Source organism: Geofilum sp. OHC36d9 (assembly GCF_052400685.1).
In the GTDB taxonomy this organism is placed as follows: domain Bacteria; phylum Bacteroidota; class Bacteroidia; order Bacteroidales; family Marinilabiliaceae; genus CAZHHH01.
In genome coordinates this window covers 1-115,343 of record NZ_JBQTGJ010000006.1, presented here as the reverse complement: position 1 = coordinate 115,343, position 115,343 = coordinate 1, and the positions used below count along the sequence as shown (strand labels likewise).

Sequence of the window (115,343 nt, the reverse complement as noted above, 5' to 3'; positions counted from 1 at the left end):
GTTGGCGACCAATACTTTCTGAATCATAGATCTCTGTTTTTCCCAATATTAGCAATTGAAGAACGACCCATAGCCAGCGGCTATAAATGTTAAAAATTGTTCCTCCGAAAAATTGTAATATAAACACACCGAAGTCAAAGTTGTTTAAATGGATCTGTTTTTACTTTGTCGTTTTTAGACATCGAATATTAGGCTATCTTACTACAGTGCACTTATTTCCTCTTTTTAATAAAACCAAATTTGATTGGATGAGTTTTAAGTCCCTTTTTGTTAGCGAACCCTCTAAATTTAGCTTTTTATATGGAAGGATAGATTGGAATGGTTTTAAATAACCCGACTCTTTGTTTATAACATGAACTTTTATTAGTTTGACACATAATTTTGATAAGTAAACTTTTAATCCGAAATGTTATGTTGAATAAAAAAGTAGAAAAAGCTTTAGTAGATCAGATAGAAAAGGAAGGTTATTCTTCAAATCTTTATTTGTCGATGGCCAGTTGGGCCGAAAGTAAAGGCCTGGAAGGGATTTCCCGATGGCTGTATGCCCAGGCCGAAGAGGAACGCATGCACATGCTTAAGATTGTTGGTTATGTGAACGAACGTGGTGGTCATGCATTGATTTCAGGTTTTGCTCAACCACCGGTTGATTTTGACAGCGTTCAAAAAATGTTTGAACAGGTATACGAGCATGAACAGTTTGTATCTAATTCCATTAACGATATTGTGGCTATTTGTTTGGAAGAGAAGGATTTTACCACTCACAACTGGATTCAGTGGTTTGTGACCGAACAAATAGAAGAAGAGGCTTCTGCATCTGCCATATTAGATAAATTGAAACTGGCCGGAGCTAACAGTCTTTATCTGTTTGATCGTGATATTCTGTCAATGCGTACAGCTGCGGATGCAGCTGAATAAGTGTAAATAAAATAGACTCAACAGGGAAACGTTATTTTTCCCGATTCGCTTGCGCTCAAAAAGGCTTACAACCGTAGACTAATTTTTTAGCTTCGCAAATGAGTTTTATAGTTAGACTTCAGATTTGATGGCCTGGCATTAATAGTTGTAATATTTTATAGTGTTAGTAATAGATTCTTATTCAGGGCGTTTTTAGACGTGTTCGCCATAAAAATGAAACAGGTTAAATAAATCCCGGGACGTTGTTCCGGGATTCTTTATTTTCTGTTTTTAGTTAGTACCAGCAAGATAATTCAGGTGCTTAATAAGAAATGTTCAAATTCATGGCTTGCGAAGTCATAAAAATCAAGGCGTTTACTTTTCGTAAATGACTGTTTTTATGATATGACAAGTGTAACGAAGTAGTTGACTTTATAGACAGACTTTAATTAGATCTTATCGGTATAGTACGTTATAGCACAGTGCTCATGCGTAACAGGTATTTTGGCGATTTGTGTGTCCCCTGTACGACTGCTAATTACCCGAAAATGATTACTTTTGCCGTTCGTAATAATTAAAAAGATAGAAATTGAAACTAATAGCAAAGACTTTCAAAGGGTTGGAAGATGTGTTGGCCGGTGAGCTAACAGCATTGGGCGCCAAAGATGTTAAGATATTGAAACGCGCTGTGTCGTTTGAGTCAAATAAAGAATTGCTATACAAAAGCAATTTGTGGTCGCGAACGGCTTTGCGTATTCTGCAGCCTCTCACCACCTTTAAAGCCAAAAATGAATATGAGTTGTATGAGGCTGTTAAAGCTTATAATTGGTCACCATATTTAAATGTGGATCAAACATTGGCGGTTGACGCAGTTGTTTATTCCCGTTTTTTTAAACACAGTAAATATGTGGCACTTAAGGTGAAAGATGCCATTTGTGATCAGTTTCGGGATGCAACGGGTAAACGTCCGTCGGTTGATTTGGTTCGTCCTACGTTGTTGCTGAATGTGCATGTGGCCGAAGATCAGATTTCTATTTCCATGGACAGTTCAGGAGAGCCTCTCAATCGCAGAGGATATCGTACCAAAGAGCATCCCGCTCCAATCAATGAATCGTTGGCGGCCGGCATGTTGTTATTGGCGGGATGGGATGGCTCCGTGCCTTTTCTCGACCCAATGTGTGGCTCTGGCACCATCGTTATGGAAGCTACAATGATAGCTGCTAAAATGGCGCCTAATATTCGTCGTAAGGAATTTGGTTTTATGCGATGGAATAATTACGATGCCAACCTTTGGCAACGAATTGTTGATGAGGCCAAAGCCGCTGAGATAAAGCCGCAGGTCCCTATTTTTGGAAGCGATATCGCTGTTAAAGCTATTGACATATCACGGCAATCGGCGCTGGATTTTGGATTGAAACAATACATTAATTACTCGGTAAGTGCTTTTCGTGAAACTGTACCGCCTGCTAAAAAAGGTCTCATAGTGATGAACCCGCCTTATGATGAACGTTTAAAAGAGCGTGATGTGGTTCGTTTGTATTCCGAAATAGGCACTCAGTTAAAACATGTATTTATGGGCTGGGACGCATGGATAATAAGTTCCAACTTCGAAGCCCTCAAGTTTCTTGCTTTAAAACCCGGCAGCAGATATACTTTGTATAATGGCGCTCTTGAGTGTCGTTACCAACAGTTTAAAATGTATGAAGGGTCGTTGAAAAAATAAGCTTATCGCGGTTGTCAAACATTATTTGTTTGCTGATAATAAGCATTTGCAATTTTTTGATTTGTCACAATTTTAATAGTCCGAAATAAAAAGTAAAATGGATAAAGTAATTATTAGGAGCTATAACGAGCTTGAAAAATTAATTGGTCATGAACTGGGTGTTTCTGATTATCACCAGTTTACTCAGGAGCAAATTAATCTGTTTGCCGACGCAACACTCGATCATCAGTGGATTCACGTTGATAAGGATCGGGCCCTAAAAGAGTCTCCTTTTGGCGATACCATTGCGCATGGTTATTTGACACTTTCAATATTGCCGCATCTGTGGAATCAAATTGTAGATGTACAGAATTTGAAGCTACAGGTTAATTATGGCATTGAAAAATTTAAATTTAACCAGCCCGTGTTGGTAAACAGTCGTGTGCGTCTGGTAGCCCGACTCAATAATGCCGTTAATTTACGTGGCGTTTGTAAAGCAAATATAGGCGTTAAACTGGAAGTAGAAGGTAATAAAAAACCGGCTTACGAAGGCGAAATCGTTTTCCTTTATCACTTTAACGATTAGGTTTTTGAGGTGAATTTGTATAGAAGAATATTGATTTGCAGATAAAATTATTTGTTTTGCTATCGCAACGAATGGTTTGTTATCTTTTTGTATTGTGAGGATCAAGCTGTCCTTTTTGTTGGCGGAAATGAAACAGTCTGCATTTTAAATCATTAAATAATGTCTTTACGAAAAGAAATTATTAATCCATTTTCAAGGCATGATGCTGCCGATTATCAGTGTTTTGGCTGTTCTCCATATAATCCGGGTGGATTGCATTTGTCATTTTTTGAGGAAGATGGATTTTTGTATGGGGAATGGCAACCAAAAAAGAATTTTGAAGGTTATAAAGGCATCCTCCATGGAGGAGTTCAGGCAACCATGATGGACGAGATCGCCAGTTGGTTTATTTACACACAAATAGGAACTGCCGGGGTAACTAAAAATATGGAGGTAGCGTATAAACATCCTACCAGGATTTCCGACCGGCCTGTTTTATTAAAGGCCTGGTTGGGTGAGCAAAATGGAAATGAAATTACGGTGAATACCGAATTAATTAATGACAATAAAATTACGGCCACGGCACGGGTTACCTATTTTACTTTTCCCGAGGCTATTGCCCGACGAAAATATAATTATCCCGGAAAAGAGGCATTTTTTAAATAGTATTTATGAAGAAGTGGTTGTTTCTCAGTACAGTTGTTGTTGGATTGACATTAGGGGGGTGCGAAGAGGATAAATTAAATATTTTTAGTGTACAGGATGATGTGGAGATGGGGCAGCAGGTGGTGGATGAAATAAAAGCCAACACTTCGGAATACCCTATTCTCGATCGGTCAGACTATCCGGAAGCTTATTCATACCTGGAAAATATACGTAATAAATTGTTGGCTACCGGAGAGTTGAAGTATGCTGGCACTTTCGACTGGGATATATATATCATTGATCAGGATGTTTTAAATGCCTTTTCTGTCCCGGGTGGCACCACGTTTTATTATACCGGTCTGCTAAAATATCTGGATAATGAAGCCTCGTTGGCAGGTGTTATGGCTCACGAATTTGCCCATGCCGATAAGCGCCACGCAACCACCAATATGACCAAGCAATATGGTTTTTCAACATTGTTATCAATGATATTGGGTGATGATGCTGGTTTAGCGCAGACTATAGCTGCCGAATTGGCTTTAGGAGCTGTCAATCTGAGGTTTAGTCGCGACAATGAATACGAGGCCGACGAAAGTGCGGTTGAGTATCTTTATGCCACTGATTATGATGCCAGAGGTGTTGCCTATTTTTTTGAAAAACTGATAGCTGCCGATGAGGAAAATGATGGTTCTGATGATTGGTTGGTGTATTTTAAAACACATCCAAATTCAGATGACAGGGTGACGGAGATTTATAGTAAATATGAGGCGTTGGGAAGTAAGTCCGGTGCTTTATATACTACCGAGTACAGGGAATTTAAAACGTTATTACCTTAATTTTATAAGAAAAAAAGACAGGGTGCTCATTGGCACCCTGTTCTTTTTTAGAATTTTTTCAGAATGTCTTTAACGGCATCTTTATGAACGGTAAAACCCATTATTTTAAGTTTTACGAAATCTTCGTGAAAGAAGTAATAGCCAAATTCAGGTTTTTGGGGATCATTGTTTCTTGAGCCTGAGCCTGAGTCTTTTACCAAATACCAGTCTTTCCCGTCGCCGTTATAATTCTCAACATAGCCTACGAGGTGCATTCCGTGATCGTCGGTCGTTGTTTTGTTGGCAAAACGAAAAGCCCTGGCGTCGTCATTGATGTAGGCCGAAGGAATGTCAAAGTCGGGAATCATGGCACACTGCGTTGAACTGATGAGCCCGGCTTCCGACACGTCTCCTCCAATACAAATGGTATAACCTTTGCGGATCGCTTTTTTCAGAGCGGTCATATAATCATCCAGAGGCAGATTGTAATAAGCATCACTGTGCCACCAATTGTCTGGAACGGTGTATTCAACCTGTTGCCAGAAAGGCTTTTGTTTGTACGATAATATTTCTACAAAATCTGAAGGATTTAATTTCAGATAATCTTTCATAAAGGAGGCTGGGGTATATTCTTTTCCATCAACCTTGAAATTAGAGGGAGGCGTGCCAATGTAATGGTTCATAATGGCTTTTATGGTTGACAGGACGGCCTCTTCATTCCAGGCACTTTGAGCCTCGACAGCGTTCAGATAGCTCGTCATTTCACCCATCATCTCTTCATGATTGTGGAATTTGCGACCATTAATTAATCCGGTGTACGATTCATAGGGAACCAATCCATAACGGTTGGCGATGCGAGCTACCGCATTGGCTTCTGAACCTTCGTCGAATAAAGAGTTACCACGTTCCTGCACAAAACGGCGGGCTTTCTCCACATATTCCCAGTAGGCAATGTAAATTTCAGAGAGTTTTACCTGTTTTTTTGTCTGACGGTAAATTTCTGACTCGTATAACGATATTGTGGAATAGTCCCAGCAGGTTCCTGCGTTTCCTTGCGAAATAACGGGATTGGCCCAAAAGCGCTGATACAGGTTGACCTTATTCGGCAGGTTGTAGCTGGACTGATCCATGGAAAAACGACGATAAGGTTGTACCGGATTGAGCGAGTCCTGCAAATGTTCCGCATCTTTTAAGATCGTAGAGTAGTAATAACTTTCTCCTTTTGCATATTCAATAAAAACACTCTTGTCGGAGTTTTGTGCCATTATAGTGGCGCTTATGCACCAAAACAGCAATAGTAATTTCTTCATAATTTAACTGTTTAACATGTTTGCTTTTTGTTGATTTATTCTAATTTGTCTGATAATCGGGAAAAGTAAAACTGATCCCAGTATTATTAGTGCTCCTATATAAAAACCGCCGGACATGCGTTCGGTTTCCCCAAATAGCAGGAATGCCATAATAATACCATAAATTGGTTCAAGATTAATTGTTAAAACGACGGTGTAGGCCGATAGCGACTGCATAACTCTCACGCTCGCCATATAGGCATAGGCCGTGCAGACTACGCCCAGAAGTATCAGGTATAGCCAGTCCCATGCGTTTGGAATAACCAAGCCTTCATTTAAGATCCCATTTAACCACAAATATAAGGTTATGGCAATTAATCCTCCGCTCATCTCATAAAAACTTATAACAACCGGGTGGTGGTGGGCAATGAGGCGTTTGTTTAGCACCGTGAATAGCGATGCGAAAAAAGCTGACGAGACTCCGGTAATGATGCCTGCCAGATAATGTGTCTCAAATTGGAAAATGGTATAGAGACCTATAATAATCAGTAAACCAATGATTATCTCCAAAAATGAGATTGTTCGTTTTACGATTATAGGTTCCAGAATGCTGGTAAATAGTGTAGTGCTGGCCAGACAGCCCAATGCGACCGAAATAGTTGATATTTTGATGGCATGGAAAAATGTGATCCAGTGGATGGCTACAACAAAACCCACAAGCAGCATTTTGAGTAGGGCGCCTTTAGATAGCCTGATTGATTGCTGAGAAAAGAAAAGTATGATACCCAGTGACAAAAAGGCTATAAGCATCCGATACCAGACCAGTTCAATGGCATCCAATGAAATCAGACGTCCTAAAATGGCGGTAAAACCATATATAAATACGATTAGATGTAAATGTAGTAGGTCTTTTGTCTGTTTTCTCATTCACTTTATTCATCAAGATCACAAAAATGCAAAATTTATGGTTGTATGGGTATGATTTTTAACCATGTTGTTATAATTTTAGATATTTCGTAGCAGAAAAACCCAATTTTGCGTTATGCTTGTCCCCCAAATGGCATTTACCGTAGCAGACTTACATTCTTCTTAGATTAAAGTTTTGCTTCTTTCAATAATTGAACTCTGAGGTCATTTATTTGTTTAGATTACAGGTTTATGGTTAAAAAACGGTTGTAAATTTTTAATGACAATATTATGATAAAACAAAGATGGTTTCTCCAATTGATAGTGGCTACTGTTATTGGGTCGTTGGTCTGGTCCTGTTCCACGGTTCCTTTAACCGGCCGTAAAAGGATTAATTTGATGCCCGAATCGGAAATGATCTCGATGAGTTTTACACAGTATGATGAGTTTTTGTCCGAAAATACGTTGTCGACCAATGCGGCACAAACAGCCATGGTTAAAAAGGTTGGTAAGAATATAGCAGCTGCGGTGGAAGCTTATTTTGCGCAAAACGGATGGAGTGATCAACTGAAAGGTTTTGATTGGGAGTTTAATTTGGTGGCCGACGCAACACCAAATGCGTGGTGTATGCCTGGTGGAAAGGTGGTTTTTTACGAAGGTATTTTGCCTGTAACGCAGGATGAAGCAGGCATTGCTGTCGTGATGGGGCATGAGATTGCACACGCGGTGGCCCGTCATGGAAGTGAGCGTATGACACAGCAAATGGCTGCCCAGATGGGGTCTACGGCTTTGAGTGTTGTATTGGCTGAGAAGCCTGAGCAAACTCAGACTATTTATCAAACCGCTTTTGGGGTTGCCACACAAGTGGGGGTGATTTTACCTTTTTCGCGTAAGCATGAGTCTGAGGCCGACCGTTTGGGTCTTATCTTTATGTCTATGGCCGGATATGACCCTTCCGTGGCGGTGGATTTTTGGACGCGCATGTCTGCGCTTAGTGGAGGAAGTTCATCAATGACCTTTCTGAGTACGCACCCCAGCAATGAAGCACGGATTCGTGAGTTGAAAAATGCTTTACCAGAAGCAATGAGTTATTTTAAAGAGTAATTTGAGCTGATTTATCGAGGGTAAATAGAAATGAAAAGGGCTGCTCTGTCAACATCGGAGCGGCCCTTTTTAACCTCAAATTTTGAATAATTCGGATATGTTTTTATTGCTAAAGGTTGTTGACTGTTGATCTCAGTGTCGCCAATCGGGTTAATAGTCCTTCGAGCAGATCGAGGCGGAGCATGTTTGCGCCATCTGATTTGGCATTTGCCGGATCGTGATGTGTTTCAAGGAAGAACCCATCAACACCAACAGCAACGCCGGCGCGCGCAATGGTTTCAATTAACTGCGGTTTACCGCCCGTGACACCCGACGATTGGTTTGGTTGTTGCAAAGAGTGGGTTATGTCGAGCACCACCGGTGTCCCGAATTGTTGCATGACGGGAATGCCCCGGTAATCGACGATTAAATCCTGATAGCCGAACATGGTGCCCCGGTCGGTAATCATAACTTTCTGATTGCCGGCATCGCGTACTTTGTTAACGGCAAATTGCATGGCTTCGGGGGCCAGGAATTGACCTTTTTTTATGTTGACAACTTTTCCGGTGTTTGCTGCTGCAATCAATAAATCAGTTTGACGGCACAGAAAAGCAGGAATTTGTAATATATCAACATATTCGGCTGCCATCGCGGCTTCGTTGGCGGCATGAATATCAGTGACAGTAGGTACGTCAAACGTATCACTAACTTTTCGAAGTATTTTTAGCGCTTTTTCGTCGCCGATGCCCGAGAAGGAGTCTATACGCGATCGGTTGGCCTTGCGGTACGATCCCTTAAAAATGAATGGTATTTTTAGTTTTGAGGTAACACGTACTATTTCTTCGGCAATACGCAATGCCATGTCTTCACCTTCGATGGCACATGGCCCGGCCAAAAGAAAAAATTGTCCGCTGTCGGTGTTTTTTATTTTCGGTATGCTATTTATCATGGTGGTCAATTGTCAATTTATTAGTATTGTTTATTGATGAGCAAATTTACTTTTCCGTGTGGTATTCTGCAAATGAGATTTGGTTGTTAGTTTGTAATTTGAACTGCTTCTTTGATACCAAAGGTCTCTTTTTAGTTTTTGTTGAATGCAGCGAGAGCCTAAATGGAATCAGAAACTGCCTGTTGTTACGGCTTCTGCTTCCATAAAAAGTCCATCCTTTCTTTTAGCCTGGTTTCTTGCGGATTGTTTTGAGCTTGCCATAATTGCGCATCTTTGAGCTGGTCGGGCATGAATTGTTGCTCAACAAAGTGGTTGGGATAATCGTGAGAGTATTTATATTCGGTACCGTAATTTAAGTCTTTCATCAGATTGGTGGGGGCGTTACGCAGATGGAGCGGAACCGGTAGGTTTCCGGTTTCTCGCACCACTTGCTGGGCTTTGCCGATGGCCAGATAAGCCGAGTTGCTTTTGGGGCTGGTGGCGAGGTATATGGTAACCTGACTGAGAATGATACGCGACTCCGGCCAGCCAACCATGTTAATGGCCTGAAAAGCATTTGTGGCGAGCAGCAGTGCGTTGGGATTGGCCAGTCCGATATCCTCTGCGGCCGAGATGATCAGTCTGCGGGCTATGAATTTGGGATCTTCTCCACCTTCAACCATTCGTGCCAGCCAATAAACGGCGGCATCCGGGTCGCTGCCGCGAATTGATTTGATGAAGGCAGAGATAATATCGTAATGTATCTCTCCATTTTTATCATATTGCGCGGGGTTTTCCTGTAAAAGTTGGGTGACATGATCATTGGTAATGATAATATCTTCATCGTCGTTGTGCGCATTCAGCATTAGTTCGATGATGTTGAGAAATTTACGGGCATCGCCGGCAGCAAATCGCATGAGGGCTTCCTCTTCCTTTAATGTAATGGTTCGTTTTTGTAACACAATATCGTTGGCGATAATGGTGTTAAAAAGTTCTTTCAGATCCGTATTTTCGAGCGGTTGTAATACATATACCTGACAGCGCGACAGCAGTGGCGATATAACTTCAAAGGATGGGTTTTCGGTTGTGGCACCAATAAGTGTTACCACGCCCTCTTCCACGGCGCCCAGCAAACTGTCTTGTTGCGATTTGCTGAATCGGTGTATTTCGTCTATGAATAGAATGGGCGAGGCGCTGTTAAAAAATCGTCCGTTACGGGCTTTTTCAATGGCTTCGCGCACATCTTTTACGCCGGACGACACGGCAGAGAGGACGTAAAAAGGACGTTCCAACTGATTTGCAATGATACGTGCCAGTGTGGTTTTTCCGACCCCGGGAGGGCCCCATAAAATGAGGGAAGATATTTGTCCCGATTCCAACATTTTTCGCAAAACAGCCCCTTTCCCTACCAGGTGTTTTTGACCTATGTAGTTGTCAAGTGTTTTGGGGCGCATACGTTCTGCCAACGGAGGATAACTACTCATTTCATTATATATTTTTATTGGCTGTAAAGGTAGTTTTCTAAATGCATAGTCGCAAAAAGCGTTGCGGCTTAAAAACTATGGTTGATTCTGTGTAATCATCATTTTGTAGTTGTCGGAACATTTGCTGATTGATTTGTGCTAAGTAATGAATATTATTAGTAAAATTAATGTTTAAAATTATCGTTATGGCACAAAAGATAAAAACAGCTTTAATTTCGTTTGGCATGTCGGGTCGGGTATTTCATGGTCCTTTGTTGAAATTGCATCCCGGCTTTGAGGTCGTAAAAGTAATGCAGCGCAGCTCCGATTCTGCATTGTCATTGTTTCCAGAAGCTAAAATTGTCAGACAGTTAGAGGCAATTTTAAGTGATCCAACCATTGAGTTGGTGATTGTGAATGCCCCTGATGATTTGCATTATGAACAGACAAAGGCCGTGTTGCAGGCCGGTAAGCACGCTGTGGTTGAGAAACCTTTTGTTCAGAATTCGCAGTTGGGTGAAGAGTTAATACAACTGGCCACTCAAAAGGGTTTGTTGTTAACTGTTTTTCAGAACCGACGATGGGACAATAGTTTCCTGACGGTACAAAAGGTTTTAAAACACAATATGATAGGTCGGTTGGTCGATTACGAGGCCCATTATAATCGTTATAGAACCGGTGTTCAGGATTCGTGGAAAGAGCAAAAGTCCAGAGGGGCCGGCATTTTGTATAATCTGGGGTCGCACCTCATTGATCAGGCTTTGGTTTTGTTTGGACTTCCGCAGGCAGTCGATGCACGTTTGATGATTTTGCGCACCGGCTCTGAGGTCGATGATTTTTTTGATATTCGTTTGCTTTATGAAGATAAATCGGTGAGATTGAAAGCCAGTTATCTGGTTCGGGAAGAGGGGCCTGCCTACATGTTACACGGTGAGCGGGGTTCGTTTGTTAAATATGGCCTCGACCCACAGGAGGCGGCCTTAAATGCGGGACATCTGCCAAATGAAGCTGACTGGGGACGCGATCCTGAGTCTTTATGGGGTTTACTGAACAGCGATATTGATGGTATTCATTTTAAAGGGGCTGTAGAAACAACACCCGGAAATTATAGTCTTTTTTATGATAATCTGTATAATGTGATACGTCATGGTGAAGCGCCGGCTGTTGCCGCTTCAGAGGCTTTAAATGTGATCCGCGTCATCGAAGCCTCATTAAAGAGTCATCAGACACAATGTATCATTCCGCTGTCGGACCTGATCTAAACTATTTGCAGCCCTGGTTTGTTGTTATATAGGGTTTACAAGAAGATTCTTTTTACAGATATGAAAGCTTTATTTTGGGCGCTTTCGAAGCTTTAGAAATGTGAATTTACTTCCGTAAATGATTTTTTTAGGGTGAGCATACCGCCGAAGTTGCACTTTTCTTGTAAGCCGAACTATACTAGGTCTCTTAATTTTGAAGCGTATGCGACAATTAATAACAACCTTGTTTTTGGTTATACTAATGGAGATGAATGTTATGGGAGAGGTAAAGCATGAAGTAGCCATCCTGGGTGGGGGCTGTTTTTGGTGTCTCGAAGCCGTTTATCAGAAGGTAAAGGGTGTGGAAAAGGTGGAGTCGGGGTACAGTGGTGGTTTTATTAAGAATCCGGCTTATGGTGAAGTAACCACCGGAAGCACCGGACATGCGGAGGTGGTAAAGGTTACCTTTAATCCCGAAGTCGTTTCTTACGAGATTTTGTTATCAATTTTTTTCACGATTCATGATCCGACAACACTCAACAGACAAGGGGCTGATGTTGGAACGCAGTATCGGTCGGTTATATTTTATGGGAGCGGGGAGCAGAAAGAGGTGGCGCAAAAAGTGATGGACCGGCTGGCAGTCGAGGAGGTTTATGATGCGCCTATTGTGACGCGTTTGGAGGCAAAAGGTCCTTTTTATCCGGCCGAAGCTTATCACGATGATTATTATAATCGTAACCGTCAGCAACCTTATTGCCAGGTGGTAATAAGCCCTAAAATGAATAAATTCAGAAACCATTTTAAGGAATGGCTCACGGAATAGGGCTTACTGATGGTTTTAAAATAGCAAAACAAATATTTCTTATTTATATAAGGAGGCTGTCTGTCAACATTTTGTTTGCAGGCAGTTTTTCTTGTTTCAAAAATCATTTTTGGCAAAAGTCAGATCAACTTTTGCGCCTCCTCCAGAAGTATTGGATATGTGGATTTCAGATTTGTGAGCATTCATGATTAATTTTACCAGGTGTAAACTTAGTCCAATGTTTTGATCAACATGTGGCTGACCATATCCAAATGGTTTGAAAATATTTTTTAATGCTTGTTCAGAAAAGCCCGGGCCATTATCCTCTATTGAGATGGTTGTCTTTTTGTTATCATCTGAAATTGACAGTTCTATTATGGAATTAATTGGGCTGTAATTAATCGCATTTTCGAAGATGCACTTCAAAGCCTCTAATGCAAGATCATGATCGCCCCAAAGAAATAAATTGTCGGTCAGATTACTATATTTCAAGGTGATCATTTTTTCAACAATTCTATCTTTAAAGGATAATTCCATCTCTTTAATCAGAGTTAGAATATTGAGTTTAGCAGGCTCAAATTTTACCCTGTTAGATCTTAAAGCAGTGATGAGGGATGCTGATAACGTGAATTTTAATAATCGATTAGACGATACTTCTAAAATGTTGATGTAACCCAACAGCTTTTCCGAGTTTATTGAGCTTTTTAGAATGCCGGTAAATCCCATTATACCATTTATAGGGGTTCGAAGCTCATGACTGACTAAACTCAGAAATTCATCTTTTGCAATATCAAGTACTTCTAATTCTTTGTACGCTGTCTGTAATTCGGCGGTTTTTTTTTCAACCTCCTGTTGTAGCCATTTGTTAACATCAGATAATTTTTCCTTGCTTTTTTTAAGTTCCAGATGCGTCTTTATTCTTTCCTTTAATTCTTCATCATTAAATGGTTTTGTTATATAGTCCTGGCCGCCCACCTTGAAGCCTTTTACGATGCTTTCGGTATCAGTGCGGGCTGTTATAAATATAATTGGAATATCATTAAAGGATTCGTCCTTCCTTATTGTTTCACAAACCTGCAAACCATTAATGGTGGGCATTGTAATGTCTAACAGGATTAAATCAAAAGGTTCTGCTTTTATCCAGTTTATAGCATCATACCCATCGGTTGTATATTCAATATTATATAAGTCTGATAATGTGCTTGCTAATACCTGTATGTTTTTAGTATTATCATCTACTATTAATATTTTGCTATTTTTCATTTTTCATCGAATTTAAGATTAAACATTAGGCTGCTTGATTTTTAAGCGTTTATTTCCTTATTGTAAAAAAGGATAAAAGTATTTGTTAATTCCTGAACGGCATTGATATTAAAGGATTTTATTGCGATGGATAGTTTTTCACCCATCTTCGAGAATGATTCAATGTCATGACTATCACCAAAAGCCAGAAGTTTGTCTTTTAGTTGATTTGTTGCGCTGTTCGATTGTCTTTTATTTAGCAGTTCAATGATATCTTTAAAATCGTTTTTTAATGCAATTTTGACTTCTTCATTTATTTTCAGATCATCTATCGAGACCGTGTCAGATTTTATTTGGTTCTGTTTCTTTGTTTTGTTATAAGGCAGATATTGGGTTAGTATTAAAAAGAGTTCATTCAGATTAATGGGTTTGTATAATATATTGTCAAATTTATATTTGCTCTCATATATTTCATTATCGAGATGCACCGAAGCGGTCACTGCAATAATAGGCGTGTTTTTAAACTGTGGAATTTGACGTATTTCCATCAAAGCCATACTTCCATCCATTACGGGCATTTTGATGTCCATCAATATAAGGTCGGGGTTAATTTCTTCACATTTTTGAACGCCGGCTAAACCATCTTCCGCTTCGTATATTTGCACGTTACAGTTCATCAAAAAGTTTCGGATTAACATTCTGTTCTTTTCTACATCGTCAATAACTAATATTTTTGCTTCATTGAACTGTATTTCTTCCAGGTCGAAATTAAGGTTGTTCATTGTAGGTAGTTCACCTTTAAATATGGGCACTTTTTTTAATAGAAAGTAAAATTTACTACCTTCATTAAGCTTGCTTTTTACTTGTAAATTACTTTTTAATAAGTGAACAATTTTGTACGATATAGCCAGACCTAGGCCCGTCCCTCCATATTTTTTTGTGATTTGTCCTTCTTTTTGATGAAACGCTTCAAATATTTTGGATTGATCTTCGTCTTTAATTCCAACACCCGAATCCTCAACCGAAATTTCAAGATCAATATCGTTGTTATAAACTGATTGTGCATTTAAAGTCAATTTCACAAACCCTTCGTTCGTAAATTTAATGGCGTTATTGATTAGGTTTATTAAAATCTGTTTTATCCGCAATTCATCTATGACTATAAAATGGGGCATATTATGAGAAATATTGATAAAGAGATCCAGATTTTTTTCTTTTGCCTTAATTTCAAAAAGGGCTTTAATATCCTTCGCCAGTTCTTCAATGTTGACTGGCTCCGTTTGAATTTCCAGTTTGCCGGCCTCCATTTTTGACAAATCCAAAATGTCATTGATAATACCAAGAAGGGTTTTGCCACTGGATTTTATGGCGTTAACAAATTCTTTAAGGACAGGGTCAATAACTTTTTTGCTTAATATTTCGGAAAATCCGATAACCGAATTCATCGGGGTTCGTATTTCATGACTCATATTAGCAAGAAACTCTGATTTTATTTTGTAGGCTCTTTCCGCTTCAATTTTACTGGCCAAAATCGTTTTATTGGCTTTTTCTAATTCCAGTGTTCTCTCTTGTACCTTTTCCTCCAATCCTTCATTTAGTTTTATGATTTCATTTTCAATTTTTTTCCTTTCGGATATTTCTTCGGTGTATATGATAATCCCGCCAACCTGGTTCATTTCACTATGCCAGGGAGACATTTCCCATCTTATCCAGTTGACAGAGCCATCTTGTCTTTCAAATTTTTCCTCTGCTCTTTTTAGTGTTTCGCCTTGTAAACAGCGTTTGAAGAATTCGATCCACTCCGGTTTATTTTTTTCTATTTCGGGGAAAATTTCATAATGGCTTTTTCCTATAAGCTCTTTACCAAAAATGTTGTAATCTGTATACCATTGGTCGCTGGCAGCCAGGTATCTCATTTCATTATCGAGCATGGCCACTGCATTGGGAGTTTGTTTAACAAATAAGTGCCAACGTCGCTCCCGGCCTCTTAACGCTTTTTCAAAGTTCTTTTTATCCGTAATATCACGCCCCTCGGGGATTAGAAAAATGATTTTTTCTTTATCGTCTTTCACTGGTTTAAAGGAGAAATCCATTGTGATGATTTTCTTTTCTACACCAATTGCATCCACTTCTAGTCTTACAAATTTTCCCGATGATGCGGTTTTAATGGCACCTTTTATTACGTTTTTTATTTCATCGGTATACCACCATGAGGATTCCCAGAATTTTTTTTGTTTCAAATCATTCAAGGAACACCCTGCAAAGGCTAAGGTGGTTTCATTCATTTCGATGATGGTGCCATCGGGCTGGAGCAAGCCAATGAATTGCGACTGATTGTCAAATAGGGCCTTAAATTTTTGCTCGTTTTCTTTAATTTTTCTTTCTGCTAATTTTTCTTCACTGATATCGCGAATAGATGATGATATTAACGTTCCGGCTGTAGTTATAATCGGGTTTAGACTCACTTTAATAGGGAATTCTTCATTGTTTTTTTTGAGCCCGGATAATTCTTTGCCTTCCCCCATTTCTCGTACTGTAGGCCTTTGGGCATAGTTGGTTCTTAATTTATCGTGATTTTTGTATTTTTGAGGGATTAAAACTTCGATTTTTTGGCCTATTAATTCGTGTGCTTTATACAAAAACATCTTTTCAGCCTGATTGTTAATCATCTCAATCTCGCCTTTGGTATTTGTTATAATCATTCCATCAGCGGCTGAAGCCAACAAATCCTTGAATTTTTGGTCTAATAATTTTTCTTCGGTTACATCTTTAATGACTTCAATTAGTTGCTTAACCTTTAAATGTTCGTCAAAAATAGGGTAGCCTCTTATCTCTAAGTAGTTGCTTTGTTGATCCCCGCTGTTTGTTTTCAGTTCTATTTCCTGATCTTCGTTGCTTGAAATAATTTTGTTTCTTAATTCGGCCAGTTTACTTTTGATTTCCGGTTTTGTAAATAATGTGTTTTCGTTAAAATTGCTTCCTTCAATAATGTTGTAGTGATTGGCTTTTTTGTTTGCAAGTGTAACGTTGTTATTGTTTATGTCAACAACATAGAAGGACTCTGAAATTGAATTGATGACGTTAAATAAAAAATTATTTTTATCAATAATTGTGTTTTTTATCTGTCTGGTTTTTATCCTTGTTTTTGTAATAAAGTAGGATAAAATAATCGATAATAAGATTAGCAAACCGATGGGGAGATAAAATCGCATTAGTATTTCGCGGTGCGTTGCATTAATTTTCTCCTGCGAAATGAATGAGACTATTTTCCAATATTCATCTGATGAATAATATTTCAGATTTTCTTGCCCGGCGTTTGATGTTAATTGGTGAAATGTGAGTGTTTTGAAGGTAAACAGACCTGCTGGCGTCGTAAATTGACCTCTATTTTCTTTTTTTATCTTCACCCAGGCTGTCGGGTAAATATTGGCATAGGTTTTATCTTTCCTATCCTCAAACATAAATCCCCAGTTGTCTTCCGGATTAGGTGATACCAAAAAATAGCCTTTCGGCTCAAGAATATGAATGCGGCTAATACTATTCGCATTTAAAGCTTTTACTCTGTTAATTAAATCTTCTCCTAAAAAATTTGTAAGGACAACGCCACAAAACTCTTCATTACAATTAAAAACTCTGGTTCCGATTCTCATAACGGGTTTATATGGGTATTCCAGCCTGCCATTTTCAATGTTTAAGTCAAATTTTGAAAAATATAATTCGTCTTTTTGCAAGGAACGCATTTCTTCAAAATAGTATCTGTTGGATTTATTTTGTAACAAGCTGTCAGCAACGATTTGAGGATTTCCTGAATTGTAGTTTATTCTTAATTTTTCATCCCCATTTTTATCAAGAAATCGGATTTGATCATATAAGCCTTTGTGGTATATGTATTGAACGAAATCATTTTTTAATATTTCTAATGTGATACCTTCTTCGCAGGCATAAGTTTCAACTGAGGCGATCATATCGCGCAATAAAAGAACATCTCGTTCTACGAAGGTGAAATTAGTGACAATTTCATTGACCTGTAAGTCAAGTTTGTTAATTTCAGTTGTTTCAAGGTGGTATATATTTGATTTTTTTTCTGATATAAAAATATAAAGTGCAATCATTAGTATTACTAAGATTGATACTAATGCAAGGACTGTAAAATATGCGATGTTGCTTTTATCTAAATAAGCTTTAATTTTTGGATCGTTGAACATGCTTTTGAGGTTATGTTAATTCAATAGGTTGGCCGTGGTGTTTCAGGTTGTTTTTATGTGAGTTTTTGTATTTTGTTTGGGGTTACGATAGGGTGATTTTGTGTTTTATAACAATGAAAACGGGATGCTGTTTTTGTTGAGGGCGTCTGCAGGAATGGCTTTGCAATGAATTTTTTAGGGTTGATGATGAGGTCTCTTGCCGGGTTGCGATTTCTTATTATAACTTCAGTATTCTTACTGCTTTTAAGTTATGACGATAAGCTGCGTGAGCAACAATATGCTGTTGTCGTATATTTTGTTCTCTAAGATAAGTAAAAATGAGGGTAAATGTTTGCTTTTTTTATGAATTAGATAAATATTTTTACCAATAATTTATTGGCAACAATACAAAATATACTCCCGGCACCATATTTAGCGTTTGTCTATAAAGTCAACTTCTGCGTTGCGCTTGTCATAAAAACAGTCATTTACGAGAAGTAAACACCTTGATTTTTATGACTTCGGAAGCCTTGAATTTGAACTTTTTCTTTCAAACCCTTAGCTTATGGACAGGCACTATTTAGTTAAGTGTACGGGCCAATTATACGGGCGAAAAGTGTCTTACATCTATTTCTTTAATGATATTCTATTTGAAATAAGATATAGTGTGTGGGTAATTTTTTTTGTTATTGGAAGATGTGTCTCAAGCAGATGCTTTTGATTTTGAACTTCGCTAGTCTCTCAGGCACTTGAGCTTTCTTGATGATGCTAAATAAAAAGAGGCTGATCCCGTTGGAACAGCCTCTTCATCTAAAATAAAAACCAGGTAAAATTTAAGAACGAAATCTAATATTTAAAGTTTTAGTCGTTATAACAACTTTGGCCATGTTCGTGAATGTCCAGACCTTCTTCTTCTTCACGTGCAGAAACTCTTAATCCCATTGTTTTCTTAATGATGTAGAACATTAAGAAGGATAATCCCAGTGCCCATGCAGCTACTGACACAACGCCAATTGTCTGAACGCCGAGGAGATTCCAGCCACCGCCATAAAACAGACCACCATCAGTGGCAAATAAACCAACCATGATTGTTCCAAAGGCACCTGTAATACCGTGGACCGAGATTGCACCCACCGGGTCGTCGATACGTAAAACCTTATCGAAAAATTCGATGGCGAATACAACTACAAAACCAGCTAATAAGCCAATGATTGCTGCGCCAGCAGGTGAAACGATGTCAGTACCAGCAGTGATGGCAACCAAACCGGCTAAAGCGCCGTTGAGTGTCATACTCAAGTCCGGTTTTTTGTAGCGTACCCAGGTAATAAACATGGTAGCAATAGCACCCATTGCAGCCGAGAGGTTTGTTGTTACAAAAATGTAAGAAGCGGCAAACCCGTTGTCTGCAGAAACGCCTAGCGTACTTCCGGGGTTAAAGCCGAACCAGCCCATCCACAGGATGAAAACACCTAATGCAGCATACACCATGTTGTGTCCGGGTATGGCGTTTGATTTACCATTGTATTTTCCAATACGGGGGCCTAACATTACAGCACCGGCCAAACCTGCCCATCCACCAACGGAGTGCACTACTGTGGAGCCTGCAAAATCGTGGAAACCCATTTCGGCCAACCAGCCACCGCCCCAAATCCAGTGTCCTGAAATAGGGTAAATAACGGTTGTAATGATCAAAGAAACGACCAGGTAACTGCTGAATTTTGTTCTTTCAGCCATAGCTCCCGACACAATTGTTGCTGCTGTAGCTGCAAAAACGGTTTGGAAAATAAGAATAGCCATATCGGAAACATCATTTCCATAGTCGGCTGTAAAGAAAAAGTTAAATTTCCCTATGAAACCTCCTATTGAAGGGCCAAACATGATAGAAAATCCCACAACCCAGAATATAACTGAGCCGATTGAGAAATCCATGAAGTTTTTCATGAGGATGTTACCAACGTTTTTGGCTCTTGTAAAACCGGCTTCCACCATTGCAAAACCTGCCTGCATAAAGTAAACCAGTACGGCAGCCAATAAAATCCAAATAGTATCTATAGCTCTTGCGTCCATAATAATTCAATTTAAATGTGTTACATTACTTTTTTTCGTATAGGGTTTCAGGGCCCCTTTCGCCTGTTCTTATGCGAATCGTGTCTTCAACATCGGATATAAAAATCCGGCCATCTCCGATTTCGCCGGTCCTTGCTGTTTTTGTAATCGTCTCAATGGTTTTTTCAACATTTTCGTCTCTTACCACGATCGATACTAATCGACGTTCAATAATACTGGTGTCGTAAATAGTGCCGCGGTACAAATGACCTTCGGTAGCAATGCCTACACCTCTTACATCCCAGTATGAAAAGAAAGTAATGTCCTGCTCTGCCAGAGCTTTTCTGACTGCCTCGTACCTGGTCAGTCGAATAATGGCTTCGATACGTTTCATAGGTTTTAATTTTTTATGGTTAGTTTTATTTAAACCTGGAGCCCTCTGTTGAAGCTCCCGGTATAAGTCTTTAGAATGAGATACCCACAACCAGATGAAGCTGTTCGGTGTTTGGGTTTAGAATGACGGCACCATTCACAGGTATTGAGAAGGTGTCTGAAACTTTGATTTCTTTGGAGGTGCCGATGCCAATATTTACCACCTGGAAATTTCCTTCGGTAGAGTGCCATCCGTCACCGCCGCCAATAAAGACGTTGAAAAGATCGGTTCCGTAGCCTGCTTCAAAATACATGATGCCATCCTCGGCCCCGGCTCCGTCCTCGGAGTTGTTAAGCATGTAGTTACCACTCAGTGAGAACCCTGATATTTCATATCCAAGGTTCAGCTCGATGGCATGACTTGACACGCCGTCGTCTAACTCGAACCAAGAACTGCCGGGGTAATAGTAGGAAGTCGCTCCAACGCTTAATCCGAAATCAAAGCCGTATGAAGCATATAAGTCGGCTTCGCCAAATTCGCCCATTGAGCCATTTCCGGTTGAATAAGCTCCCCATGCACCAAGCGTAAAATTGCCTGAGCTGAATTCGATGGAAGGCTGAAGGCTTGGTGAACTACCAAAATCAACACCGCGAAAAACGTAGCGGTTATAAAAATCTACTCCTACATTTAGCTCCTGGGCTTTAATGCTTGTCAGAGTCAGAATGGCTGCTGCGATAAAGAAAAGTTTTTTCATGGTTGATGGTATTAAATTAATAAATAGGTATTGTCTTCTATTTTCGTTGTTTTTATGGTTTCCTACTTTCTTTTTAATAGGATATGGTGCAAAAATATACTATTTTATAATACGACCCCCTATGTTTTGTGTGAAAAAACATTAATTCATATGTTTTTTAGATATATACCCCCTTTTTTTATGGGGGTATATATCTAAAAATGTGTTTTTTGATTATTAATAGGGAGCAAAATTGTTGAAATGAGGAAGGCAACCCTTTAGCAGATGCTGCATCTTAAAGAGTAAAAGTTATATTTGTAGTATAAAATCTTAATGACGAACGTTATGAAACAATTGATTTTTCCCTTTATTATTATTCTGTCGTTGATGCTGCCTTCTTGTATGACCGATGATGATTCCGAGACCTATTATACAGAAGTAGGAAATTTGGTCGGTTCAACCTTCAGTACGCTGACAATTGAGACCGACCAGGGTAATACATTATTTCCTGTCAGTATTCCCGCCGGTTACGAAATTGAAGATGGCCAACGCGTATTGGTTCAGTATTCTGTTGTAAATTCAGTGTCCACAGTAACCAATGGTCTTAAGGTGGATGTTGTTTCCATTCAGGATATTTATACTAAAAGTGTTTTGGTGGCGAACGACGAAGTAAGGGATACGTTAGCTAATGATCCGGTAACAATTTCTTCGCTTTGGATTAGCAAAGATTATTTGAATCTGGAGTTTACCTTTTTAGGTAATGATACAGCTCATTATTTTGATGTGGTTTATGATGAGGAACGGCAAGATAAAGAAGACCATGTAGCGCTCGATTTTCATCATGATGCCAATGATGATGAGACTTACCAGCGATATCGGGTACTTATGAGTGTGCCTTTGGAGCAATTTCAGGTGGCAGGACAGGATTCGGTTAATATTTGGTTTAGAGCAGATGATGAGCTTTATACGCCGCAATCCTTTGTTTATAGATATAATTAAAGTTTGTCTATAAAGTTCGGCTTTTTGCGTTGCATTTGACGTTTTCGGCAAGTATTTATTAATAGAATAAAAGGAGACCCGTAAAGCCTGAAAGAAGGTTTTACGGGTCTCCTTTTTGTTAAGCTTTGTAGGTTAATTGATCGAAATTATTCGGCAAAGCAGCGGCCTGATTATGTTTTTAATTGAATTTTTAGAATTGAGGTCTGACGAAATCAATTGTAAATTAGATTGTTATTTTACTGGTTAGCCTTAAACTTATTGGACTTTGTGATAATAATGTCTTTATTTTGTGAGATAACTTTACAATTTAACCTTATGGAAAATTTATTGAATTTACTTCCTGACTCTGATAAAATGATGGAGTTGGTGACAACTTATGGTGGTAAGATTCTATTGGCTATACTCACATTAGTCATTGGCTTGTTTTTAATAGGGAAACTGGTGAAGGCGGTAAAAAAAGTGTTTGAGCTACGTTCTTTTGACCCAACATTGCAGACGTTTTTGATTAACCTGTTGGGTATTACACTTAAAATTTTACTGTTTATCAGTATTGTGAGCATGGTTGGAGTGCAGATGACATCCTTTATAGCGCTGTTAGGTGCCGTTGGTTTGGCGGTAGGTATGGCTTTGTCGGGCACCTTGCAAAATTTTGCGGGTGGTGTTATTTTGCTAATCATGAAACCTTTTAAAGTTGGGGACTATATTGAGGCACAAGGGTATGCCGGGACGGTGGTGGCCATTGATATTTTCGCAACGGTTTTAAATACCCCTGATAAAAAACGTATTATAATTCCTAATGGGCCACTCTCAACCGGCTCGATGATTAATTACAGTGTAGAGCCTGTGCGTAGGGTGGACTGGACTTTTGGCATTGGTTATACCGATAGTATTGATGCGGCGCGTAATATCATCCTGGAGATCGTTAATGCCGATAGTCGCATTCATCATGATCCGGCTCCTTTTGTAGGGGTCGTATCGTTGGGCGACAGTTCGGTTAATCTGGTGACGCGTGTTTGGTTGGATAGTGCCAATTACTGGGATGTATTTTTTGAGGTGCAGGAAGCAGTGAAAAAAGCGTTCGATGCTTCTGGCATTTCGATACCTTTCCCTCAAAGCGATGTGCATTTATATCAGGTTAAATAGTGTTTGTCTATAAAGTCAACGACTTCGTTATGCTTGTCATAAAAACAGTCATTTACGAAAAGTAAACGCCTTGATTTTTATGACTTCGCGAGCCTCGTATTTGAACTTTATATTTTAAACACTTAGTTTATGGACAGACTCTAGTCATCAGCAAGAAGACGCCATTTTTTTCGTTACGTTTCCCTTTAAAATGTTTTTTATATGGGTAAACTCACGTTTTTTGGGCTGTGTAAGTTTTGAATTTGAATATATCTTATCTGGCTTTTGCGTCCTCCTGCAAATATTTTAATTATAGTTTTAAATTTTTTATAGTCTTAAGTTTTATGAAACAGGTATTTATATTTACTTTACTTTTGTTTATGCCGCTCGTTATGTGGGCGCAGGAACCGACTGATAGTATAAAACATTGGAAAAAAGGGGGCGACGTTGCTGTTACGTTTTCGCAAGTATCACTTAACAATTGGGCTGCAGGGGGGCAAAATTCGGTTTCAGGAAATCTGTTGCTGAATGTGTTTGCCAATTATGCCAAAGATAATTCGGCCTGGGATAACAGTATGACGGTTGGTTATGGTTTGAGTCAGCAAGGTTCTGATAACCTGATAAAAACCGACGACCGGTTGCTTTTGAGCTCCAAATATGGTTATAAAGCCTCGAAACGTTGGTTTTATACTGGTCTTATGGATTTTAAAACGCAGATGACCACAGGTTATCAGGATCCGCCGGAAAACACAAAAGTGTTGTCGGAATGGTTTTCGCCGGCTTATTTGGTTTTTTCGTTGGGGATGGACTACAAACCCAATGATAAGTTTTCGATGTATTTGTCGCCGGTTACAGGAAAAGGGACCTTTGTACTGGATGATTCTTTGTCGTTGGCAGGCGCTTATGGTGTTGAGCCCGGCGATAACAGCAGGATCGAATATGGAGCCTACGTGAAAGGGGTTTACAAGCATAGCAATATTATTAAAAATGTGGATTTTTTTACGCGGCTGGATTTGTTTTCGAATTTAGCTGATGAGCCCGGTCATATTGATGTAGACTGGGAGACGCGTCTCAATATGCGGATTAATGAGTGGCTTACGGCAGTGGTTTCGCTTAACCTGCTTTACGATGATGACGTGAAATATGTGGATGATGACGGTCTGGCGCATGGAGCCCGGGTACAAACGAGGCAGTTGTTGGGATTTGGACTCAACTATAAATTTTAGTAATTTTTTGAGACGTATAAAGGATGCTTCCGGGTTTGGAAGCATCCTTTTTTGCGTTATGCCCCAAAGTGCAACGCGTGAGTAATTGCAGCGGAAGGCACGATTCGGGGAATATGCGGTACAACTAAACTCATGCAATAGTTTTATTCTATTATTTGGCCATATTTGATGTGGTTTGTGGTGCGTTTAAGTAGTGAAATGCTATTTTTGTATTTAACTTATATAAACAGTTCAATAATTCCCTGGTTGGTACAATGGAAAGGAAACAGGAGTTTTTGTGGTGGTACTGGCTGTACCAGCCTTATAAATGGTTTGTTTTCACGCCTTTAATGTTGGTTAATTCAATTGTGTTTGCCATTTTGGCGGCGTTGTTTGCGTTGGCTATATCACCTCGTGCTGGGAGTTTTATGGGACATTGTTGGGCGCGTGTGTCGTGTTGGTTAACGCCCGTATGGGCCTTTGTGAAAGGGAAGGAGAATATTGAGCGTAAAAAATCGTACGTGATAGTAGCCAATCATCAAACGGGGTGGGATATTTTTTTGCTCTATGGCTATTTGCCTGTCGATTTTAGGTGGTTGATGAAGAAGGAATTGCGTAAAGTTCCTTTTATCGGTTTTGCCAGCGAAAAGGTGGGGCATATTTTTATTGATCGCTCGTCGCCGCGGGCTGCGATGCATTCATTGGAAGAAGCAAAAAATAAGTTGGTGAATGGCAATTCGGTGGTCATTTTTCCAGAAGGCACTAGAAGTCGTAACAAGGAGATGCGTCCGTTTAAGAAGGGGGCTTTTAAGCTGGCTTTTGAACTGGGGCTGGATATTTTGCCGATAACGATTGTTAATAGCTATAAAATAAAGCGCAAGGGGTTTTATAACATTGTGCCGGCGCGCGCCGGGCTGGTTATTCACCCGGTTATTCATCCGGCTGATTTTCATAATGACATTGATGGACTGATGCTTAAAACCCGACGTATACTAGAAAGTGCCGACGAATAATTAGTGCCATCACGAAAACTTAAGTGCTTGATGAAAAATGTTCAGATTATAGCCCCGAAAAGTTCTGGAAAGGTTAGTTTATTTCGGTAAATAACCTTTTTGAGGACAAGCATAACACCGAAGCTGGACTTTTTATGCAAGCACTAATTATTAATGGATTGAACCCTTTTTGTATGAAAGTTTTTCATTTACGATTGTTGGTGGTTTTAATGTTATTGCTATTGCCGATTGTGGTTGTGGGACAAAAGGAGCTGTCGACCAAAAACCGTTCAGCAATAAAACTTTATGAAGAAGCCCGTAATTATTTTGGTATGGGGAAAAACAATGAGGCTTACGAATTATTGATAAAAGCGATAGCCAAAGAGCCTGATTTTATAGAACCGTATCTGGTGATTGCCGATTTGTTTCATCAGAAGGGTGAATATGATAAGGAGATTGATTTTTTGAGGCGGTCGGTGGCTATTGATTCTACTTTTTTTCCGCTGTCGTTTTATAACATAGGCGTTGCCGCGTATAACCTGGCTGATTATGAAGAGGCTTTAACGTGGTTTGATCGCTATAAATGGCGCTTTGCCAATGAGCATTCAATGCCGCGGGTTAACGATTGGCTAAGGCGCACAAGGTTCGCCATGGAAGCGATGAGCAATCGTTATAATATTGATCTCTACTCGGCCGGCGATGGGGTGAATGACGATTTGGATGCTTACTGGCCGAGTTTGACTGCCGACGAGAAGTATATGGTGTTCACAGTGCTCGTGCCGCGCGACTACCAATTGTTTAAAGAGAAGGAGTTGCCTAAATCGGCGCTCTATTTTCAGGAAGATTTTTATATATCCGAGAGGGGGGATTCTCTTTGGTTACCCCGGAAAAAACTGGAGGGAAGCATAAATACACCCGGTAATGAAGGAGCCCAGTCATTATCGGCCGACGGGAACTGGCTTTTTTTTACAGCATGCGGTCGCCCGGATGGGCGTGGCAGTTGTGATATTTATTTTTCACAGAAGGAAGGTTCTGTGTGGAGCGATCCGGTTAATTTAGGGATGCCGGTAAATACGCCTTATTGGGAGTCACAGCCTACTTTCTCGTCGGATGGCAGAACCATAATGTTTGTTAGTAATCGTCCGGGAGGTGTTGGTGGTAAAGATATATGGCGGGCTACCATTCAGCGTTTTACTGACGATGGGACGCCTGTTTTCGGAGATTTGAGGTGTCTGGGTAAAAATATTAATACCGAGAAGGACGAGAGTTCTCCTTTTTTGCATCAGGATAACCAGACGCTTTATTTTTCGTCGAACGGACGGGCCGGGATGGGCGCTTCTGACATTTATTTGAGTCGCAAAAAATCGACGGGCGAATGGGATATCCCGCTACACCTGGGTGTGCCCATTAATACGCCGGGCGATGAGGTTGGTTTTGTAGTCAATGCCAGTGGTGACAAGGGTTATCTGGCCAGTGACGGACGCGAAAGTGATTCGAAAAATAAACGCATTTATTGGCTTAATTTGCCGGAGCCATTGCGTCCGCAGCCTGTTACGTATGTAAAAGGGCGTGTTTTTGATGCTGAAACCGGTGCTACATTGCCGGCAGAATTTGAACTGAATGATTTGAAAACCGGTGTCAATATTGTGTCGTCGAAGAGTAATCAGAAGTCGGGCGATTTTTTGGTATGTCTTCCGCTGGGTGGGCGTTTCGCCTTTAGAGCTTCGCATCCTGGTTATCTCTTCTATTCGGGGCATTTTGATATTGGAAGGGCGCATCCTTTGGATCAGCCCTATTATCTGGATATTCCTCTTAATCCTGTTCATCGGGGGGCTATGATGACGCTTGAAAATATATTTTTTGAGTTGAATTCTTATTCTTTGCGGGGAGAGTCTACATCGGAGTTAGAGGGGTTACTCGAATTTTTATCGACCAATCCGGATGTTAAAATTATGATAGGGGGGCATACCGATAACCAGGGGAGGGCCGATTACAATCAGCGGCTGTCTGAAAACAGGGCAAAAGCGGTTTATCAATATCTGGTAGATAAGGGGGTTGATGCATCCCGTTTGAAATACATGGGGTTTGGCATGAATCAACCGGTGGCGGATAATGAGACGGAAGAGGGGCGAGCGAAAAACAGACGTACTGAAATAACTGTCCTTTAATAATATAAAATGGTGTGAGCCATGAAAAGAGTTAAACCATTAATTGGAGTCAGCAAGAAAATACTATCTTTTTCGGCTCTCTTGCTTTCAAAATGGTCATTTATTATAGCAAACTTATATCTATCAAGTTTCGCAAATCTTAAAAATAAAGCGTTCTTATCTGCCAATGGTATTTTCAGGCATGCGCTAATTGCCTTATTTTACCTTTTTTTCTTCTTTTATCCGACTGTGATTTCTGCTTTTGCCAGTCATTCAGCATTGTATGGTATTCCTGAAGTGTTTTACTTTAATCGACGTAATTACAGCGGTGGAACTCAAAATTGGAAGCTTAGCCAGGCGGCTAATGGTCTTATGTATTTTGCTAATAATGATGGGATACTTGAGTTTGACGGTATAGACTGGCGTTTGTTGCCCAAAAGTGCTGACGTTATTCATCGCAGTGTGTTAGCCTGGAACCAGCGAATTTATATGGGCGCGTTTAATGAATTTGGTTATTATGAGACGAACCATAAGAATGACTTCGTTTATCATTCCCTTTCATCAACGGACGATTATAAATCAGTTGGGGATGTGTGGAATATTGTAGTTTTTAATGGTAATATCGTTTTTCAGGCCGATAAGGGTTTGGTGGTTTATAATGAAGAAGACGGAACCCTCAGTTGGATTCCGGCCAGGTCCCGAATCTCGAATGCCTTTTTGGTTAACGGGTTACTGTTGATTTATGATGAAATGGCCGGATTGATGGAGTTGCGAAATGATTCATTATATGAGGTGCCTGGTGGGGCTCGTTTTGCAGGTAAAAGTATAGGCGCTATATTATCACTTTCACCGACCGAATTTCTAATAGCCACTATTTCTGATGGTTTGTATTTTTGGGATCAGAAGGATTTTACTTCATGGCAAGCACCGGTAGCCGACTTTCTCGCAAAGATGAATGTGTTTTGTGGCGTTGAATATCGCGAAAATCAATTGGTTTTTGGAACGATTCAGTCGGGTGTGGTGGTGACCGATAAAAGCGGAAATCTGATGACGATGGTTAATAAAGACCGGGGGCTGAATAATAACACGGTTTTGGGACTTACCATTGATCAGGAGGGTAATATCTGGGCTGGACTGGATAACGGAGTGGCCCGCATTAACTATAACTCAACCATAAATTTTATACAGGGGTATTACGATATTGGTACGGGTTATGCTGCATCGGTTGGTAAGGAGTCTGTTTATTTGGGGACCAACCAGGGCTTGTATCATATCAAGCGGGAAATGTTTGATAATCCCGTTAAGGATAGAACGAGTTTTCATCGCTTAGAAAAGACTAATGGGCAGGTTTGGAGTTTGTTTTCCGTAAATGAAGGGCAGCTTTTGTGCGGTCACAATAATGGTGTGTTTGAGATTGTAGGTGAACAGGTAAGGCAAATAACTCCACCATCGGTGATGGGGGGCTGGATATTCAGGTATCCACCCGGACGCGAGGATCTTTTGTTGGTGGGTACTTATAATGGTTTGATTCTTTTAAAGAATGAAAATGAGCGCTGGACATATTATAAAAGTTTGACCGGTTTTAATGAATCGGCGCGTTTTATGGAATGGGAAGGCGATCGACTTTGGATTACACATGGTTACAGGGGTGTTTTTAGATTGCAGTTTTCTGAAGATTATGAGACCATAGAGGCTGTGGAGTCGTTTGAGAATGCACCCGGTTTGCCTTCAGGTTTGGCGCTAAATGTTTCGAAAGTGAATGAGGGCGTCATTTTTAGCTCCGAAAGGGGTGTTTTTGGTTACGATAACAACAGCGAGAGTTTTTATAGACACTATTTGAATCATTATTTTACGGTGGATAGCTTCCCGGTATTGGTCCATCAGGATCGTTTTTTGAATTATTGGTTTTTTACCAGTCGCGATGTGGGCGTGCTGCGGAAACTTGATGATGGAACCTATAAAAAAGTGACCAGTCCTTTTTATCCGGTTGAAGGAAAGTTGGTTAACGGGTTTGAGTATTTAAATGTTCTGGATGAACAAAACGTGTTGATAGGCATTGAGGATGGTTTTGCACATTACGCCGTCAACGATACCAAGGCATTTATGCAGCCTTTTAACGTGCATATTAGGGGGTTGCGTAATTTATCGGATCCGGAAGTTGTTTATTACCATTCTACAGAGACGCTCGACACGATACCTGAATGGCCTTTTTCACACAATTCTTTTGAGGTGCATTATTCTGCTACCTGTTTTGAATCTACACGAATGCTTTATTCTTCTTATTTTGAGGGGTTTGATGAGGGGTGGACTAATTATTCCTATTCCACTCAGCGGCAGTTGACCAATATTCCCAATGGGGAATATATTTTTTGGGTGAAAGCCCGAAATATTCATGGTGTAGAAAGTCAACCTGTTGGTTTTAAATTTGTCGTTCTTCCACCGTGGTATCGTACCATCACAGCCAGAGTGATATATGGGGTGGTGGTATTGCTGCTTCTTGTGTTTGCCTGGTACTTGCTAAACTGGTTGATAAGTCGTAGCCGGGCTATGGAATTGCAAAAGCAGCAGGAGAAATTTCGTATCACGGAAGAGCATTTGCGCAACGATGCATTGGAAAAGGAGAAGGAGATGATTCGACTTCGAAATGAAAAGCTTCGGAATGAAATGGTTTTTAAAGAAAAAGAACTGGCTAACTCGACCATAAATGTGATTCAGAAAAATGATTTTTTGCTGAATATTAAAGACGACCTATTGCGCATATATCGGCATGGCAACCTAAAAGAAATTCAGTATAAGGTAAGCGAAATTGTACGAAAAATTGATCGCGATATCGATAATGAATCGCAGTGGGAACTTTTTGAAATCCATTTGGAGCAGGTGCATCAGGATTTTCTTAATCGTTTACGTAAGCAGTTCTCTGATTTAACCCTGCGTGAAACAAGGTTATGTGCCTATTTACGTATGGAAATGTCTTCAAAAGAGATTTCCTCATTGATGAATATTAGTGTTCGCGCTGTAGAAAACAATCGTTACAAATTGCGCAAAAAACTGGGACTTGAAGGAAAAGATAACCTGAATGAGTTTATCAGGAATATTTGATGATTTTTTTAGCTCGTGCCTGTCCGCAAACTACGTGCTAGAAATATAAAGTTTAAATACAAGACTCGCTAATTTATAAAAAAAATCAAGACGTTTGCTTATTATAAGTGACTGTTTTTATGGAATAGTTCACTTTATAGACAAACATCAGCTGGTGTTTGCCAGAAATCTTTAGTGACACATATCAAAGATTCATTTTTGAGACTTTCATGTGTTTATAATTTCATTTTTAAGGTCACATGAAACTCACAGGAATTAATCATACTTCTGTGAGTGAACCAATTTCTCATGGCTCGTTTCATCTGTCAATATTTTGCTTTTTAGAGTTTGTATGGGACTAATAACTAAGGCTCATAAAAGTTTGCATTAATAGAGTTAGCAGATAAAGTGCACTGGCGTGCTTTAGTTGCGAACTATAGTTGTTTCATTTTACGATGAAGCCTTTTGCGTCCACATTTTCTTCTGACAAAATTGTTAACCTGGTTTTAGTGCATTTGGGGCACCAATGATTCGGATTAATTGATTCGATTGTAATATCGTGTATTTTTTTATAAGTGTTAAATTTTGTATGCCTATTGAGTCGTCTGTTTTGAGTCTGATGAATGGTGCTTGTGAGGCGTTTGTATTTCTTTTATATTCGTTAATTCTTTATTAATGATGGTTTTGTGATTTGTGAAGATGAGTTTTTTGTGAGGTTTGTTATTGACTTAAATGAGTTTTTAGAGTACTGTCTTTTTGTGTTTTATTAACATATAGAAATAGTTTTGTGTTTTTAAGATCAGTTATAACAATGCTGTTTTGTGAAAATCGCTTTTTCCTTATCGAAGACGGGATTGGATACTGACAGTCACTAAAAACTACCAATTTTAAATAATTTACTTATGAAAAAAAGTCTGGAATTGTTTTTTCTGATGATGTTCTTCGCAATAGCAGTTGCGGCTCAGGACATCGTTGTAACGGGGCGTGTAACGTCCGCTTCAGATGGTTTGCCCATTCCCGGCGTCAGTGTGATGCAAAAGGGAACTACCACGGGAACCATAACCGATATTGATGGTTATTACAGCCTCAATACCCAGCAAAATTCGACGTTGGTGTATTCATTTATAGGGCTGGAAGATCAGGAGATTGTGGTAACTGCCTCAACAATCAATGTGAAGATGACCGAACATCTCACTGATTTGGATGAAGTTATTGTAATTGGTTATGGTGTTCAGAAAAAAAGCGTGATTACAGCAGCAATAAGCAGTGTGAATGCCGAAGACTTACGTAACTCCAAACCTTCACGAATTGAAGATGTGTTGAAAGGCAAGGTTTCTGGTGTTCAGATTACTCAAAGTTCAGGGCAGCCTGGATCCGATTCCAAGGTGCGAATCCGTGGTATTGGTACCGTAAATAATAGTGAGCCTCTTTATATTGTAGATGGTATGGCTGTTGACGGAGGAATTAATTATTTGAATCCCACCGATATTGAATCAGTCGAGGTGTTGAAGGATGCCGCTTCGGCTGCTGTTTATGGTGCTCGCGCTGCCAATGGTGTTATTTTGGTAAACACCAAGTCTGGTGCGAAAGGAAAAGCGAGTGTTAATTATAATTTCTCTTATGGGTGGCAAAATCCATGGAAAAAGCGCGAAGTTTTAAATGCCCCCGAGTATATGACTATTATTAATGAAGCTTTGGTCAACGATGGCGGTGATGCGCGTTATTCGGTTGAACAAATAGCTGCTTCGGGTAATGGTACCGATTGGCAGGATGAAACTTTTAATTACGATGCGCCTGTACAAAATCAACAGATCAGTCTTCAGGGTGGAAACGACAAAGGCAGTTATTTCCTTTCTTTTGGATACTTTAACCAGGAAGGTATTGTTGGGGGCGACTATGATAAGTCGAATTATGAGCGTTACAGTGTTCGCGTTAATAATAACTATACAGTATTTGAAACCGATGACCGTGGTTTTCTTAACAAAGTTCGTGTAGGCGCAAACATTGGCTATTCACGATCGTTGTCATCGGGTATCGAAACCAACTCTGAGTATGGTTCAATATTGGGGAGTGCTTTGGCATTTAATCCATTAGTGCCGGTTTATGCCGAAGATCCTGATGCTGTGTTGGCTGATCATCCTTATGCCGTTACAGACGATAATGGACGGGTGTATTCAATACCTCCCAGTGGCTTTCAGGAAATTGCGAATCCTGTTGCAATGCTTAATTCGCCAACCAACAGCACCAATAATGATGATAAGTTTGTTTCAACTTTTTGGGGCGAATTGGATGTGGTGAAAGGAATGAAGTTTAAATCAAGTTATGGTGTCGATTTGGCTTTTTGGGGGCAGGATGGTTATACTTTCCCTTATTTTTTAGCTTCGCAGGGCAAAGATATTACTCAAAGCAGTGTCCATTCTGAGATGCACCGTGGTTTCAGATGGCAGGTAGAAAATACTTTAACCTATAATTTTAGATTGAATAACAGTCATAACTTTACGTTGTTAGCCGGACAATCGGCTATGGAATATAAGTTGCGTGAGTTATATGGCGATGATTATGATCTTTTGGAATATGATGCTTCAAAGGCAAATATTAATTACGCCATCGCCGATCGTTCACTCGAGCGCGTTGCTGGTGGTACAGGCGGTTTTTCATCCTTGACGCTGGCCTCTTACTTTGGTCGTGTTGATTACAACTTTCAGGAAAAATATATGCTGCAGGCTACGGTGCGTCGCGATGGTTCGTCACGATTTGGAGCCAATAATAAATGGGCTGTGTTTCCTTCTGTATCAGTAGGTTGGAATATTACCAGTGAGCCATTTATGGATAAACGGCCCGATTTTATCGATCATTTGAGAATAAGGGCAAGTTGGGGGGTTAATGGTAACGAGCGAATTGGCGAGTTTAAATATACCAGTTTGATGAGCGGTGGCCAGAATTATTATTTTGGTAGCGGCGACGACATGGCAATGTCTTATGGTGCCAGTGCATCACAGTTGTCTAATCCCGATGTTAAATGGGAGGAAACAGAACAAACGAATGTCGGCTTTGAAGCTCGTCTGTTTCGTAGTGCATTGAATTTCGGTATTGATTATTACTATAAAAAAACGACAGGTATGTTGATGGATCAGCCGATTCCAGTCTATGTCGGGAAATCGAGCCCCATAGCAAATGCCGGTGATATGGAAAATTCAGGGATTGAGTTAGAATTGGGTTACAAAGGTTCAATTGGTGATTTTTCTTATTATGCAAATGCCAATGCTTCGTATCTTAAAAATAAGTTAATTAATCTGGGTAACGAGTCCGGTCAGACCATTTATGAAAGTGCCGGAGCCTCTGGTGTTGGCTCGTACGTGAAGGGTGAAAATGGAGAAGTATTCCCTTATTTTTATGGCTATAAGACCGATGGTTTGTTACAAAATGAGGCAGAAGCTGATGCTTATAATACGAAGTATGGAAAAAAAGCTCAGCCAGGAGATGTCCGTTTTGTTGATGTTTCGGGTGACGATTTGATCAATGATGACGACCGTACTAAAATCGGTAAGGGGATGCCCGACTGGACCTATGGCTTGAGTCTGGGTGGCGAATGGCAAAATTTTGATTTCAATATGTTTTTTCAAGGGACCCTGGGTAACGATATCTTCGATTTTGCTATGCGTGGCGATATCCCGGCGATGAATCGGCCGGCATGGATACTGGATCGCTGGACCGGCGATGGTACATCTAATAAAATACCTCGCATGACTAATAAGAATATAAATGGAAACTGGGCGTCGTCCGATCTTTACATTAAAGATGGTTCATATATGCGATTGAAGAATATTCAATTGGGATATACCCTCCCGGTTTCCATCAGTAATAGAGTTTCCATTTCTAAATTTAGAGTATATGTTTCAGCTGAAAATTTGCTGACGATCACGAATTATGATGGTTTTGATCCTGAAATAGCCTCGGGTGGATATACCACCATAGGGGTTGACCGTGGTATTTATCCGCAAGCCCGAACAATTTCGGTGGGAGCTAATATTTCATTCTAAGCAGACGTTTTTGTTGCGGAATATTATTTTTTAAGGTTTAAAACTGAAAAACAGATTTCTATGAAAAAATATATTAGTTTTTTAATGTTCGTTGCACTGGCAATGGTTTCTTCCTGTAGCGACGACTTTTTAACCATTGACCCGACAGAATCGCAGGCATCTGGCGGTTCGGCTACCGAAGGGGCCATAGATGCTAACGTTACTTCGGCTTATCAGATTCTTTTGTTCGACACTTATGCTGACAATCAATACAACAGTATTGTTTTTATGTCGGATCTACGCTCAGACGATATTTATAAAGGAGGTAATGATGCCGGTGATCAACAGCTATTGTATCACATGTCGCAATTTAATATGAATCCTTCAGAAACACCGGAAGGTTTGTGGAATATTTATTACACGGGCATTGCCAGGTGTAACGATGCGCTAACCTCTTGCGATAATGCGGTGGATGTTTCCGAAGACCGGGTGGCCGAACTTCGCTCGCAGGCTTTGTTCCTTAGAGCTTACTATACGCATTGGCTCTGGAAATTTTGGGGTAATATTCCATATTTTACCGCTGCGTTGGAATCACCTTATATGGCTCCTCAATATACGGCAGATGAAATTTATGATTTTATAATGGCCGATCTTGACGAGATTATTGATCTTGACGCATTGCCTATGCGTTACGATACCGGGGATGAAGGCCGTGCTACAATGGCTGCTGTATATATGTTGAAGGCTCGGGTGGTGATGTATCAGAAAGACGATAGCCGTTATACTGAGGTGATGAGTGAGATGAATAAGGTTGTAAATGGGGGGTATGAATTAGTCGATTTTGCCTCTATATGGCCGCGTGAGGGTGAGTTTTGTGATGAATCAATTTTGGAGGTGAATCATTTGCCAGGTGAATATGGTGGTAAAACATGGGCTAGTGGTTGGTCTGGTTATGGAACCAATTTGCCGGCTTTTATTTCGCCCAACGAATTGAAAAATTCAGAGGTGTATCAGGGCGGATGGGGTTTTGGCCCGGTTCGAACAGAAGTTTTTGATTTGTATGAAGAAGGCGATGTTAGACGGGAGGCCTCGATCAATCATTTTGAATCAGATGATTATACCGTCCGTTTTCAGAATACCGGCTATTTTATGGCAAAATATGCGGCACGTATTGGTTACAATCTGCCTCCCGGTGATCAGGATTTAAACTATGAGAATAACTTGCGTATCTTCCGTTTGTCGGAGGCTTATCTCAATATTGCCGAGTTGATAACCATTGATGGCGTGGCTGTTGATGGTGGCTTAACTGCGCAGGAAGCCTTAGATGCTGTTCGTACCAGAGCTAAAGTCGGCGCGATAGCCCCTACTGCTGCTAATATTAAACTGGAGCGACGGCGCGAGTTTTTGGGTGAAGGAATGCGTTTTTGGGATTTGGTTCGTTGGGGCGATACAGCTTTGTTAAATGAAGATAATGCTGCATTTTCTTCTACACGTACCTGGTCCGATTATATGAAATATCTACCCATCCCGGTGGCTGAAATCGACAAGACGGAAGGGGAATACAAACTGGTCCAGAATCCCGGGTATAATTAGAGTCTGTCCATAAACTAAGTGTTTGAAATATAAAGTTCAAATTCAAGGCTTGCGAAGTCATAAAAATCAAGGCGTTTACTTTTCGTAAATGACTGTTTTTATGACAAGCGTAACGCAGAAGTTGAATTTTATAGCCAGACCTGATTAATAGTTGTTTTCGACAAATAAAATTTATTGATAATACAAATAATTTGAATACTATGAAACAATTTATAAAACACGTCTTGTTTGTGACTCTGTCGGCCATTTTGCTGGTCGCTTGTGCGCCACAGGAGCTGGACGATTATTCGTTTGATGGCGCACCTACCGAAGATGATGTGACCTTTACTGCAACAGTTTCGGCCGAGAATGCTAATATTATTGAATTTGTTAATACCTCTGCTATTACTGGTCTTGCAAATTGGGATTTTGGTAATAATACAAAGGAAAATGGCGATGAGGTTGTCAGTGAGTATCCTTTTTCAGGTACTTATGATGTCACCTTGGCGTTGTACACCCCCAAAGGCGTTGCCTCTAAAACAATGTCTGTTGTTATTGAAAATGATGATTTGTCTTTGTTGTCAAATCCTTTATATACAGTTCTTACGGGTGGAGCAGAAGCTGTTGACGGTAAGACGTGGGTTTTTGACCAATATCACTCAGGTCACTTTGGGGTGGGGCCCGTTGGCACCACGCCTAGTTGGTGGGCTGCAGGACCTAATGATAAACTTGAGTGCAGCTTGTATAGTAATGAGTTTACCTTTAAACAAGTTGGCGTTGAGTTGATATGGAACAATAATGGTTCTGTATATACTAACAATGCAGGCCGACTTGGATTGGCCGATTTGGGCTATTCTAATTCAACAGTGCCTTTGGCCGGCGATTTTGATGTGGAATATGCGCCGGGCGATAACTATCATTTTACATTGGTTACTTCTGATTCAACTTTAATTTTGAGTAATGGTGCTTTTTTGGGCCATTATGCCGGAACTTCCACGTACCATATTGTTTCCATATCTGATACGGCCATGTATGTGACTTGTGCCAGTACCGTTGAGGATGGTAATGGCTGGTGGTATCGTTTTGTGCCTAAAGAATTAAATGTAAAACCTGTGACGCCTACAAAGGCTAAACCTTTGTTCGAGGATTTTGAAAGTGAAAAGCCTGAAATTGATTTTGAGAAGGAGGCTATGGGTGAGTTAACTGATTCGGCATATCAAAATCCGGCTCCGGTGCCTTTAAATGAGTCTTCAACGGTTTATCTGTATCAAAAGAAGGCGGGAGAGTTTTATTCTAACATCTCGTATACTGTTTCGGACTACAAATTTGATCTCACCACTCAGAATAAAATTACATTGAAAGTGTTTATACCATCCTATAATGATTATACCACTGAAAATGAAACAGCTGGCGATTTAATGAATAATGTGCTACAGGCCTCGGTTGCCGTGAAACTTCAAAACAGTGAATTGGGGAATAATGCCTGGTCTACTCAAACCGAAGTGTTGTTAACTGATCTTGAGAAAGATAAGTGGTTGGAATTGACCTTCGATTTTACCGATGTGAACGATCGTACCGATTATGATAAAATTGTAATTCAATTTGGTACTGAGGGACATACCGGAGGTGGCATCTTCTTTTTCGACGATTTTAGTTTTCATGAATAGTGGTTCTGTTTAATTAGAGCCTTTCCATAAACTAAGTGTTTGAAATATAAAGTTCAAATTCAAGGCTTGCGCAGCTCTAAAAATGTGAGTTTACTCCCTTAAATGACCATTTTGAGAGCAAGCGTAACGCAGAAGTTGGACTTTATAGACAAACACTAATTAGTGGCTGATTATTAAGTCATGAGTTTTAGCAAAAAAGCCCGGATTTAAGGCTTGCTTAGCTCGATACCACTAATTTTAAGTTTTAGAAGTATATGATTACTCATCGGATGAATATCCCGTTTATTTATGAAGAGAATCATCCGATGAGTTTTTTAATAGATTTTAATAAACGTTATGCTAGTGTTTCAAAGAATAGTATATATTCTTTCGGTCATTAGTGTTAGCAAGAAAATTCAAGGGCTTGATAAGAGATGTTCAAATTCAAGGTTTGCGAAGTTCGCAAAATGTGAATTTACTATGGTAAATGGCCATTTTGAGAGTAAGCATAATGTAAAAGTTGGACTTTCCTTGTAAGCACTCATTAATTTGGTGAAATATGCGAAAATATTTAAAGATCTGGATTTTTATTATGGTGTGTGTGTGTGTGATGTCGGGTTGTAAAACCAGTTCGAAAAATAATTGGGAATTAGTTTGGTCGGATGAGTTTGATTATGTAGGACTTCCTGATGTCGCTCGTTGGAATTACGATACTGTGGGGAATTCTTACGGTTGGGGAAATAACGAACTTGAATATTATACTGTTGCTCAGGCTGCCAATGCGAAGGTTGATGGCGAATTTCTCCGTATTGTGGCACAAAAGGAACAAATGGAGGGGTTTAATTATACCTCGGCCCGTTTAACGACGAAAGGTAAAGGGGATTGGCTTTATGGCAAGGTGGAGGTTAGGGCCAAATTGGCGGGAGGCAGAGGCTTATGGCCCGCCATCTGGATGTTGCCAACCGATTGGGCTTACGGCGGTTGGCCGGCCAGTGGTGAAATAGATATTATGGAACATGTTGGTTATGAGTCCGATTCAGTTTATACCACGATTCATACCGATGCATTTAACCATAGTATTGGAACGCAGGTTGGGGGGCACTTTTTTTATCCTACCTGCGAATCTGCATTTCATGTTTACGCCATTGAATGGTATCCCAATAACATTGATTTTTTTATCGACAACGAAAAGGTCTTTACATTTAATAATAGTGGAAACGGGACAAAGGAATGGCCTTTTAATCAGCCTTTTCATCTGATAATGAATGTCGCTGTTGGCGGAAATTGGGGTGGACTCAGAGGAGTTGATGATGCGGTGTTCCCTGCATCAATGCTAATTGACTATGTGCGGGTTTATCAAAAGGAGTGAGTCTGTTTTTGTTGCATAAAAGCGGCTCGTTGAGTCGCTGAGAAAAAAAGGGCATCGGATAGATAGCCCTTTTTTTATGGTTAATTAATATTGGTTTAGGTATTCAGATATTTTGATAAGGTATCAATCAAAATTTGGAGTCTGATTGGTTTGGCCAGGTAGTCGTTGCAGCCGGCTTCGATGCATTTTTCACGTTCGCCCGACATTACATGCGCCGTTTGCGCAATAATAGGTACTTCTGGGTCTAATTTTTTTATTTCTTTGGTTGCCGTATAGCCATCCATTACCGGGAGTTGCAAGTCCATGAGGATGAGATCTACCTCGTTGGCCTTGAAAAGGTCGATGGCTTCCTGACCGTCTTTAGCCCATAAAATTAGGGCATTAGTTCTGCGAAGAGCTGCATCAAAGAATATTTTATTGGTGTCAACATCTTCAACCACAAGAATTGTTTTATCCTTCCAATCCTGATTCAACGAATTACTTAATGTGTCTGACATAATACAGCTTGGGTTTTTGGTAATTTGAATATCAAAAATAATATATTATTTTAGTTTTCTCTCTCTTTATTGTGAAAACCTTCTATTCTTGATGCGTTTGGTTGTTGTTAATGATCTTTAACACAGTAAAGTGATATATCGTGGTACGGGTGCCTCCATAAAACAGGTGTGAACGCGGATCAAATTCTTTTGTGTGTTAAAAAGCTTTAACGTGTGAATTGCGGAAATGTTAGGGGGATCGATTAAATTTGATGGTTTTTCGTTTGATATTTATTCCTGAAAATTTTAAAATGAGTGTGCGAAAGAGTTGGATATTTATTTTTTTCTGGTGTTTTCCTTTATTAATATATTCTCAATCAACGAATTTTACTGATAGCGCAATGGCTTGGGCTGATTCTGTCCTGACCACTTTGTCGTTAAAAGAAAAAGTTGCATCAATTATGATAGTTGATACCTTGGATAACGCGATGTTGAGCGATGTAGCCAATAGTCGGTTGCCAATGCCGGGATTTTATAAATTTAAGACGACCTCTGATCGTGTGATTCATACAACCAAATGGTCGTCGTTGAGTTCTTTGAAGGTTTATGATTTAAGAAATGGGTTTAAATTTCAGGATGTTGAGTCTTATTTTCCGGACGAGAAGACATTATCGTTGGTTGATAAGTCGCTGCGTGATGAGGTGGATGGTTTATTTTATCGTCACTGGCGGAATCAGGGGTTTTGTTTAAATAGTTATACCTTTTCGAAAGATTTTGTCAGTAGGGAGTTTGAGCCACGTTCCTATTATTTACCGGCATTGCGTTTGTGGTTACCCAATGATAGCAAGGCCCCTGCGGCTTTTAATGTATATCCGGTGCCCCGTCATTTTATAGGGATAAAAGCGTCCCGTTTGCCTGTTTATAGTATTTATAAGAAGTCCATTTCTGGTATTGTGCCATTTCGCATGATTCATCAGCGGGTATTGGCCGAGTGGTCGGTAGAGGAGTTGCTGAAAGCCGGAACGCTTTTTTACTCCAGGGATTATACGGCGGATTTGAGTCGTTTGGCACACGGGTTTGAGAGTCGGTGGCTGCCTGTTGGCAAGTTGAACGACGCTTGTCGTATCGTTCTGGCAGCTCGTTTTGAATGGTCGAAGAAATCAAAATTTAGGTCTGTAACGGGACATCCGTCCGACGAGGAAAGGATAATTCATCAGGTATATGAAAATAGTATAATGGTGCTTCAAAAGTCGGTCAGCAACCCCCTACCTCTACATTCGCTGTCTGCCAGTATTAAGATTATTGGAACTCCCAATGATTCCTATTCTTCTTTTATCGCGATGGCGCAAAATTATTACGATAAGCGGGATGTTGATTCTGTTGATTTTGTTTTTTGGTTAATGAGCGATAAATCTGTCTTCGAAGGCGGTTTTAACTCTCAGTTGGGGCAATTGAAGGCAAGCAATCCCAAAGCACAGATTGTGGCGATATGGGCCGGTCATCCCGGTTTGTTGCCTTTCCGGGAAATGCCAGAAGGGTTAGATGCAGCCGTGTTGAGTTGGTCAAATAACGCTTTGGCATGGGAAAAAATGGCTCAGGTGGTTTATGGCGGTATCGGTGTGAAGATTGGTGCATGGCCTAAGTGGCTGCCGGAATCACTTAAGTCTTATGCGGTGGCTTTGCCTGCTCTGCGACTGAAATACGGTTTACCGCAGGAAGTTGGTTTGAATGCCGACTCGCTTGCTGTCATTGATTCCATTGTTGGTCGGGCCATAGATGAAGCGGCTACGCCGGGAGCGCAGGTGCTGGTGGCCCGCAATGGTGTGGTGGTTTATCAGAAAAGTTTCGGATGGCACACATATAAAAAAGAACAGAGGGTGCAAAATTCCGATTTGTACGACTTGGCATCGGTGACGAAGGTCATAGGTACTTTACCAATATTGATGCGTTTGTACGATGAGGGGCGCTGGAGATTGACTGATTCTTTGTCGTTGTTTTTGCCGCAGGTCGATACCACTGATAAAGCTGGTATCACCCTGCGTGAACTTCTGTTACATGAGTCGGGAATGCCTGCTTTTATCCCTTTTTATCAGCATACGATCGATACGACACGCTTAGAAGGCCCTCTGCTTAGGTGGGGACGTAATTCTCGATTTTCTATTCAGATGGATGAGAATCTGTTTATGAATAAAACGGCGGTGTACCGTGACGATTTGTACCGACCGCAGCGTAGCGACTCTTTTTCGATACGAGTGGCGCAGGGATTGTATCTTCTCAGTTCTTATCGTGATACGATTTATAAGTCTGTTTTAAATGCAACGTTGAAACGAAAACATTATTTGTACAGCGACCTTAATTTTATGTTGCTACAGAAAGTGGCCGAGGAATTAACCGACAGCACGCTGGATGCACTCTCGTACCGTTGGTTTTTTGACGATATGGGGGCCACAACGTTACGTTATAATGTTTGGCAATATTTTCCACTTCGGCAGATTGTTCCCACCGAAAATGACCAGTATTTCAGAAAGCAATTGCTGCAAGGAGATGTACACGACCCGGGTGCTGCAATGATGGGAGGGGTGTCGGGTCACGCCGGATTGTTTGGTAATGCCAACGATTTGGCTAAAGTCATGCAGATGTTTCTCAATGACGGTACGTACGGCGGGAAGCGATATCTGAATATGGAAACGGTTCGTTTTTTTTCATCGCGTCAACATATCCTTAACCGCAGAGGTCTGGGCTTTGATAAACCGGAGACCGACACCACTAAGGTAAGCCCTGCTGGTCTGCTGGTTTCACCCTCGTCATTTGGACACAGCGGTTTTTCGGGGACCATGGTATGGGCAGACCCGGCCACCGGATTGTTGTATATATTTCTTTCCAACCGTATTCATCCGGCTGCTTATAATAATAAACTGGGCCGCATGAACATTCGCACAGAAGTGCAGGATGCCATTTATCGGGCTCTGGAATATTAGTGTTAAAACCGGAGTGATAAGGTCATTCCTAATTGCTCGTGGTTGTAAAAGGGATAAATCATCGATGCCGTGTTTTTTAGTCTGTTACCACGAAAAATTTTATCATTAATGTAGGGATAAAGCCAGTAAGCAGCTTTTGTGCTTAGTATGCCTATTCCGGCTCCTGCCGCCACATCGGTCATCCAGTGACGTTCATTGTACATCCTGAAAAAGCCTGTGCCGGCAGCAATGGCATAGCCTGTGAGGCCATACCAGGGTGATACATCTTTGTACTCCTGCCACAAAAATTCGGCTCCCATAAAGGCGGTGGCGGTATGTCCTGAAGGGAATGAGTTATAAGAACTTTCGTCGGGGCGTTTGATGCCTGCTGTTTGTTTCAACCCGGTAATCACAGCCGACATCATTAAATATGAAGTGGCAAGTATAATGGTACGGTCTCTAATGTTATGTTTCCCCTTAACGCCAAAGGTATTTAGTGCGTAAACCGACAGTGCCGGTATATGCTGACTAAAGTCGTCAATAGTGGCTTTTTCGTCGATGTTTTCACGGAGTTCTTCTTTTATCTCCGAGTTCCAGATTTTTATGCCATCACTTTCCATCCCTACAAAACCATATCCGATCATTACGGATGGAATAATTAGTGCTTTGTAATTAAATTTTAGTTGTGTTTTAGTTCTTGTGCTATCGCGATATGCTGTTTGTCCAAAAACGGGTTGATGTAATGAGATAATTAAAAAGGTCAGGGTGCGGATGATCGGCTGTTTCATCAGTTTATCAATGTAATGGTTAATATTCGTTTGTTATTGGTAAGGGGGCTTTAATCTTTGATTTGGGTTTAACGGGTATCATACTAATTTTGTTTCCACAGAAACCGATGTTTGCCGTTTGTGGTTTTGTAATATTGGTCGCAGATCAGGGCTGAAAGACTTGTCGCAATAGCACCGGACAACGCTCTGTGTGGTTGTAAGGGTGGTGGAAGTTGCCCTGAAATGATTATAGACGGTATTCTATTTTAACCATGTTACCATGAAATTAGATGTTATCTTCTTTTGATGGTTTTGATTTTTTAGGTTTTAGAATTTAAAAAATCCGCACCAGTGTGGGGGCGGTTATATGTTTGGCTTTAGCCCTTACAGAACAAATTTTTTCGTTATTTGGATTCAGAGGGCGTATTGCTTGTCGCCCTTTCAGGGCTTACGGGTGGTTGTTTTATGCGCTCTAGCCGCGCAGGCTGATGCGAAATAAAATATTGAAATATGATTTTTATTTGGAGATGTTTCTGATTACGATGAATGATGTCATTTTTTTAAAATCGGATGTGATTCTCGTAATTCTGTTATTCATCTGTTTATAATTTGATTTTAGTTACCAGATGGAACTCCCATGAAAATAATCATCCCCCTGTGTGAGAATCCCTTTATCATGGTCGTTTCATGGATTAAGGCTGAAGGCCTTATAGCAATAGCGCAGGGCAACGCCCTGCGTGGTGGTATACGTCATGGGGGATTGCCCTGAAGGGGCTATAGCCGGAACCCGATTTTAATCACGTTACCATGAAATTAGATGTTATTTTAACCTGATGGTTTTGATTTTTTGAGGGGATAACAATCCGATATTGATTTATCACTGCCACTGCTCATCGCTCACTGCTAACTGTTGACTGCTCTCTGTTCACTGTTCACTGAAAAAGGAGAGAAAGGCACGTGTCATATACCATTGGTCGTTTACCCCGGCCAACTCGCGCACTGAATGCATGGCCAGCATGGGATTTCCGACGTCTACCGATCGGATTTCCAATTGGCCGGTGCTTATATTGCCCAGTGTGGAGCCGCCATTGGCATCTGAGCGGTTGACAAATTTCTGGCAGGGCACATTTGCTTTTTGGCAGAACATCTCAAAAACGGCTGTACTGTCGCCGTCGCTGGTGTATTTTTGGTTGGCATGTATTTTTATGACGGGTCCTTTGTTGATGAGAGGATGTAATATAGGATCATGTTTCTCGGGGTGGTTGGGGTGAATGCTGTGCGCCATATCGGCCGAAACCATGAACGATTTATAGATGGTGCGGAGGGTGGCTTCATCATTTTTCCCCAAAAGGGTCAGAATACGCTCAAACAGGTGTCGGAAAAGGGGCGATCCTGCGCCTTGTTTGGTGACGCTTCCCACTTCTTCGTTGTCAAAAATGGCGACCATTTGGGTGAATGGGGCCTGAGGGGCATTGGTGATGGCCTCCAGTGACGCATGCGCCATAGCCAGGTTGTCAAGACGAGAGCTTGAGATGAATTCATTATTAAGACCCACGAAGCACCCTTTTTGGTGTTCATATAGCGTCAGGTCATAATCAATGATTTCGTTTATAGTCACATTTAATTCTTTGGCCAGCGCATTTTTCAGAAAATGAGCGTCATCGTCCTGCGCAATGCCTGTGAGAGGCAACATATCTATTTGTTTGTTCAATTCAACACCTTCATTAACCGACCGGTTGAGGTGGATGGCAAGGCTTGGAATGATGGCCACCGGACGGCCCAAATCGACCAGCTGATTATTGGGGTATAGCGGATTTTGACTGCGCAGACTCACTCGTCCGGCTATTGAGAGAGGTCGGTCGAGCCATGTCATTAAAATAGGTCCGCCATATACTTCGGTGTTTAACTTTATAAAATGGTTGTCAATATTAATGTCGGGCGATGGTTTTATTTTGAATGTGGGAGAATCGCTGTGAGAGGCGATAATACGAAAGCCCTCTTCTTCGGGCTCGCCGTGTCCTACAATAAAGGCAAACAGTGATGAGCCGTTGCGTGTTGTATAATATTTTCCACCCTTTTTAATTTGCCAGCTATCTTCGAGTTTTAGTTCTTCAAAGCCGGCCTGATTGAGCCGTTTTGTTATTTCGGCGACGGCGTGGTAGGTGGTAACACTTTGATTTATGAAATCCAGAAGATCCTGGGCTAATTGCTGTGAACTTTTCATGTGTTTATAATTCGTTTGTTTAGGTCACATGGAACTCTCATGAAAATAATCATCTCCCTGTGTGAAAAATCCTTTATCATGGTCGTTTCATATGTTATGATTTGTTGTTGGGTTACATGGCTGTTATTTTTCTCGATTATTATAGACAAAGATAACGAACTGAGGCTAAATTTTGTTCGTTAATGAGAGTTTGTCTGTCAAAGGACACCTTCTGTGTAACCTTTGCTTTTTGTTAACGTCTTTTATGGCAGCAAAAACTAATTGACGATCTAAACCTGTTGAGATAACGGGGCGGGTGCTTTCTGAAATTCTGTATCTTTACCCACAGCTATGGAAAAACAACGAAAACAACGTATTCTGGTATTTATTGACTGGTACTTACCCGGTTATAAGGCGGGTGGTCCGGTGCGATCGATGGCAAATATGACGGCTCATCTGGCGGCTGAATTTGATTTTTATATTGTAACGCGAAATACTGAGTATGGCGAAAGTGAGCCTTATACAACTGTCAGGGCCGATAGCTGGAACAATCTTCAGCCAGGGGTTCAGGTTTGGTATGCGTCACAGGGCCGGGCTACGCTAACCCGATGGCGTAAGCTGATACAAGCTGTGAAACCGGATGTGGTGTATATCAATGGTATTTATTCGCCCCTCTTTTCGTTGTTGCCCCTTGTGGCAGCCCGGTTGTTGAAGTGCCCTGACATAATAGTTGCACCCAGAGGTATGCTGGGACAAGGCGCTTTGGATATCAAATCAACGAAGAAGTTGTATTATCTTCGATTGTGTAAGATTTTGGGCTTGTATCGTCATATTATATGGCATGCCACGGCAGGTACGGAGTCGGCTGAAATAAAAAAGAGAATTGCTTTGCATGCTACGGTGGTCGAGGCGGCCAATCTGCCAGTTAAGCAAGAAGGCTGTTTTTCGCCTGTACCGATAGTGAAGGATAAAGGGGTTTTGCGGCTCTGTTTTGTTTCGCGCATTAATCGTAAAAAGAATCTTCTGCAAGGAATCGAAGCTTTGTCTTCATTGCCTTCGGATGTGACGGTAAAGTATGATATTTATGGTCCCACAGACGATACAGCCTATTGGGAAAAGTGTTTGGATTTAATGGGAAGCTTACCGGCTCATATACAAGTAAGTTATCAGGGGGTTCTGGCGCCATCTGATATCCGGTCTGTTTTTCAGGATCATCACGCCCTTTTGTTGCCGACACACCACGAAAATTTTGGACATGTTATTTTGGAATGTCTGATGGCCGGTCGTCCGGTTATTATCAGTGACCAGACGCCGTGGCGGAATTTGGCCGAAACAAAGGCTGGATGGGACGTTTCTATTGATGAACCGACTGTTTTAATTCGTATTATAGAGCAGCTGGCGGCGATGGATCAAACCACATACAACCAATGGGCGCATGGTGCATGGGAGTTGGGAAGTAAAGCCATTCATAACGATGAATTATTGAATACGTATAGGTCAATGTTTGGACATGATAGGCTATAGCTCTTTCAGGGCAATGAAATGTTTACATCGTATTACACAGGGCGTTGCCCTGTGCTGATGCTATAAGGCTTTCAGCCTTAATTAGTGCTTGCAAGAAAAGTCCACCTTCGGCGTTACGCTTGTCCTCAAAATGGTCGTTTACAGGAGTAAACTCACATTTTTCGGACTTCGCAAGCCTTGAATTTGAACATTTCTTATTAAGCATTGAAGTTTTTTTGTTGATACTAAGTAAGGAATGGAGTAGAGATCGACGATCGTTGTTGAGACGTCGGTAGTTATTTTTTGAATGTGGTGAGTTTGAATTAGGATAATAAATTATGTGTGGAATTAACGGATTTATAGGGTCGGATATCGTCAATGCCCGGGATATAATTCAACAGATGAACGACCGGTTGTCGCACCGGGGGCCCAATGACGAAGGGGCATGGCACGAAGGCCCGGCTACGTTGGGACACCGGCGACTGTCGATCATTGATCTTTCGGCTGCCGGGCATCAGCCTATGATATCCCATTGTGGCCGGTATATTCTGGTGTTTAATGGTGAAATATACAATTATCGCGAGCTTCGTCAGCAAATAGATTATCCGTATCAGTCCAATTCCGACAGTGAAGTCCTTCTGGCGGCCTGGTGTCGCTATGGTCTGCAAACGCCAAATCTGTTAAATGGTATGTTTGCCTTTGCCATTTGGGATAGGCAGGAGGAGGTGATGACGTTGGTGCGCGACCGTATGGGCATCAAGCCATTGTACTGGAGTGAGGCGTCTTCGGGACTGGTCTTTTCATCAGAAATAAGAGCCTTGCTGGCATCGGGATTGGTCAGCAGTGAACTATCGGCTGCATCATTGGTCGATTATATGCGGTATCAGACGGTGCAATCGCCCGATACGATATTGCGTGATGTAAAGATGCTGCCGCCGGCTTCTATATTGCAGTACCAGACGCGCAGTCGTAAGGTGACTGTTTCGCGTTATTGGGATATTTGTGACATACAATCGGCCGGGGAGTCTGACTACGGCGAAGTGACGCGTAGGGTGCGTGAATTGTTTTACAAGGCTGTGGAGAAAAGGTTGGTGGCTGATGTACCTTTTGGGGCTTTTTTGTCGGGTGGTATTGATTCGTCGGCTGTTGTCGGAGCAATGGCTAAGATGTCGTCAGTACAGGTTAAAACCTTCAATATTTCGTTTGCCGAAGAGGCGTACAGCGAAGCGCGTTATGCCCGTTATATTGCCCGGATGCATGGCACCGATCACCATGAGATCAGGTTGTCGCCGGATCGTTTTTTGGAGCTCTTGCCCGATGCCCTTAAAAGTATGGATCATCCCAGTGGCGATGGACCAAATACCTGGATTGTCTCAAAGGTGACCAAAGAAGCCGGTATTGATATGGCGCTTTCGGGCCTTGGAGGTGATGAGGTGTTTGGCGGTTATGCCATCTTTAAACGTATGGCAGCCTTGAATAAATACCGTGCCATGTGGCAGTTGCCTGCCGGCTTGCGCAGGGGGGCTGGTCATCTGCTGACATCGTTACGTCCGGGGGTGGCTTCATCGAAGATGGCGGCTTTGTTGTCTATGCCCGACTATCGTTTTAACCGTGCCTTTGCTTTTTCGCGTCAGGTGCTCATGGACACGCAAATAACAGGTTTGTTAAAGCGAGGTTCGTTGCCGTCGCATTTGCCGGTTGAGTGGCTCAACGAGCGTGGATGGAATGAGGAGTTGTCGCACCATCTGCTCAGTCGTGTGTCGGTGGCTGAGATGTCCACTTATATGCAGAATGTGTTGCTGCGCGACAGTGATCAGATGAGTATGGCGCATGCGTTGGAGTTACGAGTGCCATTTTTGGACCATGAGCTGATAGCCTATGTGTTGTCGTTGCCAGACGGACTGAAATATCCCACCACACCCAAGAAATTGCTTGTTGATAGTTTGCCGGAGTTATTACCCGGTTACATCGTCAACCGGCCTAAAATGGGGTTTGTCTTTCCCTGGTCGCACTGGCTTAAGAATGAACTTCGCAGTTATGCCGACGAGCGGCTGACGCATCTGGCCGATAATGATCTGTTTCAGCCGGGGGCCATCATGGATTTGTGGCACCGGTTTTTAAAGGGTGATCCTACCGTTACTTTTTCGCGCATCTGGCCTTTGGTGGTATTGGCCGAGTGGCAGAAGGCCGTTGTGGGCCGATGACTATTTTTAACGGCCTAATGTCTCCACTTTTTTGGCCCACATTGCCGGGGTATATGAGATGCCGGCATGGTGACTTTCGATGGCCATCTGTTTAAGTTTTTCATCGGGTAACTCAATGGTGTTTTTGAGGGCGGTCTTTAAGGCTTTCAGATCCTCATTTTTGAACAGATAACCGTTTGTCCCGGGTTTTAAAAAACGGACAGCACTGCCAATGGCGTCGGATAGAATCATGGGAAAGCCTGCCGCAGCCATTTCATGAACCACCACGCCCCAGGGCTCGAAGCGACTGGGCAGCACAAATACGCCGGCATGTCGCAGTTGTTCTTTTAATTCGGCGGGCTGCAGAAAGCCCAGGTGTTTTATCTTAGCATGTATGGGGCGTTGATCGTATAGTTCGCCGGCGCCTACACACCAAAGTTCCCAGTCGTGGTTTATTTCGTCACACAATTCCATCCAGGCTTTAAAAAGCAAATCCATGCCTTTAGCAGGTATGTAACGTCCCACGTATATTAACCGATGGGGAAATATTTCGTTTTCGGTTCTGTATTTGGCTTCGGGGGCAAAGAGAGGTACATCGGCGCTGTAAAAGCCGGTTTCAATTTTATCGTCGGCGAAGCCCAAATGCTGTGCATAGATCTTTTGCGGCTGTCCCGGGACCCATGCATCCGAAAAGGTACGGTGAAGCAGCCATGGTGCCAGCCATTTCATGACTTTTTGTCGAGGCGTGCCGTACCATTGGTTGTCCATGGTCATAATGGTGGGGATACGCCCTTTAAAAGCACGGCTTACCTTTAAATACCCTTTATCAACCCAGCCGCTGGTAATGATGAGGTCGGGCTCAATCCCTGTAGCCAGTTGCAAGAGCTGTGCGGTATTGTAATCATTGCGCTGGTATACGGTTGCATTTTTGGGAAACTGAAATTTGAATGGGGCTTCCTTATTCACCGGCCACCGGACGATGTGCACATGGTGACCGTTGTTTACCAATTCGTTAACGCCTGCCAGAAAATAACTGGCCAGCTCTGTATATAGAAATAGTATGGTCATGGTTTATTATTTGGCGTAAAGATAGAAAAATCACTGACGCCGTGGAGATGTTATTATTTCATTTTTGCTTGGTTGAATCCGGAGGGTTTGTTCTCACCTCTATGACGAATAGCGTTTTGGTTTAGTTCGTAAAAGCGTGTGCTTAAATTGTAGACTGTTCGGCGATCATTGTGATTTGTTGAACCAATTACTCCTCTTTTGGCCTCCAATTTACTGTGCTTTATTCAGTAATACTGCCTGACTATTTTATAATCCCTGTTGCAACCCGGCTATTAGCTGCTTCTATGAAAAAATACATTTGTTGTTTTTGTGAAAAAATATAAAAATTATATAGATACTAAATAATTTGAGTGTGCGTCTTGTGTGAATTCCTGTAGATGTATTGCGTGATTGTAATATATTGATATATAGTATTAAAATAAAATAATGGTGAGTTTTTTATGAGGTGAAAATAACTTACCTGTGAGGTTTTAGAGAGTTGTTATTAATTATATTTTAACAAATGACGTCTATGTTTGCTTTTGTTAACTTAAATTAAATGTAAAAACGTTCTATAATTATATTGTAACCAATACACAACAAAATAGACAAACCATTTATGATTAAATTACAATTAGTGAACAAATTACTGTTAATATTTTTAGCCGTTGCGCAATTAGCGAGTGCTCAAAATATGCAAATATCCGGGAACATTACCGGGTTGGACGATAATCTGCCGATAATAGGTGCAACTGTTATAATTAAAGGAACCACCAATGGTACAATTACCGACGTGAACGGAAATTTTAATATAAGAGTGCCTGTCAATTCCGTATTATCAATATCTATGATTGGTTATAAACCCATCGAACAAAAAATTGCAAGCAATGCTTTCTTAAACTTAAAAATGGAAACGGACGCTTATGTACTGGATGAATTTGTAGCAGTGGGGTATGGTTCCATGAAAAAAAGTGATTTAACAGGTGCTGTGTCGTCTGTTAAAGCGGCCGATTTACAGAAGACTCCGGCAGCAGGTCTCGACCAGGCATTGCAGGGACGAGTGGCTGGTGTAACCGTAAACGCTAATAGTGGACAGCCGGGGGAAGCGGCTGTTATTCGGATACGTGGTATCGGGACGGTAAATAACAGTTCCCCAATTTATGTGGTGGATGGTATGATTGTCGATGATATTTCATTTTTAAGTCCTAACGATATTGCGTCGACAGAAGTTTTGAAAGATGCTTCCGCCACAGCTATCTATGGTTCCCGGGGTGCCAATGGGGTAATTCTTGTTACGACCCAAAAAGGTAGCAAAGGGATGTCAAAGATAGCGGTCAACTCTTACGCCGGTGTGCAAAACCGATGGAATAAATTAGATTTAATGAAAAGCAACGAATTTGCAGAAACATTAATGCGGATAAATTCCAAGGCTTCAACCATTGCTAATTATGCAAATAACGGTTTTAACGCGTGGATGAAAGAAAATATCGGCTCTTCACCTTACTATCCGATTTTGCAATCAGGCAGCAACCTTTATGGCATGGATTATTCTTCGGTGGAAACCGATTGGCAGGATGAAGTTTTTAAACAAAATGCCAAGATTCAGGATTATTATATCTCTTTTAGTGGTGGAAATGAGAATACTACCTATGTTGTAAGCGGCAGTTATTTTAACCAACAAGGCACTATTAAAGGATCCGATTATGAACGTTTGACACTTCGTGTTAACACCTCTTCACAAGTTAAAAAATGGTTGAAAATTGGTGAGAATTTGTCGTTCGTCAATTCTACCGGCCGCAATGCCATGTATAACAATTCCAGCCCCGGTGCATCCATTTTATCGGCTGCAATAGCTATGGCTCCCTGGGATCCGACTCATTATCCGGAAGGCTCAATTAATAATTTGGGTGAAGATTTAAGTGGTCAAATATCGGCCGCATCTAATTTCAAAAATGTGATTAACCCATTTTCGATGTTGTCTCATTCTAATCCTGAAAATGTGGTTGAACGATGGGTGGGTGATGTTTATCTTGAATTGACACCGTTTAAAGGATTCAAATGGCGGAGCGCTATAAATATGGATTTGTCTAATAATCGAGATCGTTCATTTTATGAAGCCTATAAGTATTCAGACTATGATCAGCGAACCGATAATTTTTTGTCAAGCACGATGGAACATATGCGTACCATTATTGTGGAGAATATTGCCAGTTATAATTTTAGTGTGAAAAAAAACAACTTTAATTTGATGGCCGGTCAAACTTCCGAAGAATATAATTACTATTCGATGGGTGGTTCGGGTTCTTCTATTCTAAATCCTGTAGAGGAAAATTGGTATTTATCGCAAACCACAGAAAATAGGACTGAATCATCTGATGGCGTATCAAGAACCCGTTTATTCTCTCTTTTGGGACGTGCTCATTATTCCTACGATGATCGTTACATGGTGACAATGAATTTTCGGGCAGACGGATCCAGCAAATTCTCCGAAAATGTGTGGGGCTATTTTCCTTCTACAGCATTGGCCTGGCGAATAAGTGAAGAAGAATGGATGAGTCATTATTCATTTATTGATTATCTGAAGCTTCGGTTAGGCTGGGGCCAGATTGGGAATGATAAAATAGCGTCGGGAAGTTTTGTGACGACAATCAGCGAAAGCAATAATGTTTTCACAGGCTATCCTTTGGGAACCACGCAGACATTAGCATACGGTTCAACCGTTTTAACTTATGCCAATAATGGTGGTAAATGGGAGACGACAGAACAGTGGAGTGCCGGTGTTGATTTTGGTTTTCGCAATGGATTTATAAATGGAAGCATCGACGGCTTTATACGTGACACCAAAGATATGTTGCTCAGCGTAAAAGCTCCGGCTCAGGTAGGTAATCGTTTTGACCCGTTAAATAATGTGGGAACAGTACGTAATCAAGGCCTTGAAATAGTTTTAGGTCATCATAAAACCATTGGTGATTTCGATTATAATATTGGCGGCAATGTCTCATTTATTAAAAATGAGTTAACCGCATTGAATGGTGGAAGTCCTGTATATGGTGACCGGACTTTAAGTGACGAAGGTTTAGCTTTATATACGTTATGGGGCTATAAATATGAGGGCGTATACGGCTCTGACGAGGAAGCTCTGAAACACCTGTCGGGCTATTCGGCTTCTGAAATTGGGGTGCATGCCGGTGATGCTCGTTACACTGATTTAAGCGGTCCCGACGGAACTCCTGATGGCATTATAGATGATTATGATAAAACGGACATCGGAAACCCGTTCCCCTGGCTAACATACGGAATCAACCTTAGCGCTGAATATAAAGGCTGGGATGCGCAAATCTTTTTTCAGGGTGTATACGGCAATGAAATTTACAACGCTGTGCGTCATCGTACTGAAGGTTCTGGTAATGAAGCTACACTTAGTACTACAATGCGCAATGTTTGGGTCGATTATTCCGATGCCATTAAGCAGAGCATGGCCAATTACGGTGTAAACTGGAGTGATTTAATTAATCCCGATGGGACTATTCCCAATCCAACTGGCAGCCCTATGAATAGTGAGACGTCTGACCGGCTGGTTGAAAGTGGTGCCTACTTAAGGTTAAAAAATATACAGTTGGGTTACACTTTACCTAAATCGTTGTCGCAACGATATGGCATTAACCGCTGTCGTTTTTACGTCAGTGGTAGCAATCTGCTCACTTTTACGCAATACTCCGGCTACGATCCCGAAATAGGCAGCGGCATCGATTATGGTAACTACCCTCAGGCCCGTACTATCACCATGGGTGTTAATTTAGATTTCTGATTTCTCAACGGACTTAAAAATATTCAAAAGAATGAGAACCTATAAAATACAAATAATAATACCGATAGTTATTGCTCTGTTTGTTGCTTCATGCGAATCATGGTTGACAGAGCCGGAGCCTGCCGTAACTGAACTACAGGACTATTACACGTCTGGCACTACAGGCATTCACACAACAAACGCAGCATACGTGCCAATGATGTGGGAATATAATTATACCTATTTCAGTGAATTTTTTATTGGCGATATAGTTTCGGATGACGCACTTAAAGGAGGACAAAATATCAGCGATATGGCTGATGTTTACGATATGGAAAATTTTAAAACCATTGCTAACAATGGTTTATTGCTTGACTATTATAGGTCACAATATCAAGGAATAGGACGTTGTAATCTGGGACTTGCGGAAGTGCCTCTCATCGAGTTGGATTCGGTAATGACTTTTGCTGTCCAAAAGCGGCTGTTGGGCGAGTTGAAATTTCTGCGCGCTTTATATTACTTCCGTCTTGTCAGAGTTTTTGGGGGTGTCCCGTTAGTCGATTATGTTATTGAATCATCAGAAGACTGGCAACAGCCGCGTGCGACAGTTGATAAGATTTACAAATTTATTATTACGGACCTGGCGGATGCCAATAATCTTCTTTGGGATAAAAGTAAATACAACGCAGGGGATCTTGGCAGAGCTACCAAAGGGGCAGCTCAGGCCATGTTGCTTAAAACAAATTTATATTTAAAAAAATATAGCGAAGCCCGAATTTGGGGCGATTCTATTTTACAATCAGGTGAATATGACCTCTGTAGTAATTATGCCGATAATTTTACATTGGAAGGCGAAAATGGTATTGAATCGGTTTTTGAGATACAATATGCCGATGATCCAACCAGCGATTATGGAGGCTCTAACGGTGAAGGCGGAAATGGATATTCAAGGGGGACCTTTACGACTATACTAACACGCTCACGATCATCTCTTTTAGGCGGAGGCTGGGGCTTTAACAAGCCGACTCAAAATCTTTATGATGAATACGAAGCAGATGATCCGAGGCGCGATGTAACAATACTGAATCCTACTGATGACCAAATAGAAAATCCCGATCAGGAAATATACCTGGGGTCACGGTATCTAAACAATAAAACAGGAATGTACGATGGAAGTGGAAATGCTATTCCTTTGGATCATCCTTCCCGGGGACCGCTCAACCGTATCGAGATTCGTTATGCCGATGTATTATTAATGTATGCCGAAGCTTGTTGCGAATTAGGCGACTTAACAGAGGCCAAAACAGCGCTTGAACGCGTACGTAACAGGGCCAGGAACGGCAATTCTTCTATTCTTCCCGAATTCCCAAATTACGGTGGCTACGCTGACACAAAAGATGATTTACGTGACGCGATTCGTCATGAACGCCGTGTGGAATTAGCCATGGAAGGTCACCGCTGGTATGATATCTGTCGTTGGGGTATCGCCAAGGAAATTATGGATGCTTATAAATTGACCGAAACAGAGGCCGTTCAAAATCAAATGGCCGAATTCATTGAAGGAAAGCATGAACTTATGCCTATACCCAGCCAGGAAATAGAATTAAATGCGATGAAACAAAATCCATATTATTAGTGATAAACTAAATCTTTAATTTATGAAACGAGCATGATTCGTTAAATCAAAATCACGGGTGTAAATTCATCATGCGAGTTCCATCCGGCCTTAATTTTTAAATTTTTTACAGATGAAAATGAAAACATTATTTATGGCTTTATTAAGCTTTGCTGTTTTAATGCTTGCCAGTTGTAGTGACGATGACAATGATAACGAAACAATTGAAGTCACTGGTATAAGTCTGGATTCCGATTCTTTAGAGATCGAATTAGAGTCGGCTGCTGTTTTAATAGCTACCTTAGAGCCCGCAGGCGCTGAAGGTGATATTACATGGACTTCTTCAGATCCGACCATTGCTGCTGTTGCAGATGGTGTGGTTACAGGTCTTAAAATCGGTACAGCCACTGTTGTGGCCTCTCATGGCATTTATTCTGCTTCCTGTGAAATAGAAATTATGCCACAGCAACTGGATGCCGACGACCTGCCTGAGTCTTTGCAGGGAAGTAACTATTACCCCATTCAACTGGATGCCTCAACTTATGAATATATTAAAGACAAAGTGGTTGTTGACCTGCGTCCCAACGAAGAGACCAAGTTCTTGTATGTTTGGGAGAGTACCTTAATTACCGGAAGCCCCAGTGGTCTTAATTTTTATGGTCAGGCCGAAAGTTGGGTTAGCCTTGTTGTATCAAATGTGGGTTGGTCAGGTGCCGGTTTTTTTGTTGGCGATGATTTTGGTGTAATTGACATGACTGATTTGTATGCTAACCCGCAGGATTATGTCTTTCATGTGGCGCTCAAGAGTGCTCAGGAAACATCTTCATATCTTTTCAAATTTAAAGATGGTGAAAGCAGTGTGGGCATTTGTATCGGCAGTTCTGTTTTTGTGGATGGCGATTCAAGTTTTGAGCCTTATGCTGATTTTACCCGTGATAATGAATGGCACAGCATCGAAATTCCGGTGACCAAATTAAATGAATTGGGCTTGTTCTATAGCAACACTTTTTCTAATAACAATGTGTTGGAAGTATTAGCCGGAGGCACTTCTGGAACGACTTTGGATCTGGATGCAATGTTCTTTTATAAAAAATAATTACTTCAAAAATTAAGGGAGAAGAGCCTGCTCTTCCCCCTTTAAACTAAATAATTATGATAAGCCAATATCGTTTAAGAATCGTTCTGTTATTATGCCTCATTGCTGCGATCCAGGGAGGAGCATGCTCGAAAAAAGATGACGATACAGACATAAACGAGTTGAAATTAGATGTCAATGAACTTACGCTTACTGTAGGGGCGTCAGCAACTCTTAGTATAATAGAATCACCTTCAAATGCTTCAACTGTTGTTTGGTCATCCAATAATGAAACAGTTGCCGAGGTCTTTTTTGGAAAGGTGACTGCTTTATCCGGTGGAAAAGCTACTATTTATGTACAAATAGGTGAATATTCAGATTCATGTATCATTACCGTACCCGAAAGAGAGTACCAATTGGCTTGGGCTGAGGAATTTGAAGGTGACGCCCTCAATATGGATCACTGGAACATTGAAATAAATGGCAATGGCGGTGGCAACAATGAAGAACAATATTATACCGATAGGGTTGAAAATCTGAGGGTTGCCGATGGTTTGCTGACGATTGAAGCGAGAAAAGAAAACTATCTTGGTAAGTCCTATACTTCAGCCCGGATAACGACTAAAAATAAACGGGATTTTAAATACGGAAAAGTTGAAATCAGGCTGAAAGTGCCTAAGGGAACAGGTACCTGGCCGGCTTTTTGGATGCTTGGATATGGTGATTGGCCCGCAGCCGGTGAAATAGATATTATGGAGCATGTTGGATATGACCCAAAAACATTTCACTGTGCACTTCATACTTTAAATAAAAATGGCATGAATGGTCAGAACCAACATAGCTATCAAACTTTTGAGGATGATGTGGCCGATGACTTCCATATTATTACAATGGAATGGGTTGAAAATGAAATAATGGGCTACGACCGTATTCATATATATGTTGATGGTTCAGAGACGGCTACATTTGGGGAAACTCAACAGCTGATAGATTCTGGAGACTGGCCCTTTAACGATAATTTCTTTTTTATTTTAAACCTTGCCATTGGTGGCTCCTGGGGTGGTCTTCAAGGGGTTGATGATACCATGTTTGATAGTCCTGTGCTGTATCAAATTGATTATATCAGAGTTTATCAGCTTAATTAGTGTTTGTATATAAAGTCAACTTTTGCGTTACGCTTGTTATAAAAACAGTTATTTACGAAAAGTAAACTCCTTGATTTTTATGACTTCACAAGCCTTAAATTTGAGCTTTATATTTCAAACACTTAGTTTATGGACAGGCACTAATTAGTGTTTGTAAGAAGTTTCCAATTTTTGCGTTAGGCTATGTTATTCCTTGTCGCTCTTTCAGGGCTTAAGGGTGGTTGTGTTTTTGCGCTCAAGCCGTGCAGGCTTTTTCTTGAGGCGGATGGCAAACCCTGATTTTGTTGTTTGGAATTTTGGGCTATCGCGTTATCGATGGGGCTTAGATAAGTTTTTTGTTGGTTGGAATTTTATATCCGCCTCAGTGAAGTGTGAACCACGCAATTTTGTTATTCATGGATTAAGGCTGAAAGCCTTATAGCAATAGCGCAGGGCAACGCCCTGTGTGGTTATATACGTCGTGAAGATTGCCCTGAAAGGGCTATAGCCGTATTGGATTGTAATGGTGGAGATGTTTGATTGCGAATTTAGCAGATATAGCTAATTAAAGAGAATAATTCTGGAGGGGTTAGGGGGTCGGGCTTACGTCGTTTGGCTTTAGCCCTTTCAGGGCAAATGTTTTACGTTATTTATATTTATTCATAGGGCGTTGCCCTATGCTGTTGCTTGTCGCCCTTTCAGGGCTTAAGAGTGGTTGTTTTTTTGAGCTCAAGCCGCGCTGGCTTTTTCTTGAGGCGGATGGCAAACCCTGATTTTGTTGTTTGGAATTTTGGGCTATCGCGTTATCGATGGGGCTTAGATAAGTTTTTTGTTGGTTGGAATTTTATATCCGCCTCAGTGAAGTGTGAACCACGCAATTTTATTATTTATGGATTAAGGCTGAAAGCCTTATAGCAATAGCGCAGGGCAACGCCCTGTGTGGTTATATACGTCGTGAAGATTGCCCTGAAAGGGCTATAGCCGGAATTAAATTTTAACCAAATCCCCATCAAATTCGATGTTATTTTTTTTCTGATGGTTTTGTCCTTTTCGGTTTAATATAACGATATTGATTTATCATTGCTAACTGAATACTGCTCCCTGCTCACTGAATCTCGTGATGGTTTCGATAATATATTGTTGTTCTTCGTTTGTTAAGTCATAAAAGAGTGGCAGTCGCACCAGACAATCGGAATAGTGGTCGGATTGGGGCAATTCGGGTCCCTGGTATTTGTCTTTGTAATAAGGGCTTTTGTGTAGGCTTAAATAATGAAATACGCTGTATATGTCGTTTTTCTTTAAATAGTCGATCAGGCTGGACCGAAACGTGGCATCGGGACACACCAGGAAGAACATGTGTCCGTTTATGGTGGCATTATCGGGTATAAGTGGCAGTTGAACCTTCATGTTGACGGCCCATTTTTGCAACCCATTAAAATAATGATGCCATATTTCTTTACGCCGGGTTTGTATTTTATCCAGCTCTTCGAGTTGAGCCCACAGAAAAGCGGCTGTTATTTCGCCCGGTAAAAAGCTGCTACCTGTGTCTACCCAACCGTATTTGTTGACTTCGCCACGAAAGAATTCGGCTCGGTTGGTTCCTTTTTCCCACAGTATTTCGGCGCGTTTGATGAATTGTTCGTCGTTGATGGCCAATAAACCGCCTTCGCCACACTGGATATTTTTCGTTTCGTGAAATGAGAAACAGCTTAAATGGCCCATGGTGCCCAGTGGCTTTTTGCGGTAATAGCTATCTACAGCTTGCGCGGCATCTTCTACTACAAAAAGATGGTGGCGTTGGGCAATGGCCATTATGGCATCCATATCGCAGGCTACACCTGCATAATGAACCGGCACGATGGCTTTTGTTTTGGGGGTGATGAGTGCTTCTATCTGTGCCTCATCCATACCCGGGCGATCGGTGCGGCTATCGACAAAACGTAAGATGGCCCCTTGTCGGACAAATGCCAGGGCCGTACTGACGAATGTATAGGCAGGGAGAATGACTTCATCGCCCGGCTCAATGTTCAGCAACAGAGCTGCCATCTCCAGTGCATCGGTGCAACTGGTGGTGAGTAATGTTTTTTTGAAGCCCCAGCGTTCTTCAAAATAGTTTTGGCATAGCCTGGTATATTTACCATTGCCACTGATATGGCCGGTGGCTACAGCCCCATAAATGTGGTGTACTTCTTTGCCGGTGATATGGGGTTTATTAAAAGGAATCATGGTGAATAAGTTTACAGATGATAGATTAATTGGGTGTTATATACCGAATAACCCGATTTTTCATATAATCGGCACGCGCCCGTGTTGGTCAGTTGCGTGGTAACAAAAGCGTTTGTCAGGTGGTTTTGGTAGTACCAGTTATGGGCCGCCTTCATCAGTTCTGTGCCAATACCCTGTTTTTGCACGGCCGGATCGATGGCAATCAGTCCAATTTGTCCGTGTAGGGATTTTTTTTTGATGGTCACAAACCCTTTTATGGTATTGTTAATTGTTGCTATGAGCACGACATCGGCCAACTGGCCTGAAAGTGATTTGGAGATCCACTGTGTATATAACGATTCAAATTTGGGGCTTAAAAATCTGTCTTTGCGGAACCGGCTTTCGTGCCCGCTTAAAACGGCCAGCCGAAGCAAATCTTCAGTTAGCGGTCCTTTGTAGTGCGTGATAAATGGTGCGGTTGTCGCCGGGCCCTGAATATTGTCGATGACATAGGTTATTTTGTGATCCAACACCGGACAATGTCTGTTGTTGAGTATCACTTCAGCCTCATGATCGGTTTGTGTGGTAAAAAGATAAATCAGATCATACCCTTCGGTCGATTTCTCTTTTAATAAGGTTTTTAGCGAAGCCTTTGTCAGGATCTCAGATTCTGATTTTCCGATTTTCTTTTCAAAGAAACGGGAATCCCAGTCCAGATATTGAATCATTTGTCGATGTTTATGGTTTGTTGCACAATGAAAGTGGGGCGGTCTTTAACCTGGTCAAAAATACGACCAATATATAGCCCCAGCATCCCCATGAGCGTGATGATGATACCGGATAAAAACCAGATTGATATGATCATACTACTGTATCCGCTCACGGTGATCTGTCCGGTAAAGGTTCTCACCAGTGTGATGGCGGCAAGCAGAAACGACAGTGCGGATATGGAGATACCCAGCTTAACAGTCAGCCGCAATGGCTTGTCGGAGAATGAGAGTATCGTGTTAAGGGCCAGGTTAATTAAAGCCTTGAGGCTATAGCTGCTTTTCCCGTCGTGACGTGCTGCATGTTGCACCGCCACTTCTGTTCGCCGAAAGCCAACCCATCGCACCATTGTAGGGAAATAGCGTGTTTTATCATTCATCGACAGGATTGCATCAATGACTTTGTGGTGATAAATGCCGAAGTTGGCGATTTCGGAGTTCTGTTCGGTACCGGTAAGATAGGCCAGTGTTTTATAAAACCATTTAGAGGCGCTTCTTTTGAATAGCGAGTGCTGACGTTGTGTTCGTCTGGCCAGCACAATGTCGTAGCCTTCGTCGGCTTTGTTACACAGTTTCGTGATCTCTTCGGGGCGGTCCTGCAGGTCGCCATCCATTACAATCACCCAACTGCCGGTGGCATAATGTAATCCTGCGGTTATGGCATAGTGCTGGCCAAAATTACGTGACAGGTTAATGCCTTTGATTCGTGGGTCTGTCGTCGCGGCCTTCATCACTTCATCCCAGTCGTTGTCGGGGCTGGCATCGTTTACATAAATAATTTCGAAGGCAGGATCGATTGATGCCAGTGTCTTAATCAGGCGGGCGGTGAGTTCCGCAATGGCTTTATGGCATCGGTATAATGGTATAACCACCGAAAATTTAATGTCAGTCATAGTTTTACAGTTACAAAGATACCTGCAATAATCAGTGCCAGACCGATTATTTTACCCCAGGTAAATGTTTCTCCGAAGATAGCAATACTCAGAATAAATACTAAAATAAATGAGAGACTCATAAACGGGTAGGCAAATGAAATTTCGAATTTGGTCATGGCCGCCATCCAGAAGAGGCTGGCGATAAATGCTGCCGCAAAGCCGCTCACCAGCCACGGATCAAGAAACAGTCTGGCCATAAACAGCAGCATATCGGAGAAGTGGGGCGGTAACGCACCTTTAAGGTTGATGCGCCATTTTAACACCAATTGCCCGTAAACGGTGAAGAGAATGCAGCCAAAAATATATAGATAGCCCATGGGAGTTATTGATTGGTTGATTGTTTTGGTTTAACGGTGATCAATGTGCCTTTGTAATCGGCTTGTATATTAAGGGGTAGTGCTTGTATCACTTTATTAATGACGGGATTTAATGGGGGCGGGGTATAATTCAGGGAATCCAAAAAGTTGAATTGTGCCCTGTATGCACTGATGATTTCTTTGGGCGTTAGTTGGGATATAAACAGGTAATCGGGCCGGTAACTGGTGGCATGGTATTTTGCCCTGACGTCGTGGTCTCCTACCCGGTTTATATATTGATAGTCGCAGTTATTTTCCATACAGGCATAATAATAACGATCGTCGCCTACTATTTTGGCGTTTTCGGGAATGTGACGTTTCACCCATGCCTGGATGGATCGCGGGTCGCGTTGCGGAAGCCGACCTATGATGGCTGCGCTTGTAAATGCAAAAATGCTGATATTGGTTATGGCTATAGCAATTAATCCATACGACAGGGTTTTCGCGACCTTCTGATTTTCCTTCATCGCCGACGTCAGGGCCAGCCCGATTATCAGGTACCAGAAGGGGACTATCAGCGCACTGTAGGCGCCGGTGTCGCGTACCAGTGAGTAAAAGAGGGCGAGAGGCAACAGGAACAACAGATGTTGTAATCGTTGATTTTTGGGCGCCATTAATCTGCCGGCAGCCAAAAGCCCCGTTAGTATTAACGGCCATTGGTGATATGGTATGAAGAAGTTGCCGCCCAGAAATTTTGAAACAATGGAGCTGTCTGCATTTAATTGTTTGGGTGCAATGTAATATTGAAGGAAGTTTGAAATATCCTGGAAGGCGTATATTACCCATATCATATAAATGAAAATGGGCAAGACGGTGATGATGGCCGACGCGAGCCATCTCTTTTCTCTAAAAAAGTGAATCAGCGCATAAATAAAGAGCGGAACCACAATGATGGCGATACGTGGGGTGGTTAACACCGCCGTGACGCCGCATAAGGCCATAAGTACCGTCTTGAAACAGGTGGGTTTGGGGTGCGACATGCTCCACCATGCACCGAGAGCAAAAAACAGTGCTACCATATCCATCCGCCCGCTGTGGCTATTTCGGTTGACGATGACGTCGAAGACGATTAACAGCACCAGCCAGCGCGATTGTTGTGTGGGTATTTTGTAGTTGGTAAGTATTTTGCTGAAAACGAAGATGGACAGACCCGCAAATATCAGGGATACAATACGAAATTGAAACAGCCCGAATCCGCCCAGTTTAAATGATAAACCGGTTAGCAGAAAATATACGGGCCCATAGGCCAGTACCTCTTGTCCGCCTGTTTGAATGGGACAAACTTCCAGCAGAAATCCTTTGCCCTTGAGTAAGGAATTGGTGATTGAGACAAAAAAGGTTTCATCAAACCAGGGTATGGGACTGTATTGCAGACTCCACAAATGCCAAAGAGCGGCCAGTATTAATAGGATATAAAAGAAGGAGGTGTTCTTAATGTGCATAATCCATAATTTTTGAACCATAAAGGTATTGAAAGTTTAAAAATATGGAAGACTTGTGGTTATTATCATAGGCGTTGCCCTATGCTGTTGCTTGTCGCCCTTTCAGGGCTTATGAGTGGTTGTGCTTTTGCGCTCTAGCCGCGCGGGCTTTTATTTGAGGTGGATGGCAAACCCTGATTTTGTTGTTTGGGATTTTGGGCTATCGCGTTATCGATGGGGCTTAGATAAGTTCTTTGTTAATTGAAATAATATATCCGTCTCAGCGAAAGGCGCCCCCACGCAATTTTGTTATTCATGGATTAAGGCTGAAAGCCTTGTAGCAATAGCGCAGGGCAACGCCCTGTGTGGTTATATACGTCGTGGAAATTGCCCTGAAAGGGCTATAGCCGTATTGGATTGTAATGGTGGAGATGTTTGATTGCGAATTTAGCAGATATAGCTAATTAAAGAGAATAATTCTGGAGGGGTTAGGGGGTCGGGCTTACGTTGTTTGGCTTTAGCCCTTTCAGGGCAAATGGTTTATGTTATTTGTATTTATTCATAGGGCGTTGCCCTATGCTGTTGCTTGTCGCCCTTTCAGGGCTTAAGAGTGGTTGTTTTTTTGCGCTGAAGCCGCGCGGGCTTTTTCTTGAGGCGGATGGCAAACCCTGATTTTTGTTGTTTGGGATTTTGGGCTATCGCGTTATCGATGGGGCTTAGATAAGTTTTTTGTTGATTGGAATTATATATCCGCCTCAGTGAAGTGTGAACCACGCAATTTTATTATTCATGGATTAAGGCTGAAAGCCTTATAGCAATAGCGCAGGGCAACGCCCTGTGTGGTGATATACGTCGTGAAGATTGCCCTGAAAGGGCTATAGCCGGAATCAGATTTTAATCATGATATCATGAAATTAGATGTAATTTCTACCTGATGGTTTTAATTTTTGGGGGATAACAATACGATATTGATTAATCACTGCTCACTGCTCCCTGTTCCTCTATCGACTCGTAAAAATTCTTAACGGACAACATGGTGAGGATGATGACCAACTGTATGGTAAAGGGATTTAGCGAAGCGGTAAGCCATGACTCCACCGAATTTGAAAGAATCATGCCGAAGAAAACAGCCCATATCAGAGGCCTTCGTTTGCCACCCCATAAATATTTGATAGAAATACACTCAAAACTATATGCAAATGGCAGTCGTCTTCAGCCAAAAAACAGGCAATGGAATACCTCCGTTTTAGAGCATAACACTTCATTTGGAAGTTTTACTACATTAAATTTTCATCTGTTTATAATTTGATTTTAGTTGCCATATGGAACTCGCCAGGATAATCATACTTCTGTGTGTGAATCAATTCCCATGGCTCGTTTCATATGATTAAATTTATCTTTCAATGGCCATATGGAACTCCCGATGAATTTTAATCATTCTTCTGTGTGTATTTTAGAATGCTAAAATTCATGTTCGTTTCATATGTTTATAATTTGTCTTTCAATGGTCATTTGGAACTCCCGATGAATTTTAATCATTCTCCTGTGTGTATTTTAGAATGCTAAAATTCATGTTCGTTTCTGTTTATAATTTGTTTGTTAAGGTCAGATGGAACTCCCATGAAAATAATCATCCCCCTGTGTGAAAATCCCTTTATTATGGCCGTTTCATTTAATGATATATCATTTGTCATCGCATTTATATTATGGCTATATGATGGGTGGTATACGTTTAGGCTGGATGATAGATATAGCTATGGTATTTGATAAGGCAAGCAATGCAGAGCTACTTATGCAAAAGGTATTAAAGGTAAACCCTTCATTTAACAAAGAAATAATTATAGCCGTAGGATGGAGTAGCAGGTTTATGAGTAAAGAAAAGCAGCATCAACTTAGTAACTGGCAATCGTTGTTTGCACCCTTTCCTAACATTAAATTATTTTTTGAGCAGCACAACACCCAGGTACGCCACCGTTGGATAGCATTTAATAATATATGGTATTTACCCGGTATGTTAAACAAAATCAAGGGTATATGGTATCAGTTATTTTCATCACCGGAATATATGGTAAATTATTTTGAGACAACCATAAAAAAAAGGCCTTTTTTTTCTTATTTAAAACGACTAAAAAATAGAAACATTTAAAAACAAATTTTAATATATAATAATTATATTTTTCATATTTGTAGTGTATTCAAAATTTTAAATAAAAACTTACTTTATGAAAAAATTAATTTTAGGCTTGGCTTTAGCTATGGCAATGTTTAGTTGTAGTGATGATGATGATGATAATGGTGTGTCAAAAAGCGACTTAATAGGCAAATGGGTTCTTGTTTCTACTGAAACAGAGGGTTCTTTAGCCGGTGAAAGCGGTAGCACCATTGAAGAAGCAGATGCAGATTATGAAGAATATTATGTTTTTAAAGATGATAATACTTTAGAATCTCATTATAATTACATAGGTGATGAAGACGATTCTTATGATGAGTATGGTACTCAAAGTTCAACAGGATCATATGAATTAGATGGAAGTAAAATTGTTATCACAATGGATGGAGAAAGCTATGAATATGACATCAGAATTGATGGTAATGAAATGACTCTTTCTATTGATCAAGAATTTTTTGGTGTTAGCTTTACACAAATTGAAACATACCAAAAAGCAAACTAATTTTTGTTTGACTTTTAATATATAAGGGCATCCGCAAAGGATGCCCTTTGTTTATTATAATCCATTTTGTCGTAACCATTTTTATAATAAACCATTGTTGTACGGTAAAACCGGAGAATTAAAAATTTCAACTGACAACTATCTGTAAACCAATAGTTGTTTTCACCTTTTTTTAAAGTAAGCCCCCCGTATTTCTGGGAACAAGGAATTTTGATATATCAAGTTCGTTATGAATGATGTTATTCTTATAAGATTTGGTGTGACGACCTCAATTTTGTTCTTCATGGATTAAGGCTGAAAGCCTTATAGCAATAGCGCAGGGCAACGCCCTGTGTGGTTATATACGTCGTGGGAATTGCCCTGAAAGGGCTATAGCCGTATTGGATTGTAATGGTGGAGATGTTTGATTGCGAATTTAGCAGATATAGCTAATTAAAGAGAATAATTCGGGAGGGGGGTAGGGGGGCGGGCTTACGTCGTTTGGCTTTAGCCCTTTCAGGGCAAATGTTTTACGTTATTTGTATTTATTCATAGGGCGATGCCCTATGCTGTTGCTTGTCGCCCTTTCAGGGCTTAAGAGTGGTTGTGCTTTTGCGCTTAAGCCGCGCGGGCTTTTTCTTGAGGCGGATGGCAAACCCTGATTTTGTTGTTTGGGATTTTGGGCTATCGCGTTATCGATGGGGCTTAGATAAGTTTTTTGTTGATTGAAATGATATATCCTCCTCAGCGAAGTGTGAACCACGAAATTTTATTATTTATGGATTAAGGCTTAAAGCCTTATAGCAATAGCGCAGGGCAACGCCCTGTGTAGCTATATACGTCGTGGTAATTGCCCTGAAAAAGCTATAGCCGGAATCAGATTTTAATCATGATATTAGATGTAATTTCTACCTGATAGTTTTAATTTTTTGGGGATAACAATACGATATTGATTAATCACTGCTCACTATTTCCTGTTCCTCTATCGGCTCGTAGAAATTTTTGTCGGACAACATGGAGAGGATGATGACCAACTGTATGGTAAAGGGGTTTAGCGAAGCAGTAAGCCATGACTCCACCGAAATGGAGAGTAGCATGCCGAAGAGGAGGGCCCATACCATGGGGGTGAATTGGGCGGCCCTGATAAAATTTTTGAGCCAGCCATAGGCAAAAAGTATAAGGCCCGTCAGACCGGTATCGAGCCACATGGTGAGCCAGCTATTGTGCACATTGCCCTGATGACCGTGTTTTACAAAATATTCTTTGTACTGCGCCAAAATGGTTTCGTTATAGGTGAATCCTTTGCTGAACCAATAGTTTTGATGGATGTTTTGCCATGCCACATCGGCTACCACCACGCGGCCCGATCCTGTTTCGAGGGTTTCGAGCCGGAAATAATCCTGTAACCCCAGTGATATAACTATTTCTTCGAAATTGGCCATTACCAGTTGGTACGAGGCAAAGATCATTGCCATGGCGATAAATCCCAGTAATGGATTCCTTCGGATGAGTTGCCACCCGGCCAGAAAAAGTAACACCGAGAAAATACCACCCCGCGACCCAGCTAAAATTAACGATAAGACAATAATACCATAGACGAAGATCACCTCTTTACGCGTAAAAAGGGTAGGGTGATTGGTGCGCACATAAGTGAAAAGTGCCAGAAAAAGAAACCCATACATCCCCATGCCGTTTGGGTTGCCCAGTAAGCCGGAGAAACGCTCTTTATTAAAAAAAACAAAATCGGGTACAATTGCTATTAATAGCAAGCTGACGCTCATGATTAATGCCCCAAGTACAACAATACCGTACAGGAAACGGCGGCGCTCATACCGTAACAGCAGTTGAACAGTACCGGGGATTACTAGTAGTAAAAGAAGGTACGAGAGTGTTTTTTGAAAACTGTAGAATATTCGCGGGTTATAAGTGAGCGAGATGAAGGCCAGTATCAGAAAGGGAATAAATGGGGTAATAAAACGATAAGCTTCGTCTTCTTTTTCGGAGGTAATAGACAGGTAACTAAGACTTAACATGGCAACGACTTTGAGGTTTTTTGCAAAGGCGAAGATTTCATGCCGGCTATCGCTCAGTGTCAGGATGAGCCAGAAACCCAGTAATACCCAAAGCCATTGGCCCCGTTGGCGCAATAACAGCATGTGCACCGGTATGGCGATGTAGACCAGTGGGCCGGTAAACATCCCCAACGCGATCCAAAATAAGAGGGCGAGGTAGTTGTTCCTTTCGTATTGAAGGTATTCAAGCATTAGTTACGATTGTTCAGTTGAGGTTGCTAATATAGTAAAAGACGTGGTTTTTTATTCTAACGGATTTAGAACCATTGTTGCTAAGAATTGCCAACAAGAAAATATTTTTATTTTCGTTATGCTTAACTTCTAAAATGGTCATTTATACCAGTAAACTCACATTTTATAAACTCAAAAATGGATAGACATGCTTTAAATATGACTCAACCGGCAATAATTATATTTATCTTCTCAATGTTTTTTTGCGCCACCGATTCCCATAAAAATTTTTCTTTGATTCTTTCAATGGAGGCCTTTTTCATTTTTTTTAACTCCTCATCGGGCAGCTCAAGTACTCTTTGTAGTGCATTTCCCAGAGCTTCACTGTTGCCCGGTGGAATTAGTAAGCCATTGGAGTCATCCACCTGTTCGACTACTGCCCCCACATCGGTGGCGACGATGGCGCAGCCGCTGGCCATGGCTTCCAGAATTACCGTGGGCATGCCTTCACTCCATGAGGGACAGACCAACACATCGCTATCCCGAAGTATCTGTTTTATGGTGTTTTCGTCGCGAACCGCCCCGTGGTAATGTATCTGTTTGTTGTTTTTAAGTTGTTTGCCGGCAGGTATGGGGCCTATAAAATGCATCTCAAAAAGGGGGGCTGAACCACTCAGCATTTTTTTTAATACTTCGTTCAGTTCTTCAACGCCTTTGCGGCGTTCATACCGGCCAATGAATACAAGTTTACGTGGTACATTAACCCTGAAGTCGCTTGTGTTCAACCAATCATCCGTAATGCCTATGGGGATGGTGATGATTTGATTGTTGGGCGATATTTTTTTCTGAATCCCTGACAGTTTGCCGCCCAATGAAAAAATGAAACTGGTATTTCTTAAATTCCATTTTACAGCACGTCTTAGAAGTCGGTGTTCGAGTTTTACTCGCAGATCGGGCGCTTTTTGAAACATTTCAACACCATGAAAGTTGATGCCTGTGGGGACTTCGGGTTGCGCATTTAGTAATTTCCATCCCGAAAAGCCTTGCACATACACAAAATCGGGTTTCGGTTGCCTGCGCCAAACTTCATAAACCCGTTTGGAATAGAGGTAACTTTCCCACAAATAATGGCCCGGAAAATAATGGTTACGTGGAAAAGGAATCGCAAAGAACCTGATGTTTTTTTGTTCTTTGGGAGTGAAGTACTGTTCCAATTCCAACGGCTGACTGGTAACGTCAACGGTATGATAAACATCCACCAATACCCCGTTTCGTGCCAGGTATTTGGCCAAATAGTAACTGTGCTTTTGCATGCCACCCATAACTATGGGATAGATGCCATCGGTGAAAAGGGAGAGGTGCATGGTTTCTTATTGAAGTGCGTTTCTGTAGATATTTAGTAGCTGCTGTGCATGCTTTTGTGGATCATGATATGTCTGTATTCGTTTGAGACTCATTTCAGCTTTAGGTTTTATAACCTCCGGATTTGAAAAGATGTTTTGTATTATATTATATAATTGATCTGTAATGATCTGGCTGAATTTCTCTCTATCGGATTTGGTGAGCAGTATCCCATTTCCGTTCTTATCTTTAGGAACATTTATGATCCAGCCACATTGATCATTATTAATTTCGGGAAGGGCTCTGATGTCTGACGTGATAACCGGACATCCGCAGGCTTGTGATTCCAGAACAAAATAACCATACGTATCTGCATATGTGGGTAAGAGTGCCACATGTGTTTGTTTTAATATCTCAATAACTTTATCGTTCGGTAATGAGCCTTTAATATTTATCATTGGCGATAGTTGAGTGAAACGTTGTTTTAAGTCATTCACATCTTTAATGGTCGTATGAGAGGCGTATTGATCCGGGGTGAAATTTGATATTATGTTGAGTTGAAATAAATAGCTTTCTTTTGCTAATTGTTCAAATACATTTAAGATCTCTTTTCCACCTTTTCTAAAGAAATCATTGCCAACAAATGTGAATATTATTTCTTTTTTTATGTCCTGCTTCTTTTCAATAGATTGGGAAAATATAGCTTGTGGTGGATGCAGTACAACTGTTTTTTTTAGGATTGTATTTGCAATTTTGGGCCAATATTGTTCCAGATACTGTTTTTGAATGTGATAGTTGCATGAGGATAATGCAATTAATTTAATGCAGTTGGGTTTTGCCATTTTTTTTACTGCCAATTGTGTTAACCAACCGGGAGCTTTGCCTAAACGAGGCAAAATAGTTTCGAAAGTGGTTACCCAATGTTGATGACTAAGGCATAGACCATTAAAAAGATGGATTACTCTTCTGCTGCTGGTATAGGGGGTATAATATAGATTGAGAGACCAGACCGGAATCGTCTTTAATATTTTAAAGGAAAGATGACTGATTATTTTAAAAAGGTCAATTGTTTGCGTGAAACGTATTTCTTTTATGTATAGGAAATTACGTTTTTCGGGATAGCCTGAATGGTTATGATTGATTTTCATGCCTTAGTAAATATATTTTGACAACATTTCTAGACCTAACGGTTTAAAAATATACTTTAATAAACGGTCTTTTAAAGCAATGGTACGGGGAGATCCCCACTTTTTATGAAATCGAATATTGTCTCCAACTGCTCTTTGATTATATTTATATCCGTCTGTAATGCTGGTTGTTTCCCCTCCAAGATGAATAACATGCGATTTTGGTACTAGCCAATTTTCAATTGCATATTTTTTTAAGGTTAAGGCAAAGTCATCATCTTGAAAGAAGAAATCAAAATTTTCATCATGAAGCGGTATCTTTTGAAATATTAAACGTTTTACAACGTAGCACCAACCTACAAATTCAATCCTAACTTTGTAACCTAATTGAGGTGTTTTGAATTTTTCTGGTGGAGTCCAATTTGATAATGGGTTGAGAGGACAAAAAGAATAAGCTTTTGGATGATTTTTAATTACGTTATTTATTTCAGTTAGCCAATTGGGCTTAAATAGTAAATCGTTGTTGCAAAATGCAATAAGCTCATTTTTAGTGTGCTTTATGCCTATGTTTAGAAATTTGTTGTAATTAAATGGTTCGTCGGGGATTAGTATTGTTAAAGAAATATTTTTAAGTTTTGGATATTTTAAGTTTGAATTATGAAAGTTCTTGTTGCTTTCCATAATAACTACATTGAATTTAAAATTGCTTTCCGATCTAGAAAGGCTATTGAGGCAATCGCAGTTCATTTTGAATAAATTCTCATTGATGCAATTGCTTAATATTATTATATCGATATTATACATAGTTTTTGGATATAGTTTTTACACAGATAATTAAAACCCTTTATTTTCCAAGCTCCTTTTTGATACAAGTAACTATATTTTTTAAGATAATTGACCGTTTTAAGGTGAAATAGTGTTGTTGTTTGTTCTGCAAAAGAATTTATACACTCCAAATGAAAATGATATTCTTCATCTGTTATTCTTTTTGTGGCCTTTAAGTAATTAACCTGAGTTAAAAATGAAAACAAAGTGCCTCGTAATCTTGTTTTTAAAGATTTGTTTTTGATAAGCGAATCAAATTTTTGAATGTACATCTGAATGCCGGGCCACATTACTTTCAGCATTTCATTGTAGTTTTGATTACTGCGTTGTGGGTCGATGCGATAAAAGCAGTCGGGCTGTTTGACGTCGGCTATTTTGTATTGCACGTTGGGTACCATTAATGCACGGGTGTGAAATTCCACATCTTGAAGTCGTGGAAATGTTTCGTCGAAACCTTGTATGTTCTGTTTTATAAATTTTGTTTGCCAGATTGATGACATTATATTCCATGGGAGGTCGTGACTCAGAAATTTTTTTAAATGATTTTTTCCTGAAGGTATCCAAACGTGCTTATGATCACCAATTTTGTGGTAAAAATTCCCCACAGGAAAAACCATAAAGTGTATTAAGGGATTTTGTTGTATTGAGGTCATCCTGTTCTTTAGGCAATTGGGAGACATGATGTCGTCTGAATCGAAAAACATTAAGTATTCACCTTGTGCCTGTTTCAATCCAATATTTCGACAAACAGAGCCGCCTTTGGGTAATTGTGTCCTTTCAATGAATCGAATGCGAAGGTCTTGGTGTGCTATTTTTTGAATGATTTTTTGTGAACCATCGCTAGAACCGTCATCGACAACAATAGCTTCCCAATTTTGATAGGTCTGCGCAATTATTGATTGTAAAGTTTTTTCTATATATGGCGCTTTGTTATAGTTGGGGATGATGATAGAAATTAGCATGGTATTTAGTTGTTTATTTTTAGGGCCTGTTTTATAGTGTTAGTAATTGTGCATTAGGGGTGCGAGGGCCTTCCGGGGTGCGGATGTTGGCAAAGCACTTCTTGGTTTCCGCCCCGCCCCCCTCGGTCCCCCCTTGAGGGGGGAAGGGGCATGGCACTTTCTGGATTTTTGTGTTTTAGTTATATCTTGGTTGCTTCGTAAATATATAAGTGTTTCACCCGGCGCGTGGGTAGTTCCCCCTGAAGGGGGTTAGGGGGGTGTGAGGGGTTTTCCTGGGGTGCAGATGTTGGCAAAGCACTTTTTGGTTCTCGCCCCCCTCGGTCCCCCCTTTAGGGGGGATGGGGCATAGCACTTCTAGGATTTTTGTGTTTTAGTTATATCTTGGTTGCTTCGTAAATGTATTAGGTGCTTTGCCCAGCGCGTCAGGAGTTCCCCCTAAAGGGGGCTAGGGGGGTGCGAGGGCTTTTTTTTGTTCATATTTGGCAAGCATTTTTGGGTTTTCGCCCCCCTCTGTCCCCCCTTGAGGGGGGATGTGGCAGAGCACTTCTTAGTTTTTATGTTTCACTAATATTTTGGTTGCTTCGTAAATATTTAAGTGTTTTGCCAGGCGCGCCGGTAGTTCCCCCTGAAGGGGGTTAGGGGGGTGTGGGGTCTTTTGTTTGTTCATATTTGGCAAGCATTTTTGGGTTCTCGCCCCCCTCGGTCCCCCCTTGAGGGGGGATGTGGCAAGGCACTTCTGGTTTTTTGTGTTTCTCTTATATTTTGGTTGCTTGGTAAATATTTAAGTGTTTTACTAGGCGCGCCGGTAGTTCCCCCTGAAGGGGGTTAGGGGGGTGTGGGGTTTTCCGGGGTGAAGATGTTGGCAAAGCACTTTTATGTTCCCCCCCCCTCGTTCCCCCCTTGAGGGGGGATGTGGCATGGCACTTCCTGGATTTTGTGTTTCTTTTATATTTTGGTTTCTTGGTAAATATTTAAGTATTTCACCAGGCGCGCCGGTAGTTCCCCCTGAAGGGGGTTAGGGGGGTGTGGGGTCTTTTCAGGTGCAGGAACACTAATGGTATTCCATTAAGCAACAAATGTTTAAAAACAGTTGTCATTTTAAAAATATTTTTTTTAACTTGTGTACAGTTTATTGAAAAAGTCCTTGCCAAACCCGGAAAAGTGTCGATAGCTCATCCTCTGTTGTTATTCGGATTTGACAAACAGGATGGGTTTTTTTATGGGTACGCGTTAAAAAAGACAGGTAACCTCCTGCTGTACTCTACCTGCCTTGTAATGCACTTTGGTCGAGAGGCAGGAGGCCCTGTGGAACTTAAATATTTTAATTATGCCATTACGATATGGTTTAATCGAAAATCCGTTAACAAGCGATCCGGACGATTATATGGCCGTGACGTTTGACAACCAGACGGTTGGTATTGACGAGATTGTGGAGCGTATGATCAGTCGTGGCTCCACTGTTACAAAAGCTGAGGCCCTTGGGTCTTTTGAAGAGTTTAATCTGGCCGTTTGCGACATTGTTAAGAGTGGGTTTAACATTAAAACCGATTTGTTTTCTGTTTACCCCACCGTTGCCGGCGTGTTTAATGATGCCTCCGAAGGTTTCAACAGTTCTAAACATTCCATTAATCTTAATTTGCGCGCCGGTCAGCGTCTCATCGAAGCCGTAGCCAATCTTTCGGTTGAAAAGGTGACGGTGACCGAATCTAAGCCTGTTCTTCAGTTGCTGACCGATTTGAAGAGTGGCGCTATTAATGAATCGGCCACAATTGGTCAGATTGTTTCCATAAAAGGTGCTTTGCTTAAGATTGCTGGCGAAGCGCCTTCCGTGGGTGTCTTTTTTATTGCAGCCGACGGAACCGAAACACGCATTGCCGATTTTGTTAAGAACAAGCCGTCGGAACTTCTCTTTTTTATTCCTGATGACTTAGCCGTTGGCAGCTATGACGTGGAGGTGAGAACCGTTTTGCCTTCACATAAGTCGGTGTCAGTTGGTCAACTGTCCAATAAGATTTCGATTATTGCTTAATTTTATTTATGTAGGCCACCCCGTTATACTTGTTATGGCGGGGTGGTCTTTTATTATATGAGGTTACTGTCTTAAAGTGTATGAGACTACTGTCTCAGGGTGTCCAATCCCATTTACCCGGGGTGTTCAATCCCATTTACCCGGGGTGTCCGATCCCATTAATCGGGGTGTCCGATCCCATTTACTCAGGGTGTCCGATCCCATTTAGTCGGGGTGTTCAATCCCATTTAATCGGGGTGCCCGATCCCATTAATCGGGGTGCCCGATCCCATTTAATCGGGGTGCCCGATCCCATTTAATCAGAGTGTCCAATCCCATTTACTCGGGGTGTATGAGACTACTGTCTTCAGGTGTTTTAGACTACTGTCTCAAGAACGGGCTGAAAGCCCGGATAAATTCAGCCCAAGGCAACGCCTTGGGAAAAAGGGCATCGCTCGGGTTAGCGCCCTGAAAGGGCAGGTCTATACGACCTATTCAGTCTTCCCGTAAATGGCAATCACTTTTGGGTTCTCGCCCCGCCCCGCCCCCCTCGGTCCCCCCTTGAGGGGGGATGTGGCAAGGCACTTCTTAGTTTTTGTGTTTCTTTTATATTTTGGTTGCTTGGTAAATATTTAAGTGTTTTACCAGGCGCGCCGGGAGTTCCCCCTGAAGGGGGTCAGGGGGGTGCGAGGGGTTTTCCTGGGGTGCAGATGTTGGCAAAGCACTTTTTGGTTCTCGCCCCGCCATGTCCCCCTCGGTCCCCCCTTGAGGAGGGATGTGGCATGGCACTTCTGGTTTTTTGTGTTTTTCTTATATTTTGGTTGCTTGTTAAATGTGTCAGGTGCTCTGCCAGGCGCGTTGGTAGTTCCCCCTGAAGGGGGTCAGGGGGGTGCGGGGGCTTTTGTTTGTTCATATTTGGCAAGCATTTTTGGGTTCTCGCCCCCCTCGGTCCCCCCTTGAGGGGGGAAGGGGCATGGCACTTCCTGGATTTTTGTGTTTCTTTTATATTTTGTTTGCTTGGTAAATGTGTCAGGTGCTCTGCCAGGCGCGCCGGGAGTTCTCCCTCAAGGGGGTTAGGGGGGTGCGAGGGCTTTGGGGTGCACATCTAATCAGGTGTTAAATCTTTTGCCTGGCTTTCGTTTTTTAGTGTTTCTAAAATAATTTTTGTTGTGTTTCCTTTTTGGTTGTGTACGTCCTCATTTGTAAACCGCAATATTTTTATTCCTAATCGTTTCAATACGGCACTTCGGTTAATATCCTTTTCTTGTTGTTCTTTGGTTAGATGATAACCACCGTCTATTTCAATGACCAATTTTGCCTGATGACAATAAAAATCTACAATGAATATGTCAATGGGATGTTGTCGTCGAAATTTGTAATTAGTGAAATTCTCTTGGTTTAATAAATTCCACATCTCTTTTTCGGCTTTGGTCATCCTCTTTCGTAGCTTTTGTGCCCGTTCTATAATTAGCTTCGAAGCCCCGTAGGTGAGATTATATATGTATGATTTTGAGTTTGACATGGTTTTTACCTCCCTCTTTCCTTTTTTTGTGGATGTTTGGCAAGCACTTTTTGGTTTTATCCCCGCCCCCCTCGGTTCCCCCTTGAGGGGGGATGTGGCAGGGCACTTCTGGTTTTTTGTGTTTCTTTTATATTTTGGTTGCTTGGTAAATGTGTCAGGTGCTCTGCCATGCGCGCCGGGAGTTCCCCCTAAAGGGGGTTAGGGGGGTGTGAGGGCTTTTCCTGGGGTGCAGATGTTGGCAAAGCATTTTTGGGTTCTCGCCCCGCCCCCCTCGGTCCCCCCTTGAGGGGGGATGTGGCAGAGCACTTCTGGTTTTTTGTGTTTTTCTTATATTTTGGTTGTTTCGTAAATGTGTCAGGTGTTTTACCCGGCGCGCCGGGAGTTCCCCCTAAAAGGGGGTCAGGGGGGTGTGAGGGCTTTTGTTTGTTCATATTTGGCAAGCATTTTTTGGTTTTATCCCCGCCCCCCTCGGTCCCCCCTTGAGGGGGGATGTGGCAGGGCACTTCTGGCTTTTTGTGTTTCTTTTATATTTTGGTTGCTTCGTAAATGTGTCAGGTGCTCTGCCATGCGCGTTGGTAGTTCCCCCTGAAGGGGGTTAGGGGGGGGTGAGGGCTTTTGTTTGTTTATATTTGGCAAGCACTTTTGGGTTCTCGCCCCGCCATGCCCCCCTCGGTCCCCCCTTGAGGGGGGATGTGGCAGGGCACTTCTGGTTTTTTGTGTTTTTCTTATATTTTGGTTGCTTGTTAAATGTGTCAGGTGCTCTGCCAGGCGCGTTGGTAGTTCCCCCTAAAGGGGGTTAGGGGGGTGCGGGGCATGAGTGGCACTTACCTGTTATTACAACCCCCAATAATTAAGGTGTTTTATTTTTTGTCGGTAAATACCTTTTACATCTACCAGCAAACCATTATCCACCAGCCTGTTTTTGAAGTCGGCTTCTTTTATGTTGCAGTATGGGGTGTGGTTTACGGCTACAATAATGGCCTGGTATTTCCCATTGGGTTGCCCGGTCAGACTGAAACCATACTCATGCAATAGCTCAGCCGACGAAGCGTGTGGATCCATTACCTCAACGGTGAGGCTGAATGATTTTAATTCATGAATCAGGTCGGCCACTTTGGAGTTGCGTATGTCGCTCACATTTTCTTTAAAGGTAGCGCCCATCACCAATATGCGCGACCCATGTATGGGGTGGCCCGATGAGATGAGTTTTTTTACTGTTTCGTTGGCAATATAAGCCGCCATGCCGTCGTTGATGGTTCGGCCGCCGGTAATTATTTTGGAATGTATACCCAGTTCACTGGCTTTGTAGGTGAGGTAGTAGGGATCAACACCAATACAATGCCCGCCCACCAGTCCGGGGAAAAACTTCAGAAAGTTCCATTTGGTGCCGGCTGCCTCCAGTACCTCGTAGGTATTAATATTTAGTTTGTTGAAGATGAGTGACAGTTCGTTCATCAGGGCAATATTGACATCGCGCTGGGTGTTCTCAATGATTTTAGCAGCCTCGGCCACTTTTATGGAACCGGCTTTGTAGATGCCCGCTTCGATGATGGCGCCATACACTTGTGCGATGGTCTCCAGAGTTGCGGCATCGGAGCCCGACACGATCTTTAATATCTTGGTCAGCGTATGTTCTTTATCGCCCGGATTGATGCGTTCGGGCGAATAGCCAACCTTAAAGTCGACGTTGTATTTCAGGCCTGATTCGCGTTCCAGCACCGGCACACACTCCTCTTCGGTACAGCCCGGGTATACGGTTGACTCAAATACCACAATATCGCCTTTTTTTAGTGCCCGGCCAACGGTGGCGGTGGCGCTGAGCAGTGGGTTTAAATCGGGCAGATTGTGTTTGTTGATGGGGGTGGGAACGGCCACAATGTGAAAGGCGGCCTGGCGTAAATCTTCCGGGTTACTGGTGTATTCAATATCAGCTCCGGCAAATGCCGATGACGTCAGTTCTTTGCTGGGGTCAATGCCCTGACGCATCTGCTCAATACGTTCCGCCTTAATGTCGAAAGCAATCACTTTCATTTTGCGCGCAAAAGCCAGTGCCAGGGGCAAGCCCACATAGCCCAATCCCGTTACAGACAGGCGGCTCTGTTTCCCAATAAGTTGTTGATACATATAAAAAGTGTTTTATATTCTATTTTCCCAAATATCGTCTGAATAGTTCGGCTGCTTTGAAGCCCAAGAACCGAAATAATAATAAATAAGGCTTTGTGGAGTGCGTTTGTGCTTCCGACGGTCGGTATTTATGTCCCTTTTTGTTGTTGGTTAGATATTTTTTTTAGAAGGTTAATTTTAGTATTTCATTTTCCCAATTTACTTGGTTAAGTGTTGTTCTTTTTTACAAATAATGTGCTTTTTTAGTCATTTCTATTTTACAATGCGATTTTGCATATTTATAATTTTTAAACAATTTAAAGAGTGCTTTAATTTGCAATTTAATCTGTGCATTTCTTTTTGAAAGGAGTAGTCTTATTAAGGTTTTTGATAGTTTTTTGTAATAATAAATGATTGAATATCTATTCTTTTTTAAATCAACTAATAAAGAAATATATGTGCGATTGATATACTTTTCTTTTGATATATTTTCTTTCCGATACTCTCTGTCATGATAGACATATGTATTTGGACATATCCCTATCTCTAAATTTTGCCTGTGAATTCTGTTAATGTAATCATTGTCTTCTCCGTAATGAGGAAAAAGAGGATCAAAACCGCCAATGTTTGTTATTGTTTTTAATGGTAAAAGCCAACATGCTCCATTCAGAAATGGCGTTTTATAAATCTTTTTTTTTTGTTTATTTAGCATTGTATCTGATACTAATTCTCTAACCGGGGTGATCGAATATATATAAAAATAATTGTCGAGAAGTAATCCTTCTCCATTTAATTGTAAAGGAGCTAGAAGAGCATAATTGTTATTAACTTTATGTATCCCAATTAGTTTTTCAATTGTATCCTCTTCCACCCACGCATCTTGGTTCAATAGAAAAGCATAATCGGCCTTTTCGTCAAGCGTCCTTTTTAGTCCAATGTTGTTAGCTTTCCCAAATCCAAGGTTTTGACCTGTTTCAATGACTTCGACCTTGGGAAATTTTTCTTTAATTAAAGCTGGAGTGCCATCTGATGAACCATTGTCAATGGCTAATATTTTTAATGGAATAGACGAGTTTACGAGGCTTCCGAAGCATTTATTAATCCATTTGACCCCGTTGTAGGTGACTATAATAGCGTAGATATGCATCTTTATTATATGTGTCGTAGTTTTAAACAAAAATACTAAAGGCTTTTAAAACTGTCTGCGGCTTTTTTTTTAATAGTTTGTCAAATATTTATTTGACGTTTAGTCGTTTGAATGGGACACAATTTTTAGTAACCAATAAACTGTTTGGATTGATGCAATACAATTCATTATTTGTGGCTTTCATGTTTTCGGTAATTAAAGGAAAAGCTTCAAATATTGTTTTCCCTTGAAAAGGTATTGCACTAAAATGTTTGTTTTCTTTTTTGATAATCTTATAAGTCCAATCTTTCCATTTTAGATTGAAATTATCTAATTCTTTTTGATAGAAATAATTGGATGAATTAAAATCATTTCCAACTAATGCAACTTTATAGCCGGGATATTTAATTGAGATATAATTAAGAACAGTACTCAAGCTACCTCTATAGTGAAACAATGGTTCTGATAATGATTTTGCCCATTGACCCATGTTCAACCAATTTGTATGCTCAATAAAATTAATTGTGTTTTTTGGGGATATGAGGAGGTAATTGTATTTCTGAAAAAGTAATTTTTTGAAAGTAAATAATGTCCTTGAGTGTATAAATATTTTAAAAAGTTGGAATCTGTGTTTTATGAATTTGTAAAATATTTGTATTCGATTTGTTACTACTAATACATTTATTTCAGAACTAAGTATATATGTTATGTTGTTTATGTTGTTTTTTCTGAATTTTTTGATAATATAGCCTAATATGTTTAAACTGTTTTCAAAAGAATCTACAAAATATATGTGCGTTGGGATGATACCTTTAAGTTCATAAAATGCAGCATATTTGTTTACAGCAATTATTATTTCACAATTTTTTATATAGGAGATTTCTTCATGACTTAATTGGTTTATGGATTCTCCACTGCCGAGTACAATTACTTCTTTATATTTTTGTATCATGTTTTAATTTTTTTTTTTTTGAATTTCTTCTATATCCAATATTTCGTGGTCTTTATAGCTGAATGTTTTATAAACATTACGAATATCTCTTACCAATCGACGCATGCCGTCGGGTTCTAGGGATGCGGCATGATCGGTGCCTTTCCATGTACGGTCGAGCGTGAAATGTCGCTCAATCCATTCAGCGCCCAGAGTTATGGCGGCAATATCTGTTGCAATGCCCAAATGATGGCCTGAAAAACCTATTTTTTTTACTCGCTTTTCAAAGGTTTGTTTTAATCGGGTAATTTCATACAGACAGACATCATCAAAAGCAACCGGATAACCGGAGGTACAACTGTAAATTACGAGATCGTTAGCGCGGTTATATTTTTTAAAAAAAGTGACAATGCGTTCCTCTTCTTCATGTGTGGTCATCCCAAATGAAATATGAATTTCGCCGGGATAATTCTCACATAAATACTGAAGCATTTCAAATTTAAGATTACAGGCCGATGGTATTTTTATGAGTTTTGGATTGAGTGATGCTATTTCTTTTGCCGATGTCATGTTCCACACAGAGCAACTATAAGTAACGCCTAATTCTTCACACCAGGCTTTTAGTAGTTTATGCTGTTCAATATTCAGCTCAAGAAATTCTCGGTGAGCCCCATAGGTTGAGCCATACGAATTTTCGGGGTTAGGATGAGGTGAATTATACTCGGTTTCACTAAGTAACTCCTTGGGTGTTCTTTTTTGAAATTTGATGACATCCGCTTTGCAAAAAATGGCAGCTGTAGTTATCATCACTTTGGCAATTGCCATATCTCCTTTATGGTTACATCCAATTTCTGCAATTATTTCTGGTACCGGCATAATATTATTTTTTTGTTGTCTTAATTTCAGATTTAATGATTCCTCCTCTGACTTTCTTTTGTCCCATCATTATAAACATTATTGATTTCAGATGTTAAGGTGTTTCTTTTGTCAATAACGAGTGCATCCCATTTGGTATATCTTTGAACTGACAGAGATGGTCCATAATTGTTTTTTTGTGTGGATCGGCCATTTCATTGAAAGGATGGGGGCTAATCAAAGATGATTATAGCACATATTTTAGTTGAATAATTTTTTCAATTATATGCTATTGTTGCTTTATTGTTGTATTGATTTTTTTTTAGATACAGTAGCTGTTTAAATTTATAATTTTTAAAGCATAAAACATTGACTACCAGTTGTTTAATTGAATAATAATTCGTAAATTAATGGTTTCCAAACTGTTAATATTACATGAATCACTATCCAACCAACCTCTCTGATAGCCAATGGATGCTATTAAATGGCATTTTAAAGGACAAACGCAAAAGAAAACACTCTTTGCGTGATATTTTCAATGCCATCTTTTATTTGCTTAAAACCGGCTGTCAATGGCGCATGCTGCCAAGGTGCTTTCCCAAATGGGAACTGGTTTATTATTACTTTACTAAATGGAAGAACACGGGTGTTATTGAACAACTACACGAGTTTCTTCGAGATTATATTCGAGAAAAAGCGGGGAGAAACGTCTCTCCGAGCTTGGCATGTATTGACAGTCAGTCTGTTAAAACCACTCGGCTAGGTGGACAAGACAGAGGCTATGATGGTGGTAAACACATAAAAGGTCGTAAACGACATATTATTACAGACACTATGGGTCTTCTATTAACTGTAGTGGTACATGCTGCAAATGTCCATGATAGCAAAGGCGCTCCTAATGTGATTGTTACATTGAAAGGTCGCTTCAACCGTCTTGTCAAAATCGTAGCCGATGGTGGATACAGAGGCGAACTAATTGACAAAACCAAAGCCGCGTTCGGCTTGGTGTTAGATATTGTATTAAGACCTAAAGAATCACCTAAGTTTAAGGTCATACCTAAACGATGGGTGGTCGAAAGAACTTTTTCCTGGTTCGAAAGCTATCGAAGGCTCAGCAAAGACTTTGAATATCTGACTGATACAAGCGAAACAATGATCCAGATTGCAATGATAAAGTTAATGCTTAATAGAATCAAATAAAAAAATTTAAACAGTTACACAGTATATAGTTTATTGGGTATCTTTTTCGTCGGTTTTCAATTGTATAGTTTTTATTATTCTTTGAATATGAAAAGAGGTGAGATTTAATGGGAATGCCTAGTATATATGAATAAAGACTTAAGGAACTATCTCCTGCATATATAATTTTATTTTTATTTCCAAGATATGATGCCGGAACAGTTTCAGGGGGGAGCTCTTTTGCATTTGGAAAATATTCCCGTATTAAAGTTCTAAAAGTTGATGTTTCTTTTATTGAAGCATATTGATTGGGATGTAGCTTAAATGAAAGAGGAAGATTGGGATGGCTAAGTTTGATGTTCCCTAAAACATCTTTTAATGTGCTAGCATGTTGATTTAATGAAAAAGCCTGGTTCCATGTGCTGCCACCATCAATTACAAGAATTACTTCTTTTTTTTGATCTTTAATTTCAATTTGTTTTAGGGTGTGTTTAAGGTCTAATAAAATAATACTACCAGGAATATCATTTCTTATTTCATTACTATAGATAAATGTGTTTTTGACTCTATTGGAAAAATGTCCTGTATATTTTAAAATTCCTAAATATGGTAACCTTTCTTTTATACGAACTTTTTTTTCTTTTGCTAATAGCCAATCTTTTTTATAATACTGATTCCCTTCTTCAATGTAATTAAATGATTTAGGGAGTATTTTGGATGTTAATAAGTTCCATTCAATGATTCCAGAATTGGGAATATATAATTCACATCTCTTAAATTTTAATATTTTTAATATGTTTATCGTCCATAATGATATTCTCATGATAAAGACTATTTTTTTTACAAAGCAAAACAGAGGTTTGTTTTTAACTGAATTTGTAAAAATAGGCGCATAGAGGGGAATTGGTTTGATATTTTCCCATTCAAAGCTGTATCCCCGTCTGGTGAAAACAATGATATCTTTTGTTTTAATATTCTTATATTCAGCAATGCTGCGCATCATTAAGTACGTTATTGGGCTATGTATACAAAAAACGTGTTTCATAATTGTGACTTTAGTTTTGAAATAAAAGTCCAGTGGCAGATAGGAATGCCTTGTTTTTGAGTTCGCGGAACTTTAGAAATGTGAGTTTGTTATCGAAAATGATCGTATTGAAAGGAAGTGTAACAAAATGATCGAGTTTTTAGCTTCTATCCTTTCGTATAATATGTCCATTTTTTAGTTTAATAATCCTCTCACAATACTTCAACGTCGTTTCTCTGTGTGCAATAATTATAAGAGTAAGATTTCCATCGGCCAGTGTTCGTATTGATTCGGTAATTTCCATTTCAGTTTGAGAGTCGAGAGCGGAAGTGGCTTCGTCAAAGAAGAGCACATCTGCGCCGGCGTACAGGGCGCGGGCAATCCCAATGCGTTGACGTTGTCCACCCGAAAGGCGGGTTCCCCGTTCGCCAATGTTTGTGTGGATGGAGTCGGGCAAACTTTGGATGTGTTCCCACAGGCTGGCCTGTTTCAGCACCTTTTTAAGTTTTTTGGTGTCTATCTCCTTGCTTTCCATTCCGAATGCCACATTTTCGGCCACCGACCCGTCAATAATGTAAACCTCCTGTTGCACATAACCTATACGGTCGCGCCATGATTTAAGCGTTGCCTGTGACAATGGCTGTCCGTCAACATTTATGGTTCCGCAGGTGGGCTTCCAAAAGCCCAGAAGCAGATTCATGAGCGTGGTTTTGCCGGAACCCGAAGCCCCCATGATGCCGATGCTTTCGCCTTTTTTTATGGTCAGGTTAATGTTGCTGAGCACCTCTTTGTCGGCATCCGGAAAACGGAAGGCGAGTTCATGAATGCTTATTGCTTCATTAAATGAGATGGGTTGGTGGGTGATATTATCGGGTTCAAAATCCTTGACGGACGAAATAATCTCGAAGGTGTACTGGTAGCCTTTAATGCTTATGAGGGCAATCATCATTCGGTTAACCGATGGCAGTATGCGGTAGGCCGCCAGGGCAAACAGACCCAACAGGGCAGCCAGTCCGGCGCGGTCGGGTAAAAAGAAAAGTCCGTAGGCGGTAATCACAAAAATGGTGATGACCATGCCTGTTTCAATGACTTTGGTAGGCGCGGCGGTGTATACAGTGCGGCGGATGTTGAGTTGAACCATGCGTCCGATTAAATCGGTGATGCGTTTGCGGAATTGTTTTTGTGTATTGGTAATCTCCACATCGGTATATCCGTGTACACTTTGAAAAATGCTCTGTGTGAGCTTAGGCGTAATGGTATTGGCTTCTCTTTCAAGTCTTAGAGACCTGCCTTTTACCCAGTTGTAAAACAGCAGAAAGATGGGCAATATGGTAAAGGTTAGCAGTAAGATGGCTTTTGCATCGTACAGCATCAATCCGGTGAGTATCAGTATCAGCACCAATACTTCATTTAAGAAGTTAAAAATAGGCAATACCTCGTTGTTGGCAAATTGGGTGGGAATGGTATTGATATTTCGGAGTATAACGTTTGAGTTGGTGTTTTTGAAAAATGGAAAGCCTTTGCTATAGTATAGCTGGTGTAGCCGGTTTGAAAAATATTGATAGAGGGAGAGCGAGAATTTGGCTTGCGAACGAACAATCATAAGCGAAGCAATGTTTTTGATGACCATGACAATCACAATTAACCCGGCAAGAACTAATATAAATTGGCGGTCGGATGTGAATCCCATGCTTTTATAAATTGGTCCGATGATGTGGTGATCCTCAATGACGCCGGGTTGCAGAATAACAGAGAATAGTGGCAGAAAAGCGGCTAATCCCATCATCTCAAATACTGAGTTTAGAAATAACAGAAAAAGCATTTTTAATGATTTCCGCTTGTATTTAACCGGCAGTACCTCTTTAATTTTAATCAGTGTGCTGATTATTAGGTTGTTTTTAAGAAATGTTGAGAAGAGTCTGGACATGGTTATGTTTAACTGTTTGTTTATCCCCCATTGGTCACCTTTGGAGGTTTATCATCTTATTGAGTTAAACAGGTTGCAGGCCAAATGGTTGCAGCCTGTGGTTGATCCACCGTGGTGAGTGGAAAACGTCATTTGGGCGGTGTCATTTGGTGGTTGTAAGCCTCGTATGTGGGGCGGAGGTGTTTGTTGCGCAAATTGATGCGTTATGGGTTGTTCGTCAGGTGTTTATAGTTTGTCTATCGCCCGGTTTCCCACGCCTTCGGCCCGGTGAGTACCACCAAACAGCAACAAAAATAAGAATATTACCGAAAAGGAGACCGTGTTTTCGTGGCGTAATTTTTTTAAGAGCGCGTTAATCGTTTTTGGTTTGCTCTTGCGTATGGGGCTTTTTTTAGGTGGATTTAGGCAGGCGCTTCTTGGTTCCTGCCCCCCTCGGTCCCCCCTTGAGGGGGGATGTGGCATAGCACTTCATGGTTTTTATGTTTCACTGGTATTTTGGTTGCTTCGTAAATGTGTCAGGTGTTTTGCCTGGCGCTTCGGGGGTTACCCCTTAAGGGGGTTAGGGGGCATGCGTTCGGCTGTTTGCCCATTCCCCAATTACGAATAAATCGTATTATACAAATTATTTTGTTGCTGTGCCATGATGCGGGTAAGAGGTTCCCCCTCAAGGGGGTCAGGGGGCATGCGCACGACTGTTTTCCCATTCCCCAATTACGGATAAATCGTATTATACAAATTATTTTGTTGCTGTGCCACATTGCGGGTAAGAGGTTCCCCCTTAGGGGGTCAGGGGGCATGCGAGGGGTTATGTGGTTTTCCTTGTGGATTTTGGCAGGCACTTTTTGGTTTCTGCCCCGCCCCCCTCGGTCCCCCCTTGAGGGGGGATGTGGCATAGCACTTCCGGGTTTTTATGTTTCACTAGTATTTTGGTTGCTTCGTAAATGTGTCAAGTGTTTTGCCTGGCGCTTCGGGGGTTTCCCCTTAAGTGGTTGGGGTTAGGGGGGCATGCGTACGACTGTTTTCCCATTTTTAATATGATCAAATTATTCGACAGGTCTCGTTCATGGTTTGGTAAATGTTTTTGATTTGCCCTTTCAGGGCGCTTGTTTTGTGCTATGTTCGTTGTCCCAAGGCGTTGCCATTGGGCTGAATTAAGTTGGCCTTTCAGCCCGGGATAATAGGGATTATTTGTTGCTGTGCCATGATGCGGGTAAGAGGTCCCCCCTCAAGGGGGTCAGGGGGCATGCGAGGGGTTATGTGGTTTTTTTGTGGATGTTGGCAGGCATTTTTTGGTTCCTGCCCCGCCCCCCTCGGTCCCCCCTTGAGGGGGGATGTGGCATAGCACTTCCGGGTTTTTATGTTTCACTAGTATTTTGGTTGCTTCGTAAATGTGTCAAGTGTTTTGCCAAGCACGTCGGGAGTTCCCCCTTAAGGGGGTCAGGGGGCAAGCGTTGGGTCTTTCCCATTTTTAATATGATCAAATTATTCGACAGGTCTCGTTCATGGTTTGGTAAATGTTTTTGATTTGCCCTTTCAGGGCGCTTGTTTTGTGCTATGTTCGTTGTCCCAAGGCGTTGCCATTGGGCTGAATTAAGCTGGGCTTTCAGCCCGGGATAATAGGAATTATTTGTTGCTGTGCCATGATGCGGGTAAGAGGTTCCCCCTTAAGGGGGTCAGGGGTTAGGGGGGCATGCGAGGGGTTATGTGGCTTTCCTTGTGGATGTTGGCAGGCATTTTTTGGTTCCTGCCCCGCCCCCCTCGGTCCCCCCTTGAGGGGGGATGTGGCATAGCACTTCCGGGTTTTTATGTTTCACTAGTATTTTGGTTGCTTCGTACATGTGTCAAGTGTTTTGCCTGGCGCTTCGGGGGTTTCCCCTTAAGTGGTTGGGGTTAGGGGGGCATGCGTACGACTGTTTTCCCATTTTTAATATGATCAAATTATTCGACAGGTCTCATTCATGGTTTGGTAAATGTTTTTGATTTGCCCTTTCAGGGCGCTTATTTTGTGCTATGTTCGTTGTCCCAAGGCGTTGCCATTGGGCTGAATTAAGCTGGGCTTTCAGCCCGGGATAATAGGAATTATTTGTTGCTGTGCCATGATGCGGGTAAGGAGTTCCCCCTCAAGGGGGTCAGGGGGCAAGCGAGGGGTTATGTGGTTTTCCTTGTGGATGTTGGCAGGCATTTTTTGGTTCCTGCCCCGCCCCCCTCGGTCCCCCCTTGAGGGGGGATGTGGCATAGCACTTCATGGTTTTTATGTTTCACTGGTATTTTGGTTGCTTCGTACATGTGTCAAGTGTTTTGCCTGGCGCTTCGGGGGTTTCCCCTTAAGTGGTTGGGGTTAGGGGGCATGCGCTCGGCTTTTTCCCATTCCCTAATTACGAATAAATCGTATTATACAAATTATTTTGTTGCTGTGCCACATTGCGGGTAAGAGGTTCCCCCTCAAGGGGGTCAGGGGGCATGCGTACGGCTGTTTTCCCATTCCCTAATTACGAATAAATCGTATTATACAAGTTATTATTTTGCTGTGCCACATTGCGGGTAAGGGGTTCCCCCTTAAGGGGGTCAGGGGGCATGCGTCCGGCTGTTTGCCAATTCCCCAATTACGAATAAATCGGATTACACGAATCTCGTGGTTTGTCCCTACCAGGCTTTATAAATGCCATTGATTTGCAACAGTTCCCTGTTCTCTGCCCACTGATATTGATATTGTGATATAAATGATTATTTTCGTTGACCATTTAGGGCTTGTAGTTGGCCGGAGTTTTGCAGTGCTTGTGATGGGGCTGATATGAAGATGTTAGCAGCAGATTTGGAAATAAAAAACAAAATATGAACACATGAAACGAGCCATGGGAATTTCTTCACACACAGAAGTGTGATTATCCCGGCGAGTTTCATATGGCATTAAAAAATAAAATACGAACATATGAAATTAAAGATTTTCAGTGTGATACTGTTACTTTCAGTATCGTTTCAGATGTTGTTATGGAGTCAGAAAAGTGTGGAGTCAGACCAGCCTGAGCGGTTATATGAAGAGGCTTTAGGTCAGTATAACCGTGGTTTTTATGGCGAGGCGCGTCGTTTGTTTGAGGTGTGTCAGCAGGAGGCAACGGGTATTTTGGTTGGCGAAGCGGCTTTTTATGAGGCGCTGTCGGCCCGTGCGTTGAACAACGACGATGCAGCATGGCTCATGGAATCGTTTATGGAGCATTATCCGCAGAGCAACCGGCTGTCGCATGCCCGTTTTGTGTTGGGCGAGATTGCGCAGGATGAAGACCGGGCCAGGGTGGCCATGCGCTGGTACGACCAGGTTGATGCGTCGTCGTTGTCGCCGGAGGTTCGTCTGCGTTACTATTTCAAGGCAGGTTATGCAGCCTTTGAAGAAGGCGACCATGCCAAGGCTGCTCCGTTACTGGCCAAAGCCAAAGACACCCCTTCGCAGTGGTGGTCGTCGGCCAATTACTACTATGCACACATACAATACGAAGATGGTCATCATGATCAGGCCCTGGCGACCTTTTTAAAGCTTAAAGATGAGCCGGGCTTTCGTAATGTCATCCCCTATTATGTGGCCCAGATATACTACATGAAGGGCGATTACGATAAAGCCATTGATTATGGCACGCCACTGATGGCCGATGCCAGAGGGGTGATGCGTACCGACCTGGCGCGGGTGCTGGGTGATGCCTGGTTTGCCAAAGGCGATTATGCCCGCTCTATACCTTATATCACCGTTGTGGTGGAGGAGACAAAAACACCGCTCCGTGAAGATTATTACCATCTGGGGCTTTCCTGTTATTTTACGGGCGACTATGGCAAGGCAGCCGATTACCTGGCGCAGGTGACTTCGGGTGAGGATGCTATGACACAGAATGCCTATTATCATTTGGCCGACTGCTTTCTGAAACTGGACGACAAGAAAAATGCCCGTGTGGCCTTTGAGGCCGCCGCTCGTTATGCCTACGACGATGCCATTAAGGAGGATGCCATGTTCAATAATATAAAACTGAGTTATGAACTGTCGTTTTCGCCTTTTAATGAGATTATCACCTCATTTCTTCAGTTTATAGAAGCCTATCCGAACAGTGGTCATATTGATGAAGCCTATTCCTACCTGGGGCAGGCGTTGCTCACCACGCGTAATTACCGGCAGGCACTGGAAGCCATGGAAAGCATCAGCGTGAAAAATGACGATGTGTACAGGGCCATGCAACGGGTGGCTTATCACCGTGGATTGGAGCTGTTTACCAACCTGCAGTTTACCGAGGCCATTGATATGTTCGATTACAGTCTGAAATATGGCCGTTACGACCGTACCGTTAAGATGAGTGCGTTGTACTGGCGTGGCGAAGCCAACTATCGACTGGGGAATTACCGTGAGGCACAGGCCGGTTACGTCGCCTTTTTGCAGACACCTGGCTCGCGTCAGACTGATCTGTTTGCCAGGGCGCATTACAATCTGGGGTATGTACATTTTAAGATGCAGAATTATGCCGAATCGGGCACCTGGTTCCGTCAGTATGTCTCCTATGCTTCCAATGCTAAGAGTGCCATGGTGGGCGATGCCTACAATCGTATTGGCGACACCTATTATATGGTGCGTGGGTTTAAAGAGGCCATGAAATGGTACGATAAGGCGGCCGCCGTGCCGGCTGGCTCGCCCGACTATGCCATGTTTCAGAAGGCACTGGCCATGGGTTTTGTGGAGTCGACAGAGGCCCGAATCCGGCAGCTGCAGGCGCTTGTGGATAAATATCCCACTTCGGGGTATGTGGATGATGCCATGTATGAACTGGGCCGTTCCTATGTTACGGTTAACGACCTGCCTGCTGCTATACGCTATTTCAAGACGGTGCGCGACCGTTTTCAGCACAGCCGTTTTGCCAACAAATCGATGTTACAGCTGGGGTTGGTGTATTATAATACCGGTGATTTTGATAATTCATTGGTTTATTACAAACGAGTGGTTAACGAATATCCGGGAACGCCCGAAGCGGAAGATGCCTTGCTGGGCATACGTAATATTTATATGGACCAGAACGATCCCAACGGCTATATCAGCTATACCAATCAGATAGGCGGTTTTGCCCGTGTTGACGACCGTCAGCGTGACTCGTTGACTTACATGTCTGCCGAGCGGTTGTATATGTCGGGCAAGGTGGACGAGGCCATCAAACGTTTGGAAGCGTATCTCAACGATTTTCAGCACGGCCGTTTTGAGCTTAATGCTCATTATTATCTGGCAGATAGTTATTATCGTAAGGATGAGATGACCAGGGCCCTTAAATCGTATGAGTTTGTGACCGGTCGCGGCAAGAGTCTTTTTTCGGAAGATGCCTTGTTGCGGGCAGCCAGTATTCATTATCATCAGGGAGACTTCAGCGATGCGCTGGATTATTTTCGCCGTTTGGAGGATGAAGCCGACCTGGAAGAGAACCGGCAGGAGGCTGTGATAGGTCAGATGCGTTCGCTCAGTAAGATGGATAATCCGCAGTTGGCTGTCAATGCGGCCCAACGGGTGATAGATAACAGTCGCATGGCACCCGAAATTGTGCGCGAAGCCCATTATCTGAAAGCTTCTTCGCATCTGCAAATGGCACAGGAAGAAGAGGCGTTACAGGAATTTCTGCTACTGTCGGCCAACACCAGCAGTCGTGAAGGTGCAGAAGCAAAGTACCGTGTGGCCGAAATTTATAATAACCGTGGTAACTCAACGAAAGCCGAAGAGGTGATTTTCGACTTTATTAATAAGGGAACGCCTCATCAGTATTGGCTGGCCAAAGGATTTATTTTGTTGTCGGATATTTATGCCGACCGTCAGGAGTATTTTCAGGCGGCGCAGTATCTTGAGGGGTTGCTCGATAATTATGTCGGGGAGGATGATGACATCCGCACAACGGCCACCGGGAAGCTGAAGAAATATAAGGCCAGTGCCGATGCCGAAAGCCAGTTGGAAGGCACATCAACACAACCGGAATAACTTGTTGTAAAAGGTTTAATTCAGATAGTGAAATGAAATAACCCTGAATAATACCTCTCAAACATGAGGCTGTTTGTTTTCATGGGAGTTTCATATGGCAATGAAAAAAATATAAAGAGATGAACATTTATTATAGATTTTTTTGGTTGATACCGGCCGGATGGCTGTCGATGGCTCAGGCACAGGCACAGACACAAGAGCCGGCCGACAATGAAGATATGATGAAGCAGGAGGTGGAAGTGGTGCAGGAATATAACCCCACGGTGTCCGATGCTTTTAAAATTAATGAGATGCCGAAACAGGAAGAGACGCCTGTTGAAACGCCTGTATTTACCTATCAGTTAGCCGGGAAGGCGATGATGGGTGCCCCCGAAGTGGTGCCGCTCATTGCCGCTAAAATATCAAAACCGCCCATGGAGGAGCTCTTTCCTTCGTATGTACGTGGTTACTTTGGTAACTATACCTTGTTGGGTGGGATGCTTAATTATAATCTGGTTCAGAATACTAAGTATGCGCTGGCACTTAATCTGGCCCATGAGTCGTCGATGGGTAAGCTAAAGCTGATGAATGACGAGAAGGTGGACGCACCCTATCATCAGACTGATGGCGGACTGGCATTTCGTCATTTTTTTAAGGATAAAACGTTGCGTGTGAACATGGATTTTGACAATCTCTCTTATCGATATTACGGTTATAGTGATTTGCTACCCGAAGCGGATTATACCACGGCCACCGGTGCCACATATACCGGCGCGCAGCTGACGCCCGACGACCGGCAGCACCAGACGTCTTTTGGCTTTAGCATGGGGTTGCTGAATCAGGTGAGGAAGCACCGTAGCACCGAATACGATTTGAATCTGGGATATCAGACTTTTGGTAATGAATGGGGCATAAAGGAGAACAGGGTCGCCTTCGACGGTGATTTTGAGTTTCCGGTGGGTGATTTTGCACTAAGTCTGGCTGCCGGAGCCGATCATGCTTCCACCAATTTTAAGGCCGATGATATCCCCACCGGCTTTATGGCCATCGCACGCGAACAAACATTGGTTTATTTCAATCCATCAGTGGTGCGTCGTGGCGATCAGCTGAATTTTAAAATGGGGCTTCGTTTTGGGTCCGGATTCGACGATATGGAGGATGAGTTTTACCTGTCGCCCGACTTACAACTGTCACTTACCATAGTGGAAGAAGTAATAGCGCTGGAAGGCGGAATCACAGGCGAGATAAAACCATCGTATTACAGTGCTGTGATGGCCGAGAACCCTTTTGTGGCACCCGATGTCAATGTGAAGACGGCTTTCCATGGTGTGAAGTTTTATCTGGGTACTAAAGGTAATTTCAGTCGTGCCACCTCTTTTGCCGCCCGTTTGGATTACAGCGCGTTTACCAATGAGCATTTCTTTGTCAACAGAACGTATGCGTCGGCTGATTCTACGGTAGCGTCAAATTTGTTTGATGTGAGCTACGACGACGGGAATGTGTTAAAGGTGTCAGGCGAATTGCGATTCAATTTTGAGCCCGATTTTAACCTTTTGCTGCAGGCGGCTTATTACAGCTGGCAGCTCGACTCGCTCGACGAGGCCTGGTATAAGCCTGCAATGACCCTTGGCGTGCGCGGTAACTATCAGGTTAATGACGAGCTGCAGGTTTATGCGGCCTTTAATGTTGTTGGACAGCGTAAGGCTTCGGTGAGCAATAGTGTGCAAACCCTCGATGCCGTCACCGATATTAACCTTGGGGCCGACTATCGTTATAACAAACGGTGGCATTTCTTTACGGAGTTTCGTAATGTTATCTCGGCCGATTACGACCGATGGTACGGCTATCCGTCACAAGGCATTAACGTTAGGGTAGGGGCGGGCTATTCCTTTTAATGGTGTGGCCCTACAAAGGTATTTTATGCTTCCCATTTGCGGGAAGGCTGAAGAGGTTGTGCAGACCTGCCCTTTCAGGGCGCAAATATGACGATGTCTGTTTTCCCAAGGCGTTGCCATTGGGCTGAATTAAGCTGGGCTTTCAGCCCGGGATGATAGGAATTTTATGCGCGTGGGCAGTTCCCCCTGAATGGGGGCAGTGGGGTGTGAGGGCTTTTTTGGATGTATGTTGGCAAGCGCTTCCTGGTTTCTGCCCCCCTCGGTCCCCCCTTGAGGGGGGATGTGGCATAGCACTTCATGGTTTTTATGTTTCACTAGTATTTTGGTTGTTTCGTAAATGTGTCAATTGCTTTGCCAGGCGCCGGGAGTTCCCTCTAAAGGGGGGCAGGGGGCATGCGTTGGGTTATTTGCTAACTACAAATTATTTGGGTCGCCTCATTCATGGTTTCGTAAATTTTTTTTATTTGCCCTTTCAGGGCGCAAATATGGCGATGTCCGTGTCCCCAAGGCGTTGCCATTGGGCTGAATTAAGCTGGGCTTTCAGCCTGGAATGATAGGAATTTTATGTTGCTGTGCCATGATGCGCGCCGGGAGTTCCCCTTAAAGGGGGTCAAGGGGGTGTGAGGGCTTTTTTGGATGTATGTTGGCAAGCGTTTCCTGGTTTCTGCCCCCCTCGGTCCCCCCTTGAGGGGGGATGTGGCATAGCACTTCATGGTTTTTATGTTTCACTAGTATTTTGGTTGCTTCGTAAATGTGTCAGATGCTTTGCCAGGCGCGCCGGGAGTTCCCTCTAAAGGGGGGCAGGGGGCATGCCTAAGGTTATTTGTTAACTACAAATTATTAGACTCGCCCCATCCCTGTTTTCGTAAATGTTTTTTATTTGCCCTTTTAGGGCGCAAATATGGCGATGTCTGTTTTCCCAAAGCGTTGCCATTGGGCTGAATTAAGCTGGGCTTTCAGCCCGGAATGATAGGAATTTTATGCGCGTGGGCAGTTCCCCCTGAAGGCGGTCAGTGGGGTGTGAGGGCTTTTTTGGATGTATGTTGGCAAGCGCTTCCTGGTTTCTGCCCCCCTCGGTCCCCCCTTGAGGGGGGATGTGGCATAGCACTTCCTGGTTTTTATGTTTCACTCGTATTTTGGTTGTTTCGTAAATGTGTCAATTGCTTTGCCAGGCGCCGGGAGTTCCCCCTTGAGGGGGTCAGGGGGTATGCGTAAGGTTATTTGCTAACTACAAATTATTAGACTCGCACCATCCCTGTTTTCGTAAATATTTTTATTTGCCCTTTCAGGGCGCAATTATGGGTGATTTTTGTTTTCCCAAGGCGTTGCCATTGGGCTGAATAAAGCTGGGCTTTCAGCCCGGGATGATAGGAATTTTATGCGCGTGGGCAGTTCCCCCTGAAGGGGGGCAGGGGGGGGGTGAGGGCTTTTTGGGATGTATGTTGGCAAGCGCTTCCTGGTTTCTGCCCCCCTCGGTCCCCCCTTGAGGGGGGATGTGGCATAGCACTTCATGGTTTTTATGTTTCACTAGTATTTTGGTTGCTTCGTAAATGTGTCAGATGCTTTGCCAGGCGCGCCGGGAGTTCCCCCTAAAGGGGGTCAGGGGGCATGCGTAAGGTTATTTGTTAACTACAAATTATTAGACTCGCTCCATCCCTGTTTTCGTAAATGTTTTTTATTTGCCCTTTCGGGCGCAAATATGGAGATGTCCGTGTCCCCAAGGCGTTGCCATTGGGCTGAATAAGTTGGGCTTTCAGCCCGCCAAACAAAAACAATAAAAAATCCAATGAAATTTTGTTGCTGTGCCACGTAATAAAAGATATTGATCTTTCACTGTTCACTGCTCACTGCTCACGCAACCGTTTTGAAATTAATACATCATAGACACATAATCATAAATCTTAAACATCTGAACGCGCATGAGAGTCGTCTCTGGCAAAGGAGAATAACTATTACTGCGAGTTTCGTGTAACAACAAAGAACTACAAGCAAATGAAAAATTTAACGCTTCTGGCTGTCTTTGGTTTAGCATTATTTTTTAATGCATGTACTGATGGTGACAGTGGACTGTTGCCGGGTGATGGCTCTAAAGAATATAGTGCTGATGGTGATGCCGGTAGTAGCAGTAGTGGTAGTGGCACTGGTGATCAGGGGCAAGCCGGACTGGTCACTGCAGGTGAATGGAACGATTTGTCCAATTGGGATTTTTGGACGGACTTATTGGATGGGCAGGATTATTCTCCGATGCCTGCGTATTGGCACGTTTATACAAATCATCGGATTTCAGTTGTTGTTGAAAATGAAGGGATGCCTTTAATAAATGCAAAAGTTGAGTTGTTACGCAATGGTACGATAGTATGGTCTGCAAAGACTGATAATACTGGTTCCGCTGAATTGTGGGTCGGCGCATTTCAAAAGGAGAATACGATTGATTTAAGTGGGTTCTCTCTGAAAATAAATGATGAGCTGCCGGGTCAGACGTTGGTTTTAAATGAGAATGAGGTCAATTATGTCAACATTAGTAGTCAAGATGATGCATTGAATAGAGTAGAAATAGCATTTATTGTTGATGCAACAGGTTCGATGGGAGATGAATTAAGCTTTTTAAAGGCCGATTTGAAAAGTGTTATTGATAGTGTGAAAGAAGATGATTCAGCAGCTGAGATTTATACGTCAACCGTTTTTTACCGGGACGAAGGCGACGATTATGTTGTGCGAAAATCAGAATTTACAAATGATTTAAGTTCAACAATCGATTTTATAAGTCAGCAAAGTGCCAATGGAGGCGGCGATTTTCCGGAAGCCGTTCATACAGCTCTTTATACCGGAATAGAGGAGTTGCAATGGTCAGATGCGGCCAGAACCCGTATCGCATTTTTGTTGTTGGATGCGCCTCCGCATTATACTTCTGATATTATAGAGAGTATTAATACGTCGATGAAACTTGCTGCTCAAAAAGGGATAAAGATAATTCCAATTACCGCAAGTGGAATTGATAAGGAAACAGAATTTTTGATGCGGTTTATGGCTGTTTTAACCAATGGGACTTATGTTTTTATTACAAACGATAGTGGAATAGGAAATGACCATTTAGAAGCCAGCGTTGGCGATTATCAGGTCGAATATCTTAATCGTTTAATGATACGATTAATAAAAAAATATTCAGAGTAATAATTGCGCTAAGTTGAGCGATGTCCGTATTCCCGGTCGTTGTCATCGGGTAGTATTAAGCCTGCCTTTTCAGCCCTCAAAATAATGAGACGTTGCACGAAATAATTGTTGCTTCGCCATGTTTCGGATAAGTGGTTCCCCTTAAAGGGGGGCATGCGTAAGGTTATTTGCTAACTTATTTGGCTCACCCCATTCATGTTTTCGTAAATGTTTTTTATTTGCCCTTTCAGGGCGCAAATATGGAGATGCCTGTTTACCCAAGGCGTTGCCGTTGGGCTGAATTAAGCTGGGCTTTCAGCCCGGGATGATAGGAATTTTTTGTTGCTGTGCCATGATGCGCGCCGGGAGTTCCCCCTGAAGGGGGTCAGGGTGCATGCGTTAGGTTATTTGTTAACTTATTTGGCTTACCCCATTCATGGTTTCGTAAATGTTTTTTATTTGCCCTTTCGGGCGCAAATATGGAGATGTTCGTGTCCCCAAGGCGTTGCCATTGGGCTGAATTAAGTTGGGCTTTCAGCCCGTAAAGCAATGACAGATTACCCGAAATATTTTGTTGCTGTGCCACGATGCGCGTAAGAGGTCCCCCTTAAGGGGGTCAGGGGGCATGCGTCCGGCTGTTTGCCCATTTTCGAATTAGGAATAAATCGGATTGCACGAATCATTTGTAGCTTCGCCATGTTGCGCGTAAGTGGTTCCCCTTAAAGGGGGTCAGGGGGCATGCGTAAGGTTATTTGCTAACTTATGGCTCACCCCATTCATGGTTTCGTAAATGTTTTTTATTTGCCCTTTCAGGGCGCAAATATGAAGATGCCTGCTTACCCAAGGCGTTGCCATTGGGCTGAATTAAGCTGGGCTTTCAGCCTGGAATGATAGGAATTTTATGCGCGTGGGCAGTTTCCCCTAAAGGGGGTCAGGGGGGTGTGAGGGCTTTTTTGGATGTATGTTGGCAAGCGCTTCCTGGTTTCTGCCCCCCTCGGTCCCCCCTTGAGGGGGGATGTGGCATAGCACTTCATGGTTTTTATGTTTCACTAGTATTTTGGTTGTTTCGTAAATGTGTCAATTGCTTTGCCAGGCGCCGGGAGTTCCCCTTAAAGGGGGGCATGCGTAAGGTTATTTGCTAACTTATTTGGCTCACCCCATTCATGTTTTCGTAAATGTTTTTTATTTGCCCTTTCAGGGCGCAAATATGGAGATGCCTGTTTACCCAAGGCGTTGCCGTTGGGCTGAATTAAGCTGGGCTTTCAGCCCGTAAAACAAACACAGATTGCATATGCAATCCAAAATGTCGTCTGAAAGTCTGATAGCCATTTTTGTAAATTTTCTAAAATTGTTTCCGTTTCCAATTTATGGAGGGAATGACTATTTTTATTGGCTGATTTAAAAAAACCAATATGGAAAATAACAAACAAAATATAATTATTTATAAAACGGCTGATGGCAAGGTCTCGGTTGCTTTATATGCTAAAGATGGCAATATCTGGATGAACCAAAATCAGCTAGCCGAACTTTTTGCCACCTCTGTTCCCAATATTAGTATGCATATATCAAATATACTGAGTGAAGGTGAGTTAGATCAATCTTCAGTTGTTAAGGATTACTTAACAACTGCCACCGATGGGAAAGAATATAACGTGACTTTTTATTCGTTGGATATGATTTTGGCGGTTGGGTTTCGTGTGCGTAGTAAACGCGGTACTCAATTCAGGATATGGGCAAATCGAAATCTGAAGGATTATATGATTAAAGGGTTTGTGATGGATGATGAGCGTTTAAAAAACCCAGATGGCAGGCCTGATTATTTTGATGAATTATTGGAACGAATACGGGATATTCGCGCCTCGGAAAAACGTTTCTATCAAAAAATAAAAGATTTGTTTTCATTAAGCAGCGATTATGATCCTGATGATAAATCAACCCAAATGTTTTTTGCCGAAACACAAAATAAACTTCATTATGCTGTAACGGGACAAACGGCTGCGGAATTGATTGTTTCCCGGGCAAATGCCGGGAAACCAAATATGAATTTAACATCATGGAAAGGTTCAATCGTCCGGAAACAAGACATTTATGTTGCTAAAAATTATTTAACGAATGATGAAATTGATACATTAAACCGATTAGTTGTGATATTTCTTGAAAGTGCTGAACTAAGGGTTAAAAATCGTATGGATATAACAATGTCTTTTTGGCGTGAGACTGTCGACAGGGTTCTTGATTTACATGATAAAAATATATTAACGCATGCAGGTTCGGTAAGTAAATCAGAAATGGAAAAACAAGTGGGCGGAATTTATGCCGATTTTGATAAACGAAGAAAGGAGTTTGAAGCGCTTCAAGCTGACAATGAAGAATTAGAAGAGCTAAAGAGATTAGAACAGGAGATAAAGAGTAAAAAGAAAAAATAGTTGATGTTTATCAAGATGCCATAGGACGTTGCCCTTTCAGGGCGCAATTATGGGTGATTTTTGTATTCCCCAAGGCGTTGCCATTGGGCTGAATAAAGCTGGGCTTTCAGCCCGGGATGATAGGAATTTTTTGTTGCTGTGCCATGATGCGCGCCGGGAGTTCCCCCTGAAGGGGGTCAGGGGGCATGCGTAAGGTTATTTGCTAACTACAAATTATTTGGGTCGCCTCATTCATGGTTTCGTAAATGTTTTTTATTTGCCCTTTCAGGGCGCAAATATGGAGATGTCCGTGTCCCCAAGGCGTTGCCATTGGGCTGAATTAAGTTGGGCTTTCAGCCCGTAAAGCAATGACAGATTACCCGAAATATTTTGTTACTGCGCCACGATGCGCGTAAGTGGTTCCCCTTAAAGGGGGGCATGCGTAAGGTTATTTGCTAACTTATTTGGCTCACCCCATTCATGTTTTCGTAAATGTTTTTTATTTGCCCTTTCAGGGCGCAAATATGGAGATGCCTGTTTACCCAAGGCGTTGCCGTTGGGCTGAATTAAGCTGGGCTTTCAGCCTGGAATGATAGGAATTTTATGCGCGTGGGCAGTTCCCCCTGAAGGGGGTCAGGGGGGTGTGAGGGCTTTTGGGGATGTATGTTGGCAAGCGCTTCCTGGTTTCTGCCCCCCTCGGTCCCCCCTTGAGGGGGGATGTGGCATAGCACTTCATGGTTTTTATGTTTCACTAGTATTTTGGTTGTTTCGTAAATGTGTTAATTGCTTTGCCAGGCGCCGGGAGTTCCCCCTGAAGGGGGTCAGGGGGAATGCGTTGGGTTATTTGCTAACTACAAATTATTAGACTCGCTCCATCCATGTTTTCGTAAATGTTTTTTATTTGCCCTTTCAGGGCGCAATTATGGGTGATTTTTGTATTTCCCAAGGCGTTGCCATTGGGCTGAATTAAGCTGGGCTTTCAGTCCGTAAAGCAATGACAGATTACCCGAAATATTTTGTTACTGCGCCCCGTAGTTTGACTACCAAATTCCGAGCGTAAGTGGTTCCCCCTAAAGGGGGCAGGGGGCATGGGGCGTAGTGTTTGCCCAATTTTAAACTACAAATAATACAAAATATTACCTGTAACGAAAGATGTGAGGTTTATTCGAAAATACAACAAACCCCAGACTTAGCCTGGGGTTGAAGTTGGTCGCTCTTTCGGACGTTAACTAAATAGAGTCTGTCCATAAAGTCGGGAGTTTGAGCTATAAAGTTCAAATTCAAGGTTTGCGCAGCTCGAAAAATGTGAGTTTACTCCCGTAAATGACCATTTTGAGAGCAAGCGTAACGCAGAAGTTGGACTTTACAGACAGACTCTAAATGAGGTATGAAAAAGGATATTCATTAGACTCATCAGATGACCAGATCTAATTAAAATATCCCTGCTAACTGTTCAATGTTCACTGTTTAATTTTATCAGCCATTGCCACAGCGACAGCGCGGCAGGCTTCATATTTGTCTTCTTTGAGTGCATGTTTTTGTTCCACTGGCGTGCCAACAGTTTCCCATTTTACCTTTTCGGCGAAGGCGTTTAGTTTTTTTACGGCGGCACCGGCCCATGTGAACGACCCAAAGGTTGCCAGATAGTGGTTCTGAACGCCCATGTGTTCCAGCTTATTTACCAGCGACTCCATATTGGGGTGCAGTTCGTTGTTATAGGTGGGGCTGCCTAAAATGACACCTTTATATTTGAAGATATCGGAGATGATGTGCGAGGCATGGGTCTTTGATACGTCGTACATACGGATGGCTTTGATGCCTTGCAATGCCAATTCACGGGCTATTACTTCGGCCATCTCTTCGGTATAGCCATACATCGATGCGTAGGCTATAACCACGCCCTTTCCGGCTTCGTAACGGCTCCACTGGTCGTACATCTCTATCATATCGGCGATGTGACTGCGCAGGATGGGGCCATGCGTGGCGGCAATTATTTTGATGTCGAGAGCTTTTAATTTCTCCAGCGCTTTTTGCACCGGGCTGCCGTATTTGCCAACAATATTGGAGTAATACCGCCGCATCTCATCCACAAAATATTCGAATTCTATTTCATCGTCGAAGATGCCACCATCAAGTGTTCCGAAGCTGCCAAAGGCATCGCCTGAAAAAACAATGCCATTGGAGGCTTCCCATGTTATCATTGTCTCGGGCCAGTGAACCATAGGTATCATGTAGAATTGAAGGGTGTGTTTACCGATGTTCAGCGTGTCGCCTTCAGCTACTTCTATAAAATGGTCGTTGATACCAAAGAAGCCTGCTACCATAGGGCCTGTTTTTTTATTGCCGACAAGTTGCATGTTGGGATACAACTTCGTCAGTAACTCTATGGAGCCGGCGTGGTCGGGCTCCATGTGGTTGATTACCAGGTAATCGATGGGTTTGTCGCCGATGATGGACTTTATTTTTTTTAGGAATTTGTCGATATGACCAATTTCGACGGTATCGATAAGGGTCGTCTTCTCATCGTTGATCAGATAACTGTTATAGGCGATGCCTCTTTCGAGGGGCCACATATTTTCAAAGAGGTTGGTGCGTCGGTCGTTGACGCCTACATAATAAATAGCATCAGATAAATTAACAGGTTGATACATGTTTTCTTGTTTTCCGGTTATTATATGTTTATTTCTTTTTTTTAAGCAGCCAGACGTCACTGTATTGTTCATATTGCCGACGTATCTGGCTAATGCGATCACGAGTTGCCATTTCATCGTTAAAGGCTGCTACTGAAACACGGTAAAAGCCTATTTCACTTTTCAGAATAACAGGTGTAAAGCCTTGTGCTATCAGTTGTGTCTTGAAATTACGTGCATTTTCCAATGATTGGAAGGAGCCTATGATCACATAGTAGTTGAAGTCAGGGCCTTCGTTTTCAATGGTCTCAACGCGTTCTTCGCGCACCACTATTTTGGGTTGCGGCGTTGTTACGGCTGCGGGTTCGGGTTTTACCACGATTTTTGGTTCAGGCGTTGTTCTTACCACCACTTTGGGTTCCGGGTCTGTTTTTGCAACTACTTTAGGCTTTGTGGTATTGCCGTAAACATCGTCAACGCTGCTAAAACTTGTTGAACCCTTCCGCCAGCTGGCACACGATACCAGTAGCATGGTTGCTGCAATCAATGTTATGTTTTTAAGTGTCATATCTGTTTAATTTAAATAATTGACTCCGGCAGATAAAAAGTTATTTGACCGGCGTAAATGAATATTGGTACATTCTGAATTGCCCTTTATTTCTGAAATTTACGATCGTTGCCGGTTTTTTATTTTTGCTGCCATATATTTTCTGTTAAGTTTACCGGCAAAGATAATTGAACCGATGCGATTATTCAATCTCGACTCTTTTTATTTATTTTGTCATTGTTTATTGGGCGTTTATATAACAAAGTTTAAGACTTTGTCGGGAAAGTCCGGCTTTGTGAATAACGGGTATGGCCTTAATCATTTTATAACATATTAGAAAAAGATGCAGATCAAACATACTACGAATAGAATGAAAAAGACAGTTATCGTACTGTTTGTCCTTTCGGCGATTTTATTGGCCGTATTGTTGGCCTCCCTGAAATATTACCGGATGTTTTTTGGCCCCAATGTGGTGCATTCGGGTGAGGGGCCTGTGGAATTGTTTATTCCTTCCAATCCTTCGTACGACGAGGTTTTGGCATTGATCACTTATAGCGGTGCTTTGAAGGATGTGAAGGCCTTTGACTGTGTGGCCCGTCGTAAGGGATACGACCGGCATACCCATGGCGGTCGCTATTTGTTGCGTGAGGGGATGAGTAATAATGATCTGGTTAATAAATTGAGAGGCGGCTACCAGACGGCTGTAAAAATTACGTTTAATAATATCCGCACTGCGGACAATCTGGCCGGTATATTGGCGCGTGGTCTGGAGCCCGATTCGATTGCTTTTTTGACGGCCTTTCGTAACGACAGTCTGCTGAGTACGATGAATCTTTCGCGTGAAACGCTTTTGGCCTGTATTCTTCCCAATACCTATGAAATGTGGTGGACCACCACGCCCGAGGCTTTTTTGAAACGAATGAAACAGGAGAACCTGAAATTTTGGAACGATGAACGCCGGCAAAAGGCGGCGGCCATTGGTTTAACTCCCGAAGAGGTGGCTACTTTGGCATCAATAGTGGATGAGGAAACCATAAAACGGGACGAAAAACCCCGCGTGGCTGGTCTTTATCTGAATCGTTTGAAGAAAGGCATGCGGCTGCAGGCTGATCCGACCATTAAATTTGTGTTGGGCGATTTTACCGTTAAACGTATTCTTACCAAAGATCTGGAAATTGATTCCCCCTATAACACTTATATGTATGCCGGTTTGCCTCCGGGGCCTATTCGTATGCCTTCGGTTGCCGGCATTGATGCGGTTTTGAATTATGAGGTGCACGATTATTTGTATATGTGTGCCCGTGAAGACTTTACAGGTTATCATCGTTTTGCACGTACCTTGCGGCAGCATAATGTTAATGCGGCCAAATATCGACGGGCACTGCGGCAACTGAGGATATACCGTTAGTTATTGTGGTATTTAGTTCGTGTTTGTCTATAAAGTCAACTTCTGCGTTATGCTTGTCATAAAAACAGTCATTTACGAAAAGTAAACTTCTTGATTTTTATGACTTCGCAAGCCTTGAATTTGAACTTTATATTTCAAACACTTCGTTTATGGAGAAGCTCTGGTTTGTGTTCGTCTATAAAGTCAACTTCTGCGTTATGCTTGTTCTCAGAATGTTTATTTACGGGAGTAAATTTATATTTCACGGCCGGAGGTACAGTTATATGCATGTAATAATTGAGTTGCCCTTTCAGGGCGCTAATCTCTGGCTATGTTATTTTCCCCAAGGCGTTGCCATTGGGCTGAATTAACCTGGGCTTTCAGCCCGTATAGCAATGAGGGATAACAGGAATTATTTGTTGCTACGCCATGATGCGCGTAAGAGGTTTCCCCTCAAGGGGGGCAGGGGGGTGTGAGTTTTTTTTGGGGTGGATGCTGGCAAGCGCTTTCTGGTTTCTGCCCCCCTCGGTCCCCCCTTGAGGGGGGATGTGGCATAGCACTTTCTGGTTTTTTGTGTTTCACTAGTATTTGTGTTGCTTCGTAAATGTGTCAGGTGCTTTGCCCGGCGCGAGGGGAGTTCCCCCTTAAGGGAGTCAGGGGGCGCGCGATGTATTGTTTGCTTTTTTTAACAACGAATTATCCTAATTATGGGCAGGTGTGATATAAGTTGGCAAACAATGACAGTCGAAGTTGTTAGAGTAATAGTTTTCCTTAATTTTGTGGGTTAGCAAAATATTATTCAGTATGGCAAGAAAACAAAAGAAATCCGTAAAAGGGAAAAAATCGGTTGGTTCACTACGCGAAGGATTTAAAAATGACAAGTTTAAATTTGCGTTAGGGTTGATTACGGTAGCCTTTTCTCTCTTTTTGACATTGGCATTTCTTTCATTTTTCGGTACCGGCTCTGCCGACCGTAGTAAGTTTGACCTCCCGTTTTGGGATCTGGTAACCGATGCCTCTATTCGTGTGGATAATATCACCGGAAAAATGGGCGCTTTTCTGGCCGACCTGATGATTAATGAGTGGTTTGGTGTGGCGTCGTTTTCCATTATACTGATATTGTTTGTGGTGGGGATGCGTCTGTTGGGAGCCCGTGTTCTACCCATCAAAAAGACCATTTTTCATGCTGCTTTAATTACCATCTGGCTATCGGTCACGCTGGGCTTTTTGTTTATCCATACCCCTTACGATCGTTATTTGTTGTTGGGCGGCGCACATGGCTATTTTGTCAGCAGCTGGTTGAAGTCGGCGCTGGGGTGGGTCGGAACTTTAATTTTTTTGCTTTTGGCGTTGGGTATCTATCTGGCGGTGTATGATGAGCGCTTTATACCATGGTTGAAAAATATTACCGGTATTAAGTTTAAGGAAAAGTCTCCGGTATCGGCTGCGGCTGCACCGGAGAATCCGGCACCGGTTACCAGAGTGACACCACCTGTGGAGGAGGAGGTTGATGACCCCGGTTCTCTGGCCATGAAATTTGAGGTCCGGCAGACCCCGGAGAAAAAAGAGGACAAAGAGACCGACTCGTCGCAACTTGAGTTTAAAGTGGCAACAGCGATCAATGAAGAGGCCACGAATCAGAACGAGAATGTACCACAGGGTGATTACGATCCTACGCTGGATTTGTCATCCTACAAAATGCCAACATTTAATATGTTGGCCGACCATGCCGGAGAGATAAAACAGGTGTCGGAACAGGAGTTGATTGACAACAAGAATCAGATTGTCAAGACCCTGGAAGATTATAAAATTCAGATCAGATCCATACAGGCTACGGTAGGGCCTACAATTACCTTATATGAGATTGTGCCAATGCCGGGTGTCCGGATTTCAAAAATAAAAAGTCTGGAAGATGACATAGCGCTTTCGTTGTCTGCACTGGGTATACGGATTATTGCGCCCATACCGGGCAAGGGAACCATCGGTATTGAAGTGCCTAATTCGGAGCCGCAGATTGTGTCGATGCGCTCCATCATCACCTCCAAAAAGTTTCAGACGTCGAAATTTGAATTACCGGTGGCTTTGGGGAAGACCATTGCCAATGAAACTTTTGTCTTTGATTTGGCCAAAGCGCCTCACCTTTTGGTGGCCGGGGCAACCGGTCAGGGTAAATCGGTTGGTCTGAACGCTATTATTACCTCTTTGCTGTATAAGAAACATCCGTCGCAATTAAAATTTGTGCTGGTCGATCCCAAAAAGGTGGAGTTGAATATTTACAGTAAGCTGGAGCGTCATTTCCTGGCTAAGATGCCCGACGAGGAAGATCCAATCATTACGGATGTGCAACGGGTGGTAAGCACGTTACATTCGTTGACTATTGAGATGGAAGACCGGTATGAATTGCTGAAAAAGGCTCATACCCGTAACATTAAAGAGTACAATCATAAATTTATAAAGCGGGAGTTGAATCCCGAAAAGGGGCATCGCTTTTTGCCATACATTGTCGTGATTATTGATGAGTTTGCGGATCTGATCATGACAGCCGGCAAGGAAGTGGAATTACCCATTGCGCGTATCGCCCAGTTGGCAAGGGCGGTTGGGCTTCACATGATCATCGCTACCCAGCGTCCATCAACCAATATTATAACCGGGGTTATAAAGGCAAACTTTCCCACACGTATTGCCTTTAAAGTGGCCTCGATGATTGATAGCCGTACCATCCTGGATTCGCCCGGAGCCAATCATCTCATTGGTCGTGGTGACATGCTTATTTCGCAAGGCAGCGATTTAATACGTGTACAATGTGCCTTTGTGGATACGCCGGAGGTGGAAGCTATTAACGAGTTTATTGGTTCACAAAGGGGGTATGCAACGGCCTTTTTACTGCCCGAATATGTGGGTGAGGGCAGTGCGCAGGAACCCGGAGAGGTGGATTTGAGTAAGCGTGATCCCATGTTTGAAGATGCGGCACGTGTGGTGGTGGCCAACCAGTCGGGCTCTACATCGCTTATTCAGCGCCGTTTTTCAATAGGGTATAACCGCGCCGGACGTATCATTGATCAATTGGAGGCCGCCGGTATTGTCGGTCCCTTTGAAGGGAGTAAAGCCCGCCAGGTGCTGGTGGCAGATGAACTGCAACTGGAAGGGGTGCTTAATCAGTTTAAATAGTGTTTGTCTATAAAGTCAACTTCTGCGTTACGCTTGTCATAAAAACAGTCATTTACGAAAAGTAAACTCCTTGATTTTTATGACTTCGCAAGCCTTGAATTTGAACTTTATATTTAAAATCATTGGTGTCCGGTAAAAATTTAGAGAAATGATTAGAACCCAGCTCTAATGTGAGAGCCATGAATTTTAGGAGATATTGGGGTTGCTTTCCGCCTCAGGAAATTTCCGTTTCAAACTCTCGCCTTTATGGATTAGCACAAAATTGATGGTATAGTTATTGCTATTGCCGATGAAACGAAATTATCAATTATTAATTTGAATATTTTTATGATGAGAAATGTTATAACAGCCTTGATTTTCCTGATGATTACTGCGGTATCGTCGGCACAGAGTCCAGAAGTGCTCAAAGCCAAGAGTATTTTAGATAAGGTAGCCAGCAAAACCAAAAGCTATTCAAGCATAAAAGCAGATTTTTTGTTTACCCTTGAAAATAAACAGGCCGATGTCACGGACACACATCAGGGATCTATCATTCTTAAAGGTGATAAGTATAAAGTCAATATAATGGGTACCGACAGTTATTTTGATGGCAAAACTATGTGGTTACACATGATTGACGCCAATGAAGTTAATATCACCGATCCTTCGATGATGGAGGATGAGATGCTGAATCCGGTAAGCCTGTTTTCCAACTACGAAAAGGGATTTAATTACATCTACGACGGTGAGACTACCATTGATGGGAAAGTGATGGATATTATTGATTTATTCCCCAGTCAACGCGATAAGTCTTACTCGCGCATCAAGCTTTATTTTAATCGCGATAACCGGCAGATAACTCGTGTTAAGCAGGTTGGAAAAGATGGTAATAACTATATTATTGATGTTAAGTCGATGGTTGTCAATACGCCGGTTGAAGATTCTGTTTTTCATTTCGATCCCGTTAAACATCCCGGGGTAGAGGTTATTGATTTAAGATAAAATTTTGGCGGGAGAGGTGAACCCATGTGTCATTTTTTAGTACGGGAACAATGCTGATTTGCTGACATTGTATGTGTTGGTATCGGCTAATAGTCAGGTGAATGATAAAAAACGTTAATGAGAAAAGACATAAAAATACCGGAAGTAATAAGTTCAAGGACTGAATACAAACGAAAATTTGGTTTGTGGGAAATGTACCGGTCCCTTATTATGATTCCGGGTGCTGCGGCAAAGATGATTGGAAACAGTAAAAAGAAATTAATCAGCAAGCATTTTATTGAGCGATTGCAATTGGCTGTGACTGAAGTGAACGGATGTGCTGCCTGCTCGTACGCCCATACTTATATGGCATTGAAACAAGGCATGAGCAACGAAGAAATAAATAGCTTTTTAAGTGGGGATGGTACATTTATAAAAGAAGAAGAAGCCAAAGCAATTGTTTTTGCTCAACATTTTGCAGAATCGCGTGGATTTCCAAAAAAAGAGGCTTATCAATCAATAATATCCGAATACGGTGAAGAAAAAGCTCAAATCATTCTTTCGGCTGCACAAATAATGATTGTGGGAAATATTTATGGAATTCCTTATAGCGCATTACAATCACGACTGAAGGGGCATCCATATAAAGACAGCTCGTTGGTTTATGAATTAGGGATGCAGCTAGCCGGATTTATTTTATTCCCGATTGCATTGATTCATGGTTTTTTACGAGTTCTTATGGGGTTTTCGAACGTACGGCTTGATGAAAGTACTACAAACGAATAGCGTTATCATTTGATTTTGAATTAAAGAGTCGTTTTATGTGTGACGTTTAACCCGACAAACAATGATTTATTTAAAGAGAGTAGCGTGAAATTTTTGAAGTTTGATAAGTTTGTGCCGGCTTTGCTGGCAATGATCTTCATCGCCCGGGTTTTTCCCGGGCCTGCTGTTTATGACGGGCCCGTTACACTGCATAACGTGGCCGATGTTGGTATTACATTAATATTCTTTTTTTACGGTCTGAAGCTTAGTCCGCGCAAGCTACGACAGGATTTGGGTAACTGGCGGTTGCATTTATTGGTGCAGCTTTCAACCTTTGTTTTATTTCCTTTGTTGGTGTTGCCATTTTTTCTGGCATTTGGCAATGGCGATTCCCATTTGCTTTGGTTGGGCTTCTTTTTTTTGGCCACCTTACCGTCTACGGTATCGTCGTCGGTGGTGATGGTGTCAATCGCCAGGGGCAATGTTCCGGGGGCTATTTTTAACGCCACTGTATCGAGTCTGGCAGGTATTTTTATTACTCCGTTATTGATGGGGTTGGTTATAAGTGCGGGTCCGCTTTCCATCGGGTCGCTTTCAGGGATTCTTTTAAAGCTGGTTTCGCAGGTTTTAATGCCTGTTATTGTCGGATTGTTGCTGAATCGTTTTTGGGGCCATTGGGCACAGAATAGAGCGGCGTTTTTAAAGAATTTTGATCAGTCGGTTATTTTACTGGTGGTTTATTTGTCGTTTGGTAAATCGTTTACGGCCGGTTATTTTGACAATACCGGATGGGGCGACTTGCTGCTTGTTTTTATGGGGACGGTAGCCCTTTTTTTTACGGTTTATTTTATCGTCAGCCGTCTGGCTGTTCGGTTTCGGTTTTCGCGTGAGGATACTATTACGGCCTCTTTTTCCGGATCGAAGAAGTCGTTGATTCATGGAACTGTGATGTCAGGCGTTCTTTTTTCGGGTGTGGCCGGTACCGGGTTGATTTTATTGCCATTAATGATATATCATGCGATGCAATTGGTCGTGGTGGGTTTTTTGGCGAAACGATTCTCTAAGCAAAAAGGTAATTAAATGAAGAAACCCCTGTAGGTTGTAAACGGGAACAACGCTGGGACAGGGGTTTCTGGTCAGGGGACGTTTAAATGATTATTGTTTAAGGGTAGGGTTGATCAACAATCATTTTGAACATCTTAAATGTTGTTGTTGATAATAGTCTGTTTTATATTTTCGTTCTAAACGTTCGTAAAAATAGCTTTTATACCGATAGGTTTATTAAATGATTGATTAACGTCACTGTTTTGTTGACAATTGTCATGTTTTTAGTGGTGAACGTTTTTTTGTGATTATAATTAGTTTATTTTTTATGTTATATAAAGTTGCTTGTTTGTCCTTTATGATTTTGTCTGATTGTAATTTATGATTTTTTTGGGGCGTGATTTTATAGGATTCAGCAACAATTTATTCATTACTCAACCAATTTAAATTGTACTACATTTGCGGCATGTCAAGTACAAAGAAGAATCAAAAGGATATTCTCGCAAAATTGAATATCGGGCAGCTTAATCCAATGCAGCAAGAAGCGCAGTTGGCTATTAATTCCAATTCTGATGTTGTTTTGCTTTCTCCTACTGGAACAGGTAAGACGCTTGCTTTTCTTTTACCTGTTGTTGCGCAACTTGACGCTGCATGTCCCGAAGTGCAGGCGCTTGTTTTGGTCCCGTCGCGTGAGTTGGCGATTCAAATAGAACAGGTGATTCGTGAAATGGGGACAGGTTATAAAGCCAATGCTGTGTATGGTGGCAGATCCGGATCGAAAGATAAAGAGGAGTTGAAGCATCGTCCTGCCATTTTGATTGGTACGCCGGGACGTGTTGCTGATCACATGCGTAGAGAACGTTTTTCGACCGAGAAAATCAGGACTATTGTGCTCGATGAATTTGATAAGTCGCTGGAAGTCGGATTCGAAAAGGAGATGACTGAGATTGTGACCGGATTACCTAATTTAAAAAAACGAATACTGACATCAGCAACCCAGAACATTGAAATTCCTGAATTTGTAGGATTGGATAAGCCTGAGATTATCAATTTTTTAAGTGAGAAAACAAGACAGTTAACCATAAAGATCGTTATTTCTCCATCAAAAAATAAGTTAGAGACCTTAGTCAAAACCTTGAGTCATATTGGTAATCATCCCGGAATTATCTTCTGTAATTTTAAAGAAACCATCCAGGAGGTGAGTGATTTCTTAACCAGACATAAGATCAATCATGGTTGTTTCTCGGGTGGTATGGAACAAAAAGACCGGGAGCGGGTACTGATAAAATTCCGAAACGGGACATATCAATTGATTGTGGCAACCGATCTGGCCGCCCGTGGGTTGGATATCCCGGAATTGAAATTCATTATTCATTATCAACTGCCACATAAGGGGTCTGAATTTACTCATCGAAACGGCCGTACGGCTCGTATGTTCAGTGATGGAACCGCTTATGTATTGAAATGGGAAAAGGAGAAGTTACCCGATTTTATTGAGGATGCTGAGATCGAAGTGTTGGAAAATGCTCCGAGGCCTGCTGATTCTGAATGGCAAACACTTTTTGTTTCTGGTGGACGTAAGGATAAAATTTCGAAGGGTGATATTGCAGGTCTTTTTTTTAAACAGGGAAAGCTCGGCAGCGATCAGTTGGGAACCATCGAACTTAAACAGGATTGTGCTTTTGTGGCAGTGAAAGCGAGCAAAGTAAATCAATTGCTAAAGTTGGTGGACAATACCCGTCTTAAAAAGAAGAAAGTCAGAGTTACTATTGTAGAATAGGATCAAAACACCAAAAATCCGGTCTTTTGTGGCCGAATTGAGAAATTATAGATGTTTTTTGTGATTTTTTACGTTTTTTTACGAATTTAGTCACTCAAAAATAAATTGGTAATATGTTTACTGTTTACTGTTTACATCAATAAGTCAAGCTTTCTGTCAATTTTAGTATAGATGAAATGGCCATAGCGATATATTTCTCATATACGATTACTCAATTTCAGAGAAGGGTACGGCCATTTTTGTTGCGTTTTATCGAATGTTTATGCAAGACTATTAATTATTTTATTGAGATGAAATGATCATGAAAAAATAAATCTCAAACATTGTGATGATTTTTTTATGTTAGTTTCATCTGACAAATCAAATTTATATCTTAACTCATGAACCAAAAACTTTTACTTTTTTTGTGGCTGTGCTTTATCACCGGCGCAAGCGCATGGGCGCAAACAGCCACCGCACCTTCTGCTGGCAGCGGTACCGAAAGCGATCCTTACCAGATTATTTCTCTCGAAAACTTGTATTGGATATCTCAAAATCAGACATCCTGGAATAGTTATTTTGAGCAAACAGCCAATATTGATGCTTCAGAAACCAGTACCTGGGACGATGGGGCTGGTTTTTCGCCCATTGGTAACAGCACAACCATGTTTACGGGAAACTACAACGGGCATGGTTATTCGATAGATGGACTGACTATTAATCGTTCATCAACTAATTATGTTGGCCTATTTGGTTATGCCAGTGGTGCAAGCATTGATAGCTTAGGGCTTACTAATGTCTATATACAAGGATATTATAATGTTGGTGGTTTGGTAGGACGTAATTTTTTATCATCACAGGTAAATAATAGTTACTCCACGGGGTATGTTTCGGGGAGTTCTTCTGTAGGTGGATTGATAGGACTTAATTATTCATCATCACGGGTAAATAATAGTTACTCCACCTGCTCGGTTTCGGGCGATGATCTTGTTGGAGGGTTGGTAGGACGTAATTCTTCATCATCACAGGTAAATATTAGTTATTCCACTGGCTTGGTTTTAGGCAGTTATGGTGTAGGTGGCTTGGTAGGATCTAATTATTCAGCAACAATAAGCGATAGTTATTACAATAGCGAAACAAGTGGTCAATCTTCTGGTTTGGGTTCAGATGATAACAGTCAAACAGTAACGGCACTTACCATAGCCCAAATGAAACAAAGCAGTCGTTTTACCGGTTGGGATTTTGAAAATAATTGGGAAATTACTGAGGGGATTTCTTTTCCACGCTTGATTGATGTGGCAGATGCGCCTGTTATTTTACCTGTTTTTAAAAAGACAGCCAAAGTAGATGTCGAATATCTCGATACCATACAAGTGGTAACCATGGATAATTCTGACGTGACCCTGGAGTTGCTAAAATCACCTGATGGAATGTTAGTTATGCAGGACAGTATTGTTAGTTGGACACCAACGGCATTGGGCGATTACGAAGTCGAAATAATGGTGAGCGATGGCGATGGCTTGTATGCTATTTCTAATTATACCATTACGGTAACTAGTTTAAGTGGACAGGGAACAGTCAGTCATCCTTTTAAAATTACGTCGCTCGACGAGTTAAGAATGTTATCCGAAACATCATCATTATGGGATGAGAGCTACTATTTTGAGCAAACAGCCGATATTGACGCTTCAGAAACCCGTAATTGGGACGATGGAGCTGGCTTTTCACCCATAGGAAATAGGACAACTCAATTTACCGGCAATTACAACGGGCATGGTTATTCGATAGATGGACTAACCATTAATCGTTCATCAACTAATTATGTTGGACTATTTGGTTATGCCAGTGGTGCAAGCATTGATAGCTTAGGGCTTACTAATGTCTATATACAAGGATATTATTATGTTGGTGGTTTGGTAGGATTTAATTCTTCAACATCACAGGTCAATAATAGTTACTCCACGGGTTCTGTTTCGGGGAGTTCTTATGCTGGTGGTTTGATAGGATATAATTCTTCATCATCACAGGTCAATAATAGTTACTCCGCCTGCTCGGTTTCGGGCTATAATTATGTTGGTGGTTTGGTTGGATATAATGATTCTCATTCATTAGTAAATAATAGTTATTCCATTGGCTCGGTTTCTGGCAGTTATGGTGTAGGTGGCTTGGTAGGATCTAATTATTCAGCAACAATAAGCGATAGTTATTACAATAGCGAGACAAGTGGTCAATCTTCCGGTTTGGGTTACGATGAGAGTAACAGTCAAACAGTAACGGCACTCACCACGGCCCAAATGAAGCAAAGCAGTCGTTTTACCGGTTGGGATTTTGAAAATAATTGGGAAATTACTGAGGGAATTTCTTTTCCACGCTTGATTAATGTGGCAGATGCGCCTGTTCTTTTACCTGTTTTTAAAGAGATAGCCAAAGTAGATGTCGAATATCTCGATACCATACAAGTGGTAATCATGGATAACCCTGCCGTTACCTTTGAATTGCTACAGTACCCTGATGGCATGTCATTGATACAGGACAGTATTGTTAGTTGGACACCAACGGCATCGGGCGATTACGAAGTCGAAATAATGGTGAGCGATGGCGATGGCTTGTATGCTATTTCTAATTATACCATTACGGTAACTAGTTTAAGTGGGCAGGGAACAGTGAGTGATCCTTTTAAAATTACGTCGCTCGACGAGTTAAGAATGTTATCCGAAACATCATCATTATGGGATAAGAGCTTCTATTTTGAGCAAACAGCCAATATTGACGCTTCAGAAACCGGTACCTGGAACGATGGAGCTGGCTTTTCTCCCATTGGTAACAGCACAACCAGGTTTACGGGAAACTACAACGGGAAAGGTTATACGATAGATGGACTAATCATTAATCGTTCATCAACTTATTATGTTGGCCTATTTGGTTATGCCAGTGGTGCAAGCATTGATAGCTTAGGGCTTACTAATGTGTATATACAAGGATCTTCTTCTGTCGGAGGTTTGGTCGGATATAATTATTCTTTATCCTCAGTAAATGATTGTTATTCCACCGGCTCGGTTTTCGGATATTCTAATGTTGGTGGTCTGGTAGGATATAATTCTTCATCCTCACAGGTAAATAATAGTTATTCCACCGGTTCGGTTTCCGGAGACAATTATGCAGGAGGCCTGGTCGGATCTAATTCTTTTTCATCATCAGTAAATGATTGTTATTCCACAGGCTCGGCTTCAGGGAGTTCTGATGTCGGAGGTTTGGTTGGATATAATAGTTATTCATCAACAATAAGCAATAGTTATTACAATAGCGAGACAAGTGGTCAATCTTCCGGTTTGGGTTACGATGAGATTGACAGTCAAACAGTAACGGCACTCACCACGGCCCAAATGAAGCAAAGCAGTCGTTTTACCGGTTGGGATTTTGAAAATAATTGGGAAATTACTGAGGGGATTTCTTTTCCACGCTTGATTAATGTGGCAGATGCGCCTGTTATTTTACCTGTTTTTAAAAAGACAGCCAAAGTAAATGTCGAATATCTCGATACCATACAAGTGGTAACCATGGATAATCCTGTCGTGACCCTGGAGTTGCTAAAATCACCTGATGGAATGTTAGTTATGCAGGATAGTATTCTTAGTTGGACACCAACAGTATTGGGCGATTACGAAGTCGAAATTAGGGTAAGTGATGGCGATGGATTGCAAGCTGTTTATAATTATACCATTACGGTAACTGATTTAAGTGGTCAGGGAACAGTGAGTGATCCTTTTAAAATTACTTCACTGGACGATTTAAAATCATTATCCGAAACATCCTCATTATGGGATAAGAGCTACTATTTTGAGCAAACAGCTGATATTGACGCTTCAGATACCCGAAATTGGAACGAAGGAGCTGGTTTTTCGCCCATTGGTAACAGTACAACCAGGTTTACGGGAAACTACAATGGGCAAGGTTATACGATAGATGGACTAACCATTAATCGTTCATCAACTTATTATGTTGGACTATTTGGTTATGCCAGTGGTGCAAGCATTGATAACTTAGGGCTTACTAATGTCTATATACAAGGATATTATTATGTTGGTGGTTTGGTAGGATTTAATTCTTCAACATCACAGGTCAATAATAGTTATTCCACCGGCTCGGTTTTCGGATATTATAATGTTGGTGGCCTGGTAGGATATAATTATTCATCATCATCAGTCAATAATAGTTATTCCACCAGTTCGGTTTCCGGAGATACTTATGCTGGTGGCCTGGTAGGATCTAATTATTTATCTTCATCAGTCAATAATAGTTATTCCATTGGCTCGGTTTCAGGAAGTTCTGATGTAGGTGGTTTGGTTGGATATAATGATTATTCATC

Annotated in this window: 75 protein-coding genes (1 of these 75 running past the window's edge); 41 read left to right on the top strand and 34 right to left on the bottom strand. The window is 41.8% G+C overall.

Annotated features, from left to right (window positions below; translation table 11 throughout):
• Window positions 1-27 carry the beginning of an acetyl-CoA carboxylase biotin carboxylase subunit gene (gene accC, locus ACT3CD_RS08590; protein WP_444644821.1) on the bottom strand. The gene continues 1,485 nt to the left of window position 1, outside the view, so the window shows 27 of its 1,512 coding nt (coding positions 1-27); it begins with the start codon at window positions 25-27; the stop codon falls past the left edge of the window.
• Window positions 28-411: 384 nt separating this feature from the next.
• Between accC and ACT3CD_RS08585 the strand changes: the two genes are divergently transcribed.
• The 5 genes from ACT3CD_RS08585 (at window position 412) to ACT3CD_RS08565 (ending at window position 4,642) form a co-directional block, all read left to right on the top strand.
• Window positions 412-915 (top strand): ferritin, encoded by a 504-nt coding sequence (locus ACT3CD_RS08585; RefSeq protein WP_444644820.1) that lies wholly within the window; start codon window positions 412-414, stop codon window positions 913-915.
• 568 nt (window positions 916-1,483) lie between these two features.
• Window positions 1,484-2,617: a THUMP domain-containing class I SAM-dependent RNA methyltransferase gene (locus tag ACT3CD_RS08580; RefSeq protein WP_444644819.1), complete on the top strand. Its 1,134-nt coding sequence runs from the start codon at window positions 1,484-1,486 to the stop codon at window positions 2,615-2,617.
• A gap of 97 nt (window positions 2,618-2,714) precedes the next feature.
• Entirely contained in the window at window positions 2,715-3,182 is a 468-nt protein-coding gene (locus ACT3CD_RS08575) for a MaoC family dehydratase (RefSeq protein ID WP_444644818.1), read from the top strand.
• 159 nt (window positions 3,183-3,341) lie between these two features.
• Entirely contained in the window at window positions 3,342-3,827 is a 486-nt protein-coding gene (locus ACT3CD_RS08570) for a PaaI family thioesterase (RefSeq protein ID WP_444644817.1), read from the top strand.
• A gap of 5 nt (window positions 3,828-3,832) precedes the next feature.
• The gene (locus tag ACT3CD_RS08565) at window positions 3,833-4,642 is read left to right on the top strand and encodes a M48 family metalloprotease (RefSeq protein WP_444644816.1); all 810 of its coding nucleotides are present in this window, start codon (window positions 3,833-3,835) and stop codon (window positions 4,640-4,642) included.
• Window positions 4,643-4,689: 47 nt separating this feature from the next.
• On the opposite strand, the gene ACT3CD_RS08560 is transcribed toward ACT3CD_RS08565, so the two are convergent.
• Both ACT3CD_RS08560 and ACT3CD_RS08555 read right to left on the bottom strand, forming a co-directional pair.
• The gene (locus ACT3CD_RS08560; protein WP_444644815.1) at window positions 4,690-5,931 is read right to left on the bottom strand and encodes a C1 family peptidase; all 1,242 of its coding nucleotides are present in this window, start codon (window positions 5,929-5,931) and stop codon (window positions 4,690-4,692) included.
• Between the two features lie 3 nt (window positions 5,932-5,934).
• Window positions 5,935-6,837, bottom strand: a complete 903-nt coding sequence (locus ACT3CD_RS08555) for a DMT family transporter (protein WP_444644813.1) — start codon at window positions 6,835-6,837, stop codon at window positions 5,935-5,937.
• A gap of 270 nt (window positions 6,838-7,107) precedes the next feature.
• Between ACT3CD_RS08555 and ACT3CD_RS08550 the strand changes: the two genes are divergently transcribed.
• Entirely contained in the window at window positions 7,108-7,920 is an 813-nt protein-coding gene (locus ACT3CD_RS08550) for a M48 family metallopeptidase (protein WP_444644812.1), read from the top strand.
• 109 nt (window positions 7,921-8,029) lie between these two features.
• On the opposite strand, the gene kdsA is transcribed toward ACT3CD_RS08550, so the two are convergent.
• Both kdsA and ACT3CD_RS08540 read right to left on the bottom strand, forming a co-directional pair.
• A complete protein-coding gene (gene kdsA, locus ACT3CD_RS08545) occupies window positions 8,030-8,848 on the bottom strand; it encodes a 3-deoxy-8-phosphooctulonate synthase (RefSeq protein ID WP_444644810.1) in 819 nt (272 codons plus the stop codon).
• Between the two features lie 185 nt (window positions 8,849-9,033).
• Window positions 9,034-10,311, bottom strand: a complete 1,278-nt coding sequence (locus ACT3CD_RS08540) for a replication-associated recombination protein A (RefSeq protein WP_444644808.1) — start codon at window positions 10,309-10,311, stop codon at window positions 9,034-9,036.
• 185 nt (window positions 10,312-10,496) lie between these two features.
• Between ACT3CD_RS08540 and ACT3CD_RS08535 the strand changes: the two genes are divergently transcribed.
• Window positions 10,497-11,552: a Gfo/Idh/MocA family oxidoreductase gene (locus tag ACT3CD_RS08535; protein ID WP_444644806.1), complete on the top strand. Its 1,056-nt coding sequence runs from the start codon at window positions 10,497-10,499 to the stop codon at window positions 11,550-11,552.
• Window positions 11,553-11,754: 202 nt separating this feature from the next.
• Entirely contained in the window at window positions 11,755-12,354 is a 600-nt protein-coding gene (gene msrA / locus ACT3CD_RS08530; protein ID WP_444644804.1) for a peptide-methionine (S)-S-oxide reductase MsrA, read from the top strand.
• A 96-nt stretch (window positions 12,355-12,450) separates the two neighbouring features.
• Here msrA and ACT3CD_RS08525 read toward each other — a convergent pair whose 3' ends face one another.
• From ACT3CD_RS08525 to ACT3CD_RS08505, 5 genes are all read right to left on the bottom strand, one after another.
• On the bottom strand, window positions 12,451-13,596 hold the full coding sequence (locus ACT3CD_RS08525) for a hybrid sensor histidine kinase/response regulator (protein WP_444644802.1): 1,146 nt from the start codon (window positions 13,594-13,596) through the stop codon (window positions 12,451-12,453).
• A 41-nt stretch (window positions 13,597-13,637) separates the two neighbouring features.
• Entirely contained in the window at window positions 13,638-17,687 is a 4,050-nt protein-coding gene (locus tag ACT3CD_RS08520; RefSeq protein ID WP_444644800.1) for a PAS domain S-box protein, read from the bottom strand.
• Between the two features lie 933 nt (window positions 17,688-18,620).
• Window positions 18,621-19,826 (bottom strand): ammonium transporter, encoded by a 1,206-nt coding sequence (locus tag ACT3CD_RS08515; protein WP_444644798.1) that lies wholly within the window; start codon window positions 19,824-19,826, stop codon window positions 18,621-18,623.
• A gap of 25 nt (window positions 19,827-19,851) precedes the next feature.
• On the bottom strand, window positions 19,852-20,199 hold the full coding sequence (locus ACT3CD_RS08510) for a P-II family nitrogen regulator (RefSeq protein WP_444644796.1): 348 nt from the start codon (window positions 20,197-20,199) through the stop codon (window positions 19,852-19,854).
• A gap of 70 nt (window positions 20,200-20,269) precedes the next feature.
• On the bottom strand, window positions 20,270-20,932 hold the full coding sequence (locus ACT3CD_RS08505; protein WP_444644794.1) for a hypothetical protein: 663 nt from the start codon (window positions 20,930-20,932) through the stop codon (window positions 20,270-20,272).
• A gap of 324 nt (window positions 20,933-21,256) precedes the next feature.
• Here ACT3CD_RS08505 and ACT3CD_RS08500 point away from each other — a divergent pair, with 324 nt between their 5' ends.
• The 10 genes from ACT3CD_RS08500 to ACT3CD_RS08455 all read left to right on the top strand — a co-directional run bounded on the left by ACT3CD_RS08500 (window position 21,257) and on the right by ACT3CD_RS08455 (window position 39,060).
• Window positions 21,257-21,910 carry a NigD1/NigD2 family lipoprotein gene (locus ACT3CD_RS08500; protein WP_444644792.1) on the top strand — a complete coding sequence of 218 codons (654 nt, stop codon included), beginning with the start codon at window positions 21,257-21,259 and terminating at the stop codon, window positions 21,908-21,910.
• 315 nt (window positions 21,911-22,225) lie between these two features.
• Window positions 22,226-23,053 carry a mechanosensitive ion channel family protein gene (locus ACT3CD_RS08495; RefSeq protein ID WP_444644791.1) on the top strand — a complete coding sequence of 276 codons (828 nt, stop codon included), beginning with the start codon at window positions 22,226-22,228 and terminating at the stop codon, window positions 23,051-23,053.
• Window positions 23,054-23,376: 323 nt separating this feature from the next.
• Entirely contained in the window at window positions 23,377-24,258 is an 882-nt protein-coding gene (locus tag ACT3CD_RS08490; protein ID WP_444644789.1) for a DUF3078 domain-containing protein, read from the top strand.
• Between the two features lie 254 nt (window positions 24,259-24,512).
• The gene (locus ACT3CD_RS08485; RefSeq protein WP_444644787.1) at window positions 24,513-25,250 is read left to right on the top strand and encodes a lysophospholipid acyltransferase family protein; all 738 of its coding nucleotides are present in this window, start codon (window positions 24,513-24,515) and stop codon (window positions 25,248-25,250) included.
• A 173-nt stretch (window positions 25,251-25,423) separates the two neighbouring features.
• Window positions 25,424-27,397 (top strand): OmpA family protein, encoded by a 1,974-nt coding sequence (locus ACT3CD_RS08480; protein WP_444644785.1) that lies wholly within the window; start codon window positions 25,424-25,426, stop codon window positions 27,395-27,397.
• A gap of 21 nt (window positions 27,398-27,418) precedes the next feature.
• Window positions 27,419-30,475, top strand: a complete 3,057-nt coding sequence (locus ACT3CD_RS08475; protein ID WP_444644784.1) for a regulator — start codon at window positions 27,419-27,421, stop codon at window positions 30,473-30,475.
• Window positions 30,476-31,356: 881 nt separating this feature from the next.
• Window positions 31,357-34,494, top strand: coding sequence for a SusC/RagA family TonB-linked outer membrane protein (locus tag ACT3CD_RS08470; RefSeq protein WP_444644782.1), 3,138 nt, complete (start codon window positions 31,357-31,359; stop codon window positions 34,492-34,494).
• Between the two features lie 60 nt (window positions 34,495-34,554).
• Window positions 34,555-36,066, top strand: coding sequence for a RagB/SusD family nutrient uptake outer membrane protein (locus ACT3CD_RS08465; RefSeq protein WP_444644780.1), 1,512 nt, complete (start codon window positions 34,555-34,557; stop codon window positions 36,064-36,066).
• Window positions 36,067-36,266: 200 nt separating this feature from the next.
• The gene (locus ACT3CD_RS08460) at window positions 36,267-37,712 is read left to right on the top strand and encodes a PKD domain-containing protein (RefSeq protein ID WP_444644778.1); all 1,446 of its coding nucleotides are present in this window, start codon (window positions 36,267-36,269) and stop codon (window positions 37,710-37,712) included.
• A 538-nt stretch (window positions 37,713-38,250) separates the two neighbouring features.
• Window positions 38,251-39,060 (top strand): glycoside hydrolase family 16 protein, encoded by an 810-nt coding sequence (locus tag ACT3CD_RS08455; RefSeq protein WP_444644776.1) that lies wholly within the window; start codon window positions 38,251-38,253, stop codon window positions 39,058-39,060.
• Window positions 39,061-39,155: 95 nt separating this feature from the next.
• Here ACT3CD_RS08455 and ACT3CD_RS08450 read toward each other — a convergent pair whose 3' ends face one another.
• Window positions 39,156-39,557, bottom strand: a complete 402-nt coding sequence (locus ACT3CD_RS08450) for a response regulator (protein WP_444644774.1) — start codon at window positions 39,555-39,557, stop codon at window positions 39,156-39,158.
• Window positions 39,558-39,937: 380 nt separating this feature from the next.
• Here ACT3CD_RS08450 and ACT3CD_RS08445 point away from each other — a divergent pair, with 380 nt between their 5' ends.
• On the top strand, window positions 39,938-42,514 hold the full coding sequence (locus ACT3CD_RS08445) for a serine hydrolase domain-containing protein (RefSeq protein WP_444644772.1): 2,577 nt from the start codon (window positions 39,938-39,940) through the stop codon (window positions 42,512-42,514).
• A gap of 2 nt (window positions 42,515-42,516) precedes the next feature.
• Here ACT3CD_RS08445 and ACT3CD_RS08440 read toward each other — a convergent pair whose 3' ends face one another.
• Window positions 42,517-43,281: a phosphatase PAP2 family protein gene (locus tag ACT3CD_RS08440; RefSeq protein WP_444644770.1), complete on the bottom strand. Its 765-nt coding sequence runs from the start codon at window positions 43,279-43,281 to the stop codon at window positions 42,517-42,519.
• A gap of 616 nt (window positions 43,282-43,897) precedes the next feature.
• Here ACT3CD_RS08440 and ACT3CD_RS08435 point away from each other — a divergent pair.
• The gene (locus ACT3CD_RS08435; protein ID WP_444644768.1) at window positions 43,898-44,029 is read left to right on the top strand and encodes a hypothetical protein; all 132 of its coding nucleotides are present in this window, start codon (window positions 43,898-43,900) and stop codon (window positions 44,027-44,029) included.
• A 156-nt stretch (window positions 44,030-44,185) separates the two neighbouring features.
• Here the strand turns inward: ACT3CD_RS08435 and ACT3CD_RS08430 are convergent, their stop codons facing one another.
• Window positions 44,186-45,484 carry a M18 family aminopeptidase gene (locus tag ACT3CD_RS08430; protein WP_444644766.1) on the bottom strand — a complete coding sequence of 433 codons (1,299 nt, stop codon included), beginning with the start codon at window positions 45,482-45,484 and terminating at the stop codon, window positions 44,186-44,188.
• Between the two features lie 330 nt (window positions 45,485-45,814).
• Here ACT3CD_RS08430 and ACT3CD_RS08425 point away from each other — a divergent pair, with 330 nt between their 5' ends.
• Window positions 45,815-46,987 carry a glycosyltransferase gene (locus ACT3CD_RS08425; RefSeq protein ID WP_444644764.1) on the top strand — a complete coding sequence of 391 codons (1,173 nt, stop codon included), beginning with the start codon at window positions 45,815-45,817 and terminating at the stop codon, window positions 46,985-46,987.
• A 317-nt stretch (window positions 46,988-47,304) separates the two neighbouring features.
• Window positions 47,305-49,170 carry an asparagine synthase (glutamine-hydrolyzing) gene (gene asnB, locus ACT3CD_RS08420; protein WP_444644763.1) on the top strand — a complete coding sequence of 622 codons (1,866 nt, stop codon included), beginning with the start codon at window positions 47,305-47,307 and terminating at the stop codon, window positions 49,168-49,170.
• A 6-nt stretch (window positions 49,171-49,176) separates the two neighbouring features.
• Here the strand turns inward: asnB and ACT3CD_RS08415 are convergent, their stop codons facing one another.
• Window positions 49,177-50,217 carry a glycosyltransferase family 4 protein gene (locus tag ACT3CD_RS08415; RefSeq protein ID WP_444644761.1) on the bottom strand — a complete coding sequence of 347 codons (1,041 nt, stop codon included), beginning with the start codon at window positions 50,215-50,217 and terminating at the stop codon, window positions 49,177-49,179.
• A gap of 616 nt (window positions 50,218-50,833) precedes the next feature.
• Between ACT3CD_RS08415 and ACT3CD_RS08410 the strand changes: the two genes are divergently transcribed.
• The 4 genes from ACT3CD_RS08410 to ACT3CD_RS08395 all read left to right on the top strand — a co-directional run bounded on the left by ACT3CD_RS08410 (window position 50,834) and on the right by ACT3CD_RS08395 (window position 57,818).
• The gene (locus ACT3CD_RS08410) at window positions 50,834-54,004 is read left to right on the top strand and encodes a SusC/RagA family TonB-linked outer membrane protein (RefSeq protein ID WP_444644750.1); all 3,171 of its coding nucleotides are present in this window, start codon (window positions 50,834-50,836) and stop codon (window positions 54,002-54,004) included.
• A gap of 31 nt (window positions 54,005-54,035) precedes the next feature.
• A complete protein-coding gene (locus ACT3CD_RS08405) occupies window positions 54,036-55,619 on the top strand; it encodes a RagB/SusD family nutrient uptake outer membrane protein (protein ID WP_444644748.1) in 1,584 nt (527 codons plus the stop codon).
• Between the two features lie 112 nt (window positions 55,620-55,731).
• Window positions 55,732-56,694: an Ig-like domain-containing protein gene (locus ACT3CD_RS08400; RefSeq protein WP_444644746.1), complete on the top strand. Its 963-nt coding sequence runs from the start codon at window positions 55,732-55,734 to the stop codon at window positions 56,692-56,694.
• Window positions 56,695-56,750: 56 nt separating this feature from the next.
• Window positions 56,751-57,818: a family 16 glycosylhydrolase gene (locus tag ACT3CD_RS08395; protein WP_444644744.1), complete on the top strand. Its 1,068-nt coding sequence runs from the start codon at window positions 56,751-56,753 to the stop codon at window positions 57,816-57,818.
• 1,062 nt (window positions 57,819-58,880) lie between these two features.
• Here ACT3CD_RS08395 and rffA read toward each other — a convergent pair.
• The 6 genes from rffA to ACT3CD_RS08365 form a co-directional block, all read right to left on the bottom strand.
• On the bottom strand, window positions 58,881-60,023 hold the full coding sequence (gene rffA / locus ACT3CD_RS08390) for a dTDP-4-amino-4,6-dideoxygalactose transaminase (protein ID WP_444644743.1): 1,143 nt from the start codon (window positions 60,021-60,023) through the stop codon (window positions 58,881-58,883).
• A gap of 11 nt (window positions 60,024-60,034) precedes the next feature.
• Complete coding sequence (locus ACT3CD_RS08385) at window positions 60,035-60,730, bottom strand: GNAT family N-acetyltransferase (protein WP_444644741.1); 696 nt, start codon at window positions 60,728-60,730, stop codon at window positions 60,035-60,037.
• Window positions 60,727-61,662: a glycosyltransferase family 2 protein gene (locus tag ACT3CD_RS08380; RefSeq protein WP_444644739.1), complete on the bottom strand. Its 936-nt coding sequence runs from the start codon at window positions 61,660-61,662 to the stop codon at window positions 60,727-60,729. The genes ACT3CD_RS08385 and ACT3CD_RS08380 overlap by 4 nt, the downstream gene beginning before the upstream one ends.
• Entirely contained in the window at window positions 61,659-62,021 is a 363-nt protein-coding gene (locus tag ACT3CD_RS08375; protein WP_444644737.1) for an EamA family transporter, read from the bottom strand. The genes ACT3CD_RS08380 and ACT3CD_RS08375 overlap by 4 nt, the downstream gene beginning before the upstream one ends.
• Before the next feature lie 5 nt (window positions 62,022-62,026).
• A complete protein-coding gene (locus tag ACT3CD_RS08370; protein WP_444644735.1) occupies window positions 62,027-63,502 on the bottom strand; it encodes an ArnT family glycosyltransferase in 1,476 nt (491 codons plus the stop codon).
• Between the two features lie 951 nt (window positions 63,503-64,453).
• The gene (locus ACT3CD_RS08365) at window positions 64,454-64,597 is read right to left on the bottom strand and encodes a hypothetical protein (RefSeq protein WP_444644733.1); all 144 of its coding nucleotides are present in this window, start codon (window positions 64,595-64,597) and stop codon (window positions 64,454-64,456) included.
• Window positions 64,598-65,195: 598 nt separating this feature from the next.
• Between ACT3CD_RS08365 and ACT3CD_RS08360 the strand changes: the two genes are divergently transcribed.
• A complete protein-coding gene (locus ACT3CD_RS08360) occupies window positions 65,196-65,627 on the top strand; it encodes a hypothetical protein (protein WP_444644731.1) in 432 nt (143 codons plus the stop codon).
• Between the two features lie 76 nt (window positions 65,628-65,703).
• Window positions 65,704-66,153 carry a lipocalin family protein gene (locus ACT3CD_RS08355; protein WP_444644730.1) on the top strand — a complete coding sequence of 150 codons (450 nt, stop codon included), beginning with the start codon at window positions 65,704-65,706 and terminating at the stop codon, window positions 66,151-66,153.
• A 932-nt stretch (window positions 66,154-67,085) separates the two neighbouring features.
• On the opposite strand, the gene ACT3CD_RS08350 is transcribed toward ACT3CD_RS08355, so the two are convergent.
• The 5 genes from ACT3CD_RS08350 to ACT3CD_RS08330 all read right to left on the bottom strand — a co-directional run bounded on the left by ACT3CD_RS08350 (window position 67,086) and on the right by ACT3CD_RS08330 (window position 72,630).
• The gene (locus ACT3CD_RS08350) at window positions 67,086-68,396 is read right to left on the bottom strand and encodes an O-antigen ligase family protein (protein ID WP_444644728.1); all 1,311 of its coding nucleotides are present in this window, start codon (window positions 68,394-68,396) and stop codon (window positions 67,086-67,088) included.
• 203 nt (window positions 68,397-68,599) lie between these two features.
• Window positions 68,600-69,739: a glycosyltransferase family 4 protein gene (locus ACT3CD_RS08345; protein ID WP_444644726.1), complete on the bottom strand. Its 1,140-nt coding sequence runs from the start codon at window positions 69,737-69,739 to the stop codon at window positions 68,600-68,602.
• 6 nt (window positions 69,740-69,745) lie between these two features.
• On the bottom strand, window positions 69,746-70,864 hold the full coding sequence (locus ACT3CD_RS08340) for a glycosyltransferase family 4 protein (protein WP_444644724.1): 1,119 nt from the start codon (window positions 70,862-70,864) through the stop codon (window positions 69,746-69,748).
• A gap of 3 nt (window positions 70,865-70,867) precedes the next feature.
• Window positions 70,868-71,590 carry a glycosyltransferase family 2 protein gene (locus tag ACT3CD_RS08335; protein WP_444644915.1) on the bottom strand — a complete coding sequence of 241 codons (723 nt, stop codon included), beginning with the start codon at window positions 71,588-71,590 and terminating at the stop codon, window positions 70,868-70,870.
• Between the two features lie 38 nt (window positions 71,591-71,628).
• Window positions 71,629-72,630: a glycosyltransferase family 2 protein gene (locus ACT3CD_RS08330; RefSeq protein ID WP_444644722.1), complete on the bottom strand. Its 1,002-nt coding sequence runs from the start codon at window positions 72,628-72,630 to the stop codon at window positions 71,629-71,631.
• A 1,327-nt stretch (window positions 72,631-73,957) separates the two neighbouring features.
• Here ACT3CD_RS08330 and ACT3CD_RS08325 point away from each other — a divergent pair.
• Entirely contained in the window at window positions 73,958-74,659 is a 702-nt protein-coding gene (locus ACT3CD_RS08325) for a DNA-binding domain-containing protein (RefSeq protein WP_444644720.1), read from the top strand.
• 1,084 nt (window positions 74,660-75,743) lie between these two features.
• On the opposite strand, the gene ACT3CD_RS08320 is transcribed toward ACT3CD_RS08325, so the two are convergent.
• The 5 genes from ACT3CD_RS08320 to ACT3CD_RS08300 form a co-directional block, all read right to left on the bottom strand.
• The gene (locus ACT3CD_RS08320) at window positions 75,744-76,160 is read right to left on the bottom strand and encodes an endonuclease domain-containing protein (protein WP_444644719.1); all 417 of its coding nucleotides are present in this window, start codon (window positions 76,158-76,160) and stop codon (window positions 75,744-75,746) included.
• An 834-nt stretch (window positions 76,161-76,994) separates the two neighbouring features.
• On the bottom strand, window positions 76,995-78,284 hold the full coding sequence (locus tag ACT3CD_RS08315) for a nucleotide sugar dehydrogenase (protein WP_444644717.1): 1,290 nt from the start codon (window positions 78,282-78,284) through the stop codon (window positions 76,995-76,997).
• Window positions 78,285-78,507: 223 nt separating this feature from the next.
• On the bottom strand, window positions 78,508-79,410 hold the full coding sequence (locus ACT3CD_RS08310; RefSeq protein WP_444644715.1) for a glycosyltransferase family 2 protein: 903 nt from the start codon (window positions 79,408-79,410) through the stop codon (window positions 78,508-78,510).
• Between the two features lie 88 nt (window positions 79,411-79,498).
• Window positions 79,499-80,341, bottom strand: coding sequence for a hypothetical protein (locus tag ACT3CD_RS08305; RefSeq protein WP_444644713.1), 843 nt, complete (start codon window positions 80,339-80,341; stop codon window positions 79,499-79,501).
• Window positions 80,342-80,344: 3 nt separating this feature from the next.
• Window positions 80,345-81,196, bottom strand: coding sequence for an N-acetylneuraminate synthase family protein (locus ACT3CD_RS08300; RefSeq protein WP_444644711.1), 852 nt, complete (start codon window positions 81,194-81,196; stop codon window positions 80,345-80,347).
• 414 nt (window positions 81,197-81,610) lie between these two features.
• Here ACT3CD_RS08300 and ACT3CD_RS08295 point away from each other — a divergent pair, with 414 nt between their 5' ends.
• Window positions 81,611-82,375, top strand: coding sequence for an IS5 family transposase (locus tag ACT3CD_RS08295; protein WP_444644710.1), 765 nt, complete (start codon window positions 81,611-81,613; stop codon window positions 82,373-82,375).
• Here ACT3CD_RS08295 and ACT3CD_RS08290 read toward each other — a convergent pair.
• Together ACT3CD_RS08290 and ACT3CD_RS08285 are read right to left on the bottom strand one after the other, a co-directional pair.
• Window positions 82,368-83,357, bottom strand: coding sequence for a hypothetical protein (locus ACT3CD_RS08290; protein WP_444644708.1), 990 nt, complete (start codon window positions 83,355-83,357; stop codon window positions 82,368-82,370). The genes ACT3CD_RS08295 and ACT3CD_RS08290 overlap by 8 nt on opposite strands.
• 181 nt (window positions 83,358-83,538) lie before the next feature.
• Complete coding sequence (locus ACT3CD_RS08285) at window positions 83,539-85,305, bottom strand: ABC transporter ATP-binding protein (RefSeq protein WP_444644706.1); 1,767 nt, start codon at window positions 85,303-85,305, stop codon at window positions 83,539-83,541.
• 2,929 nt (window positions 85,306-88,234) lie between these two features.
• Between ACT3CD_RS08285 and ACT3CD_RS08280 the strand changes: the two genes are divergently transcribed.
• The 4 genes from ACT3CD_RS08280 (at window position 88,235) to ACT3CD_RS08265 (ending at window position 98,738) form a co-directional block, all read left to right on the top strand.
• Window positions 88,235-91,288, top strand: coding sequence for a tetratricopeptide repeat protein (locus ACT3CD_RS08280; RefSeq protein ID WP_444644704.1), 3,054 nt, complete (start codon window positions 88,235-88,237; stop codon window positions 91,286-91,288).
• A 119-nt stretch (window positions 91,289-91,407) separates the two neighbouring features.
• On the top strand, window positions 91,408-93,162 hold the full coding sequence (locus ACT3CD_RS08275) for a TonB-dependent receptor (protein WP_444644702.1): 1,755 nt from the start codon (window positions 91,408-91,410) through the stop codon (window positions 93,160-93,162).
• A 1,992-nt stretch (window positions 93,163-95,154) separates the two neighbouring features.
• Window positions 95,155-96,333, top strand: coding sequence for a hypothetical protein (locus ACT3CD_RS08270; RefSeq protein ID WP_444644700.1), 1,179 nt, complete (start codon window positions 95,155-95,157; stop codon window positions 96,331-96,333).
• 1,391 nt (window positions 96,334-97,724) lie between these two features.
• Window positions 97,725-98,738, top strand: a complete 1,014-nt coding sequence (locus ACT3CD_RS08265; RefSeq protein WP_444644699.1) for a virulence RhuM family protein — start codon at window positions 97,725-97,727, stop codon at window positions 98,736-98,738.
• 1,439 nt (window positions 98,739-100,177) lie between these two features.
• Here ACT3CD_RS08265 and ACT3CD_RS08260 read toward each other — a convergent pair.
• A complete protein-coding gene (locus ACT3CD_RS08260) occupies window positions 100,178-101,368 on the bottom strand; it encodes an FprA family A-type flavoprotein (RefSeq protein WP_444644698.1) in 1,191 nt (396 codons plus the stop codon).
• A gap of 28 nt (window positions 101,369-101,396) precedes the next feature.
• Window positions 101,397-101,915, bottom strand: a complete 519-nt coding sequence (locus tag ACT3CD_RS08255; RefSeq protein WP_444644696.1) for an SPOR domain-containing protein — start codon at window positions 101,913-101,915, stop codon at window positions 101,397-101,399.
• Window positions 101,916-102,264: 349 nt separating this feature from the next.
• Between ACT3CD_RS08255 and mltG the strand changes: the two genes are divergently transcribed.
• From mltG to ACT3CD_RS08220, 7 genes are all read left to right on the top strand, one after another.
• Complete coding sequence (gene mltG / locus ACT3CD_RS08250) at window positions 102,265-103,302, top strand: endolytic transglycosylase MltG (RefSeq protein WP_444644694.1); 1,038 nt, start codon at window positions 102,265-102,267, stop codon at window positions 103,300-103,302.
• Window positions 103,303-104,085: 783 nt separating this feature from the next.
• On the top strand, window positions 104,086-106,449 hold the full coding sequence (locus tag ACT3CD_RS08245; RefSeq protein ID WP_444644692.1) for a DNA translocase FtsK 4TM domain-containing protein: 2,364 nt from the start codon (window positions 104,086-104,088) through the stop codon (window positions 106,447-106,449).
• A gap of 327 nt (window positions 106,450-106,776) precedes the next feature.
• Window positions 106,777-107,430, top strand: coding sequence for a LolA family protein (locus ACT3CD_RS08240; protein ID WP_444644690.1), 654 nt, complete (start codon window positions 106,777-106,779; stop codon window positions 107,428-107,430).
• Window positions 107,431-107,547: 117 nt separating this feature from the next.
• A complete protein-coding gene (locus ACT3CD_RS08235; RefSeq protein ID WP_444644688.1) occupies window positions 107,548-108,195 on the top strand; it encodes a carboxymuconolactone decarboxylase family protein in 648 nt (215 codons plus the stop codon).
• Between the two features lie 84 nt (window positions 108,196-108,279).
• Window positions 108,280-109,254, top strand: coding sequence for a bile acid:sodium symporter family protein (locus ACT3CD_RS08230; protein ID WP_444644686.1), 975 nt, complete (start codon window positions 108,280-108,282; stop codon window positions 109,252-109,254).
• Between the two features lie 430 nt (window positions 109,255-109,684).
• Window positions 109,685-110,998, top strand: coding sequence for a DEAD/DEAH box helicase (locus ACT3CD_RS08225; protein WP_444644684.1), 1,314 nt, complete (start codon window positions 109,685-109,687; stop codon window positions 110,996-110,998).
• Window positions 110,999-111,378: 380 nt separating this feature from the next.
• Window positions 111,379-115,343: GLUG motif-containing protein (locus ACT3CD_RS08220; protein ID WP_444644682.1), on the top strand; the 3,965-nt coding region annotated here is incomplete at its 3' end.

What these genes read in the sequence shown, in the direction of transcription:
- ACT3CD_RS08585 (WP_444644820.1), top strand. Translation starts at nt 412, where the DNA reads ATGTTGAATAAAAAAGTAGAAAAAGCTTTAGTAGATCAGATAGAAAAG.
- ACT3CD_RS08575 (WP_444644818.1), top strand. Translation starts at nt 2,715, where the DNA reads ATGGATAAAGTAATTATTAGGAGCTATAACGAGCTTGAAAAATTAATT.
- ACT3CD_RS08570 (WP_444644817.1), top strand. Translation starts at nt 3,342, where the DNA reads ATGTCTTTACGAAAAGAAATTATTAATCCATTTTCAAGGCATGATGCT.
- ACT3CD_RS08565 (WP_444644816.1), top strand. Translation starts at nt 3,833, where the DNA reads ATGAAGAAGTGGTTGTTTCTCAGTACAGTTGTTGTTGGATTGACATTA.
- ACT3CD_RS08560 (WP_444644815.1), bottom strand. Translation starts at nt 5,931, where the DNA reads ATGAAGAAATTACTATTGCTGTTTTGGTGCATAAGCGCCACTATAATG.
- ACT3CD_RS08555 (WP_444644813.1), bottom strand. Translation starts at nt 6,837, where the DNA reads ATGAGAAAACAGACAAAAGACCTACTACATTTACATCTAATCGTATTT.
- ACT3CD_RS08550 (WP_444644812.1), top strand. Translation starts at nt 7,108, where the DNA reads ATGATAAAACAAAGATGGTTTCTCCAATTGATAGTGGCTACTGTTATT.
- kdsA (WP_444644810.1), bottom strand. Translation starts at nt 8,848, where the DNA reads ATGATAAATAGCATACCGAAAATAAAAAACACCGACAGCGGACAATTT.
- ACT3CD_RS08540 (WP_444644808.1), bottom strand. Translation starts at nt 10,311, where the DNA reads ATGAGTAGTTATCCTCCGTTGGCAGAACGTATGCGCCCCAAAACACTT.
- ACT3CD_RS08535 (WP_444644806.1), top strand. Translation starts at nt 10,497, where the DNA reads ATGGCACAAAAGATAAAAACAGCTTTAATTTCGTTTGGCATGTCGGGT.
- msrA (WP_444644804.1), top strand. Translation starts at nt 11,755, where the DNA reads ATGCGACAATTAATAACAACCTTGTTTTTGGTTATACTAATGGAGATG.
- ACT3CD_RS08525 (WP_444644802.1), bottom strand. Translation starts at nt 13,596, where the DNA reads ATGAAAAATAGCAAAATATTAATAGTAGATGATAATACTAAAAACATA.
- ACT3CD_RS08520 (WP_444644800.1), bottom strand. Translation starts at nt 17,687, where the DNA reads ATGATTGCACTTTATATTTTTATATCAGAAAAAAAATCAAATATATAC.
- ACT3CD_RS08515 (WP_444644798.1), bottom strand. Translation starts at nt 19,826, where the DNA reads ATGGACGCAAGAGCTATAGATACTATTTGGATTTTATTGGCTGCCGTA.
- ACT3CD_RS08510 (WP_444644796.1), bottom strand. Translation starts at nt 20,199, where the DNA reads ATGAAACGTATCGAAGCCATTATTCGACTGACCAGGTACGAGGCAGTC.
- ACT3CD_RS08505 (WP_444644794.1), bottom strand. Translation starts at nt 20,932, where the DNA reads ATGAAAAAACTTTTCTTTATCGCAGCAGCCATTCTGACTCTGACAAGC.
- ACT3CD_RS08500 (WP_444644792.1), top strand. Translation starts at nt 21,257, where the DNA reads ATGAAACAATTGATTTTTCCCTTTATTATTATTCTGTCGTTGATGCTG.
- ACT3CD_RS08495 (WP_444644791.1), top strand. Translation starts at nt 22,226, where the DNA reads ATGGAAAATTTATTGAATTTACTTCCTGACTCTGATAAAATGATGGAG.
- ACT3CD_RS08490 (WP_444644789.1), top strand. Translation starts at nt 23,377, where the DNA reads ATGAAACAGGTATTTATATTTACTTTACTTTTGTTTATGCCGCTCGTT.
- ACT3CD_RS08485 (WP_444644787.1), top strand. Translation starts at nt 24,513, where the DNA reads ATGGAAAGGAAACAGGAGTTTTTGTGGTGGTACTGGCTGTACCAGCCT.
- ACT3CD_RS08480 (WP_444644785.1), top strand. Translation starts at nt 25,424, where the DNA reads ATGAAAGTTTTTCATTTACGATTGTTGGTGGTTTTAATGTTATTGCTA.
- ACT3CD_RS08475 (WP_444644784.1), top strand. Translation starts at nt 27,419, where the DNA reads ATGAAAAGAGTTAAACCATTAATTGGAGTCAGCAAGAAAATACTATCT.
- ACT3CD_RS08470 (WP_444644782.1), top strand. Translation starts at nt 31,357, where the DNA reads ATGAAAAAAAGTCTGGAATTGTTTTTTCTGATGATGTTCTTCGCAATA.
- ACT3CD_RS08465 (WP_444644780.1), top strand. Translation starts at nt 34,555, where the DNA reads ATGAAAAAATATATTAGTTTTTTAATGTTCGTTGCACTGGCAATGGTT.
- ACT3CD_RS08460 (WP_444644778.1), top strand. Translation starts at nt 36,267, where the DNA reads ATGAAACAATTTATAAAACACGTCTTGTTTGTGACTCTGTCGGCCATT.
- ACT3CD_RS08455 (WP_444644776.1), top strand. Translation starts at nt 38,251, where the DNA reads ATGCGAAAATATTTAAAGATCTGGATTTTTATTATGGTGTGTGTGTGT.
- ACT3CD_RS08450 (WP_444644774.1), bottom strand. Translation starts at nt 39,557, where the DNA reads ATGTCAGACACATTAAGTAATTCGTTGAATCAGGATTGGAAGGATAAA.
- ACT3CD_RS08445 (WP_444644772.1), top strand. Translation starts at nt 39,938, where the DNA reads ATGGCTTGGGCTGATTCTGTCCTGACCACTTTGTCGTTAAAAGAAAAA.
- ACT3CD_RS08440 (WP_444644770.1), bottom strand. Translation starts at nt 43,281, where the DNA reads ATGAAACAGCCGATCATCCGCACCCTGACCTTTTTAATTATCTCATTA.
- ACT3CD_RS08435 (WP_444644768.1), top strand. Translation starts at nt 43,898, where the DNA reads ATGAAAATAATCATCCCCCTGTGTGAGAATCCCTTTATCATGGTCGTT.
- ACT3CD_RS08430 (WP_444644766.1), bottom strand. Translation starts at nt 45,484, where the DNA reads ATGAAAAGTTCACAGCAATTAGCCCAGGATCTTCTGGATTTCATAAAT.
- ACT3CD_RS08425 (WP_444644764.1), top strand. Translation starts at nt 45,815, where the DNA reads ATGGAAAAACAACGAAAACAACGTATTCTGGTATTTATTGACTGGTAC.
- asnB (WP_444644763.1), top strand. Translation starts at nt 47,305, where the DNA reads ATGTGTGGAATTAACGGATTTATAGGGTCGGATATCGTCAATGCCCGG.
- ACT3CD_RS08415 (WP_444644761.1), bottom strand. Translation starts at nt 50,217, where the DNA reads ATGACCATACTATTTCTATATACAGAGCTGGCCAGTTATTTTCTGGCA.
- ACT3CD_RS08405 (WP_444644748.1), top strand. Translation starts at nt 54,036, where the DNA reads ATGAGAACCTATAAAATACAAATAATAATACCGATAGTTATTGCTCTG.
- ACT3CD_RS08400 (WP_444644746.1), top strand. Translation starts at nt 55,732, where the DNA reads ATGAAAATGAAAACATTATTTATGGCTTTATTAAGCTTTGCTGTTTTA.
- ACT3CD_RS08395 (WP_444644744.1), top strand. Translation starts at nt 56,751, where the DNA reads ATGATAAGCCAATATCGTTTAAGAATCGTTCTGTTATTATGCCTCATT.
- rffA (WP_444644743.1), bottom strand. Translation starts at nt 60,023, where the DNA reads ATGATTCCTTTTAATAAACCCCATATCACCGGCAAAGAAGTACACCAC.
- ACT3CD_RS08385 (WP_444644741.1), bottom strand. Translation starts at nt 60,730, where the DNA reads ATGATTCAATATCTGGACTGGGATTCCCGTTTCTTTGAAAAGAAAATC.
- ACT3CD_RS08380 (WP_444644739.1), bottom strand. Translation starts at nt 61,662, where the DNA reads ATGACTGACATTAAATTTTCGGTGGTTATACCATTATACCGATGCCAT.
- ACT3CD_RS08375 (WP_444644737.1), bottom strand. Translation starts at nt 62,021, where the DNA reads ATGGGCTATCTATATATTTTTGGCTGCATTCTCTTCACCGTTTACGGG.
- ACT3CD_RS08370 (WP_444644735.1), bottom strand. Translation starts at nt 63,502, where the DNA reads ATGCACATTAAGAACACCTCCTTCTTTTATATCCTATTAATACTGGCC.
- ACT3CD_RS08365 (WP_444644733.1), bottom strand. Translation starts at nt 64,597, where the DNA reads ATGATTCTTTCAAATTCGGTGGAGTCATGGCTTACCGCTTCGCTAAAT.
- ACT3CD_RS08360 (WP_444644731.1), top strand. Translation starts at nt 65,196, where the DNA reads ATGATGGGTGGTATACGTTTAGGCTGGATGATAGATATAGCTATGGTA.
- ACT3CD_RS08355 (WP_444644730.1), top strand. Translation starts at nt 65,704, where the DNA reads ATGAAAAAATTAATTTTAGGCTTGGCTTTAGCTATGGCAATGTTTAGT.
- ACT3CD_RS08350 (WP_444644728.1), bottom strand. Translation starts at nt 68,396, where the DNA reads ATGCTTGAATACCTTCAATACGAAAGGAACAACTACCTCGCCCTCTTA.
- ACT3CD_RS08345 (WP_444644726.1), bottom strand. Translation starts at nt 69,739, where the DNA reads ATGCACCTCTCCCTTTTCACCGATGGCATCTATCCCATAGTTATGGGT.
- ACT3CD_RS08340 (WP_444644724.1), bottom strand. Translation starts at nt 70,864, where the DNA reads ATGAAAATCAATCATAACCATTCAGGCTATCCCGAAAAACGTAATTTC.
- ACT3CD_RS08335 (WP_444644915.1), bottom strand. Translation starts at nt 71,590, where the DNA reads ATGAACTGCGATTGCCTCAATAGCCTTTCTAGATCGGAAAGCAATTTT.
- ACT3CD_RS08330 (WP_444644722.1), bottom strand. Translation starts at nt 72,630, where the DNA reads ATGCTAATTTCTATCATCATCCCCAACTATAACAAAGCGCCATATATA.
- ACT3CD_RS08325 (WP_444644720.1), top strand. Translation starts at nt 73,958, where the DNA reads ATGCCATTACGATATGGTTTAATCGAAAATCCGTTAACAAGCGATCCG.
- ACT3CD_RS08320 (WP_444644719.1), bottom strand. Translation starts at nt 76,160, where the DNA reads ATGTCAAACTCAAAATCATACATATATAATCTCACCTACGGGGCTTCG.
- ACT3CD_RS08315 (WP_444644717.1), bottom strand. Translation starts at nt 78,284, where the DNA reads ATGTATCAACAACTTATTGGGAAACAGAGCCGCCTGTCTGTAACGGGA.
- ACT3CD_RS08310 (WP_444644715.1), bottom strand. Translation starts at nt 79,410, where the DNA reads ATGCATATCTACGCTATTATAGTCACCTACAACGGGGTCAAATGGATT.
- ACT3CD_RS08305 (WP_444644713.1), bottom strand. Translation starts at nt 80,341, where the DNA reads ATGATACAAAAATATAAAGAAGTAATTGTACTCGGCAGTGGAGAATCC.
- ACT3CD_RS08300 (WP_444644711.1), bottom strand. Translation starts at nt 81,196, where the DNA reads ATGCCGGTACCAGAAATAATTGCAGAAATTGGATGTAACCATAAAGGA.
- ACT3CD_RS08295 (WP_444644710.1), top strand. Translation starts at nt 81,611, where the DNA reads ATGAATCACTATCCAACCAACCTCTCTGATAGCCAATGGATGCTATTA.
- ACT3CD_RS08290 (WP_444644708.1), bottom strand. Translation starts at nt 83,357, where the DNA reads ATGATGCGCAGCATTGCTGAATATAAGAATATTAAAACAAAAGATATC.
- ACT3CD_RS08285 (WP_444644706.1), bottom strand. Translation starts at nt 85,305, where the DNA reads ATGTCCAGACTCTTCTCAACATTTCTTAAAAACAACCTAATAATCAGC.
- ACT3CD_RS08280 (WP_444644704.1), top strand. Translation starts at nt 88,235, where the DNA reads ATGAAATTAAAGATTTTCAGTGTGATACTGTTACTTTCAGTATCGTTT.
- ACT3CD_RS08275 (WP_444644702.1), top strand. Translation starts at nt 91,408, where the DNA reads ATGAACATTTATTATAGATTTTTTTGGTTGATACCGGCCGGATGGCTG.
- ACT3CD_RS08270 (WP_444644700.1), top strand. Translation starts at nt 95,155, where the DNA reads ATGAAAAATTTAACGCTTCTGGCTGTCTTTGGTTTAGCATTATTTTTT.
- ACT3CD_RS08265 (WP_444644699.1), top strand. Translation starts at nt 97,725, where the DNA reads ATGGAAAATAACAAACAAAATATAATTATTTATAAAACGGCTGATGGC.
- ACT3CD_RS08260 (WP_444644698.1), bottom strand. Translation starts at nt 101,368, where the DNA reads ATGTATCAACCTGTTAATTTATCTGATGCTATTTATTATGTAGGCGTC.
- ACT3CD_RS08255 (WP_444644696.1), bottom strand. Translation starts at nt 101,915, where the DNA reads ATGACACTTAAAAACATAACATTGATTGCAGCAACCATGCTACTGGTA.
- mltG (WP_444644694.1), top strand. Translation starts at nt 102,265, where the DNA reads ATGAAAAAGACAGTTATCGTACTGTTTGTCCTTTCGGCGATTTTATTG.
- ACT3CD_RS08245 (WP_444644692.1), top strand. Translation starts at nt 104,086, where the DNA reads ATGGCAAGAAAACAAAAGAAATCCGTAAAAGGGAAAAAATCGGTTGGT.
- ACT3CD_RS08240 (WP_444644690.1), top strand. Translation starts at nt 106,777, where the DNA reads ATGATGAGAAATGTTATAACAGCCTTGATTTTCCTGATGATTACTGCG.
- ACT3CD_RS08235 (WP_444644688.1), top strand. Translation starts at nt 107,548, where the DNA reads ATGAGAAAAGACATAAAAATACCGGAAGTAATAAGTTCAAGGACTGAA.
- ACT3CD_RS08225 (WP_444644684.1), top strand. Translation starts at nt 109,685, where the DNA reads ATGTCAAGTACAAAGAAGAATCAAAAGGATATTCTCGCAAAATTGAAT.